Consider the following 115,343-nt stretch of genomic DNA (forward strand, 5'->3'; position numbering starts at 1 on the left):
ATTCATAATGATTTTAATTTCATTCAGTTCTTTATAAGATTTTTAATTATGCATTACATTGTATATATTCCGATTTGCGCCGCACTCGCATGGATATGTACTTTGTTTTAGAAACTCTTTGTTGCCGGTCTTAACTTAATACATAAAGACATGGTATACTATCGGTATGAAAAAAGCATTTTCCATATTTTTTATTATACTCATGATTGCCGCAGCGGGTTCTGCGCAATCTCTTATTGAAGCGGCAAAAGCCCGGGATTACAGGCTTTTTGAAAAAGCGTTAAAAAACGGAGCGAACCTGAATGAAACCGATGAGCACGGAATGAATGTCCAAGTATCGCTCGCCTATTTTCCTCCCGAAGAATTTAAAAAAGCCTGCACGCTTTTGCATAAAAAAGGCTTTGATTTTGATAAGCCCGCAGCAAATAATATATCCCTGCTCTATCTTCTTGCCTACTCATGTTCCCATGAAAAAATACAAACCTTACTCAAATATAAGGTGGATGTAAACCGCAAAAATGATGTTACGGGACTCAAGCCGATCGATGCAACTCAATTCAGTACCTTTAAGTTTTATTCGGATCAGATAATTCCCCCAAAAGCCTTCGCAAACGCCGAAAAAACCAGGCAGCTGCTTTTAAAGCACGGTTCCCAAGAGTTTAAATATGCGGACTTAAGCTTCGGCAATGTCGGTAATTTCTTTTTTTGTATAGTAAATATGATTGTTGTTTACTATCCTTTTGTGCAGCCCGACATGCTAAACTCGCAAGAGCTGTTTGATTTTTCCGAAGTGAACGGACAGCCTCAGGCAGCGGTGAAAAAAGAAAGCTTGATTGAATTATTTGCAAGCATGAATTTAAATGTTGAAATCAATTCGTACACCGATAAAAACGAAATCTTACGGCAGCTGATCGATACGGAACTTTCGGAAGATACCTATATGCTTATGGCTCAAACCGGCAACAGCCCCCTTGCTCCCTACCAATGGGTAGACATCAACGGAGGCAACTACGGTACAAATCCGGATTTTGACCAACCGTTAAAGGTCTCCAATCCCGACGACTTATATCAATTTGTCGAATTCAAGGTGCAGGATATCAGCCAATTACTTACATTCAAAATAAAACAAGCCGAACGGCAAGCTCCCGATTAAGGCGGATAAATCATGTATTTAAAAAAGCATTTTTCTGCGGCGGCATTTTTTGTGTATCTGTGTATCCTCATTTTTCCGCAGTCAAAAAAAGATGAGTTTTATCTAAAAAGCGTACCTCCAGAATATATCGGAACATATATTCCCGTACAATATGATAATATTCTGAAAAAGACCCGAAGCCATTATGCAGCGTTGTTTTCCAATGACGGAGATTATCATGACGTTTTATATGTACAAAAATATATATGGTTGGGTTTTCGGCGGTTATTTAACAGATAAATTAGAACCTTTTTCAATCGATAATTGGTCTGATGATGATTTAAAAAGGTACCTATGCAGATTCCCTTGGATAACCGACAGGGCTTATAGGAAGTTTGAATCATCCGGTGCATATGTGATGGGGTTACTTGAATCAGGTGCAGGGGGATCGGGGAAATATTCCGTTTCAATAAAGAATAAAACCATAACAGTCAGGGCTTCTTACGGTGATGAAGATTTCCAAAGTGAAATAAAACAGGACGTTTTTCAGATTATAGATATAAAAGAAAATGCGCTGATTTTAAGATTAAATGATGTTGAGGGAGAACTTGTTCCTTCATTTACAAATCGCTATTTTTTGAGTTGTTATGAAAAAATATAAACAATATTGGGAGAAATAAAATACGCCTTTTCTATCGGCATATCGGATAAAGCGTGCATGGCAAAAAACGCGCCAATACTGTTTGCTATAATCATCACGGATTTGCAGTCTTTAAAAACGGAATCAAAATACGGCGAAAATTCTTTTTTTGCTTCCGGCTGCTCTTATTATGTTTTCCAGTTTTCCAATTTCAATAGCGGAATGTTCCTGAAATGCTTTGTATTATTTGTTACTAAAGTCAAATCATTGTAAATTGCCGTCGCTGCAATAAACAGATTCATGTCTTCTATTCTTATTGCTTTGGAATACATGTTCGCTTTTATATCGGCAAATAGCTCCATAATACCGATATTCAACTCTTCGACAGGATAAATTTCGCGAATACGATTTACTTTTAGCATATTTTTCTGCTCATTCCCGGACCGTTTTGCCCCAAAGACAAGTTCTGCATACGTAATCAGCGAAATTGAAATAGGGATATTTTTGTTTTCTTCGAATTTTGCCAATACCGTCTTGTCGCCTCTCAGTGCGAATATTATGATGTCGGTATCAATCAAATATGCCATCTACAGCCTCGAATCTTGTTGAATTGACACGGGAAGTTCTTATATCGTCAATAATTTCTTTCGTATTTCTCGCATCTTCCCACGAGCCCGAAAGTTTCAAAAATTCTTCTGTGGCATTTTTCGGTTTTACGGGAACGGAAGTAAAATAATTTTGCAAAATGGTAATAACTTGCTGACTGATTGAACGGTTATCACGTTTTGCGGCGAACTTCAACCTGTCGTATAAGCGGTCATCCATATCGCGGACTTGTAATATTGCCATGTTTTGCCTCCGTGTATACTATACGGTAAGCTGTATGAAAAATCAAGCAAAGTTCATTTTTTTATCAAAGAAAGTGCCGATTCGGAAAGCGATGAAAAAAAACGATACGGGAGCCGCTGGTCGAGCGGTATGACATTATTTTCACCCGGAAAAGGCCTCCGGCTAAAACCCCGGCACAATTTTTTGATAAATTTCAAAAGGTGTGTTATAATACGGGAACATGATGATTTTAGTTAAGGGCGGCACATTTCAAATGGGTTCTCCGACCGGTATGGCCGACGAACGGCCGGTACATACCGTTACCGTCGACGATTTTTACATGGACGAACATTTGGTTACCCAAGCCGAATGGAAAAAAATCATGGGTGTAAATCCCGCATATTTTTCAAGCAGTCCGAAAAAAGGCGAATCGCAAATCAAACGCCCCGTCGAACACATAAGCCAGTACGACGCATTCGTCTACTGCAACAAACGCAGCATCGCCGAAAAACTGAACCCGTGCTATATCATCAAAGGCGAATCCGATCCGAAAAAATGGGGCGCCGTTCCCGACGAACAAAACAACGTCTGGGACAACGCCCAATGCCGCTGGGAAGCGAACGGCTACCGGCTCCCGACCGAATCCGAATGGGAATACGCGGCTCGCGGCGGCGTTCACGACGGCCAAAAAAAAGCGGCGAAAGACGCCGACGAAAACCGATCGTGGAACAAAAACAACAGCGACTGCATGACACATGCCGTGTGTTTAAAATCGCCTTCCGTGCTCGGCTTTTACGATCTTTTCGGAAACGTATGGGAATGGTGCTGGGATTGGTACGACTGCTATACGGCCGGCGAATTCGTAAACCCGCGCGGCGCCGAACGCACAGCCGACAACACCGACCGCATGGGACGCGGCGGCGCATGGAATGCCGAAGCATCCGACTGCTCGCCGTATTTCAGAAACTGCGGCAGCCCCGCTTCCCGCTACAACTTTATCGGTATGCGCGTCGTCCGCTCGAAAAAATAACAATTTTCTCCGTGCCTACGCCGCAGACTTTTTTACAGAGTTCACCGAGCGCAAAAACCCGTGACGGTTTTTAATAATTAATAAATTTTCGGACGGAACTTTTTTGCCAACCGCCCCTCCGCCGCTTGCTCACGCGCGGCGTCCTCGCTCCGCTCCGGTCGCTGCCTGCGGCACGGCTCCGAGGCGGCGTAGGTTTTATTTTTCCGTATTCAGCCGATTTAAAAGTAACGGAACATCTTTTTCAAGGATATACCAATCTCCATGCATTGCGTCCATTATGACCTTAAATTTATTATATCCTGTCACCACAATAGAATATTTTACAGGAAAAAGAATTTTCGGGTCTTCCAGCATCTGCAATTTGCCTTCAACAACATATCCTATTATAACTTCCTCTCCTGTAATAGTATAACAGTTATGCCCCCATGGGTCGACAAGATCATCTCGCTTTTCACATGACTTTGCAGAAAAATTATCTTTCAGTACTACATATTTTCTAGGTCGATCGCTTACCATTGAAACAAATTGCTCGTCCTCGAATTTATCGGCAACATCTTTTGAAAATATTGTATCACTTTGTGTCCAGCCATGAGACTTTGCTTCTCGATATCTTTGCACGAATTCTATTGCCTTATTACGATCAAAGGAAATCTGTTTTCTCTTTCCATGATTTACATACAATACGGAGAAAACACAAAATACTATAAATAATGATATACCGCTTACAACAAACCTCTTTATCACATTTACAATTTCTTTCTGCTTCTCTGTCATCCTTATTTATTTCCTTTTTTATATCTAAAGTAATCTACTTTATAGGTCGTATTATTTCTATACCAGTTTCTAATAGACGAAAGTGTCCAATATCGTACTCCGCTTTGATTTGTTGTTGAAAGAGTCGATTCCCATACATAACCATTCCCCGCATAAATCTGTACATGATTATTTACCTCTCCAGTTGCAATCTCTACTCCTTGCCATCTTATAACATCCCCTATTTGTAAATTCTTAAACGATTTTATCCCATCCAGACTTTCAAATTGATCGTATTTTTCAAAATTCGCTACATCATACTTCGGCTCTATGTTGTACATATACGTCACAAAACCGATACAGTTAAAGCCTTTCGAATCACTTGTAAGAATACTCTTTATCGGTTAAATAGTTCTGTATATAGTACATGGTTTGATAATCATTTTTCTAGATGGAATTCTTTGCTAAATGGTTCGATCTGAAGGCAAGATCACTGGTAGCAGAATTCAAAGTTCCGCTTAATCCCCACACCGAATCATATTTTAATTGCAACGAACCATTCACAGATGTAACAACATCGGGATTCTTAGACCATAAGTCGGTATTTAAGTGAGAATATCTTGCGAAGCCATACAGAGGAAAATTTCCCCGTGAACCTTCTTTTTATTATTCTGCTCGGTCAGCCTTTTTTTTCGCCTTTGCCTTTGCTGCGCGCTCCGCACTGCCTGACGACACCGCTTTTTTTACGCTCGACGCAATTTTCTTCGCAGCTTCGGCCGCTTCTTTTTCCGCTTTCGGGGCTGATTTTTTTACGTTTGCCGCAATCTTTTTCACAGCGGAAGCCGCCGTCTTTCCCGCACTCGCCGACGATTTTTTTACTTCCGCGGTGATTTTACGCACGGTTTCGGGAGCGGTTTTTTTGACTTCTTCCGCGATTTTTTTTGCAGCCTTCGGAGCCGATGCTTTTATGTCATCCGCAATTTTTTTCGTTGCTGCCGCAGCCGGCGATTTTTTCAAACCCGTTGCGATCTTTTTGGCAGCCGCCGTCATCGCCTTTTCCGCAGCATCGATCGATTTACGTACGGGACCGACGGTTTTGTGCTGTGCCGCATCGCAAATCATCGCCGCGCAGGTATCCAATCCGATCGCGCTGCTTTTGAGACATAAGTCATAATTTTTTACTTCGCCCCAAACGCGGTCGGTATTGTATTTGTAATAAAGCTTCCGCTTTTTGTCGCGGTCGAGCAGATAACGCTCCACATTCGGCGTATCGACTTTATAAATATTCGTCGAGCGCTCAATACGGAAATCCATATCCGCATAGATAAAGACGTGAAAGCAATCCGTTCTGTCGCGCAGTACATAATCGGCGCATCGCCCGACGATGACGCACGGCCCCTCTTCCGCAATCTCCCGGATAATATTGTACTGCATCACATACAGTTTATCGAATACCGACTGCCCCGTAGAAAATCCGCCGAAACCCGCCGGCGCGCTGTACACGAGGTTTTGTCCCGCGGACGCGTATTCACCCCGCTCTTCGATAAACTCCTTTGCAAGCCCGCTCTTTTCCGCAATCTTTTCTATGATTTCCTTATCGTAAAATTTCCAACCGAGTTTATCCGCAACGTCTTTTGCGATGATGCGTCCGCCCGAACCGAACTGCCTGCTGACGGTGATGATTTTTATATCCATATAAAACGCCCCTTTATCGTACACACGGATGCGATCCGTAAGATCAGTATAACATATTCCAACGGATTTGTGAACGGAAAAAATAATGGGGAAAACTCTCAGACTCGTCTGCAATCGAGCAGTTAAAAAAACTTCCATATGTATATTTTAAGGGGGAAAGCCTTCCCCTCGCGCGCACTCCGTTGCGCGCTGCCCCTTCCGGCGGGGACACCCCGCAACGCCCCGTCTGCATTGCGGATACTCTCTGCCCTCAAAAAAATCTCCGAAAAACTCCTAAATCAAAACTTTTCCTCGATTTATATAACGGGGGTATTTCATGCCGAAACACAATCGCCGATACAAAGATTCCGTTTTCGTTGATTTATTCGGTGAAGATAAAAATGCAAAAAGCAATTTTCTCTCGCTCTACAACGCGCTCCATGGGACAAATTTCGACACATCTACGGAACTCGAGCAGCTAAGCCTCGAACAGGTCATGTATATGGCTTTTCGAAACGACGTCGCCTATCTCATAGACGGTAAAATCATCGCCCTGACAGAGCACCAATCCACAATCAACGCGAATATGCCGCTCCGCTTTTTGCAGTATGCCGCACGCCTCTACGAATGCATTCAAAATCCCCGCGACCGCTATCTCAAGCACCTGAAAAAAATCCCTACGCCCGAGTTTTACGTGTTCTATAACGGTGAAGAGGATTATCCTGAAAAATCGACGTTACGGCTTTCCGACGCCTTTATGACGCTGCCTGAAAAACCTGCACTCGAACTCGTTGTCAGCGTGACGAATATCAATTATAATAAGGGAAGTAAGATATTGCATACGTGTAAACTGCTGAAAGAGTATACGCTGTTCGTTGAAGCCATACGCAGGCATACGAAACTTGACAGTGAAAACGGCTTTAAGAACGTGATCAAAGAATGCATACAAAACGACATCCTGCGGGAGTATTTACAAAGAAAAAGTCGGGAGGTGATGAATATGTTAATTGCCGAATATGATTACGATATAGACATCGCCGTGCAGCGGAAAGAAGAGCGGGAAATCGCCCTGCAGGAAGGCATTGCGCAAGGCGAAGTCAAAGGTTTTTCCGAAGGCGCATACCAAAAAGCAGTTGAGACGGCGAAGCTCATGCGCGCGCATAATTACCCGATTGCGGAAATCTGCACGATGACCGGTCTCTCCGAAGCGGAAGTCAAACAGCTGTAATGCTACTCTCCGTTCCGCCGTATCTCGCGTCCTGCGTGCATCCGCTGCGTTGACACATACGCTCCGGTCGGCTAGGATTGCGGCAAAGAGGTTTTGAGATGCTGAATCATAACGATCCGAAAGACGTCGAAGCGTTTAACAAAGGCATAGACCGCGCCGCGCTCGTCAATTCGTGCAAGCATTTTGTGCTCGACATGGACGGCACTTTTTATCTCGGCAACACGATTTTACCGGGCAGTCTCGATTTTTTAAAGACGCTCGAAAAAACCGGACGCGATTATTTGTTTTTTACGAACAATTCGTCGAAAAGTCCCGACGTGTACATCGAAAAACTTGCGGGTATGAACTGCTTTATTTCGCGTGAACGGATCATGACGAGCGGAGACGTAACGATCGAATACCTGAACGCCGCGTATCCGGGAAAGCGGGTATACCTCGTCGGAACGGAAGCGCTTATCAAAAGTTTCCGAGAAGGGGGAATCGACCTCGTCGAAGACGATCCGGATATCGTCGTCATCGGTTTCGATACGACACTCACGTACGAAAAGATCGTAAAGGCAAGCGACTACGTGCGCGCCGGCGCCGTTTATCTTGCGACGCATCCCGACATCAACTGCCCCGTCGAAAACGGCTACATTACAGACGTCGGCGCGTTCTGTGCGATGATTTCGCTGTCGGCGGGGGTCGGCGAAGTAAAATCGCTCGGAAAGCCGAATCCCGAAACCGTCGACATGGCGATGCTCCGTGCAGGCTGGAAAAACCGCAGCGAAATCGCCTTTGTCGGCGATCGCCTCTACACCGACATAGCAGTCGGCGTCAACAACGGCGCTCACGGATTTCTTGTGCTTACCGGTGAAGCGAATATGCGCGACGTACAAAAATCCGACACGAAACCCGATGCGATTTTCCGCGACTTGCGCGAAATCGGTTCGTTCCTGAAATAAAACGGTAATATCTATTTTTTTCCGGCGCATCTTCAATGCGCTTTCGTCCGAGGCTTCCCCGTAGTCATCCTGCCGATAAGTTTGTTTTTAAATTCAAGATGCGTTACGGCAAAGTGTTCGGTATCGCCGTTTTCAAGCTTCGCCTGCAAAAGCGAAAAAGCACTCTGCCCGCGCTGGTTGATAAAGTGATCTATCGTCGTAAGCGACACTCCGCTGAACTTGGACGGGTAGATATTGTCGAAGCCGCATACGCTGTAGTCGCCGGGAATGCGGAACCCCTCTTCGATGATTTCGTCGATGACGCCGTAAGCGACCATGTCGTTGATGGCGACGATCGCGGTAACATCGGGATACATCCCTATGCATTTTTTTGCGAGCATACGTCCCGTGCGGTGCTCGATTTCAACGGTCGAAAGCTCCGACATCGGATCGACGTCGCTCGTAATAAGCGATACGGCACCGCTGCCGAATTTTTTAAAGCTTTCGCACAATCCCCTGTAGCGCAGCACGCGCGAAGAATGATATTTGTTGAGCGTCGTCGAAACATAGCAGACGCGCTTGTGTCCGAGCGAAATCAAATGCGTTCCCATTTGATAACCCGCGTCGAAATTGTTTATTTCCGCCATATCGATCCGCAGCGCATCCTGTTTGTCTCCGACCGCGACGACCGGCAGACTGTCGGCCATTTTTTCGGCAAGTCCGGGCTGCTGCGGTACCATCGAAAAAATCAATCCGCGCACGGCGGGGTTCTGCGCAAATGCGATGATTTTCTTTTCGCGTTCGATATTCCAATATGTATTGTAGATGAGCGTCGTATAACCGTTTTTTTCGGCGGCAAGTTCCATACCTTGCAGAAGCGTCGCGTAGTACGGATTGATTATGGACGGACAGACGATAACGATGATGCCCGTTTTATCGGTACCGTGTTTCGGTTTATAGTTGAATTTTCGAGCGGCGGCGTAGACGGCTTCGATCGTATCGTCGGAAAAGCGGGAAAGATTTTTTCCTGCGAGTATCATTGAAATGGCTGCCGTTGAAACGTGAACGGCATCGGCGATATCGCGCAAAGTCGGTTTTGCTTTCATTTATTAAACAAAATTTAACACGACTTTAAAGAAAACGCAAGAAAAATTTGACAAGCGCCTCTTTTGGCCTTATGATTAAGGGAAAATACGGATAAATATCTATCGCCTATTGTTTAATTTTGTTGAATTATCAACGCAGGAGGACCTATGAAAAAACCGTTAATCTTTTTTGCCGCATGTGCGATTTTGCTTTCGGCAAATACGCTGGGAGCCCAGAAAAAGGCATCGGGCAAAAAAAATTACAAGCTCGTTTTAAGAATGAGCCACGTATTCGCACCGAACGAACAGCTGACAAAATCGCTTACGATCGTCTGCGACAATATTGCAAAGCGTACGAACGGAGCAATCGAAATTCAGCAGTATCCGCAGGGACAGCTTGCAACGTACAAAGACGGCGTCGAGCAGGTCGTACAGGGTGCGAAATTCATTTCGGTGGAAGACCCGTCTTACCTCGGCGACTACGTTGCCGATTTCAACGCACTCGTCGGCCCCATGCTCTACAGCAATTTCGATCAATACGAATATCTCATCCGCACCGATTTGGTCAAACGCATGATCAAAGAAGTCGAAGACAAACACAGAATCAAAGTACTCGCTCTCGATTATATTTTCGGCTTCAGAAGTTTGATGACGAATAAAGTCATTAAAACGCCGGCGGATTTGAAAGGCATGAAAATCCGCGTACCGGGCAGCCAGCTCTTTATCAACACGCTCAACGCCATGGGCGCGAGCGCAACGCCGCTGCCGTTTTCCGAAACGATTTCCGCCGTACAGCAGGGCGTCGTCGACGGTCTTGAAGGAACGATGGACGCATACGGTGTAAACGGCAGTTCCGAAGTCGCAAAAAAGATGGCGCTCACGAATCACTTTCTCGGAACATGCGGCGTATACATCAACGCGGATTTGTTCAATTCCATTCCGAAAGAATATCAGATCATCATTCAGGAAGAGTTTACGAAGGGCGCAGCTCACATGATTTCGGAAGTTTCGAAAAACTACAACACGGCAAAAGCGAAGCTCGAATCGCAGGGCATTACGTTCAATGAAGTCGATCACGATGCGTTCGCAAAAGCCGTCGCTCCGGTGTATGCCAACATGAAAGGCACGACACCCGGCATCGTAGACAAATTCCGCGCGGAACTCGCAAAAATGCCGAAAAAATAATCGTACGCATATAATCGTGTATCGCAGCGGCGCATAAGCGCGCGCCGGTATGCTTATCTTCCGAAACGCGGGTGTGAGACAAAGCTTTCGCCTGCGTTTCGGCTTTTACGGATATCAAAATGGAAAAAATAAAAAAATTTTTTAATTATTTTGAAGAGATCTGTGCCGGCTCTTTTCTCATCGCGACGACGGTGCTCGTCATCATCAACGTGTTTACGCGATATTTTCTGAAGACGGCTATCTATTGGTCGGAAGAAGTTGCGACAGGCTGTTTTGTGTGGAGCGTTTTCCTCGGCGCAACAGCGGCCTACAAACGGAAGATACACGTAAGCGTCGATATGATCGTCAACCTAGCGAAAGGAAAGATGCGTATTTTTATCGCCTGCATCATGGATCTGCTGCTCATCCTCGTAAACGGCTACATTGCGTATATGGCGCTGCGTTACGTAAAAGTGTCGCACGTAAAACCGACGCCCGTTCTCGGCATATCGTCGGTATGTATCAGCGCGTCGATTCTCATCGCATTTACGCTCATGACGGTATATTCCGTCAAATTTTTTATTTTCGATTTTATTAAAATAACAAAACAGGGGGATACGCAATGATCGGATACCTTCCCGTTATTCTCGTTCTCGTTCTGTATTTTTCAAGCATGCCGATCGCGTTCGCTCTGTTCGGCGCGACGATGTTTTATTTCGGTTTTATCGATACCGGTACGTCTGCCGCCCTGCTTTTGCAGCGTTTTGTCAGCGCGACACAGTCCTTTCCGCTGCTCGCCATTCCGTTTTTCGTTATGGCCGGTTCCATTATGAATTACAGCGGTATCAGTAAAAAGCTCATGCAATTTGCCGATGTGCTCACCGGTCATATGCCGGGTGGGCTCGCTCAGTCGAACGTTTTGCTCAGTATGCTCATGGGCGGCGTTTCCGGTTCGGCAAATGCGGATGCCGCAATGGAAAGCAAAATGCTTGTCCCCGAAATGGAAAAGCGCGGTTTCGGCAAAGCGTTTTCCGCAGCGATCACTGCAGCATCTTCCGCCGTTACACCGGTCATTCCGCCGGGCATCAATTTGATCGTCTATGCGCTCATCGCAAGCTGTTCGGTCGGCCGTATGTTTGCCGCAGGATATTTGCCGGGCTTTTTGATGACGCTGTCGCTGATGATAACCGTGCATATTATTTCAAAAAAGAGAAAATACGGAACGACGAGAACGCGCGCTGCGTCTCCGATTGAAATCGGCAAGCAGGCGATCGATTCGCTTTGGGCGCTGCTCTTTCCGTTCGGTATCGTACTCGGACTCCGTATCGGACTGTTTACGCCGTCGGAAGCCGGAGCGATTGCGGTTTTGTATTGTATCATCGTCGGAAAATTCGTGTACAAAGAATTGAAAAAAGAACACATCGTTCCGATCATCCTTGAAACGGTGTACGGAACGAGTACGGTCGTCTTTATCATTGTTGCCGCATCGGTGTTCGGCTACTATTTGAACTGGCAGCGCATCCCGCAGACGATGACAACGTGGCTGCTCGGCATTACGCAAAACAAATATGTCATGCTGATGATTTTCAACGTCGTGCTGCTCATCGGCGGTATGTTCCTCGAAGGCGGGGCGCTCATCATCATACTCGCGCCGCTGCTCGTGCCGGTCATCACGCAGCTCGGTGTCGACGTCATACACTTCGGTTTAATCTGCATCGTCAATATCATGATCGGAGGACTTACGCCGCCGTTCGGTTCCATGATGTTTACGTGCTGCGGTATTACCGGCTGCAAACTCGAAGCGTTCATCAAAGAAGTGTATCCGTTTATCATCGCGCTTCTCGTGTCGCTCATCCTTGTAACATATATTCCGCAGATATCGCTTGTCGTGCCGAATTTGATTTACGGTGCGGCAGGATGATAGCTACGGCAAAAAAACAGCAGAAAAAAATACAGGAGATATTATGAATATTGTTGCACACCGCGGAGACAGCGGTTCTTACCCGGAAAATACGATGCTCGCATTCCGCAAAGCCGTTGAAGCGGGCTCGGACGGAATCGAACTCGACGTACAGCTTACAAAAGACGGAACGGTCGTCATCATCCACGATGAAAAAGTCGACCGTACGACCGACGGCACAGGCGCCGTCCGCGATCTTTCATTTGCGGAACTTCGAAAACTCGACGCTGCAAAAAAATGGAACGGAAAATTTCTGAAAGAATCCATACCCTCATTCGAAGAATACTGCGAATGGGCGGCGACGGTAAACATAACGACGAATATCGAACTGAAGACGGGGCTCGTGTATTATGAAGACATCGAGCAAAAAACGATCGATATCATCGATAAATACAAACTCGAAAAAAAAGTGATGTTTTCGTCGTTCAATCACAGCTCGCTCATCACGGCAAAAAAAATCGCACCTTCGATTCCGGCCGGAGCGCTCGTCGAAGAAGCGGGTTTGGTAAACGCGGGTTTTTACTGCAAAAAATACGGTTTTGAATTCTACCATCCGAGCTATAAAAATCTGAACGATGAAGCGGTGGCGGAATTGAAACGGCACGGCATCGGCATCAACGTGTGGACGGTCAACACGATGGCCGAACTTGAAAAAATGTACGCGTGGAATATTTCCGGAACCATCACGAATTATCCGGCGGTATGCCGCGCATATTGCAAAGGAATGCAAAAATAATAATCAATAACGATCGTGCGGATGTCGTTTTGCCGTAATGCGGCAGGCGTTTAACGTTTTCGAAAATGACCGACGCACGATCGCCTCAGACGTATCGGCTCTCGTGCGGTCAGATATCGCGCGCTGTCTCCGTGCCTTCGACGAGAGCTTCGAGCAGCGTACACACGGGTGTCGGAATGCCGTGCACTTTTCCGAGCTTGTTCACCGTACCGCAAAACCATGCATTTTCGCTTTTTCTGCCGGCTTCAAAATCCTGCAGCATGGATGTTTTACCGTGCGTATCGAAGTCGATGATAAGCAAAAGCGTATCTTCGAACATCGTCTGCGTAAGCGGAACGCCTTCGGCTTGAGCGACGGCGATGACTTCTTTTCCGACGCTCCGCGCAAGATCGCGCATAACGGGAGCGGAAAAAGCACCGTACGGAGCGCGGCACAAAGCGCTCAGCGTATTGAACACGACGTTGAGCAGAAATTTTTTCCACTGCTCGAGATGAATATTTTCCGGTACTTCGCTTTCGATTTTCGCTTTTGCAAATAATTCTTCGACGGCTTTTACCCGATCCGTTTTTTTATTATCCTTTTCACCGAATACGATACGGCCTTCGGCAGGGCAGCGGATTTGATTTTTTTCGTGAATAGAACTGATACCGATGATAAAACTGTAGAGCACACGCTCTTTACCGTAAACCGACGCGGCGTCGCGTTCGCTTTGAATACCGTTACAAAGCGCCATAATCGCCGTGTGAGCTCCGACGGCGCTACGGATGCTTTTAAGCGCTTCGCCGAGCTGAAGATTTTTCGTTGCAATTATTATTAAATCCGAAGGCACGGCATTTTCCGGCGTAAGGTAATTAAAATCCTGTTTCACTCCGTTGATGAAGATACCGTCGCTCTCATAACGCGCTTTGCGCTCGGCATCGACTATGCACTGTACCTTTGCTTTACCCAAAAAAGACGTGAGGCGGGAAGCGACGACGGCTCCTACCGCACCCAATCCGACTATCGATACCGAAGCGATTTTCATGATTTGAGTATATCGCCAAACGCGAATTCGAACAATACTTCAATCGTAGACAACGGCGGAACAATCGCTATACAATCATATGTGAGGTAAGCGATGAAAAATACGGTAAAGTTATCGAACGGAGCGGTTGTACCGGCGATCGGGCAGGGCACGTGGTATATCGGAGAGACGGCATCTAAACGCGCTCAGGAGATCGATGCTATCCGCTCAGGTATAGGAGCGGGCATGACGCTCATCGACACGGCGGAAATGTACGGCAGCGGCTTAAGCGAAAAAATCGTCGGAGAAGCGATTTCTTCGACGGATCGAAAAAAACTTTTTATCGTCTCGAAAGTACTGCCGTCGAACGCCGGTAAAAAAAATATGGAGCGATCGTGCGATGCGACGCTCGAACGGCTCGGCACGGATCATCTCGATCTGTATCTCTATCATTGGCGGGGAAGCATAGCGCTCGCCGAAACGGTCGCGTGTCTGGAAGAACTGAAAGCGAAGGGAAAAATCCGTGCGTGGGGCGTTTCGAATTTCGACACAAGCGATATGGACGAACTCTTTGCCCTTCCGTCGGGAAAAAATTGCGCCGTCAATCAAGTGCTTTATCACTTGGGGTCTCGCGGCATCGAATTCGATTTATTGCCGCGGATGAGGCGGCACGGCGTCGCGCTTATGGCGTATTGCCCGCTCGCACAGGCGGGGACTTTACGCCGCGGTTTATTTGAAAACGAAACCGTTGCCGCAGTTGCGCAAAAATACGGCTGTGACGTGACGCAAGTGCTGCTCGCATGGTGTATCCGCGACGGCACTACGATTGCGATCCCGCGCAGTTCGCGAAAAGAGCATACGCTGCTCAATGCGGGCGCCGATACGGTGCAGCTCGATGCACAAGATTTTATCGCGTTGGATAAAGCTTTTCCTCCGCCGACGCATAAAATGCCGCTCGATATCGAATAGGGTAAAGGCGGCGGTTTCGAGCGGCGCGCACATGTTGATATGCGACGTTTGCCTTTCGGCACACTCGCCGTTAAACGAGACACACTATTTCAGTGTTTCGTTTAAGCATTCCGTTTGTTTTTCATACGAAGGATTATGTGATGAAAAAGAACATGTCGATAAAAATGCCGCACTCCGAAACGGCCGGTATAAAATCTTCGCTTTTTAAATCGATGATTGCAGCAGCGCTCTTTTTGCCGCTGTTGTTTGCCTCCTGCACGTCTTCCGTCGAACTGCATGCAAACGCCGACGGCAGCATAAACATACTGTATGACGCGGCATTCGATTCCGCCTTTATCGAAATCATGCAGTCGCTTTCGGGTGAAAGCGGACAGCAGCTTTTCGATGCGGATGAAATGGCCTCTCAGTTTCGGACGGCGGGTATCAAAGACGTGCGCGTCGCATCTCCGACGAACACTTCTCTCGGTATCGCTCTTCGCCTGCCGAAAGAAGGAAATGATCCCATATCGCGGTCGGGCTGCATTTCCCGATCCGCCCGCACTTCGGCGATCACGGTTTCTCCCGCAGTCTGTGCAAAATTATACAAACTCCTGCCCGATACGCTGCAGTCGTATATCGATTTATTTATGGCACCCGTTTTTCTCGGAGAAGCCGTCCCCAAAGACGAATACGTAGATTTGATCGCTTCCGTCTACGGTAAAGCGCTCGCCGATGAAGCCGCGCGAGCAAAAATAAAGATTTCGTTTTTTGTGCCGAACGGAGAAAAAGCGGTAAAAACGATCGAGTGTCCGCTCGTCGATCTGCTCACGGCGGCAAAACCGCTCGTATTTTCCGCCGCATGGTAAATTAAAGCGCTCTCTTTTTTTCCGATGCCCGCACAGCTGTGTGCGGTAGCGCATTTTCATCTTCACGAAATTTCACAAAATTCATTTGTGTGAATTTTTCCATCTTCAATATTCGCTTCACTTTTCTTGACCTTACTATTTTTCAGCACTATACTAACATATACAATCTTCTTATACAGTGAGGCAATTTTATGAAAGTAATCGATACGAAAAATGCACCTGCTGCAATCGGTCCGTACTCTCAGGCAATCGTTGCAAACGGTTTCGTGTACACATCCGGACAAATTCCGATCAATCCGCAGACGGGTGCCGTCGAAGGCAAAACGATAACCGAACAGGCTGAACAGGTTATGAAAAATCTCAAAGCCGTGCTCGAAGCGGCGGGAAGCGATTTTACGAAAGCGGTCAAAACGCTGTGCTTTTTGAAAACGATGGATGATTTTGCGGCGTTCAACGAAGTGTACGCAAAATATTTTACGGGAAAGCCCGCGCGCTCGTGCGTCGCCGTCGTCGAGCTTCCGAAAGGCGTGCTCGTCGAAGTGGAAGTCGTCGCCCAATCGGCAAACTGATGTTTGCCGGGGACTAAGCCGATTAAAATTTAACCGTCCCTTCGAATCGTACGCAGCTTAAATCTTTGTACTTTCCGTAAGTGCCGTCGCTTTTCGGACCGGGAAAATATCCGTCGAACGCAAGTAAAAGCGAAATCTCGTCGGTAAGGTTGTACTTGACTTTAAGGCCGGCAAAGCCGTCCAAATCGTTCCAGCGTACAAGGCCGGTACACGAAAGCGTAAGCGTGTCGGAAAAAAGCGTTTTCGAAAAGTTTGCCGTAGTCCCGTGTTCGTACGCGTCGCGCGCAAGCGAATCGACATAGGCGAATACGACGTCCCCGTAATACTGCGCGGTAAGCATCCAGCCGTTTTTATTCCAGTCGATTCCCGCAAGGGCTCTCAGTTCATTTTTTCGTTTGTAGCCGCCGAGCGAAGTTTGTCCGAGCTGAAGCGCACGCTCGATAAAAAACGCGCTTTCCGCTCTGATCACAAAGGCTCCTGCGGGAACGGCCAAGTCGAAGCCTGCCATGCCGTACCGATAATATTTTCCCGTCACGGTAATTTTAGGCGGCGGCATCGCACCGGGCTCGTACGAGAGGTTCGGCGAATCGTCAAAGCCGTAGTATCCGTACAGCGAAAAGTCGATCGCCGGAAACCAAAAACTTACGCGCGCGGCATAGCTCGAATTTGCGATGTTCAGCTCCGGCTTCGAAATATCGCCGAGTACGACCTCTACGCCGGCAGGACTGGGAATGAGCGCTTTCCTGATCGGATTCCACGATTCGAGCGGAAGCGCAGAGGGTCTGAAAAACGGGATCCAATATGCGTCGGCGGAAAAATACGTTCCCGAAAACGTCGCCTTTACCGCGTCAATACCGAGCCTGCTTTCGCTGTAGTTCGCCGTACCGAGCGACGAGAGATTTTGCGGACAGAGGATATCCGCGATGCGTATGCCGTCCGCCTTTCCCCAAGCCGTTATCTGCCGTCCGATTTTTAAGCCCGCCGTCAAACCTTTTGCAAATTCGTTCGACGTCCACGTAAAATACGCTTCCTGCAGTTCCGCGCCGAGTCCGTCGGCAACCGAAAAACTTCCGCCGGAATTCGCCGCGAGCGCGTTGAAATACGCATTGCCCGCGATAAAAACCGTACAATTCGCAAACCGCGCATCAACTTCTCCGCTCACCGTTTCTTTTGCGGATGAAAAATCACCTGCATTGTCGCCACGGATAAAAACACCGACTGAGGTTTTCGCACTTCCCGAAAACGTGATGTCCTGCGAAAATGCACAGAAAGCGGCAAGAACGCAGACAAGAGCGATCACGGAAAAACGATGCCGGCGCACCGCCTGCATCGTTTTTAAAATTAATAATTTCATTTTATCGCTCCGCGCTCAAGAGATGCAACGGTAAAGACGGAATCGTTTATCGGCATATTGTAGTGTACGTCTTTCATTTCGATGACGGTCGAATGATTCGTCCTAACGTTTTCCATCTTCATTTTGCCGATCGTCCATATACCGTCGATTTTTTCAATTTTTTCGCATTCCAATTTCCGCTGCAGCACATTTTGGCGATCGTAATATTCTCCTTTTACCGCTTTATAATTGTCTTTCCGGATCCATACGATGCGGCGGGGATTTTTTTCCGTTTTATCTTTTGCAACGCATTCGATTTTCCAACAATCGGCATTATTAATATTTTCCGAACCGAGCAGATTGAACGTATCTTTCGAAAGGGCGCGGTCGCCCATATCGTCGTAGGTAAAATCTGTTCCCATAAAATCGCCGCCGCTTTCGCTGCCGGATATGCGACGCACTTTTTTCATCGCAGGCATATACAGCCAGTTGTCGGAATCTTTTTTCGTACCGTCGGCTTTTTCATCGTACTCCCACATCAAATAACCGACACCGGCGACGTCTTTCGGTGTACGGAAAACGATAACCGTTTTGTCGGTGTCTCCGTAATCTTTTGTATAATAAACGACTTCGCGCACACGCTGAGTGCCGATTTTATTGATAAGCGTCATCGTCGCGGTATAGGTACCCGTTTTGCCGGTATCCGTATTTTTGCTTCGCTTCATAATGTCATAACCGCTCAAATCCTGTGCGGCGGCCGCAAACGCGCAGGCACCGAGGGCAAAAAATACGGCCGCTTTCTTTAATAATTTTTCGACTCTTTTCATAGTATCCTCCAAAGCAATATCGTTTATCGTATCGTTCTGTTTTATAAGAACAACATACATTGCCGTTCTGCGGCGGGTTTATACGTTACCGACATAAGGTTCTCCGTCAGAAACATATTTACCAAAAGTTATATGATGCTAACTTATTATCAACAGTATCGTATGCCAAGCTTGATTTTTTGTCAACACAGCGGAATAATGGATATGAGGAAATAATATGGCTACCGTTTTTTGGGGATTGATGATTCCGTTTGCCGGAACGACGCTCGGCGCCGCGTGCGTATTTTTCATGAAACGCGAAATGCACGACGGCGTACGGCGCGCGCTTATGGGATTTGCCGCCGGCGTGATGGTTGCGGCATCCGTATGGTCGCTCCTCATCCCGTCCATCGAAATGGCCGAGGCGGCAAAAAGTTTATCGTTTATACCAGCTCTCGTCGGCTTTTTATTCGGCATCGCCTTTCTTTTTTCGCTCGATAGAATAACGCCGCACCTGCACATCGACGCATCCGCTCCCGAAGGACCGAAATCGCGTCTGAGCCGTACGCTCATGCTCGTATTCGCGGTAACGCTGCACAATATTCCCGAAGGCATGGCCGTCGGCGTCGTATTCGCCGGTATGACGAGCGGTACCGCCAACGTTTCCGCAGCCGCGGCTTTTGCGCTTTCGCTCGGCATAGCGATTCAAAACTTTCCCGAAGGTGCAATCATTTCAATGCCGCTGAGAACGGAAGGCAACAGTAAAGCGAAATCGTTTTGGTACGGGATGCTCTCCGGAGCCGTCGAACCCGTCGCCGCCGTGATTACGATTTTATTAACCGAAACGGTTTTAAGCGCACTGCCGTATTTTCTTTCGTTTGCCGCCGGAGCGATGATTTACGTCGTCATCGAAGAGCTCATCCCCGAAGCGACACGTGACGATAAAACCGATGTCTGTACGATCGGGTTTGCCGTCGGTTTCGCGCTCATGATGGTACTCGACGTCGCATTGAGCTGAATACCGAGCGTTATCGCAAATTTTCCAATTGACGTTTTGCGAAGTCGGCGTATCCTTTGTCATCCGATTCCGCCATCAGCAAATAATATTTTTCCGCTTCATTCGTTTCACCGAGGTTTTTGCAAACGTATGCGAGATTTGCGAGCAAAATCATATCTCCCCCATCGCACTCCCATCCGGCTTTATAATATTTTTTTGCCTGCTCCAAATCATTTAAATAACTGTATGCCAGCCCCGCATCGTTGTATGCGACGGGATTATCCGGAAAATCTTTTACAAACAGCAGGGCTATTTCTCTTGCACATTCGATCGCCGTTTGATTTTCCGTGCCGAGCCATTCTGCGATGTAGTTATGAACGGTTTCTTCAAAATCGACCGGTGTGTTTTCGAGCGGCGTATTATTCGCCCACAACCATTTTCCGCCGTATTTTTTATGAAGCGCAAATACCTTTTTTATCAATTCTTTTTGATCGGAATATTCCTTCCGCATATAATAAAAATGCGCTTTACCGAAATACATATCGAGCCGTTTCGGATGAAATGAGAGCCCTTTATCGATAGCGGCAAAAGCTTTTTCCGAAAATGCATCGTCGTATGCCGTCGTCGAGTACAGATAGATCGTATCGCCGCTTTCATTTTTCGCTTCCGCGTATTCACCGGAATCCGGAGGCGTCGTTTCCATGCGTATTTGTTCCGCCGTTGCCTTTGCAATATAATAATTAAAATACGCCACGTATAATTCAGCATCTTTCGGTTTCGTTTTTTCCCATTCTGCCAAATATCGTTCCGCTTCGTCGTAATCTTCGGCTTTCATCGAATTCCAAAATTTATCATAGGCGGTTTCCGAAAACAACAAAGGGATAAAAAGTGCAGACAATACCGCAATACAAATTCTCTTTTTCATAATTGCTCCGTAATATTTATAATAATTTAAAGCCTGCAATCTGTAAATGATATTTACAACGCGAAAAACAAATAGCTTAGCGAATCCTGCGCGGGGAACTTCGCGCTCCGCGCTCGTTGCAAGTTGCGCGGGGAACTTCGCGCTAACGCGCTCGTTGCAAGTTGCGCACTGCTCGGATTTGGTTGATGAAGTCCGGTGTTGAAAAACGGCCGAGTCGTTTTTCTTTTATCCGGGCGGAGGCTTTCATACCTCATCCTTTCGGATACAATAAAGGGTATGAAAGCCGACTGCGATTCCTTATGAGGACACAAAGCGCGACATTTATGCGCGCTTTGTGATAGGAGACGCTCGCAAATCCTGCGCGGGGAACTTCGCGCTAACGCGCTCGTTGCAAGTTGCGCGGGGAACTTCGCGCTAACACGCTCGTTGCAAGTCGCGCACTGCTCGGATTTGGTTGATGAAGTCCGGTGTTGAAAAACGACCGAGCCGTTTTTCTTTTATAGGAGACGCGCATAATTCCTCCGCATTGCTCGGAATTGCTCTTTTAAGTCGAGAGGCGAAAAACGTTTAGCACGTTTTTCTTTTATAAGAGACGCCGGCAAATCCTGCGCACTGCTCGGATTTGCCGGCTCCTCTTGCTTTTTCCATCCTACAGCGGTATTATGAATTGATTATAAAAATCACAGTGTGAGCAAAATACCGAATTCGATTTCGGCAGGAGAATACGATGTCAGAAGGAATGAAAAAATTTTTACTCGGTGCGGTTGTCGGCGCGGCAGCGGTATCGCTTATGAAAACGGATATATTCCGTAAAAGCTGTTCCAAACTGATAGCTGCAGGTTTGCAGCTTAAGGAAGACGCCTCGGTATTTTTCGAATCGGTAAAAGAAGATGCCGAAGATGCTGAAGCGGAAGCTAAACAAAAAAAGGCGAACGCGGCGAAAGCGTAATTGTCCCGTATGAAGTTTTATGTTAAGCATTCTCTCCCCGGACGCATGCGCGTACGGTACGACAAATCCGAAGTAAGCGTGCGGCAGGCAGTTCTTGCGCAAAATCTGCTTTCCGTTCAGGAAGGCGTAGCTCAAGTAACGGTCAATCACATCGTCGGTTCTTTTCTTATCCGTTACGACGAAACGAAACAATCCGAACAAAGCATCAAAGCGCTGTTTGCCGCGCTTTCAGGAAAATATCTCAACGATGCGGATATGCTGGCATCCGTCGTACTTCCGCCGAAACGGACAAGCCTTCCGGAATCGCTCATTTCTATGGCGGCATGGCATTATGCAAAACGGCTTTTGCCTGCTCCTTTAAGAATGCTTTTACAAATCGCTTCAATCGCTCCGAGAATTTTAAAAGGTGCGGAACGGATTTTTTCAAGCCGTATTTTTTGTGCCGACGTCCTCGATGCGACGGCCATTACGGCAGCCGCGGCGACGGGAGATATGTCGACCGCATCGAATATCAATTTTTTGCTCGATATCGGCGAAACGATCGAAGAATACACGAAAAAGAAATCATACGAAGATTTGGCGTTGACGCTTTTTTCCGAAAACGATCAAGTGCAGCTCGTCGAAGGGGAAACGGAGCGCAAGGTTCCGTTATACACTCTTAAAAAAGGCGATATCGTTGCGGTACGCACGGGTTCGCTTATCCCCGCCGACGGAGAAGTCGTCAAAGGCGAAGCGCTTGTCAATCAGGCGTCGATCACCGGAGAGCCCCTTGCCGTCGAAAAGCGAAAAGGGCACAGCGTATTTGCCGGAACGATCGTACAGGAAGGAGAGCTTTTCGTTCTCGTACGCGCGGCGGGCAGTCAAACGAAAGTGCAGAACATCATCACGATGATCGATTCGTCGCAGCAACTGAAAGTTTCATCGCAGGTTCGTTCCGAGTACCTTGCCGATCAGCTTGTCAAATATAATTTTTTACTTTCGCTTTTAACTTTTGTTTTTACGGGAAATATAACAAAGGTCTTGTCGACGCTTATGGTCGATTATTCATGCGCAATGAAGCTCGCAGCCCCGCTTGCGGTTTTGAGCGCGATGAAAGAAGCGGCCGAGCACGGCATTCTCGTCAAAGGCGGAAAATTTCTCGAAGATGCTTCGCGAGCCGACACCGTCGTGTTCGACAAAACCGGCACGCTTACGGCAGCCGAGCCGAAGCTTTCACGTATCATCGTATTCGGCAAAGAAAGCGAAGACGACATGCTCGCGGCAGCCGCATGTTTGGAAGAACATTTTACCCATCCCGTCGCCCGCGCGATCGTGCAAGCCGCCGAAGACAAAGGGCTCAAGCATCCCGAACGGCACGCAAAAGTCGAATACATCGTCGCACACGGCATCGTAACGACGCTGAACGGCAAACGTCTTTCGATCGGCAGCCGGCATTTTACCTTTGACGATGAAAAGATACTTCCTCCGGAAAATCTTGATGCGATCATACGCGATGCTCTCGATCGCGGTGAATCGCTTTTGTATCTTGCAGAAGAAAAACGGCTGCTGGCCGCCTTTGCGATTACAGACCCCGTGAGAACAGATGCAAAAGAAATCGTCCGCCGTCTGCACGGCACGGGCATCGTCAACTGTACGATGATAACGGGCGACGATACGGGTGCGGCAAAGACTGCGGCGGAGCTTACGGGCATCGATCACTATATTGCGCACGCACTGCCGGAAGATAAAGTCGCATACATCGAAAAACAAAAACGGGAAGGGCATACCGTCATCATGATTGGCGACGGTATAAACGATGCCCCTGCGCTCGCCGCCGCAAATACCGGAGTTGCCATGGGCGACTGCGCGGAAATCACCGGAGAGACGGCGGACATCGTGCTGCCGTCGGGCGACGGACTTGCGGCGCTGCTGAAAACGCGGATCATGGGTCAGCATTTGATGAAAAAAATCGATGACAATAATAAAAACATAATAATTGTCAATTCCGTGTTGATAGCCGCGGGTTTACTCGGTTTTATTTCACCGTCGTTCGCCGCCGTTTTGCATAATTCATCGACGATCGCATTTGCCGTAGGGGCGATGCAGCCGCTATTAAAAAAAGAATGATGCAGATCAATTATTTTCCGGGGAGACTGCGTTTGCGCGATCCCGTTCTCCGTGACGAAGCCATACGAACGGCGGCAATTGCCGCACTGAAATCGATTTCCGGCGACGCAGTCTGCGAATACAAAGAAAAAACGGGAAGCGTACTCATCACTTATGATCCCGCCGGCGTACCGCTTGAACGTCTTGAGTCGTTGGTTCCCTATTTACAAAAACTTCGGCAAAAGCTTGCCGCCTATTCGGAAAAAAATCGGAATGATATTCTTTCGGATATTGCTCAGATCCGCTCGATTATCGACTCGTGGGGCTATTGAATATATCGTCTTTTCCGTCGTATATTTTTATGCGAAACGGGTGCCGTAGGTTGCGTGATATTTTTTATTTTTAACAAATTGAAAATTCAAATTTCAGATAAAACTTATTGCATCGGAGGATCGTATGCGGAGAAAAGACAGAGAAGTAACGGATCTCGGGGAAATCGAAAACATCATAGAAAAAGCAAAAGTCGTACACGTAGGTATGATCGACGGAAACGTACCCTACGTCGTACCGATGCAGTACGGTTATGTTTTTAATGAAGGGAAGCTAACGCTGTATCTGCACAGTGCCAAAGAAGGACGTAAAATCGATATTATTAAAAAAAATTCACGCGTGTTCGTTGAACTCGAAACGGATGTCGCGCCGATTTCAGGCGGAAATATTCCGTGCAAATACAGTTCAGCTTATTCGAGCGTTATGGGCGAAGGAACGGCGGAAATCGTTTCGGATATAAACGAAAAAATTTTCGGTTTGGAATGCATTATGAAAACGCAAACCGGCAGGGATTTTACCGTATCGGAAGAGATGACCTCGTCCGTGTGCGTCATAAAGATTTCCGTTCCGCACCTTACGGCGAAGCACCGTCCAAGCCAAACACCGAACGGCGGACCGCAAAAAGACGAAGCGAAAATCGATTTTTCCGAAAATGAAAAAACGAAAACGGAAAAAGGGCAAAGCGAAGAACGCGCTTCAAAGCAAACAATGTATTTATTAACTTTCTATCAAAACGGAAAAGAAACGCCTGTGGCTTTGTTTGAAAACATCGACGAAGCGAGAAAGAGTCTCCGATCCGTTCCCGGTTATACGATGACGGAAATCAAAGACGGAGATTTTTGCGATACGAGCGAAACGCTGAGCCCCGGAAAATTGCCCGATTATACCGAAATCAAATATAACGGAAACCGTATACCGCTCAGCCGCTTTATGTTTCCGGATCCCGACGATGCGGAAATTATTTGGCGTGAAGTGCCGAATATGGAAACAGCAAATCGCGGACTTGCGAATGGGTGTACGCGTGTGGACGCATACGTCATCAATAACGAAGAAGTGAAAGCGTATATCGAAAAGCGGGAGCGTACATACGAACGTGCAAAAATTTTCCTTGAACAACAAGGCTGCGAAGTTGACAGGTCGTTTTTCGGTTCCGAAGACGGAGAAGCGATCATGTATAAAAAAAAGGACGAAAGCGATTGGCATTTTTTAATGCACATGGATCCGTCTTTCGTGGAGGAAACTCCCGATGACGAGCAGGACTTCGAGCGCATTATCCGAGAAAATATGCAATAATTTTTCGCTGTATAAAACGGCGTGCAACACGACAGCCGGCCGCTTCGATGATATCCAATGCCCGTTCAACGGATTGAACGCCGTATTTAATGAAAAACATACATTGTTTCACATCGTGAAACCGTATTTTTGATATACAAAACCTCCGATTTTTATTTTCATTGACAGCTGAAAATTCACCTCCTATTATAAAATCAAAAGATTTATAAAAAGTTTTTACAGGAGGTCGATAAAAAGCGCCGTCTGAAATATCGCCGTCGCTAAGGTCCGGAGACAAAAAACGTCGAAGCGTTTTTTATTTATAGGAGACACTCGCGATTTCTGCGCACTGCTCGAAATCGCAGCGTTCTTATCTCGAGTTTGTGCGGATGTTTGCAGAAGACTTGTATACGTACTATTTCGATAAAAACAGGATGGATACGATACACATTATTTTGCAAACTCGATTATTGAACGTGTGCGCCGCTCGAAATTTCGCGCTTACGCGCTCGTTGCGAGGCGCGCGCACGACTAAAAACTTTTTCGGAAATTGATATTTCCTGAAAAATTTTTTACAGGAGGTTGCTATGTTAAAGATACGGACTGCGAGCAGCAACAACGCGGATGCGGCTCTGGCGGGAAAGGAATGTGCGCGTAAAATAAAAGACGCACTGCATGATTCGAAGCTTGTGTTTGTATACAGCGGTGTATCGTATGACCAACAGGCTTTGTTGAAAGCGATCGGCGAAGAACTTCCCGGTGTGCCGTTGATCGGAAACACATCATTTTCCGGTATCGTTACGCAAGACGGTTTTATTACCGGCGAAAAAGGCTATGTCGGAATCATGGCGCTGTCCGATGCCGACTTGACGGTCGGAACGGCGGCTGCGGCGAAAAGCGGAAGCGCGCGGGAAACGGGACGAAAATTAGCGGAAAGCGCTCTGGCCGCTGCCGGTAAAAAGGAAGCGCCCGCCTATATGTATATGGTCGCGCCTCCCGGCGAAGAAGAATACTATCTGAAAGGTATTTCCGACGTCGTAGGAAGAGTACCGCTTTTCGGCGGCAGCGCGGCGGACAATACGCTCGCAGGCGAATGGAAGCTGTTTGCCGGCAAAACGATAACCGGCGACGGTGCGGCAGTTGCTTTTTTCTATACGAAAGCCGCTTTTGCGAACAAATATACCGGCGGCTACAAAGAAACCGGCAAATACGGCGTTATCACAAAAATCGCAAAAGAGCGTACTCTTGTGGAAATCAACGGAAAACCGGCGCTTGAGCAGTACCGCGAGTGGACGGGTGCAAGCGCAAAAGATACGGAAGGCGGCAATCTGCTCGTGCGCTCCATTACGAACCCGCTCGGCGTAAAAGATCCCTTAGGCGATTTGATTGCGGTGCGTCACCCGATGAACGGCAATGCCGACGGTTCAATCGCAGTAGGAAACAATCTTGCGGTCGGAACGGCGATAGCTCTCCTCGAAGGCAGTACGGACGATTTAATAAAAGCCGTAAGCGCGGCTCTTGCCGACTTAAAAGCGAAAATGAAAGGACCTATAGCCGGCTTCCATTTGGTTCACTGCGGCGGCAGGCGGATCGGGATCGGAGAGCGGATAAACGAATTGACCGCGGCAATCAAAAAAGAAGCGGGAACGATCCCGTTTATCGTCGAATTTACGTTCGGTGAATACGGCTACGAAGACGACGGTCGCAATACCTGCGGCGGCCTTATGCTGTCCTTTACGGCGTTCGGTGAAAAATGAATTAACGAGAGGTAACAATTATGAAAATGATTATCAACGGAAAGAAAACGGACAGCGCGAGCGGTCAAACCTTTGACGTAATCGCGCCTGCGACCGGCAAAGTGATCGACAGTGTTCCGCGAGCAAATGAAAAAGATTTGGATGCGGCGCTTGCAGCGGCCGTACAGGGACAAAAAGAATGGGCAAAAGTGCCTATTTTTAAACGTGCCGAAGTGCTGTATAAATTCTTGAGCTTGGTGCAAAAATCGCACGAAGATTTGGCACGGCTTTTGTCGAGCGAAAACGGCAAACCAATAACCGAAGCGCGTGCCGAAATCGGAAACGTTACGATCGGCTTCAGCGGATTTATCGAGCGGGCAAAACACTTTTACGGCACGATTATTCCGCAGGGAACGGAAGCGGGACAGCAGACAACGATGCAGCTGGTACTCAGAGAACCGGTCGGTGTCGTCGTATGCATCATTCCTTTCAATTTTCCGTGCGACCTGTTCGATCAAAAAGTCGCTCCGGCTTTAATGATGGGCAACTCCGCGCTCGTCCTGCCTTCATCCGACAATCCGCTGACATTGATGCGGCTGACGGAACTGCTCGTCGAAGCGGGCGTGCCCGACGGTGCGATCCAGTGCGTTACGGCTCCCGGCTCCGTCAAAAGCTATGCCGTTTCCGACAAGCGGGTCGGCTTGGTTACGTTGACGGGAAGCACCGAAGTCGGAATCGATTCGGCAATAAAAGCTGCGGCGAACCTTACGCACACGGCGCTTGAATTGGGCGGAAACGACGCGTTCATCGTGCTGGATGACGGAGACGTCGATTTGGCGGTCGAAGAGCTCGTGTGGGGGCGCATGTACAATACCGGACAGGTATGCTGCGCAAGCAAGCGCTTTATCATTCACAATTCGCTGAAAGACGAATTCGCAAAAAAAACCGTTGCAAGAATAAAGCAGCTGAAATTCGGCGATCCTGCCGACGAAGATACGAAAATCGCCTGCCTTATCAGCGAAAAAGCCGCGATACAGGTTGAAAAGCAAGTGCAAAAAACCGTCGAACAGGGCGGCAAAATCGTTTTGGGCGGAAAACGCAACGGTGCTTTTTATGAACCGACGGTCATAACGGATGTTCCGAAAACGGCCGATGTCGCAAAAGACATGGAAATATTCGGTCCTGTCGTACCGATCATCGGATTCAATACCGATGATGAAGCGATCGAAATCGCAAACAATTCCGTGTTTGGTTTATCGAGCTGCGTATTTTCACGCGATCAAAAACGCGCGTTTAAAATCGCAAACGCGATGGAAGCAGGCGAAGCGGTTATCAACGGCGCGAGTTTTTATCGCTCGTTTGAAATGCCCTTCGGCGGGTGGAAGCACAGCGGCATCGGTACTGAAGGCGTCATGTCCACGTTCAACGAAATGACGAAGATAAAAACCGTCGTGCTGAAAAACATTATTGAAGCGTAAAATAAAAAATTAAAATAGCTTACAAAAATTCTGAAAGGCGCTTTCGGACAAAATCCGCGAGCGCTTTTTTTATAAGCGATGCAAAACGCGCTTGGGGTAATTTTTGCACCGCGGTATTTTTTATCGCACGCAGATATTTTTTGCGGCGTACCTTTTTAAAAGGCGATAAAATTTAAATCCCTATTCGCTTTTAAAACAATTCGGATGACACGCTATGTGCCGTTAAGTTCAAAGCATCTGCCGCGTTCGGCGCACTTTTAAACAATCTGTTGCATAATACTTCTATTAAAAAAGATACGGGAATTTTACTTCCGATTTCGGCGTCAAGGACTTGGGAACGCAGCTTGAGGCAAAAAGTCAAATCCGCAGCCGCTCCCAGCGGAGAACGTTCGTAATTGGTAACGGCAATAACGGCAGCTTTCGTTCTTTTTCCCTGACTGACGGCGTTTAAAATTCCCTTTGTACTTCCCGAAAAAGAAACCGCAATTAAAACGTCACCCGATTCCAGCGTTGAAGCACGTATCGCCTGCAAGTGAGAATCTCCTTCAACCGAAACGTCAAAGCCGATCCGCATAAGCCGATAACATAAGTCCCACGCTTGAGCATAAGAGCCGCCGCTTCCGATAACAAGTATTTTTTTTGCAGGAATCAAAATTTTTACCGCCCGCTCGAAAACGGCCGGCTCTATTGCCTCGTTTACCGTCCGGATATCTTTGCAGACAGAGGCAAGAAAACTGTCTTCGTCCGGCGGCGTGTCGCTTTCTTTTTGAGACGGCTCGAGAGCAAGCTTTATTTTAAAATCTTGAAATCCCTTGCATTTAAGTTTTTGGCAAAATCGGATTATCGTTCCGTAACCGACGCCGCTTTCTTCGGTTGCCATCGTTATCGATTTATAAATGAGCTCGTTTTCCCGCAAAACATATTCTGCAAATTTCCGTTCGGTTTCGCTGAAAACGGGAAGCATTGAGCGGATATCATTCAAAATCGAATTTTCTTGCATCTTTGTTTATCTTTTATTCGGTGACGGTGATTTTCCCGCCGTAATTGAAAATCCCCGCTTCCAATCCGCGCGCGGAGGCGAGGAAGTGAATGATTCTGGGATGAATGCCCGAAACGGCTAAAGGAAACAAAGTTTCGTCGCCGGAAAACACCGAGCCGATTTTCAACACTTTGATCGATTTATGCGATACGGACGGAGTGTCGTCGGTTATAACCAAAACTTTCGCACCGTGTTCAGCCGAATCCGAAGCAAGCTTCCATGAAAAAGCGCTTGTTTTTCCTTTGGCACAATAAATCACGATCGAAAATAATTTTCCGACGGATTCGAACGGCCCGTGACGAAATGCGCCGCCTGTAAAGGGCGAACTCAAACAGTGAGTGCCTTCCATAAAGGTGAGCGCCGATTGTCTTGCGCAGGTGTACGCGGGACCGCGCCCCACAAAGGCGATCGCATCTCCCGGAAGCAGATGCTGTACGGCTTCCTGAATTTCTTCATCCGAAACGGAAAGCAATGAATCGGCTCCTTTATCGAGCGTGTCGAAAAAGCTTGCAGCCGGCACTTGTTTTTTTGCGAGGGTTTCACCCATAAAATTCAATACGGCAAGCGTGTTCGTGTATGTTTTTGCCGAAATGCTTGCCTCTTCTCCGCCGAACAAGGGAAAAACGAGTCGGGCACTTTTACCCAAAATACTTTCGGTATCGTTTGTGATTCCTACTATAGACGAACCGATACGCCCCGCTTCGATCAATTTTCGGATTTCAACGCTTTCACCCGATTGGCTGGTTAAAATCGACAGCGTTTTTTCGTTTTGTTTTTGCACTCCGTAATACAAATATTCGCCGGCATCACGGACGGAAACCGGAAGTCCGTTCTGTTCGAATTTCGGCAGCGCGCTGTAAATTGAAAATTCGGAAGTTCCCATTCCGAGAAAACTCAATGCCGAATGTTCGCTTACAAGCTTTTGCCAATCCGTAAGCTTTTTAAGTCCTTCCTCTCGATAATAATCGACGACGCAGTGAAGCGCTTCGGGTATTTGTACAATTTCATCATAAAATTTGCTCATATAATCCACCTCAAATAGTATCTGCCGCCGAACGAATTATCCCGCAGCAGGTTTAATATTTTATCAGCGATGCGGCGCCTAAAAGGGCCGCCGTATCTCCCGCCTTCGTTTTATATATTTGAATTCCTTTTAAATCGGAAAACTTGGAAAACTCCGGTGCAAAAAAAGCGTAATCCGATGAAACCGAACCGCCGAAAACTATCGCATGCGGATCGAACATATTGACGGCCTGACACAAAAACGCGCCGAGTCGGCGGCCGTATACTGCAAAACACTGCAAGGCGGCAGGATCGTTTTGCACCGCTTTTTCGTGTATTTGCGCCCCGGAAATTTCCGTACCTGAAATTTTTTTATACAAACTTCCCAAAAAACGGCCTCCCAGACAGCGATCGACGATTTGATCTTTTTCTACGATCGCATCGCTTTCATCGCCGGTTATAGATACCGGTGAGCGCCAAATTTCGCCCGCTTGTCCGCGTGCGCCTTTAAAAAGCTTTCCGTTTATGATAATCCCCATCCCGATACTCGTTCCGAGCGTAAAGCCGAGCAGAGTCTTCTTTACCCTGTCGTCAAACAGCGCGTATTCTCCCAAAACGAAACACGACGCGTCGTTTTCCAAGACGACTGTTCTGCCTAAACTCTGTGAAAGTTCTTTTGCCAAAGGGTAATTCGGCATGGTCGGCAGATTTTCGCAAATATCAAGACAGCCCTTTGTAATCGATGTCGGAACACCCATCCCGACCGGAAGCCCTTTTTTCCCCGTTTCCTTTTCGGCCGTCCGAATCAAAGATATAATATCGTTTACTATATCCGAGGGTGGGCGGTCGCGCTGTGTGGCACAGCGGAAAATCCTACTTTTAACGTCCGAACCTTCAACAAGAGCGCAGCGCATTTGCGTTCCGCCGAGGTCGAACCCCCAAACAAGGGTATTTTTCATTTTTACCACAAAATGGATTATATATCCGAAAAAATATTTTGTAAAGGATTATATATCCAAAATTTGATAAATTATGGATATTTTATACTTGACAGCTCAAAAAAGACGGATATAATATCCTTATAAAGATAAAAGTACCCTAATTAAAGGAGGTAAACGGTATGAAAAAATTCCTGATGATTATCGGATGCGCTTGTATCGTTGCGCATATTTTCGCTGTCGGCAGTACGGACGGCGGAAACGGAGCAGCTTCGGATAAAATACAAATCCGCTTTCTCGCCATGGCGCAAGCCGCCTATTCCGAACAAAACGTCAACGATATGACCGCCGACTTTATGAAAAAACACCCGAATATCGTTGTACAAACCGAATTCGTACCCTACGAAGAGCTTCGGAATAAGACGATGTTGGCATACGGGTCAAACAACCCTTACGATGCAGTATTGGTTGACGATATATGGTATGCCGAATATGCACAAAAAGGTATCATTTCCGATATTACCGCACAAGTGCCGGAGTCCTACAAAAAAGGAGTGCTCAGCGGCGGTTGGAATTTTACTACGAAAAAAGGCAAAATTGTCGGACTGCCGTGGTTTTTGGACTGCATGTATCTTTTTTATAATAAAAATATGCTTGCCCGTGCCGGCTATACAAAAGGACCTGCAACGATCGAAGAAATGGTCGAAATGGCAAAAGCAATCAAAACAAAAGGTATTTGCGAATATCCTTTCGCATTCAGCCTTGCGCAAGCCGAAGCTTTAATTTGCGTATATTCCAATTTTTTGGAAGCGTACGGAGCGGAATACCAGGATAAAAACGGCAATTGGATTGTCGATAAAACCGGGGTCAAAGCGCTGGAACTGCTTGTACAGTTAAAAAAAGACAAACTCTTAAATCCCAATTCTACGGAATATCTCGAAGAAGACGTTCGCAGAGTTTTCTCCAGCGGCGACTGCGCTTTTACGATGAACTGGCTTTATATGTACGCATTGGCTTCCGATCCTGCCGAAAGCAAATTGACAAAAGCCCAAGTCGGTATTTCCGTCCTCCCCGGTATAAAAGGAGGCAAAAAATATGCGGCAATGAGCGGGTCTATGGGTCTGTCGGTCGTTTCGAAAACAAAACATCCTAAAGAAGCGCTGGAATATATTCTGTATCTGTGCAGCAAAGAGGTTCAGGATAAATATTCGAATCTTCAGCTTCCGGTATGGACGGCGTCGTATGACGATCCGGCCATCATCGCCGGTAAAGAAGAACTGGCTGCGACCGCAAAAATCGCATTTAATATTATGAATGCACGGCCCAGCGTTGCAAGCTATCAGGAAGCCAGTGCCGTTTTGCAGCAGTATATACAAAAAGCTTTGTACGGAGAACTCAGTCCGCAGGAAGCGCTGCGCAAAGCCGTCGCTGAAATGAGCAGAATGTAAGTAAGTATGAAAAACCGGAAACTCATACGGCAGACCGATATCCTGCTCACGCCGATGCTCATCCTGATGATTTTAATCATCGGCTGGCCGCTCGTTCAAACTTTCATCATAAGTTTTACGGATACCAATCTTTTAGGGAACGAGGGCCATGCGGTCGGTTTAAAAAACTTTATAAACGGATTGCGCAATATCGATTTTCTTGCATCGTTGAAAGTTTCCGGTATTTTTGCGTTAGTGAACGTCACATTGGAAATTCTTCTCGGTACGGCGGTCGCTTTATTGTTGAATCAGCCGCTCAAGGGTGTAAAATGGGTCAGAGGCCTTTTGATTCTCCCTTGGGCGGTACCGACCGTCGTAAATGCAATCATGTGGCGTCTCATTTACAACCCCGAATACGGCGCGATGAATTCGCTGCTGTATCAGCTTAAAATAATAAAAAATTATACCAGTTGGCTCGGTGATGCAAATAAAGCGCTGTTTTGTATTATGTTTGCGGATCTTTGGAAAAATTTTTCATTGGTATCGCTGATCGTACTTGCCGCTCTGCAAACCCTATCCAAAGATCAAATAGAAGCGGCCGTTATAGACGGAACGAATGCATGGCAGCGCTTTACCGCAGTTACTTTGCCGCATATCATCCCGTCAATTCAAGTCGCGCTGGTATTGCGCATAATCGAAGCGATTAAAGTATTCGATATTATTTATGTTATGACAAAAGGCGGACCGGCAAACAAAACGAGATCCGCAAGTATTTTCATATATCAGGAAGCATTTACCGATTCTCGGCTCGGTTCGGGAGCGGCGCTTGCCATAATAATGGTATGTCTGATTATGATTTTTATCTTCGCGTATTTGCGGATTTTGCTTCCGAAAAAATATACGAAAAACACAGCGCGGGGCGATTTATGAAACAAAAACGCATAATTATCGTTTTGGAATATGCGGCAATAATCGCATTGGTCGTGTATATCATAGCTCCGTTCCTCTGGCTCGTTATTATGTCGATAAGCACTGCTGCGGATTTGACGGAAAAACCGCTGAAATGGGTGCCTGCAAAACCGACATTCGATTCATTTAAGAGTCTTCTTGTTTTAACAAAAAACAGCCGAGGCGAAGCGTTTTTATTCGCATTGAGGAACAGTTTACGCACTTCGATTCTTACGGTTTCCATTTCCCTTACGGCGACCGTTCCCGCAGCATGGGTTTTTTCGCGTTATCCCGGAAAAAAGGATTTTATTCTTCGCTGTGCCGTTTTCACATTTATGCTGCCGCCCGTCGCATACGCTCTTCCTCTCTACCGGTTTTTAAGCAACAACGGCATGCTCGATAAATTCTGGGCATTGTCTCTCGTATATTGCACGATCGTCTTGCCGTTTTGCGTATGGCTGCTTAAAGACGCCGTCGATATCATTCCGTTTGCGCTTGAAGAAGCGGCGATTTTGGACGGTGCGGGGATCTTTTCTCGCATATTCAAAGTTGTAATGCCGCTTTTATTGCCATCGATCGGAACGGTCGCTCTTTTGGCGTTAATTATGGCATGGGACGAATATTTTTATGCCATGCTGTTTACAAACAGTAAAAATGCGCTTACCTTGCCCGTAGTCATATCGAATCTTGCAAGCGGCAGACAGTCCAATTACAATTTAATTGCAGCGGCAGGCGTTTTAACATCTTTACCGCCGGTGCTCGTCGGTATGATTTTCCAAAAATCGCTTATCAAAGGACTCGCAGTCGGCGGAGTAAAAGAATAAACGATAAATCACTTGTCCGGAAACAATAAAAAAGGCGCTTTCAGACAAAATCCGCGAGCGCTTTTTTTATGAGCGATGCAAAACACGCTTGGGTAATTTTTGCACCGCGGTATTTTCACCGCACGCGGATATTTTTTGCGGCGCAATATTTTTTACCGCTTCTCCCTCACGGCACGTAGCCCATATTTTGAGAAATCTCCGCAGCGGTTTGCTTCAAGTATTCGACTATTTCAGGAATCCGCTCGTCGGTAAGTATACTCGTGCTGCCGCTTGCGCTTATTGCCGCAATTATATCGCCCCGATAATCGTATACCGGCGCGCCGATACAGCGGTGTCCGATTTCGAATTCTTCGTTGTCGATCGCCCATCCCCGCTGCCTGACCGAATCGATTTCTTTTTGCAGCGCTTCAATCGTCGTAATCGTATTCGGAGTAAAACGCATAAATTCGGTTTTTCCCATAATCGATCGAAGCTGCGCGTTGGAAAAATTTGCCAAAAGACACTTACCGAGCGAAGAACAGTATGCATGCATACGCAGTCCGATTTGCGAATACAATTTGATATTCGAAAATATATCCATCTTTTCGATATAAACCACTTTATCGCCTTCCAAAACGCCCAAATGCGACGTAAGCCCGAACTTTGCCGTAATCTGCGCGATATACGGGCGCACTTCCGTTTGCAGCTCCAAACTGTCGATATAATAGCTCACCGCTTCTATAAGCTTCAATCCGATTTTATATGTGCCGTCTTCATTCTTTTTTAAATAACCCCGTTTGAGCAGCGTCGAAATAATGCGGTATGCCGTACTTTTATGCAGACCCGACTTTTCGGCAATTTCCGTCAAGACGGCGGAACTTTTATTTGACGCTATCGCTTCGATGATATCCAATGCCCGTTCAACGGATTGAACGCCGTAATCATTCGCCATCGCGCACCCCCTTTAAATGTACGGAAAGCATTCGTATTGTTCAAGTGCTCTCACAACGCTTGCCCCAAATTTTACATTGCGATATACTGAATTTCAAATGGACGTAAAAATTATTAATCCGTTTTTAATATCGTGCGAAAGTGCTTTTAAAAATATGTTCGATATTCCGCCGCAGCACAAAGATCCGTACCTGCTCGACCCGAATGCCGGCCATGCATGGGAGATTTCGGGACTGCTCGGTATTACGGGCGACTATAACGGCGTCGTTGCGTTTCGGCTGCATAAAATCCTTGCGGATAAAATGCTCGAACGCTCAGGGATAGAGATCGTTATGGAATCGGAGCGTGAAGAACTTGCGAAACAGCTCGTAAGCGAGTTTACGAATATTATCGCGGGAAACGCGGCTTCCGAAATTAAAAATAAAGATATAAAAGTATCGCCCCCCGTTGTCGTTGCGGGAAAAGATCATACGCTTTCGTGGCCGAAAAATTACCCGATTGTGGGTATTCCGTTTACGACGCAGTACGGACCTTTTGAAGTCGACGTGTGTTTTAAATAATACCGATCGGGATTTTACGGATACGCATATAATTAGGAGCATATATGGACGAAAAACTTATTAACGATTACAAAAAATTTTTAGACGGCGGAAAAACCGAACGCGAGTGTGCCGCACAGATCATCGAAGCGGCGGGAAAGCGCGGTTATAAAGATATCGCGGAGTATAAAACGCTGAAAGCAGGCGATAAAGTTTACGTGCAAAAAATGCACAAATCCGTCGCGCTGTTTGAAATCGGCACGGGCAGTCTCGAAGACGGCATGAACATCCTCGGTGCGCACATCGATTCGCCGCGCCTGGACGTAAAGCAAAATCCCGTCTATGAAAAAGACTGTATCGTGTATTTGAATACGCACTATTACGGCGGCATTAAAAAATATCAGTGGGTAACGCTGCCGCTTGCGATTCACGGCGTTGTATGCAAAACCGACGGCAACGTCATCAACGTGACGATCGGCGAAGCTGCGGACGATCCGGTATTTTGCGTATCGGACATTTTGCCGCACCTCGCGCAGGAACAGATGAAAGAAAAAGCATCGGACTTTATTCCCGGCGAAAACCTCGACCTCATTTTGAGTTCCGGTATTCCGCAAAAAAAAGACAAGCAAAAAGAACAAGCCGATGAAAAATCATCGAAAGATAAAGACAAAGAAAAATATAAAAAGGCCGTTTTAAAATTATTAAAATCGAAATACAATATCGACGAAGGGGACTTCGCATCCGCCGAACTTGAAATCGTTCCGGCAGGCTTATCGCGCGACTGCGGCATCGATCGATCGCTCATCCTCGCGTACGGGCAGGACGACCGAGCGTGCGCATTTACGTCGGTGCAGGCACTCTTCGACAGCACGGCAAAGACACGGACGAACTGTTGCCTCTGCGTCGACAAAGAAGAAATCGGAAGCGTCGGTGCCACGGGTATGGGTTCGCACCTGCTCGAAAATGCGGTCGCCGAAATCATTTCGCGCATGAGCGGTGGATACAGCGATTTGACGCTCAGGCGCTGTCTTGCAAATTCCGCCATGCTTTCAAGCGACGTCAACGCGGCATTCGATCCGATGAACGGCAACCTCTACGATAAAGATAATTCATCGTTTCTCGGAGGCGGAGTCGTCTTTAATAAATATACCGGAAGCCGCGGTAAATATTCCGCTAGCGATGCGAATCCCGAATTCATCGCAAAAGTCCGCGCGCTCATGGAAAAAAACGATATCCCGTTTCAAATGGCCGAGCTCGGAAAAGTCGATCAGGGCGGCGGCGGTACGATCGCCTACCTTGCGGCAAAGTACGGCATGGATGTACTCGATGCGGGTGTTTCGGTTTTAAGTATGCACGCACCGTGGGAATTGACAAATAAAGAAGACATCTGTACGGCGTATAATTGCTATAAAATATTTTTATCGCTCGAAAAATAATTATGTGGCTGCCCTTTGCCGTCTGTTCCGCAGTATTCGCCGCGCTCGCTTCGATCCTCGCCAAAATCGGAATCGAAGGAGTCAATTCGAATCTGGCAACCGCAATCCGAACCCTTGTCGTACTCGCGATGGCATGGATTATGGTTTTCGTCACACACGAGCAGAGCGGCATCGCGGCGATTTCAAAAAAGAGCTGGATTTTTTTGATCCTGTCGGGACTCGCTACCGGCGCATCGTGGCTTTGCTACTACCGCGCGCTGCAAACGGGAGACGCATCGAAGGTCGTTCCCGTCGACAAGATGAGCGTCGTTATCACGATCGTCCTCGCCTTTATATTCCTGCATGAAAAGGTTTCGGTAAAATCGATCCTCGGTGCGCTCCTCCTCACGGCGGGTACTCTAGTCATGGTATTGTAAAAGCGCAGTCGTTTCGAAAACGTGCACTACAAAATGCAAAACACACGGAACAGGTTTGTATTTCACAAGCCCGTACACCTTTGCATCATATTTTAATAAGAAAGACTCCAGCCGAAATCAAATGTAAAATAATTTTGCTTTTTGGTTTCACGGATGACATAACGCAGACCCGCGCGCACGGTCGATGTCAAAAGCGGCGTTGCTGCGGCACCGAAGTTCGGTGTAAAGGTCAGCGATGCGGACAGCACGGCCGAATCGCAATAACGCATTTCCCCCGAAAAAAGATTCCGTACAAGATGCGGCGTATCAAAAAAATCCCACGACACGCCGCCCGTATAATCGAAGCGGCCGGTATACGACGCACGCAGCGCCCAGCGGTTTACGTAGAAAAGCGGAATCGCTTTTTGCACTTCGCCCGCAAACAAAATAATTTCGGCGGTGTTTTTTATAAAGGTCGATCTGCTCGGAAAAAATCGGGTGCCGAGCGTGAGCGGAAAATTATACGTATAATCATAGCGGCATATATACGGCAAAAGGCACGGCAGGCAGACGGCCGCATTGACCGAAAGATTTTGATATATATTGTTTTGCGAAAAAGGCGATCCCCATGCAGCTTCGTATTTGATTATATACGATGCGTTCGCAGCAAAACCCGCTCTCTCGTATACACCCGCACCGGTTTTATGAATATTCGAATAGCCGGCGGATAATTTATTAAGTGCGATAAATATCGGCAAAGCATCATCGTCTTCAAGGATGCCGAAAAGTCGGTCGTACCTTTCGGAAAATTCCGTACGGCTTTGCCTGCCGGCAAAAACATGTGCATCGTCCCCGAACGTAAGGCGCGATATTCTGCCGATGGGAATCGCTGACGAAAGGTTCACCGTGTGAGCCGTTTGCTTAAAGCCGCGCCGGTCGAATTCGATTTGATTGCTGAGCGAATATTTGAAAAGCGAAGTCGCCGTTCCGCTTTGGAAGCGCGTTTCAATCGCACCGCTGTTCGAAAAAAAACCGTATCCTGCACTCGCTATCGCGAGTTTCGACGACCACGGATTATTTGACGCATAGGTAAATCCCAAGGGCAAAACCATGCTTGTCGCATCGCCGAGCAAATCATGTCCGTATGTCGATGCGATGCCGACCGGTAAAAAGATACCGCGTTTATAATAATCGAACGGATTGTATTTTTTCGATCGGGCAAAAATCGCCTGTACGTCTCGATCGCCGGCCGCCTGCTCTCCGCTTTGCACATTATCGGTAGCTTCCGCCGATTGCGCTTTGTCTGTATCGGACTTTTCAAGCCTTTCGCGTTTTGCGTCGAGCGCGATTTCCCGCATCGCTATACTCTCGCTTTCCGCAGTAAAAAGGCGATTGTCGCGAAAAAAATGCCCCGTATATGCGATACTCCCGTTTTGGAGCATAACGGGATCGTATACGCCGCCCGACACATCGTCCGTCTGTAAAAGCATCGAAGCGGAATCCGCTCGGTTGTCATCGGATTTTTTAATTATTAATTTTCCGAAGCGCGGCATCGTATCTTCGGCCGCCCACGAAAACGTAAATACTTTTTCAGAGCGCCGAGTTCCGTCGTTCCGCTCAGTATCGGTGCCGCTTACGGAGCGATCTGCAGCATCCGCCGTACCGTTGTCCGCAGCATCTGCAAGCGAAACATCGCCGATAACCATGCGCGCATACGGCGGATCGTATACCTTTTCCGTACCGTCCGCAATCGAATACAATCGAATCGACCACTTCATGCCGCTTTTGCATGCGTATACGATTTCGCCGCCGCCTGCGTCCTTCGGCGTAAATGCGACGTCTCCCCGATCGAGAACACGGGATACGATAAATGAAGCACCGCGCACTTTGCCGTCCGCGCTTTTGTCGAGTTTGTAGACGGTGAGCGTGCTTTGCTGCGACTTCGTTTTTACCGCCGCAAGATAATACTCTCCGTTCCATGAGATGACGGCCGCATCGCGCAGACCCGTTTCGCTCATCGTATAACGCGAACGGTTTTTCATATTAAAAATATGAACTTCGCTTTTCGGAACGGCATGACTTTCGCTCATCACGCTGAAAGCCGCATACTCACCGTCACGAGAAAGAGATGTGTGCCGCAGATTTTTGACGGTACATATTTTTTTTGCGCGATCGTAGCGCTTTCGTTCGGCATTCCATTTTGAAAAATAAAAACTTCCGGTTGCATCGTCGGTAAAGCCGAAGCCTGAGCTGCACGAAACGAGCGACGCATATCGTGAGGCGCGCGTATTTTCTTTCGAGCGTTTATCGGTGCCGGAAAAATAATCTTTGCATAAGCCTTTGACAAGCGGATCGGGATACTGCGCGGCGGAAGAGGGCACGGCGACCGAATCGTAAAAAAGACGCCACGCTTCTTTGACGGAAATCCCGTACACCGATTTGAAGGCGACGGATGCGTGTATTGTTTGGAAGTTGACGCACTTGTATAAAAAGCGCGCGTAGTTTTTCATACCGTACGTTTTTTGAATCCAGTTTTCAAACGCCGCGCCGAAATGATAATTCGTATCGTACGGATAGATATCGCGCGAACCGTAGATATCGGCATGCGACGGGAAAGCGCCTTCGATCTTTGCCTGCCGCACCGTCTGCGCACTGTACGGATCGTTCAAGCGTCCTTCGCCGCCGGCACTTTCCGATGCGACGGCAACGCCTTCAGTCCGCGACCGCGTAATAAACAAATATGCGGGATTTACGGCGTCTCCGAATACCGCGCCGACTCCGCGCCAAAATGCATTTTTCATATTGTACGAAACGGCGTGCGTAAGCTCGTGTCGGAACGTCGACAAAAAATCGTCCGATGCGACGGCAATCTTTTTCGTCACCGGCGTATCGTACATGACGATCGTATCGTAACACGCTGGCGAATAATATGCGTTGAATTCGTCCTGTGCAGGCGTTATAACGACGGGAAAGCGCTTCCATTGCTCGGTTTCAAGATAGGCGCATACGTCTTCGTATATCGCATCCGCATAACGCGCAAGATGTTCGGCGCTTCGGACGGAATCCGGTGCATAGATGATATCGAACCACTGCGTCTTTACGACACGGATATCTTTTTCGCCCCACATGACGCCGTCGGCGGCGCCAAGCGAAAGCGATACAAAAATCGAAACGATAAAAAAATTAATTATTATTTTTTTCATGCACTACACTCCTCTTGCCGCCGTTTTGCAAAGCGGCAAAATCGCGCGGCAAAGCCGGACCGGCGCGCATTTCTCTTTCTTTCCTCCATACCGGAAGCTCAGGTTTTTCATCGCCTTTGCGTACATATTCGAGCCAAGATTCAGGTTCGGGAACTTCGAAGCGTACGGTTTTATGCGTTGCGGGATGGATGAATTCGATCGTACGTGCATGAAGCGCAAGGCGGCAAAACGGATCGGTACGAGAACGGTGCGTTTCGTCTCCCGCAATCGGACAGCCTTTCGACGCGAGGTGCGCGCGTATTTGATTTTTTTTGCCGGTGTCGAGGTCGAGTTCAAAAAGCGTATGCGTCGGCCCCCGCTCTACGATACGATAGCGAGTGCGCGCTTCGACCGTTTTAAACTTCGCCTTTCCGCCGGAAAAATCGAGATGCTTCGTGTATGTCGTTTTATTTTTATCAAATCGTTTTATCCGGTATGCTTTGCCGGAGGGCTTGTCATCGGCTTTCGGAACGAAGCCGATATTGTACGCGTTGTACGCAAGCGGCGCATCGATGACGCCGAAATCGGGAAGCGCAGGCCCTTTCGGATTTTCGGCAACGGCGCGATATATCCGCTTACTGACGATTTTTTGCCAAGAATGCATAAGCGATCGCTGCACCTGCTCGCTCAGCGCAAAGAGCATGACGCCGGACGTATCGCGGTCGAGGCGGTGTACGACAAACGGACGATGCCGCTGCGAATACGTACCCCTGCTCCTCATGATGCGGCAGAGCACATCGAGTGCAGTCCGAGCTTTACTGCCCGGATACGGAACGGAAAGCATACCCGACGGTTTATGTATGACAACGATACACGCGTCTTCATAGAGGACATCGATCCGCTCGCGTCCGAAATCGATTTTATGTTCGCGCTTGTATTGCGTACTCGACTTTTCCATAATTATTAATTAATAATGCGGCGGCATGCGGTTGGGAATTTCTTCCGCCGCATCGGCCAATTCGCGCAGTTTTTCCGACATCGCTTTGCACTGCGCCGTAATCCCGTCGATCGATTTCGAGTGAACGACGGAAACATCCTGCAGCTGATTTACAAAATCTTCGAGGTAGGCAAGTTTCGTTTCGAGCGCAACGATGCGCTTTTCTATTTCAATATCCGTAGACAACTCCTTATCACGTGCGGTTTTCAAATTGTAATCGATTGCCGCTTTTTTTACCAGCGAGGCGCACAATCGGATCGAAGCCTGTCGATGTGCGGCGATTTCGAATTGCGGCAAAGGCGATCTATCGATCTTCGAAATATTCGTATGCATCGACGATGTCGAGGTAAACGCCGTCGAATCCCGCATCGATAATTTTTTGAATATACGAATCATCTCCGCCGCAGATGATATTTTGCCAATCTTCGTTCCAATATCGCACTTTATAATTTCCCTTCCAATCGGGATTCAATTTGTCGAGCCACGAGGGCGCATTTTTTGTCAATTTTTTTCCGCGTACCCAGCGCTCATCCCAATACCAGCGGTAGTCTTCCGCTTCGCCGATACTCATATACGCGATGATAAAGCGCGTGCCGCCGGAAAATTTTTTCTTAATCGATTCGATTGCCGTGCGGGAAAACGGCACGTTACCACCGTCTACAAAGGCGTCCATGATTACGGCGTCGTAATCCGTCGCCCGTATTTTTTCGATGAGCGCGCTTCCGTCAGCGTCGCCTGAAGACATACCGAGCAAAAATAAAAAATTTTTCGCTTCGGAAAGTTTCGTCACGTCGTTTCGATTTTTACGGTACGGATAATACTCTCGCCCGTATCCGCTTTGTTCCGGGATAAGGGCGAGATTTCTGTCGGGCGCCGCAAAACCGATAAAGCCCGCCGCGGCGGTTTTTGCGTACGAGTCTGCGATCGCGGCTCGGGAAGAACAGTAATCGATCGAAAAGACGGTCTTACCTTTTTCCAAAAATTTTTTGCACGTACCGACAAAATATGCGGACGACCTCGGAGATGTCGCTTTGCCTTCTCCTTTTTCGCCGTAAAACGTATCTTCGCGGCCGCATCCGTCGATCGCGTCCATGTACGAAGCATCGGCCTCCGTAAGCGGCACGCCGTTTTCGTCGGCGGGAGCGTCGCTGTCCCACGCGACCGTCTGCCCGTTTTGCGGAATGACGACAAAGCGCGGGTTTTGCGCCTTTGCATAGGCGGATATTTTTTTAATAAACGCGCGCATTTCTTCGCGGTAATGCGGCGGCACATCGTGTGCGCTACAGGACGCATTATCGCTGCAAAAAGCGGCTGCGGCAAACACAAAATTAATAATTATTAAAATTATACATCGTCTTCTGTCGTTTTGTTTCATACTGCTCCCTTGGAAGCGCGCCGGGCATCTTTAAACATCGTTATATCGATACCTTCCATCTCAAGAAGTTTTATTTTTTTATCGATGCCGCCGGCATAACCGGTCAGCTTTCCGTCCGATCCGACGACTCTGTGACACGGAATGATTACGGAAACGGGATTATGCGCAACCGCACCCCCGACCACGCGCGCCGATACCCATGCAAGCCCTTTTCTTTTTGCAAGCATTCGGGCGATGTCGCCGTAGGAAATGGTTTTACCGTACGGAATCTCTCGGAGAACGGCCCACACCGCCTGCCTGAAATCGCTTCCTGCCGGAGCGAGCGCGAGTTCCGCCGCATCCGGTTTTTGTCCCGCAAAATATCGATCGAGCCAACGTTTTACTTTGACCGATGTTTTATCGTCGTCTTTCGGTACCGCGTCCGAAATCGCCGCGCCGTAATATTTTTGCCCTTCGAACCACAGCCCGACGAGCACTCCGTCCTTTTGCGCCAAGAGCATATCGCCGAACGGCGACGAATAAGATGCCGTGTATATCATAAGGCTCCTTACCGGGGTACCACTTCGGTTTTTGCCGCGCGATCTCCAAGCCTTGTGCCGGAAAGCGCGTACGCCAGCAATTCAAGAGGCCCGAAAACCCAAAAGATATTGCGCAGTATCCGCCGTAAAAGAGGCGCATCTTTTTTCGTGTCCGCCGATACGATCTTCAATTTTACAATCCTTTTTCCGATGCTCCCGTATTTCGGGATATCTTGAAATATCATATAACACATCGAAATATAGGTTAAACCCAACGCTTTCGGCAAAAGATTTTCGATCGGAGTTACCGCGCCGTTTATGAGCGGATACATAATAAAATACATAAACAGTATACTTTGTATTACGGCCGTTATCATAAAATCGATAAGGAATGCCGATACGCGTTTGCCGTCCATACTTGCCTCCCGAAAAATTTTACATACAATATCCGTGAAAAGTATACTATAAGCAAAAAAATCGGTAAACCGTAAAATCGAAAGATCTTTTTCCGCCGACAAAAAACCCGACGGATAAAATCGATTTCGATAAATGCGCACGCGCGGTTATGAGTACGGCTGCCGCACCGCCGCTTACGACAGTATTCCGAAACGGCCGGATTCCGGCGGCGATTAATGCGCTTTTGTATTTTCGAGCGAATACTTACAGCCGCAATAGTCCTGCCGATACATGCCGTATTCTTTGCTGATTTCGAGACTGCGTTTAAAACCGTTTCGCTTTTTAAAATCGCTTGTGAGAAAGCGCGGGCCGCCGGATGCTTCGAGCATCGCGCCGATGGCATTGATTTTATCCGCGTCTTTAAACGGACTGATCGAAAGCGTCGTCGTAAACCAATCGAAAGAGTGTGCGCGCGCGTATTCGTATGCGCGCTTCATGCGCAGTTCGTAGCATCGTCTGCACCGCTCTCCGCGTTCGGCTTCGGAAGCGAGTTCGGGATTTTCGGCTACGCGGACGGCTTCTTCGAATTCGCTCTCGTCGTAGTCGGCACGTATGAGCCGAACGCGGTTTTCGAGCGCCGGCGGAAATTGCGGCAAAAAAGCTTCGAGCTCATGCAGACGCCGCTCGTATTCTTTTCGAGGATGGATATTCGGATTGTAATAATAAATCGAAATGTCGAAATAGGATGCGAGATATTCGATGACGTAGGACGAACACGGCGCGCAGCAGGCATGGAGGAGGAGCGAAGGCTTTGCCGAAAGGGCTTCCGCCGTTCGATCCGGTGCAATGCGGTCGAGGATGCCGTCGAGTTCCGATTGATAATTCCGCTTCATCGCTTTAGATTATACCGCTTGCCGACAGACGCTCGCAATACGATACGCCTACGCCGCCGTGGAGCCGTGCCGAAGGCAGCGACCGGAGCGGAGCGAGGACGCCGCGCGCTAGCAAGCGGCGAAAGGGCGGATAGCAAAAAGGTTTCGTCCCGGTAAAAAAACCGATGAAACCGCTTCGGATATGACGCGGGATTTAAATTGTTAATTTGTAAATTGTATGCTCGTTTGAACCGATATCATCGCATTATCGATTATCAATTTATTCAAACCTTCCGCTTCATGCGCTCTTCAAGTATCGCAAGGTATGCCTTTTTTTCCGCTGCCATATACTGACAGTGCCCGTACCCTTTATGCAGTGCGATATGCACAAAAGGGTAGCGGCGCAAAATCGTCTTTGCTTGCCGTGCATCTATTTCTTTACTACCGAATTCAAAATACATACGCTGCTGAACATCTTTCGGATACGGATAAAAATCGAAGCGGCTGCATGCATCTATGATATTTCGCAGGCTTTTTTCATCCATGCTTTCAAACGTGCTTCCCATTACTTCGCCCGCTTCACCGAACAATGCGGTCATTTTCTTTTGAGCAAACCCCTTGCATTTTCGCGCCTTTTTCCATTTGCTTAAAAAGACAGCGGTATACACAAAGCGCAAAAAGCGGGCATTTTTGTATACCGGCGCACCGTCCAAAACAATGCAGTTCCAGTGTATGTCGTCATCCTTCAACAGTTCCAGCATAATCCGCGCTCCCAGGGAAATGCCGAACGTCAATGCAATATCCGTATAGCCTTTTTCTTTCAGATAGCAAAGGATTTGCGCAGCTTCGTTTTCGGCGGAAACAAACTCGCTCGAAGACGCTTGCCCGTGAGCCGACAAATCCGGCGCAATAATACAGTACCGATCGCTCAGCGGCGCAAACAGCTTTGCCGCAAAGGCACCGGTCAGCAACATCGGGTGCAAAACCAGTATTTTTTCCGCCTCAATGTTTCCGTATTCGTGTATAACCATATCGCCTGTCCTCCTGCAAATAATAATTTTTACCACGTGTTGAGCCGTGCGTCGCGTTCTTTAAAAAAAGAATCGAAACCCGCTTTTTTGACGTGTTCCATTGCATAGGCCACGTTTCCGACGCCGGGAAACATAAGGCACGAAGCATTTTCAAGATTTTTCGGCGTATCCGAAATCACGTATTCGATGCGCAAAAAATCCTGCGCATGCCGCACGCTTTGTATGTTGCCGGCTTTATAATCGACGATTCCAATCGTAGCACATTGTACTTTGCAGCGCACGCCGTGTCAATTGTCCGGGCGGAAATTCCACGGAAATCAAGTTTTGCCCAAAAGCGGTAATAATGCTTGAGGATTCATAAGTGCACGGAACATAATCCCGTTTAAAGGCAGCTTCGATTGTGATTCACGTTTGTGTATGCGGATTATGTTAAGCGCAAACTTGTGCAGCATATTGAGATTCTGTTGTACGTTCTTACTCTGCACCCTGCATCTGTCCTCGTCAAAATGTACATCCAACAGCCAATGCATCGATTCCACCGACCATTCCTCTCTTGCATGATGGAGCAGCTCTTCCGCTCGTAACGCTTTACTTGAAATATAATAATGCCATTCTTCCGTCACCCCTTTACTCGTCTCAAATCGTGTATGCACTGCTCCAATACATTTGAGTTCCGGCCATACTCGTCCTCCCGGCTGCCATGAAACATCTGCACTCGTATACGCACTGCGCCTTTCCTTCCGCCCATGTCCCTTTTCCGTTCGTGTGATGCTGTCCATCGTCACTCTCAGCTTTGTATCCTGAACATACTCCGCGATATCGTTCATAAGTGCTTCCTGATTGCCCTTCGCACTTAACAAATAATCCGCTTTTGCCTCAATTATCGCCTCGGCAGTCTCTATTTGACAGTTCATTGCGTCCGCGACCACCATACAGCCCTGAATTTCAAGCTCTTTTATCAATTCCGGTACGGCAGGAATCTCATTACTCTTTGATTCGACCGTTCTTTGGGCAAGCGTCAACCCCAATTCCCCTATCTGTGCACTGATGATATGCAAGGGACTGTCGTATTTTTTCATCTTTCCCGTTGAGCGGATAGCTTTTCCGTCTATGGCTATCGTCAACGGCTGCTTCTTTTTCTTCGCGCTTTGTTCTTTCTCTTCCGTCTCAAGTTTTGCTGCAAGAGCCGGTACAACCGAAGCTACCCATTGTTTCATACACTCATTCAATGATTCCGGCCGTATGATTCCAAGCAGGCTTAACAGCCACCAATAGCACGGTATTCGTTTGATTCCGAACGTTTCTGCCAAAAATGTTCTGACATGTTCGGTCGTTGCCCACTCGTGGATTTTCTTTACGCTTTGCAAATCGCACAAGCTTCCCAAAATCACGATGATAACCGCGTCTTGTACGCTGCAAAAATACCCGTCGTATTCCCGTTCCGTCTCAAGCACTGCAAGTGCTTCTTCTAATGTTTCCCACCTCATACACTTACTTTAGCACTTTATCAACTTTTTAAACAATACTCGAGCAAAAATTGATTTCCGTGCGGAAATTCCCATACCCGGAAAAGCCCCTTGCGCTCGAGCAGCTCGGCATGCGTTCCCGTTTCGGCAAGCCTGCCCTCATCGATGACACAAATACGAGCCGCGGCTATATACACTTTGCAACGCAGGCTTCGACATCGGCCATGGACGCGGGCGGTTCAAAACGCTCAACAACGCTGCCGTCGCGCGCGACAACGAATTTGGTAAAGTTCCATTTGATATCGGAATTGTTTTTATAATCGGGATCGCTTTTTTTAATATAGTCATGCAGTAATTGCGCCGTTTTACTTTCGCCGAAACCTTCAAATTTCTTTTGCGTCTTTAAATACGTATAAAGCGGTAACGCGTTTGCCCCGTTTACGTCGGACTTTTTCATTTGCGGAAATTTCGTATTGTAATTGAGCGTGCAGAATTCGCTGATTTCCCGGTTCGTACCCGGCGCTTGTTTTCCGAATTGATTGCACGGCACATCGATTATTTCCAAGCCTCGCTCATGATATGTTTCGTAGATTTGTTCAAGCTCTTTGTACTGTGACGTAAAGCCGCATTTCGTCGCCGTATTTACAATCAGCAATACTTTTCCTTTGTAATTTTTAAGCGGAACATCGTTTCCCTGCGCATCCTGAATCGAATAATCGTAAATCGACATATTTTACCTCCGTACAAGTCGATTATGTACGCGCACTTATGCACGTTTATGCGCGCTCACGCACAAATATCTCTTCATACAACCCGTCGGCGGGTCAAACGGCACCGTTTATGCGGCGCTCTTCCGCCTCTTGATTACTTCTTATTTACGCAAATAATTATAAAGAATTTGCCCGCCCTGTGCCAGCGCGCGACGGATGGAGGAGGACAACGGCACCTTGTAAAAAAAACGTCTGACACAGCACCGTTTTTTTAACCCGTTTCGATTAGAAAAACCGGGATTTGTGCTTTCTTTTATTTATAATATGTAAACCTGATTTGACTAGTATATTTTTAGGATGGGCTTCTCTTGCCCCCGTCGGGCATATTTTAACACATGCCATGCACACAATACATTCATTTTTATCGGTTGTCATATCCGCACGTATACAACTTTTAGGACATACTTTTACACATTCGGAACAGTGAATACATTTTTCGTTATCCGTATACGGAACAGTAAATATTCTTTTTCCGGTATGTATCGGTTTATTATCCGCGATAAAACTTATAATTTTATCAAACACAGTTGTCCTATTATAAAGATGCCGAGTTTCCGTATGTAATAATCTGTTTCTTACAGTCTTTCCGAACAGTACCGCAGTTTGTAAATCATCATTATCGGGTCTGCCTTTAGCAACCGGAATATCTTTACCGGAATATGAATGCTCCCCGACAAATTCACCGTAGCCGAGCAGTTTTCCGTTACCCTTTTTTATTATAGATATCATTTCTCCGGCAGCAAACATCGGTGATGCATTACCGTATAGTGTGATTGCAATTATACATTTTCCTTGAAAATCCAAGTATTTTATGTAGTTTCTGAATTCCTTATATAAAAACCCTCCGTATGTCGGAGCGCCCACGATTATCAAATCCGCATCTGCAAAACTTACATCTTGTGTTTTCTCTCTATTGTCCCGTTTAGTCAAATCCGTAGAACATATTATGTCCCCGTCAATTCCTTTAACAATATAATCAATGACTTTTTTCGTTGTTCCCGTAGGTGAGAAATAAATAACGGCAAGTTTAATTTTATCCGCAGGCATATTCATTGCAGGCGATTATAACACATCGGCATAAAACTTTCAGTCATTGCCGATTCCGATTATCCTCTAATTATCCATTACAAATTATTAATTATTAATTATCTAAACCTTCCACTCGATGCCTTTTTGAAAGTTATCCCACATACTTGCGTATAAACCCTTCCGCGCGAGCAGCTCGGCATGCATTCCCGTTTCGGCAACTCTGCCCTCATCGATGACGCAGATTTTATCGGCGTTAACGACCGACGAGAGGCGGTGGGCGATCATAATGACGGTTTTGTCTTTGAGCAGCACGTCGAAGGTCTTTTTGATTTTGTATTCGTTTTCGGCGTCGGCAAAGGCGGTCGCTTCGTCAAGTACAATAATCGGTGCGTCCTGCAGCAGGGCGCGGGCAATGGCAAGCCGCTGCGCTTCTCCGCCGGATACGTATGTGCCCTTGGTGCCGTAGACGGTATCTATACCGGCAGGCAGTTTTTCGATGATGTCCATGCACTCGGCTTTACGGAGCGCTTCCGTCACTTCTTCGCGGCTTGCATCTTTTTTGCCGTAGCGGATATTTTCAAAAATGCTTTCTTTAAAGAGCTTATTTTCCTGGAACACGAAACCGACGGTGTGTAAAAGGTCGCTTGTTTTAATATCGCGGATATCGACACCGCCGATACTGATTGAACCCGAATCCGCTTCCCAAAAACGGCCGAGCAAATTGACGAGGGTCGTTTTGCCGCCGCCTGAAGGCCCGACAAGAGCGGTAAGCGAATGTTCGCTGATGTGCAAACTGATGCCGTTCACGGCGGTGCGGCAGGCGTTTTGCGGCATTTTATCGCCGCCGGGATTTGTGTTCCCCGTTTCCGCAGATCCCGCCGTGTCCGTTTTATACGAAAACACCACATCCTTAAATGCAATATCGTATCTTTCTGGCAGCACGGACTTTTCCGGTTCTTTGGTCAGCGGCGCTTGCAAAATATCTTCAATACGGTTGAGCGCGTCGTTCGACCGCTGATGAAAGGTATTTGCGTACATGATTTTTATCAGCATCCCGTAGGTAACCGGCGCAAAGGCAAGGTAAAACACAAAACTGTAAAAAAAACGCGCATCGAGTGTCGCAGTTCCGGCCATCAAAAGAGCGGCGGGCAACAGGAATAAAAAGCCTAATTTAATAAGCGCGAGGAAAATCGAATACCCGTTTTCCCACGATATCGAATATTTGTGTACAAACTCTTTGTAGTTCATAATCGATGTATAAAAATTCTTAAAATAATACACGGACTGATTAAAGGTTTTGATAACCGAAATGCCGCGCACATATTCGGTACCGGCATTATTCATCTGTTCGAGTGCATCTTCATACTTTTGCATAAAGCCCGAGTTCGAGCTGATGCGCATTAAAAGCGTTTGCACGACAAACGCAAGCACGAGCGGCAGGAGGGAAATAAGACCGAGCCGCCAATCGAAGGCGAGCATGAGAACGAGTATCGCAAAAGGAGAAACCGTATTTTGCGCGGTATCCGGCAGGCTATGAGCGATCAGCGTTTCAAGCTGGTTGACGTTTTTTTCAAACACCTTGCGCACCTTGCCGCTCACATGCGTGATATGCCAGCCTATCGGAAGTTCCGCAAGCGTTTCGGTCATCCGAATTGAAAGGTTTTCCTGAATCGTAAACGCGGTTGCATGCGAAAGCATGAGCGCCGCATAATAGAGCACAAAGCCCGCCGCAGCCGAACCGACGGCCCACAGTCCGTAACGCATAAGAGAGGCGGCGTGTACCGCTTCTTTTGCCGCAACTGCGCCGATCACATCGCGCATTACAAAGAACACCATGATGTACGGCACAAAGCCGACGAGGGCGCTCAAGCCGGAAAGCACAAGCGACAGAGACAAAAGGCCTCTGCTCTTTCCCGCATAGCTTAAAAGCCGCTTGACAGTCTGCTGCTTTGCAGGATTGCGTTCTTCGCGCCTTTCCGCCTGCTTTTTATTTTCCGTCGGATTTTTCGCCGCCCGTTTTTTTATTTCATTCATTTTATCACTCATATAACAATTCTCCGGCCATTAATTAATAATTATCAATTACCCGTTCATCCTCTTTTCCACGGAATAAAGCGGTTGACTCGTTTGCAATATGCGCCATATTCATCGCCGAAGCGGTCGGCAAGCCATTTTTCTTCCGTCAGCTTCATAAACACGGTAAGGTACAGCAAAAAAAGCGGCGGTAAAATCAATACGTACAGATTCCGGCAAAACAGCAGTACGCCGGTACAAATAAATAAAAATGCCGAATAAATGGGATTGCGCACAAGGGCATACACGCCGTCGGTTGCAAGCCGGTTCGATTTTATCTTGATGTCGATGCGCGCACCGAATACCGCGGCGCACCACAATGCAATGCCGCCTGCAATGCACAGGATTCCGGCAATGACAAAAAGAATTGCGGTTCGCGTGCCGCTCACATTTCCGCCGGCAAGCACACCGAATTTTACAAGCGCAATGCCCGCAGCCGTGAACGCAATCATAATCGCAATGCATATCGGCCCTATGCCCATCACCGGAAGATGGTCTTGCTTATTTTCTTTCGTTTCATTCATAGACAATCACCTATTAAGCATTATCAATTATTATGCCGACCACTGTTCGCTTTCCCGCTGCAGCCGATACATACCGATCCGGTACCCATCACCGGAAGATACTCTTGCGGAACAGACGGTAAAATCTTATCCTTCCTTAAAAAACGGCATTCGAAAAAATTTCAATTTCCGAGAATGACGTTTTCGTGCGCGTGCCCCGCAACGAGCGCGTAAGCGCGAAATTTCGAGCGGCGTATACGTTAATCAGCGACGTTTGCGCAGCAAACTCGCCGTTTAATGAGACCGCGCTATTTCAGCGGTCGAAATTAAACCTCCCGTTTAATAAACATACGTCTCCGTTAAGCCCGATTTTTCAATCATGCTGCGGTAGAGCGGTGATTTTTTCAAAAGTTCCGAGTGTTTACCTTCTGCGTCGATTTTGCCTTCATCCATGACGATGATTTTGTCGGCGTTTTCGATCGATTTTAAGCGGTGCGAAATAATAATCACCGTTTTGCCTTTTATGAGCGTGTTGAGGCTTTCCTGAATTTTCATTTCGTTTTCCACATCGAGCGAAGCGCTTATTTCGTCGAGGATGATAATCGGCGCATTTTTTAAAAGAGCGCGCGCAATCGAAAGACGCTGACGTTCTCCGCCGGAAAGACGGCTGCCGTTTTCGCCGATAACCGTATTGTAACCGTCCGGCAAAGCTTCGATAAACTCGGTACAGTTTGCAAGACGGGCGGCTTTTTTTACGTCGTCGGCGCTTGCGTTTTTATTTCCGACTCGGATATTCTCCATAATCGACGTATTAAAAAGTCCGACATCCTGAAACACAATCGAAATTTTATCGAAGAGGCTGTCGGTGTCGATTTTTGCAATGTCTTTGCCGTCGATGAGGATCTGTCCCTTATCGTAGTCGTAGAGGCGGGATGCAAGCCGGAGCACGGTTGTCTTTCCGCAGCCGGACGGACCGACAAGCGCGGTAACCTGATTTTGTTCGGCCGTAAACGAAATGCCGTCGATAATCTTTTGCCCCTTGTTATACGAAAATTCGACGTTTTCAAATTGAATGCCGTAATGCTGCAACGAAGCGGGCTCGCCTTCCTGCGTTTCCGTTTCGCGCAGCTCATTAATGCGTTTAACGCGCGAATCGATATACATCAATTCGGCAAGGTTGGCTTCGACACCTGCAACCGCGTCGGTAACGCGCGAGGCGGCGATAATATAGCCGATAAAGTACAAAAGCGGCGCAGTCCCTGCCAAATACATTTTTAATCCGAAAAACACGGTACAACCGATTGAAAACTTTAAAAACAGCATTGCGATGTTAAGCGGGATCGCTTGATGCGCTTCCACAACCAAATGCAGTTTTTCCGCTTCGTCGACATTGCAGTTCAGTTTTGCCGCCACCGAATCCGTGAGCCCGTAGCTTTTAATTTCCTGTTGAAGCTCTATCGTTTCCTGAAAAAATTCCGTGCGCTCGCGCTGCTTATGAAAGTCGCGCGTCGTTTCCCGTATTTGAATTTTTTTGGACAAGATTAACAGAATAAAACTGATGATAATCGGAACAAACACGCACAAGCCCAATCCCGGGTGTGCGACAATCATCATCGCGCCGATTATAATCAAATACAACACAAGGCCGATTGTTTGCGGAATTGCGTGACTGAGCGCATGCTCGATTGTAGCGACATCGGTCATAACCGTTTGCGATAAGTCGGAAACATCGTGTTTCGAAAAATACGCAAGCGGCAGGGCTTTGAGCCGGTCTGCAATGTTAACGCGCAGTTCTTTGCATTCTTTGAACGTCGCCGTGTAGAGCGTGTTGTAATTGATATGGACGAGTACATACATCACAACCGCAAGGGCGGCAATAATGCCGATATAAAAACCCGCCGGCCGCAGCGTTCCGTCAAAATATTCCTGCAGGAAAAACATCGTTAAAAACATCGGCAAAATAAACGAGATATCCGCAAGCATCGACCATACCGACGCCGTAACTATTCCTTTTGCACCCGATTCGGTAACCCCGAACCATTTTTGTAATTTAGTCATATTACACCCTCCAGTCATTTGCCTTAGAATACAGCTTTTGCAGCCGGCTGTACTTTCCGCCTTTTTGCATAAGCTCGGCGTCGCTGCCGCGCTCGACGATGTTTCCGTCTTCGACAACCAAAATTTCATCGACATTTTTAATCGAGCTGAGGCGGTGCGCAATCATAATAACCGTTTTGTTTTTCATCAAATTGGAAAATGCCTGCTGAATTTCGTATTCGTTTTCGGGGTCGGCGGCCGCGGAAGCTTCGTCCAAGATGATGATGTTCGCGTTTTTCAAAATAGCGCGGGCGATCGCAACGCGCTGAATTTCTCCGCCGGATAAGTGCACGCCTTTTGAACCGATAACCGTTTTTTCGCGTGCGGGGAATTTTGCCAAAATGTCTTCGCAGCGGGCGAGCCGGAGCGCGTTCATTACGTCTTCATCGCTTGCCTGTGCGTTTCCCATTTTGACGTTTTCAAAAATGCTCGTTTTAAAAAGCTTCGACGTTTGGAACACAAAGGCGATACTGCGCATGAGCGCATTTTTTGAATATGAAGAAATATCCTTTCCGCCGATTAAAACGTTGCCCGAATTTATTTTGTAAAAACCGGAAATAAGTTTTGCAATGGTTGATTTTCCGCCGCCGGATGAACCGACGAGCGCGTAGGTTTTGTTCGGCTCCAACGTAAAGCTCACATCCTTTAAAATCTTTTCGTCGGTATAGCCGAACGAAACGTTTTTAAATTCGATACCGAAGTTGTCAAATGTTTCTTCCGTGCCGTGTTCGAGATTGTCTTTTTCCATTTCGGAAAAAAGATTTTCAAGTTTATCCACAACGCTTTTTGCCTGAAAGTTATACATGCCGACATACATCACGCGCATAAACACCGAAAAGAGAACGCCGGCAATGCACACAAAAAAGACGATTTTTGCAACGATGAGATTTCCGTCGGCACCCTTATTCATAAAATAAATGGCGGCAGGAATGGTGAATACCGCGAACAGGTTAAACAGCACTTGAAACATCACATACGGAGAACGGCAGCTGAGCGTGTACTTGTACGCCAAATCCGAATAACCGGTAATCGCTTCGTAAAACGCTTTGAAAGATTCGACGGTGCTTTTAAAGATTTTTACAATCTGCATACCGCGCACGTATTCGACAGCTTCCGCATTCATCCGTTCCAATGCCGCTTGATACTTCTGCATAAAGTTTTTATTGCCCATCATAAACATCATCTGTGCGCCGCCGATAAGCGCAACGCCGAGGAGCAAAAAACCGAGCTTTACATCGACCGCAAACACGATGATAAACATAAAAATCGGCGTAAACAATGCGGAGATGTTGTCGGGAATTAAATGCGCAACCAGCATATGCGTTTCCTGCGCGTTGTCGTCTATGAGCTTCCGGATTTTGCCCGACGGGTTCAGATCGAAAAAAGCAAACGAAGCGTTCATTAAATGTTTGATTGCGGTTTTGCGCAAATTCGATTCAAGCCGAAAGCCGAGCACGTGCGATGCCCACAAAGCGCCGAAGTATACGATCGAATAGCCCGCCAACAGCGAGACAATCACCGTCGCGTACATCGAGCCGTCCGTAACGTTTTTTGTAACCAAAAGCGCGTACAAAAACTTCCATAAAAACCAAAAAGCGCCCATCTGAGAAGCGACTCCCAGCACGGCACATAACGCCGAAATATACACGCAATGTATTTTTTCCGGCGTATATTTAAACAATCTTTTATATGTGTCCATTCAGACCTCCTCTGTTTTTTGAAAATATGCGGCCTTCTGCTCCGCCTGTTTTCAAAAATGCTATCCACGAAATTAATCAGTAATATTTATATCACAATTCTATTCCATAGCGATTGATATTTCCCGTTCTTCTTTTATATTACCGAGATAATAATCTTTAATTTACCATCTTTTGTATCAAGGCGGCTTAGAATGAGCCGCTCTTTATCAATATTGTTTTCTCCGATATGTACTCCGTAGTCTAAATGTACATGAGCCGATTCATACATCGGAATATTTTTTAATTGCATTTGATCCACATCGGAGAAAGCGATCAGCAATTCACCCAATGATTTCAAACCTATCCTATCACCACATATAATAACTTCACCTGTTTCTTCCTCTTCATCCTTATTAACAATAACAGTTAATCGACCTTTCAATGATGATAGTTTCAATCTTTTTTTCAGAGTATTCCTCCTCTATGGATATATCATTCAATTTGTAATTATACACGCTGCCTATAACCCTCTCTAATTTGCCGATTATTAATTATACACCGCCCGTTATTCATTACCCATTATTTATGCCGACCACTGTTCGCTTTCCCGCTGCAGCCGATACATTTCCCGATAAATGCCATTCTTTTCCATCAACTCGGAGTGGGTACCGGTTTCGGCAATCATACCCTTGTTGAGTACGATAATCTTGTCGGCATTTTCGACGGTGCGCAGGCGGTGAGCTATGACGATAACGGTTTTGCCCTTTATAAGCGTACCGATAGCATGCTGAATAAGCGTTTCGTTTTCAGGGTCGAGGGCGGCGGTCGCCTCATCCAAAAGGATGATCGGCGCGTCTTTTAAAAGGGCGCGGGCGATGGAAAGCCGCTGGCGTTCTCCGCCCGAAAGGGTATAGCCGTTTTCACCGATTTCCGTATCATAGCCTTGCGGCAGTTTTTCGATGAATGAATCACACTGCGCGGCTTTTGCGGCGGCAAGCACTTGTTCTTTTGTCGCGCTTCGGTTTCCGATTAAAATATTGTTGTATACCGTATCGTTAAAAAGCACGACGTCCTGAAACACAATCGAAAAGGCTGCGAGCAGGGTTTCCGGATCTACGGTGGAAACATCGACGCCGCCGACGCTCACCGTGCCCGATGAAGCGTTCCAAAAGCGAGCGGCCAAGCGGGCAATCGTGGATTTACCGCAGCCCGAGTGTCCCACGAGGGCGGTAATTTCGCCCTGCTTTGCGGTAAAGTCGATTCCACTGACCGTGTCCTCGCCTGCCCCGCGCTCCCGTTCATCGTACGAAAACGATACATTGTCGTAGCGGATGTCGTAACCGTTGGGTTTAAAACTTTCGCTTCCCGTCTGCTTGGGATAGTTGACAATCGCCTGCTTGCGTTCAACGGCAATCAGCATTAAAAAGAATTCGCCGAGCATCATAAACACCGTCGTCAGCGGATCGAAAATGCGGCAAGCGACCAGCAAAAAGACGATATACGTCAACAGTTCGATGCGCCCCTGCGACAACAAAAACGCTCCGTATGAAATCACCAGCGGAAAGCCGAAGCGGACAATCGCCGCCGAACCGAAAATAAACGCTCCGCCCACCGCTTCCGCTTTGAGCGTTATGTACGTTGACTCGGTAATATCGTCTTTGAGTTTTTGCACATAGACCGTTTTTTTATCGGAAGATTTCAGTACTTTTACATTGTCGATCATCTGCTGAAAGGAATCGTAGATTGAATCTTTTCGCGCAAACACCTGCTTCGCTTTTTTATCCAGCACTGATCGGGCGGCGACGATGATAAAAAATCCGGCAAAGGCGAAGATAAAAAGGGCTATCGTCATCCTCCAATCCAAAAATGCCAACAGCGCGGCCGCAATCAAAATCGAAATGATGCCGCCGAATAATTCCGGTACGGCGTGCGAAAGCGATTCTTCAATCAGAGTAACATCGTTCAAAAGCGTCGAAGTCAAATATGACAGATCCTGCCTGCCGAAATACGAAAGCGGAAGTTTACGCAGCGATTCGGCAAGCGAAATACGCACGTTCGCAGCTTCTTCATACGCACTGTTATATGTCTTGCCGTATTTCAATTTTTCGAGAATAAACAATACTGCAATCATCGCGAGCCCTGCCGCCGTCACCGCCCACACATTCGGAGAACGAAAACCCTGCTGCATAATGCGCGCCAAAAAATAACGCAGCACGTACAAAGCGAGAGCCAGCGGCACCATCACAAACAGATTGATAACAACCGAAAGGATAATCGACAAACGCACGTTGCGCGTTCCCGCATCCGACAAGGCAAAAAATCTTTGCAGCATAATTTCTCCCGATAGACGCTCCCGATAATTAGCATGGGCTAACATAACATTGTTATAATACAGAGCGCAAAGAAATGTGTCAAGGAGAAAAGCGGCAAACTGCCGAAGTTCTTTAAAATAAAACCAAAAATCGTATCAACCGTACGATGCCTGCCCGGGTATTCCTACAGACAAATCGAAAACGGCATGCCGGGTCGCAAAAGCAAGGAGTTTGTTGTATACTGGCGGCGGTGTATTCGAACAAGAGGAAGCTCATTTTGAATCTAAAAAATATTCTTTGCTTTTTAGCAGCTGTTGTTTGTACCGCCTCTGTTTTTTCTCAAAATAAAAAAATACCGAACGGTACGCTTTTACTGGAAAAAACGGAAAACTATCATACAATTACAATTCGGCATTATGAGCAGGATATCACTATCGATGGGGCGGCCGAACCGTATCAGCTGTCGTTTTATGATTCTCCGATCGCAAAAAACATTATCGACACGTTGCAACAAAAAGATCGGATACATATTTTCGAAATGCATATAATCGATTCGAAAGACGTGTGGCTTAAATTTTTATTCGGCAAAGAAGACGGCTACATCATCTTTAATCAGAATTATTATGATTTTTATAACGGAACTGTCAGTTGGATTTTCGGCGGATATTTGCAAATGGAGCGAGACGGACCTAAATACTGGAGACCGGAAGCGGTAATCCGCTTGGGCTTGGAACAAAGACCGTAGTTTGCGCAAGGATTTTAGGAGGACAACATGAAATACGCTGTTGCTAAATTGTTAAATCTCGCGGGCTATGGATTACAAATAGAATTTGGGAAGTTAACAGTGATTTTGTGGAAAAACGCTAAAGGCAAGACCCGTGAAATATTCCGCGGTGATTATATGTTACAAATATTTGATTGCTTTTGGCGGATAAGGCGGAAAAGTGACATAATATTAGCATGTAATGATGTTGAAAATGATATTGATTTTCTTGAACATCTTCATCTTCCTGATAAATTATATTTATGTAATTCTTATGAAGTAAATAATCTTGATTTTACATTATCTTTTACTCAGGATATTGAAATTGATTTTTTTTCAATTATTACACAACCTCATCCTTTATATTTATTAACAGATAAATACAATAAAACTTTTAGTGATTTGAATGTCTTATATAATGATATAAAGTAGGTTTCGAACAAGGGCCGTAGGGATGAGGAAGATTTTCATCCGACGGATCGCCCATCGCACAAAATTTTCCGCCAGCCGGCTTCGTAAAACTCGTCGAGTACGGCAACGTACTTGAGCGCTTCTTCGTAGGGAATATCCAAGCGGACGGTTTCAAATAAACAGTTCCAAAAGCTTTTATCGATCGCCGAATACAGGCGCATATCTATGCCGGAATGCAGTATGCCTCCGAAGTCTTTGAGCGGCGACAAAGCGCGCACGTCGGCTTTGTAGGTATCTTCCATCATGCGCGAAAAAAAATCGGCATAGCGGGTGCCCACCGAACCGCACACGAGCAGCTTTACCGCACGGTAATTTTCATACACAAAGTCGACCGTTTTTTTGCGGCCTTCAAAACGGAACACCCGCCGCTTTTTTATGTCGGGAGGCATAGTAAAAAAAGTGTCGTACATTGCGCGGTGATTCGCCAAAAGTGCGTCATACACGTCTTTTACGAGCGCGTCGAAAAGCGCTTCTTTGTTTTTAAAATGAAAATACAGAGAGCCGGTCGTAACGCCGGCAAGTTTTGCGACTTCTCGCATCGAACTTTTCGCCCAGCCTTTTTGTAAAAATTCGGAAGCGGCGCACTGCAAAATGCGCTCTTTGGAATTCGGCGGTTTTATTTTTGCATGTTTTGTCGATCGTTTCGATTGTACCGGCGATTTCGAATGCGCGTTTTTGTTTGACTGCTCCGATCGTGTTGCCGATTTCGTATGTGCGTTCTTTTTTCCGCGTTCCGCTTTTATATCGTTTGCTTTCATATCGATCGTAAACAACGCTAGTATGTTTTTATCGCTTTGTCAATGTTTTGCACTTTCGCGCCGCACTGTTTGTGTAATATGTCTTCGGACAAAGTGCCCGCACTGCGACACAGCCTACGCCGCCGTGGAGCCGTGCCGAAGGCAGCGACCGCAGCGGAGCGAGGACGCCGCGCGCGAGCAAGCGGCGGAAGGGCGGATGGCAAAAAGGTTTCGTCATGAAATAAAAAAAGCAAACGAGTCGATACGGCACGCGACTTTGCAGTGGAAAAAAAATATTTTATACTTATACCGTGCGGGCTGAGTGAAAAAAAAGATAAACAGGAGGCTAACAGTATGAATAAAATGAAAGCGATGTTATTGTTTTTATTGTGTGCCGCAGCAGTGCGCGCATATTCTCTCGGGGCGCAAACAAAGGAGACCACGGCAAAAATCATTTCCGATTTTGTCAATAAAGATTTACCGGCAGGGAAGAAACTTTTTATACTTGAGATTGTACCGGGTAACTTTACAAATTCGGGTCATGATGAGTTTTTGGTTTCTTTTGATACGATGCGTAATGCCGATTTATACAACCGAGGTGTACTCAAAAGCGTTGAAAAAGCTGGGGTTTTTGTTATCGATAAGAATAAGGTTATTGCTTCCTATTCGTTGGATGATTATGAAGCAGGCTATCTGGATGGATTGGCGGAGATTTATTCGAAGCTGTTAAAAATACCCATGCCGGTGTTGGGGCGATCCTGTGCCAACGGATGGGTCGGCGATTTCAACGGAACAGGACGCGATCAAATTTGTTTGTATGTAACTAATTTTGTTCAATATCCGGTCATATATGAATTTTTTAACGGTCAATTTAAGATGATATTGCCATACGACGAATATGATTTTTGCTATATAATTTCAGCAGATAAGAAGAAGAAAAATATCAAACTGAAAAAATATAAAGATGATCAAGGTTATACTGTGACTGTCAGATGGGACAGCGATAAACTGATGTACGAACAGGAATAAAGCTCGCTGTTTTTGCGGGCAGTTTTCGGATAATTAATATCCCGACGCAAGCGTCGGGATATTAAACCCTCCGCACGAATAAAAACGGAACGGGATTCGGAATATGGAATGATCGGCGGATTGAATATGAAAAAAATATTTTTCACATCAATTATATTGATCTACCTATTTGTTATCACAGGCATGATGCCCAACAAAGATGCAGCAGACATTCCGCTCGAATTTAACAAAACGGAGCAAGAACCGGCTAATATTTTTCCACAAAAATTACTCGATTCGGAATACAAACCCTCCCCTGCATTGCATGAATATGCGATGGAAGCGAACCGCCGTATCAATGATTTTTTTCAATATCCTGTTACAGGAAACACGACGGATCAAAGTAAATCGTATATCGGTCATTGGGTACTTGAAAACAACAACAGTGAAAAAAAAGGAAGCGGAGAGTCGTCAGAGGGGCATGAATGGGGTGCCGGATATGCCTGCGATATTTTATTGCAGAAAAATCAATTATTCTATAGCTGTGCCGGTGCCGATTCATATCTTTATTTTTCCGAAAGCGGGAACGTATATATAAAGCCGCAATGGTATTATGGAATAATAAAACAAATAAAAATAATTAATAATCACATGTATCTTTACGTATTACAGGGTGATAAATGGATACTCGATCCCGTCCACGAAAACGGAGCGTATGGCTATGTAAAATACGGTTCCGTAAATATTACAATACCGTAAAGGTATTTTCGAATAGAGCGGACGATGAGTTCGTGCGACGGAAAGAACGATTTTATGAAGTGAAGGCAGATTATGAAACGAAAAACAAAACAGAATTTATTAATTTTACTGATTACGATGATTATGACAGCAAAATCAAGCGGCAATACTTTTTTAGAAATCGTTTTTCGGGAATATGACAAAAGCGATTGGCGGGATAAAAAAATCATAACTCTTACCGGAAGCATTGTAAAAAAAAGTTTTTACGGACCGCCGAATTTCGGCGAAACACCAAATAATGACAATATTGAAATATATTTTTTCCTGTTGCCGGATACACCAATATTATACGACGATGAAGGAAAACATATCTGTCTGAAAGAAATCCAGTTGGTATTTACTGCTGTTTATCGAAAAAACTTTGATGCGGGGAAAAACTATACGGTTTCCGGTAAAATGCAAAAAGCAACGACAGGACATCATCATACGGATTTTATTTTAATCGTTGAAGATGTTTATGAAGGAGCCATTTTAATAAACTACGGCCGATAAACGCCCGCACTGCGATACCGCCTACGCCGCCGTGGAGCCGTGCCGAAGGCAGCGACCGGAGCGGAGCGAGGACGCCGCGCGTGAGCAAGCGGCGGAAGGGCGGATCGCAAAAGGGGGTCGTCCGAATCCGAAGCCGTTTCGGCCGGAACCGTTCAAAACGAAAGCGCGCTTAGAGGTATTGTTTCATCGCTTCGCCTTCGACGCCTGCGAGCAGTTCGATGTAGGGTTTTGCGGGGCTCGCGTTTATTTTTTGCAGCAGCACTTCTTCGATTTGGAAAAAACCGACTTCCGCCGACATGGAGATTTGAATGCGCAGGGGTTTTTCGCTGCCCGCTCCGATTTCGACGCGTTCGATCGAGTTCGCAGAATACTTATGGATGTCGCCGATCGACGGAGCGTTGTCGAGTCCGAGCGGAATGCGCGCTCTGCCCTTTGTCATATCGCAGCCGTCGGCGATGAGGATGATGCCCGCTTCGAGCGAATGGATTTTGCGCGTGCCCATGTGACCGACGATGCCTTCCATCGCGAGAGAACGGATCGTCACGCGCCGTACGAGGTTTTCGCCGCCGGGAATGAATTTGTTGAGCAGCCGTTCGATGACGGGGAGGGCGAGAAAAACGCTGTACAATTCGTGATCCTGGCGGCCGATCGACATGCCGAAATCGTGCAAAAACGACGCGAATATGACGGCGGTCAAGCTGTCGGCAAAGGTGCCCGCTTTTTCTTTTTGCAGGCTGAACTGTACGCCCGCTTTGTACAATATCTCCGTCATTTTGATCGCGTTGTGCGTAACCGTGCGCATGTGCACCGGCCCGTGATCGTTGTAGCCGAGCCGCACGATCGAAACGTTGTTGGCGTAATTTTGCACCGCTTCGATTTCCTGATCGCGCATGAGCGCTTTTGCGACGGTGAGCGGTAAACCGTCTTTTTCCGGCGTAAGCGCAATCAACTTTTCAAGCGCGGATATGATTTTTTTATCGACCGAAATTTCTTTCGGAGATCGTTCGATTTTCATAATAGTGCTCCTATATGTAAGTACGATGTCTATTGTAAACGGAATGTGCAAAAACGTCACGGGCTGTGCGCGGTTTTGTGCGGAGCGGTACGCGGTCACGTTGCGCACGGCATGAAAAAAACAGACGAATGTGTTATACTTCCGTCATGTTTGAAAATCGCGGATCTCAAAAATCGAAATCGTTTACCGGTTTTTTCTTCGCCGCTTTTGCGATCTTCGTATGGGGTATCACTTTTGTCTGCACGAAATCGCTTTTAAAAGATTTTTCCGCACTCGAAATTCTCGTCATCCGGTTTTTATTCGCATACGTCATGCTGTGGATACTTTCCCCGCATCCGCTCAAGCTCGAACGAAAAAAAGACGAACGGCTTTTCGTTGCGGCGGGTTTAAGCGGCGTTGCGGTATATCAATTTCTTGAAAATATAGCGATCATGTTTTCGTCGGCATCGAACGTAAGCGTCATCGTTTCGATCTGCCCGATTTTCGCCGCAATCATCGCGCAGATTTTTTTGCATGAAAAACACGTCACGCCTTTTTTTATCGCAGGTTTTATCATTGCAATTTCGGGAGTCGCGCTCGTAAGCTTTAACGGTGCGGCGGAATTTCATTTAAAACCGAAAGGCGATCTGCTCGCGCTCGGTTCCGCAGTTTCATGGGGATTTTATACGCTCTTCGTCACGAAAATCAACGCGCTGCGTCTCAACAAATTGGCGGTCGTACGGCGCATATTTTTTTATGCGCTTATCTTTATGGCGCCGCTCGTACTCTTCGGCGCATTCTCCCCGCTTGCAAAAAACAATAATAATTTTTTTGTAAGCTTCGATGCGGCCGTCAATACGGCTCGATTTGCAAAACCGCTCAATTGGGTAAACCTGCTCTTTCTCGGCGTCGCCGCATCCGCGCTCTGTTTTGCCGCGTGGAACACCGCATGCGATAAGCTCGGAGCCGTCCGCGCTACCGTTGGCATTTATTTGATTCCCGTCGTGACGATCGTATTTGCGTTTTTTGTACTCGGTGAGCGGATCACCGCATTGAGCACGGCGGGCGTTATGCTTACGATTTGCGGCCTCATGCTGTCGAATAAAAAAACGAAAAGGCAGATGTAATAGTACTCCGACAAACAAATGAAGCAAGAATCGCATCACGGTGTAAAAATCGGAGTACTATGATTTAACAAAAAATAAAATAATTATATGTTATTGGACCGTATTTTTTATTTTATCGGCTTGTTTTCGAAGCCAAAAAAATCCGTAAATTGCTTCGAGTATCAATGCGACAAAAAACGCATTTACCGAAGGTATACCGATTTTCGGAAACCACCACTTACTCGAAACCCCTATACAATAACATACAAAACTGCCGATATTCCATGCAGGTAATTGAACTTTTTCCAGAGCCGGCATTTTCCCACGCCAGCTGACAAAGTAATCGCTGATTACAACGCCGGCCATCGGGGGGAATGCAGCCGCTAAAAAACCGAGCCATACGCCGAAATATTGATACAGACCGAACAATCCCGCAACGGTACCGATGATGCCGAAAATTACCAGCAGTTTTTCACGGCTGATTTTTGTAAAAATTGATGCTAAATTCAATGAACTGGAATACGCATTCCCCTGCGCTGTCGACCAGATATTTGCAACCAGCCCGATAAATGCGAAAGCCAAAAATCCTTGCTTTTGCAAGATATAGGCAATGTCATACTCGCCGTAAACAAGCATCCCGACGATACCGATCAACAGCATAAAAGGACCGCAAATCCCGAGACCGACCAACATAACGCTCAAGGTTGTTTTTTTACCCTTAGAAAATCGCATTATATCGGGTGCCCATGAGCAACATCCGCAAATAATAGATCCGACAGATATCGTAACCAACTCCGACATTGTCATTAAATTGCCTGAATTACGAATTGCTAAAATTCCGCCTGTTTGTACGCTATAAGAATCTTTAATACCGATGACAACTGCAAGAATACCGACAGCAAAAACGGCAACCGTTGCAAAAAGCCCGATGATATTCATCAATTTTTGCCCTTTCAGCGCGGAAAAAATCATCAGCGCTCCAAAGATAATTGTTGCAATCCATCGCGGAACAATGGGAAACAGCACGTTGGTAATGCTTCCGATCAGATAACAATTAATCGAAAACCATCCGCACAATGTAAGCATTGTAAAAAACGAAATAAGTTTTGCACCTATATTTCCGAATGCGAAACGGCTTAAAAGGCCGAATGAAAGCCCGGTTTTCATTGACAACATCGACGTAAACATTGCAATTACAAAGCAGATAAAATACCCGATATAGACGGCGAGTATCGCTTGCTGAAAATCGGCCGCACCCCTAGCCAACTGTCCGCCGGCGCTCATAATCGTAACGGTAAATACGTATCCTATCCACGTAAAAACAAGAGAAAGAAATCCCCGTCGCTGCGATTGAGGCACCGAACCGGTGCTAAACTCATTATCAACTGTACTGTTCCCCATAGATAATTCCTTGTAATATTTTAATTAATTTATGCTTTATTAATTTCTGCTTTTGCCTGTTCGGCAGTTACAACTTTTGCAAAACCTTCCGCCCACAAATCAAGCTCGATTTTGTTCCACGTCTCGATATCCGCGCCGGCATGCGGATATGCGCTTACTCCGTCGGCCAGAACGACAACGTTGTAATCCCTGTGATATGCATCCCGAACAGTACTGTCGACGCACCAGTCGGTAACCGTTCCACAGACAATCACGGTACGAATCCGCTTTTTTTTGAGCCACGTTTCGAGTTCGGTATGTGCAAAGCAGGAATATGTATATTTCGTGAATACGACATCGTCGCCGACAGGAGCAAGAGCATCCGTCATTTCACAATCAGGAGTACCGAGCCGCAGCTTACATGTTCCGTCTTCGTTAAGCAAACCTCTTTCTTTATTTCTCACCCAATAGAAATCATTATGATAATCGGGGGACTGCGCAAAAACAGACATAAATACGGGGATACCCTTTTTATGACAGAAAGCTTTAAAATCCGCAATTAACGGAAGTTGTTCTTTTGCCTGTGGAGTATAAAAACAAAATCCTTCGTCTACGAATCCTTTTTGCATATCGACGATAATAAGCGCCGTCTCTTCCGGCACAATCTTAAACGGCGACTCCCATTCCCAATAGCGTTTACCCATAACAATTCCTCCTATATTTTCTTTTACTTGTCATTTGTCGCAATAAATGCGGTAAAAGTACATTCGAATTAAGCGGCGTAAATTTTCGCGGGAGAATTTTTCCCGATTGCAGATAAAACCAAACGAACGACGATTGCGCCGACAACACACCAAATTTGTGAAATACCGGGCAACGGAGCAAAAGCCAAAGCAATACCGACGGCGACCGCTGCCAATCCGCGCCAATCGAAATTGAATTGCAAACGCTCTGCAGGCGGATACCCCTTACGGTAGGTATACAAGAAGTCGGCTACGAATACACCGATAATCGCGGGTACGCAATTGGACAGGAAAATAATAAAACTTCCGAAATATGCAAAGAAATTAAATGCCGTCAAAATCAACGCAATAGCGCCGCAGATAAACGTCATTTTTTTATGTTCGAGTTTGAATATATTTCCCCATGTCAAAGCGCAGGAATACTCATTCCCTTGTGCCGGTCCCCAGTTGCCAAAAATACCGATGAGCAAACCCGGAATTGCCAACCCTTGTGCTGCTAATACGTACGGCAAATCACCTTTGCTGGTAGCAATGGCACCGATAGCGCCTATGATAAGCATCAGCGGATTGATAACAAGCATAAACAGCAAAGACAAACCGACCGCCACCTTTGTGCTTTTCGCAAAACGGATAAAATCGGGCAACAGAGAACAGGCACAACCTATCCATGAACCGATAGCCATACCGACCAAAGCTCCGAATTTCACTTGACTGCCGGGTAAAGGAACATAGGCTAAAAGACCCTCCATACCTCCGACGCTTCGCGCACCGAGAATCATAGAAACGAGTCCGAAAATACCGATAATCGGTACACAAAGAGAGCCGAGTTTGCTCATAACTTTCATCCCGAACGCTGCGGTCAGCGTAAATAATACGCAACAGACTAAACTTAAAGGAAAGTACGGTAAGGCGGGAACTATTGCATTGATGGCACTCGCCATTAAACCGGCATCCACCGCCGTCCAGCCTAAGAGAGAAAAGGCTATAAAAAAGCCGACAATTTTCGAGCCGATTTTACCGTACGCATATGCACACAGCTGACCGAACGTAAGTCCAGTTTTGGATGCCGCTGCAGCCATCACACAGGCGAGCGCAGCCAAAAAGATACAACCGACCGCGATTGCCTTGATGACGGTCATAAAATCCGCTGCGAAGCCCATACCTGCTCCGGCCTGCAAAGAAGTTGTCATAAAGACAAATCCTGATAGAGATCCGAAAAGAGTCACGGTTTTCATCCGCTTATCCATCGGAACGGCTTGCGACGCAAATTGTCCGTCGGAAGATGTTTTTACCTTTTCCGTCATGATATTCCTCCTCGTTTTAGAAATAATAAAAACCTATTTGCGTGTTCGAACACGCAAATAATAGTGTATATCGTGATATCGGATCTGTCAATAAATTTTTATTGATATTACTATATTTTACAGAATATTCGGCTTTGTTGTACAATAAAACTATAAAATATCTAAATTTTAGTTAAAATATTTAAAAATAAGAGATTAAAAGCGGATATACTATCACATGAAAAGAAATTATTGTGCTCGCACACGCTATTTTTGGAACGCCTTGAATAATGTTACATTTTACTATTGAAGTATGCTATAATGGCGAGCTATAGAGGTAAAAAGTGGCAGTTACCATAAAAGATATAGCAAAAATCGTCGGTGTTTCTCCGGGAACAGTTGACAGGGCAATACACAACAGAGGAAGAATTAAGCCGGAAATTGCGGAACGGATTCTTAAAGCGGCCGATGATCTTCATTACAAGCCGAATAAATTTGCAAAATCTTTATCGAATAAACGAAAACAATTTAAAATCGTTTTTATTCAGCATGTAATCAATAATCCGTTCATCGAAATGCTCCGCGTGGGCATACAAAAAGCTGCAGATGAATTTTTTCCGGCAGGAATTTCATTAATCATTAAACCTTGTGAAAATTTCAATGCAAAAGCGCAGTTAGAATTATTACATGAAGCTGTTGAAGTCGACAATGCCGATGGTATAATCCTCATCCCGATAAATAACCCGGATATTGTTGCTTATGTAAACCGATTATCAAATCGCGGTTTTCCCGTAATATTATTAACCTCATTCATAAAAGCCGAATATTCGGCTTTCGTCGGATGCAATTATCAATATTCGGGACATATTGCAAGCGGGCTTATAAGTATCATTACGGGAGGGCGCGGAAATCTTTTGGTGTTTGAGCCGAACCAAATTATAAAAGGCAGCCAAATACGATTGTCGAGCATGACCGAGCTTTTACATACACAATGTCCCTCTCTTAAAATTATCGATGTGATAGAGCTTCCGTCGGACGATATCGAAGCATACTTGCGGTGTAAAGAAGTATTTGCAAAAAAAATGCCCGTATCCTGTGTCATTTACGCGTCCGGTGCAAATTCGGGAGGCCTTAAAGCCGTACTTGAAGAACAGGAAAAATTCAAATTCAAAGTAATAACGTACGATTTATCCGATATCGTAAAAAAAGGTTTATTGGAAAACCGTATCGCCTTTAGTATATTTCAAAATCCTCAGGCACAAGGTTATTTGAGTATGCAGCTTATTTCGGATTATCTCCTGCTCGGAAAAAAACCTCCGTGTAAATTGAACTATATTAATGCAAGCATTCTCATTAAAGAAAGCCTTGAAGATATCGAAAATCAATTTCTTCGATGCTAGGTTTTCCGTCTCCATATCTGCACCCTAAACACCTGCCCAATCATACCGAATAGAACTAAGCGTTTAACAAAGATTCTCTATCACACGATACACCTCATACAGAAATATAACGTCCCGCACAATCCCGCGCCCAAGAGTACACACACGCCGCCCTTTCTCTACCCCTCTTCACTCAATTCCGCACCGAAGCGGATGCTCCGTTCGGTTTGCATCGAATCGAACGCGATACCGTAAGAGCCGGCTTTTTTGTTTACCGAAACGACGGTGCCGCAGCCGAAGATCGGATGGCGCACGCGTGTGCCTTCTTCGTAGGGTGTGCCGATGCGCTTCAGCTGCGCTTCACTGTAATCGATGAGCGTTTTCGTCTGCACGACAAGCGATTCGTCAAGTTCCCGTTCGAGCGCGAGGTTTTCAAGTCCCGCGTCGAAAATAAAACGCGACGGCTGCTTAAAGAGGTTGTCGTTCGCCGTCCCTTCCGCATCCGACAAAAAGAGCGCTTCTTTCGCGCGCGTCATCGCAACGTACGCAATCCTCCGTTCCTCTTCCATATCGTCGAGCGAGAGCGTTTTGCGCGACGGGAACACGCCTTCGTTCAGACCGCAGACAAACACATACGGAAACTCCATGCCTTTCGCCGCGTGGATGGTCATGAGTTTGACATTGCTTCGGTTTTCTTCTCTGTCCAAATCGGTAAAGAGCGCTATGTGCGCGAGAAAGTCTTCTAAGTTCGCATCATCGTCCTGTCCCGCTTTTTCCACCGCACGGCGAAATTCGGCGACGTTATCGAGCCTGTCCTGATCGTTTTGCAGACGCAAGTACGCTTCATAGCCCGATCTGTCCATAACCGCCTGCAGCAGCGTACCGAGCGGAAGCGTTTTGTACGATGCGCGAAGCGTTTCTATCGCTTCGACGTATGCGCGCGCACCGGTACCTGCAAAAAGCGGCGTATCGATATTTTTTTTAAGTTCGTCGTACAGCGCCGTACCGTTTTGTTCGGCAAGAGTCCGGAGCGCATCTATTTTTGTTTTACCGATTTTCCTCGACGGCATATTGACCGTACGTAAAAACGCGACGTCGTCGCCGGACGTGATCATGCGGAGATAACACACGATATCTTTGATTTCCCTGCGGCTGTAAAATTCTATACCGCTGTAAAATTTATAGGGTACGCGCTTATCGATAAACGTTTCTTCGATCGCGCGGGAAAGATAGTGCGCACGATATAAGACTGCGATGTCGCCGTAGGGTACGCCGCGTTTTGCAAGCTCATCGATTTTATTAAAAATCCAAAGCGCTTCTTCGCCTTCGCTTTTACAATGGCAAAAAATCGGTTTGGCGCCCGCCGCCTTTTCCGCCCTAAGCGTTTTTTGATAACGCACGGTATTTTTTTCGATCAGCGTATCGGCGGCTTTGATGATTTCCGGCGTCGAGCGGTAATTTTTCGAAAGCAAAAACGTTTTCGCATCGGGATAAGTTTTATCGAAATCGAGGAAAAGTTTTACGTGCGAGCCGCGCCACGAATAAATCGTTTGATCGGGATCGCCGACGATGTAGAGGTTTTCGTGCTTTCTGGAAAGTGTCTGCGCGATTTTGTACTGCTTTTTGCTTACGTCCTGAAATTCGTCGACCATGACGTACTGCATGCGTGCCTGCCATTTTTCGCGCACGGCGGGAAAATGCTCAAGGATGTATGTCGTAAAATTTATTAAATCGTTGAAGTCGAGACCGAAGATTTTTTTCTGCTCGTAGATATAGCGCGCAAAAATTTGGCCGCGGCGGTCTTTGATAAAATTGAAACGCTCGCGCAGCTGTTCGTTGTTCATGCGGTAGATATCGTCGATGTACGTATCCACTCGCATTTTTTTCGCTTCGAGCACTTCGTCGATCGCGCTTTGCACCGTCATCTCCCGCATCGTGATGTGCATATCGGAAAAGATACGCAGCAAAATATCGCGCTCGTCTTCCGTATCCATGATGACGAAATTTTTCGGGTAGTTTAAAACGCTGATGTCTTCTTTGAGCAGCTGAACGCAAAACGCGTGGAACGTGCAGATATATCCCAAATCGATGTCGCCGAGCCGCTTACGCACGCGCTGTTTCATTTCGTTTGCGGCACGGTTCGTAAAAGTTGCGCACAAAATATTGCCCGGAGCGATGCCCGCTTCGTCGACGAGATAGCAGTAGCGCGACGTCAGTGCTCTCGTTTTGCCCGTACCCGCTCCCGCGATGACGCGCACGCGCCCTTCCGTCTGCATGACGGATGCCTTCTGTTCGTCGTTGAGCGATAAAAGAATCGATTCCATACTGTCGGTATGCAGTCTAAATCAAAAGCGCACCCGTGACAACCGGCGGCCGCGGCACGACGACGATACGGAACTGCAAAAATGCAGCCGCCGGCAAAGGTACCGATATGGCAGAGTAGCCGAAAATACGGTATAGTTGGATTATGATTTTATCACACACGAAACTGCTTTTGCTCTTCGTACTCTTTATCGGAGCGGGGGCGGCGTTTACCGTAACCGGCGCGTATATGCTTTCAAAAAAATATCTCGCGTCCCTCGGCGATAAAAAGCGTCTCGGAAAGGCTGCCGGATGCGCATCGTTCGCGCTCGGGGTTCTCACTATCGCAACGGGTATCATGTTTTTTATTGTGCCCGACGCGGCGGCATACATCGTCGTCATCTATCTTGCGCTTTTATTCATACTCGCGTGCGGTGCGATGATCGCTGCGAAAGTAAAAAAATAAAATACATGGAGGCATATATATGAAAAATCCGAAAACTAAACATATCGTAAAAATTATTAAAATTTCTGCGGCCGCTTTGCTGCTCGCGACGATATCGGTATCGTCCGGGAATATGGCGGAAGATCCCAACGCCGCTTATTTTGCCAAACTGGAAAATGACGTGCTTGAAGAAATCAATTTTGCGCGCACTCAGCCGGCACAATACGCAAAAACACGTTTGGAACCGTATGCCGTCAAAAACCCGAGTACCGCTATAACGGAATGTATTAACGAGATGAAAGCAATGCAGCCCCTGCCGCCATTGAAGTTCGGCAAAAAACTAGCACTTGCGGCAAAAGAATGGGTCACCGCGCAAGGACAGGGCGGCGGGGTCGGACACGGGAATACAGGAGAACGAATCAATAAACAGGGATTGTATCCGCATACTTGGGGCGAAAACATCTCCTACGGTTATAACGATGCAAGAAAAATCGTCATCCAACTTTTGGAAGACGATAAAGTGTCGAACCGCGAACACCGGAAAACTATTTTGAGCCGTGCTTATACGCACGTCGGTATCGGCTTCGGGACGCATACAAGATACGGCTATATGTGCGTACAGGATTTTGCCGGCTGAACGGACGGCTTTTTGTCAAAAGCGCAGCTTTATCGGTCGGTGCTTTCCGAACTCGACATTTAAGCTGATTATTAAATTCGGTTTTATACGATCGATTCGAGCCGCCGCTTTGTCAGCCGTATGAGCCGCTCGTGAGAAGCGATCATGAGTGTGCAAAACAGCAGCAAGTATGCCGGCAAAAAAGAGATGCCGAATCTGTTCGCAATAAAACCGAAAAGCGGAGGCAGCATGCAGTTCCCGATATATGCGCTTGCCATCTGTACGCCGATAAGCGCCTGCGACTTATTTACCCCGAAATGATGTGGAGTTGCGTGGATGAGGCTCGGAAAAACGGGCGCACAGCCTAGTCCCGTAAGCGCGAAGCCTAAAAGCGTAAACGCATTTCCGAACGGCATAAAGAGCAAAATCACTCCGGCAAGTATAACGATTTCACCGAGCCTCACCATCTGTGTGTCGTTCAAATACATCGAAATAAAACCGCAGAGCGCCCGGCCTGCGGTGATGCCGAGGTAGACGAAACTCGCATAGCGCGCCGCGGTGTCCGCCGAGACGCCGTTGTGTAAAACCGCGTAGCTTGCAGCCCAAAGACCGCTCGTCTGCTCCACCGCCGCATAACAAAAAAACGAAAGCATCACCGACTTTGCACCCGGTAAATTAATAATTTCTTTAAGCGAAAGCGGACGGGTATCGGCCGAATCGAATGCGGAAGGTGTCGCTTTACCGGACGGGGAAAGCTGCGCTGCTCCGGATATCCGCTCGGCTGCATCGGTTTTATCGTTTCGTTTCCAAAGCGGCAAACTCAAGATGAGAAGAGCCGTGAGCGCGGTTTGCAGTAACGCAATCGCGCGATAACCCGCATTCCACGTGTTCCCGTGCGCAAGCGCAAAACCCATAACATAGGGACCCGCCGCCGCTCCTACTCCCCACATACAGTGCAGCCAACTCATGTGCCGGCTTTTGTAATGAAGCGCGACGTAATTATTCAGCGACGCATCCACGCTGCCCGCACCGAGCCCGTACGGGAGCGCCAAAAAGACGAGTGCATAAAACGAGTGCGCGAGCGAAAAACCGAAAAGCGCAAACGCGGTCAGCGCAACGCTTGCGGCAGTCACTCGTCCGGTTCCGAATTTTTTCGTCAATCGATCGCTCTGCAAACTCGAAACGACGGTTCCCAAAGCGATGATCATAGAAATGATGCCGGCATAAGAAACGCTCACTCCGAATTCGCGGTACATAACGGGCCATGCCGAACCGAGCAGCGCATCCGGCAAACCGAGGCTGATAAATGCGATATAGATGACGGCGAGCAATAATTGAAACATATTTTTACAATATACCTTTGAGGTGCGCAAACATGCAAGCACAAATCGCTTTGCAGTCGTTTATCTCTCCGTCGGCGATTTGTTTCAGCAGCACATCGGTCGGCATCCATTCGACATTGAGAAATTCGTCGTCATCGAGCTCTTGCTCCGCTTTATGAAGACCTTTTGCATAAAAAATATAAAGCTTTTCGGTAAGTATGCCGGGAGAAGGATACATCATACCGAGGTATTCCATCGTATCCGCCGTACAGCCGGTTTCTTCGCGGAGTTCCCTCTGTGCGGCATCGACAGGCTTTTCCCCGGGAATTTTATCGAGTTTACCGGCAGGAATTTCCGTCGTAACGCTATCGATCGCGTATCGGTACTGGCGGACTACGGCCGCTTTGCCGTTATCGATCGCTAAAACCGCAACGCCGCCGGGATGTTTTATGACTTCACGCGTTCCCGTTTTTCCGTTAGGCAGACGAACCGAATCGACGCGAAACGAATACGACGTACTTTTATACAATTCTTCAGAAGAAAGTTTTTTTTCGATAAGTTCCATCCCTTATACCTCCCCATACTTCCGTCCGATTTTAAAATCTGCGATTGCACTGCAACCGCCGCATAAAAAAACCGCCCGGCATTCCGCTCTAACGTTTTGCCGGACGGTTTTCGCTGTCAAACAGAACCGCTTATATTATTTTGCTTTTTTCGCGACCGTTTTCTTTACGGCCGTTTTTTTTGCAGCGGGCTTTTTGGCTGCCGTTTTCTTCGCCGAAGCTTTCGCCGTCGTTTTTCCGGCAACTTTTTTCTGCGCGGCTTTTTTTACCGTTTTAGCAGCGGCTTTTTTCGCCGGAGCTTTTTTTGCAGCCGGTTTTTTAGCGGCGGCTTTTTTCGCCTTTGCCGCACGGATAACCGCTTGCGCCGCCGAAAGGCGTGCGATCGGCACGCGGTAAGGCGAGCATGAAACGTAATCGAGACCGACGCGATAGCAGAAGTCGATCGTTGCAGGATCGCCTCCGTGTTCGCCGCAGATGCCGAGGTGCATTTCCGGTTTGACTTCGCGCGCAGCCGTAACCGCCATATCCATGAGTTTGCCGACACCCTTTTCATCGAGCGTCTTAAACGGATCGTCGTCGAGGATATTGCGGTGATAATACGCGTCGAGGAATTTACCCGCATCGTCGCGGCTGAAGCCGAAAGTCAACTGAGTCAAATCGTTGGAACCGAAGCTGTAGAAATCCGCAACTTTCGCGATCTCTCCGGAAAGGAGCGCCGCGCGCGGAACTTCGATCATCGTACCGATTTCGATTGCGACTTTCATGCCGCTCTCTTTTTGAACCTTTTCGATGACTTCTTCACATTCTTTGCGTATAGTCTCAAGTTCGACCGGTTCGCACACGATCGGGATCATGATCATCGGGCGGACGGAAATACCGCGCTTTTTGCATTCGATTGCGGCAAGTGCAACGGCTTCCGTCTGCATTTTATAGATTTCGGGGTAAGTGATCGTAAGACGGCAGCCGCGGTGACCGAGCATCGGATTGAATTCTTTGAGCGAGTTGAAGCGAGCTGTGAGCGTTTCAACCGAAACGTCGATGCCTTCTTCTTTCAGCACTTGCTGCACTTTGCGCGTTCCTTCTTCATCTTTCGGAATAAATTCGTGGAGCGGCGGATCGAGGAAGCGGATGATGACGGGCTTACCCTTCATTGCGTCGAAGATGCCGGAAAAATCTTTTTTCTGAAGCGGCATAATTTTCGCAAGCGCTTTTTCGCGTGCGCTCGTCGTATCGGATGCGATCATCGCCTGGAAGTATACGAGCTTCGCGGGATCGAAGAACATGTGTTCCGTACGGCAGAGACCGACGCCTTCCGCGCCGAAGTTGAACGCCGCCTGTGCCTGATCGGGCTGATCGGCATTTGCACGCACTCCGAAACCTTTGATCGTCGATTTTCCGATTTTGCGGACGGATCCGTTGCGGATTTCATCGCACCACTTCATAAAGGTACCGAAGTCTCCGGTGATCTGCGGTTCTTTCGTCGGGATCTGACCCGCGTATATGTTACCCGTGGAGCCGTCGATCGTAAGCCAATCGCCCTGTTTGTACGATTTGCCGTTGACGGTAATGCCGCCGTTGGTAAAGTGAATCGCTTCGACACCGGAAACACAGGGCTTACCCATCTGGCGCGCGACGACAGCCGCGTGCGATGTGCGTCCGCCCGTTGCGGTAAGAATACCCTGGGCTGCCGCCATACCTGCGATATCGTCCGGGCTTGTCTCTTTGCGGACGAGCAGTACTTTTTTGCCTTCTTTTGCAAGCTTTTCGGCTTCGTCGGCGGTGAACACGATTTGACCGCAGCCCGCTCCCGGGGAAGCGTTCAAACCGCTGGCGATCACGCCTGCCTGCTTTGCAGCGTCTTTATCGATCATCGGGTGAAGCAGCTGGTCGATCTGATCCGCATCGACGCGGAGGATCGCTTCTTCTTTCGTGATAAGTTTTTCGGCAACCATATCGACGGCCATTTTAACCGCTGCGGGACCGGTGCGTTTACCGTTGCGGCACTGAAGCATATAGAGCTTGCCCTGCTGAACGGTGAATTCCATATCCTGCATATCGTGGTAGTGCTTTTCGAGATTGTTGCGGATTTTGATGAGTTCGTCGTATATTTTCGGATTGTCTTTTTTCAGTTGGCTGATTTCCTCAGGCGTGCGGATACCGGCGACGACGTCTTCGCCCTGAGCGTTTATCAAATATTCGCCGAAGAATTTATTTTCGCCGGTCGAAGGACTGCGGCTGAAGCATACGCCCGTGCCGGAATCGCTGCCCATATTGCCGAACACCATCGCCATAACCGTGACGGCCGTTCCTTTCAATCCTTTGATGTTGTTGAGCTCGCGGTATTTGATCGCGCGCGCGTTCATCCACGAACCGAAAACCGCGTTGATCGCGTGCCACATCTGTTTTTCGGGATCCTGCGGAAATTCCGTTCCCGTCGTCTTTTGATACAGAGCTTTGTATTTTGCGACTATTTCCTGAAGCTCTGACGTATCGAGTTCGTTGTCGAGCTTTTTGCCTGCGCGCGCTTTGACTTCCGAAAGAATTTTTTCAAATTCTTCGTGAGGAACGCCCATCGCGACATCGCCGAACATCTGGATAAAGCGGCGGTACGCATCCCATGCAAAACGCGGGTTGTTCGTCTTTTTTGCAAGTCCGAGTACCGATTTGTCGTTGAGACCGAGGTTGAGGACTGTGTCCATCATGCCGGGCATGGAACTTGCCGCACCGGAACGGACGGAAACGAGCAGAGGATCGTTTTCGTCGCCGAGTTTTTTGCCGAACGCACGTTCGAGCTTTGCAAGATTTGTTGCCACATCGGAGTACAGTTCTTTGGGATACTTTCTGTTATTATCGTAGTACATCTTGCACACATCGGTTGAAATGGTAAATCCCGGAGGAACCGGAACACCAATGTTCGTCATTTCGGCAAGGTTCGCACCTTTGCCTCCGAGCTCCGCACGCATATCGGCGTTGCCCTCGGCTTTTTTATTGCCGAAAAAGTAAACGAGTTTTGTCTTTGCCATGTAATAACTCCATATAAGGATTGAGAGATATGATAAGAAAATAATACAAGTAATCGCCTGCCCTGTCAATGCAGTTACCGGACGATAATTATTAAGGCTGCATATCGCGTTTTGAAAATATCCGCCGAATGAAAGTATGCGTTCCGTTCGCAGCGATCATATTTCGATGCTTTGAAGCGTATTTGATTTTTCGGACGATCCGCTTATTTTACGCCGCCCAAATACGCTTCTTTGATACGCGTATCGGCAAGCAGCTCTTTTCCCGTACCCGAAAGCGTGATCCGCCCCGTTTCCATAACGTACGCCGAATCGGCAATTTTGAGGGCGGCGCGTGCGTTTTGTTCAACGAGCAGCACGGTCGTACCCTCCGCGTTTATTTTACGAATCGTATCGAAAATATCTTTAATGATGAGCGGCGCGAGCCCGAGCGACGGTTCGTCGAGCATAAACAATTTCGGACGCGACATAAGACCGCGCGCGACGGCGAGCATCTGCTGCTCTCCTCCGGAAAGCGTTCCCGCATTTTGTTTTGAGCGTTCTTTTAATCTCGGAAAAAGCTCATACACCATATCGCGGTCTCTTTCTATACCCGCTTTATCGCTTCTGTGATAAGCGCCGAGCGTGATGTTTTCCCATGTCGTGAGGTTGGGGAAAATACGGCGGCCTTCCGGCACGAGCACCACGCCCTCCGAAACGATGCGCTTTGTTCCGAGCGCGGTCAGCTCCTTTCCGTTCCACGCGATGGAGCCGGCTTGCGGTTTTACCAATCCGACGATCGAATTGAGCGTCGTGGATTTTCCCGCTCCGTTCGCACCGATGAGCGACACGATTTTTCCGTCGGGAACTTCGATCGAAATTCCTTGCAGCGCGTGAATGCCGCCGTAGTATACTTCCACATTCGTAAGCTCAAGCATCGCCGCCCTCCGCATCTCCGTCGAAGAATTCGTTTTCCGTACCCAAGTACGCGTCGATCACTTTTTGATTCGAGCTTATCTCTTTCGGCGTTCCTTCGGCAATCGTATTGCCGTATTCAAGCACGTACATTCTGTCGCAGATTCCCATAACGACCTGCATGTGATGTTCGATCAATAAAATCGAAATGCCGAAATCGTTTCTGATTTTTTTAATAAAAACCATCAGTTCTTCCGATTCCTGCGGGTTCATTCCCGCCGCCGGTTCGTCGAGCAGGAGCAGTTTCGGCCGCGTCGCAAGCGCGCGCACTATTTCAAGACGGCGCTGTTCACCGTAAGGCAAACTCGTCGCACTGTCGTACGCGTGTTTTTTTAAATTGACCTGCTCGAGGAGATCGAGCGCGTGTTCTTTGACTTTTTGAGCGCGTTGTCTGTATCCCGGCAAATGCAGTACCGATTCGAATACGCTGAAATGCGCGCGCAGATTTCCCGCAACCATGACGTTTTCCAGCACGCTCATTTCATCGAACAATCTGATATTTTGAAACGTACGCGCAAGTCCGAGTTCGGTGATTTGATGCGGCTTCAATTTTACGATATCGGTGTCGTCCCAAAAGATACCGCCGCTTGTCGGTTTATACACGCCGGTGATCATATTGAATGCGGTGGTTTTACCCGCTCCGTTCGGTCCTATCAGGCCGACGATTTCACCGTCATCGACTTTGAGATTCAAATCCCGAACCGCGGTAAGTCCGCCGAACTGTATTGTCGTGTGAATGCACTGCAGCATCAGCGGCCTCCCGTTTTTCGATTTTTCAGCTTCGGCACAAGTCCGATCTTTGCAAAATAATCCCATGAAAATTCGTTTGTGCCCATAAGACCGCGCTGCCGATAGATGACGACGATCATAAGCAAAAGCGAAAAGACGACCATGCGCAGGCCGGGCAAACCGTTCGTTTTGACAAAAAGAAAATCGAGCGGACCGTCGAGAAAGCGCAGCATTTCCATACACACGGTGACGACGATCGATGCGATGACCGACCCCGTAATGCTGCCGTTTCCGCCGAGCACGACGATGAGCAGAATATTGTACGTCAGGCCGAACACAAACATGCGCGGATCGATTGTCTGCATGAGGTGACCGAGCAAAGCGCCTCCGATTCCCGCCATAAAACCCGACATGATAAAACTGATCGTTTTAACTTTTGCGACGTTGATGCCCATCGCTTCCGCCGCGATTTCATTGTCGCGGATCGCTTTAAGCGAACTGCCGAAAGCGGAATTGATAAGCGCAACCATAAAGACGATTGCGAGGATCGCGCAGCCCCACACGACGTAGGTCGTCGAATACTTCGGCAAGCCTTTTAAACCGAGCGCGCCGTTCGTCACTCGCTGCAAATTCGTAATGACGACACGGATGATTTCCGCAAAACCGAGAGAGGCGATCGCAAGATAATCGTCGTGCAGACGCAGCACCGGAAGTCCGATCAAAAAAGCAAAGAGCGCGGCGGCGAAGCCCGCAAGCAAAAGTGCGGGCAAAAACGGAATCTGAACGCCTGCAAGCGGCCGTATAATCGGCGCGAGGTAAAAATTCATTTCTTTTTGCGCGGGCCCCATCGTCAAAAGCGCCGAAACATACGCGCCGATCGCCATAAAACCCGCATGTCCGAGCGAAAAAATGCCGGTAAAGCCGTTTAATAAATTGAGCGAAAGCGCAAGGACGATATAAATTGCGCAGAGATTGAAAACGCGCAGCGTAAAATTATCGAAAAAAACATCGGCTGCGGCGATAAACGCAAGCGCAAGCGCAGACGCACACACGGTCAATATCGTTTTTTTCTTTTTATCGATTGTCATGACGGCCGCACTCATACTTTTTCCACCTGATTTTTTCCGAGCAGCCCCGCAGGCTTAAAAAGCAGCACGAGGATAAGCACGATAAACGCAAACGCGTCGCGGTAGCCGGTAAGCGCCGGCAAAAACGCGATTATCATGATTTCGAGAAAACCGAGCAAAAACCCGCCGAGCACCGCTCCTCCTATATTGCCGATGCCGCCGAGCACCGCCGCGATAAAACACTTGAGTCCCGGCATGATGCCCATCGTCGGATTCAACTGAGGATATTTTAACGCCCATAGAATGCCGCCGATCGCAGCCATGAGCGAGCCGATCCCGAACGTAAACGAAATCGTTTTATCGACGTCGATCGCCTGAAGCCTCGCGGCATCCAAATCGGTCGAAACCGCGCGCATCGCCATACCCGTCTTCGTTTTATTGACGACCCAAAGCAGCAGTACGAGGAGTACGGCCGTCACAATCGGAATGACGGCGCTGATTGCGACGACGGTGACCGCGTGCCCCGCATTTTTTACAGAGCCGAATGTAAACAATTTATTAAAAAAATCGGGAACGGGAAAACCTTTTTGCCGTCCGCCGAAAACGACGGTCGCCAAGTTTTCGATCAAAAACGAAGCGCCGATAGCGCTTATCATAACGGAAATTTTCGGCGAATCGCGAAGCGGCCGATAGGCGACCCGTTCAAGTCCGATCCCGAGCAGAGCCGTCAGAGAAATAGCGACGATAAAAGCGACCCACCACGGTAAAAAAAACGTCGCGATGAGATAAAATGCAAAATATCCGCCGAGCATAAAGATATCGCCGTGCGCAAAATTGATGAGGCGCAATATGCCGTACACCATCGTATAACCGATTGCGATGAGCGCGTAGAGGCTGCCGAGCGAAAGCGCATTTACGATATGCTGTAAAAAAAGTACCGGTGTCATATACAGTTCCGAAACACGATATGTACCTGCCGCAAAACGCTTGCATCGTCTTACGGCAGGTATTATTAATTATTAAAAATTTTTACGGGTTTACGATCGTAATATACGTAAACTTTCCGTCTTTTACGGTTTTAATAAAAGCGCTTTTCGTCGCATCGCCGTTTTCATCGAGCGTAACGTCGCCTGCAACCCCTTCGAAATCTCTCGTAGCCGCAATCGCATCGCGAATCTTCGTCGTATCGATCGAATCGGCCCGGCGTATCGCATCGAGAACAAGGCGATATCCGTCAAAAGCGAGAACCGTAAACGCGGCGGGTTCTTTGTGATATTTTTCATCGTATTTTGCCAAAAAAGTTTTTGCAAGATCACCCGTCGCACCGCCTGCATCGAAAGCCGTAGAAAGGAGACAGCCTTCAACGGCATCTTTTCCGACATCGATGAGTTCGGGCGTTTCCCACGTATCGCCGCCGAGGAAGGGAGCGGTAATACCGAGTTCCCGCGCCTGCTTCATGATAAGGGCGCTTTCGGTGTAATTGCCCGGCGCGAAAATCACGTCGGGATTGCTCGCTTTGATCGTCGTCAGCTGTGCGGTAAAATCCTGATCGCCTGTATTGTAATTGAGCTCTGCAAGAATGCTCGATTCTCCGGCAAGTTTTTTAAACGTGTCGGAAAAGAATTTCGCAAGACCGACGGAATAATCGTTCGAAATTTCACGGATAAGCACCGCGGTTTTCGCGTTGAGATTTTTATTCGCGTATGTCGCCATAACGGTTCCCTGAAACGGATCGATAAAGCATACGCGGAAATAATACGGATTGTCCTTTGTAACGAGGGGATTCGTACACGTCAATCCCATAGCCGGAACTTTCGCTTCCTGCACGATGGGACCTGCCGCGATGGAATAACCCGAACCCCACGAACCGAGCACAACCTTTACTTTTTCTTTGTCAACGAGACGCTGTACCGCGTTCGCCGCTTCGACTTTATCGGATTTGTTGTCGGCGACCACGAGTTCGACTTTATATTCTTTCCCGCCCGCCGTAACCGTCGGATACAGTTCGTTTGCAAGACGAACTCCTTCGAGCTCAAGGGCGCCGCCAGCCGCGTTCGCTCCCGTCATCGGTTCGAATACGCCGATTTTAATCGTATCGCTTTCCGCCTCTGCGTTTTTTTTCGTACACGAAACAAACGCGCCGAGTGTAAAAACGGCAGCTCCGAAAAGAACGATTTTGCCGATTACTTTCATATTTTCCTCCAAAAAAAGACAAACAAAAAAAGCCGAAATTTGTATTCGCGTACAAACTCCGGCGATTTGTTTCAATTGAATTATAACGGAATTCGATTTTTATGCAAGTGCCGCTTTATCCCGTATGTACGCTCTCCGCGGCAATTTTTGAAAACCGTCCGCGTGCTCAACAAAGCCTCCGTACCTACAAAGACTTCGTGCGCGTTGTCACGTGCGGCACAATCGGTTACAATAAATTCATGCGAAACAAACAAAACGACGAACTCGCCGTGTGCGGACTTTCCGCCGTAAAAAAGCTCGAAAAAAATAATTGGAAAAAAATCCGCCGATTGTATTTTACAAAAGAGACGGCGCCGTTTTTCGGAGGACTTTGCAAAAAGCTTGCAGAAAATCGCGGCATATATAATTTGGTGGAACCTGCCGATTTGGAAAAGCTTTCCGGTACCGTGCATCATCAGGGCGTCGTCGCGATGATTTTTATGCCGAAAATCACACCGCTCGATTCCGACATTGCGGACGAATGGATTGCAAACGGCGAAAACGTACTCGTACTCGACCGCATCGGCAACGCGAACAATTTCGGTGCAATCGTGAGAAGCGCGGCTTTTTTCGGTATGAAAAACATCGTCATACCGGCGGACGAATCGCAGTCTGCGATCACGACGAGCAGTTACCGCATCGCACAAGGCGGTATGGAATTCGTTACGATTTATTCCGCGAATTCGATCGCACGTTTTATGGACGCGGTACAAAACCGCATGCTGCGGATAGGCACCGACTTGTCTGCAAAAAAAACGATCGCGGAAATTGCCGGTATGCGCGGAAGCAAACCGGTAGCCGTTGTACTCGGCAACGAAGAGGACGGCATATCCGACGACGTGCGGAAAAATTGCGACGAATGCGTCATCATTCCTTTTGCGGGATTCGCCGAAGGAAGCGAGCCCGCCATACAAAGCTTAAACGTCGCACAGGCGGCATCTATTATTTTATACGAACTGCAAAAAACGCCGTCCGGCGCACACTGACGCGAAGTAATTTTTTATCTCCTCTTTTTATTGACAGCGTACCAAGGAATGAAGTAGTATAAAAAAATTAAATAAACGTATAGTGCTGTCTTTTCGTCCAAACCTCTTTCTGCCGATCGGCGGTATTATACACATTACGAATGTCGATTCATTTTTTTAAGGAGGCATTATGAAAAAAATGATTTTGGCCGTCATGCTTGCAAGCATCGGCGCGGCGGTTTTTGCGACCGGTACCGCGGAAACGACGGGTTCGTCCGCAAAGCCGGTTACGCTGGAATGGTGGACGTGGGATCCGACCATGAAAGATCAAAATATGCAAATCATTGCAAAGTATCAGGCGGAACACCCGAACGTAAAAATCAACAATACCATTATCGACACACATGAATACTGGACGAAACTTCGCATTCAGGCGCAGCAGCGCAAACTGCCCGACGTCTTTACGATGAGTTCCGGCTATCTCGAAGAATGGGCGGAAAGCGGTCTCATGTACAATCTCGATCCGCTTATCAAACGCGACGGTACCGATAAAAAATTTTATAAATCGATGATGGACGCGACGAAAGCGATTGCAAAAAGCGATCATGTCTATGCGCTTCCGTTCGCGCTCGTTACGGCGGTGCTTTACTACAACAAAGATATGTTTGATGCGGCAGGTGTCAAATATCCGACGGATGACTGGAGCTGGAACGATTTTCTCGCCGCCGCAAAAAAATTGACGATCGATAAAAACAAAGACGGTGTCGTCGACCAGTGGGGCTTTTGGTTTTACGGACGTTATGCGCAAATCGAAAGCTGGGTGTATGCGAACGGCGGCAACCTGCTCAATGCGCAAAAAAACAAATTCGCTCCGGATGCAAATGCGATCGATGCGCTGAATTTTCTGTATCGGCTCGTTGCCGTTGAAAAAGTCGCACCCCGTCAAAAAGATATGAGTGCATTCCGCAATCAGGATATTTTTCCGCAGGGTAAATGCGCAATGTGGATCGACGGTTCATGGTATGTCGACAATCACCGCAAAACGCTCGGCAACAGCGTAAAGTGGGGTATAAGCCGCGTTCCGTTCGGACCCGCAGGTAAAGCAAAGCGCGTCACCTACGGCTGGCCCGATGCATACTGTATGTCGCCGAATACGCAAAATGTCGATGAAGCGTGGAAATTCATGCAGTACGTTGCGGGCGAAGGTATCGATTTGTCGCAGTATATGGCGGGTAAAATTCCGTCGAACATTGCGCTTTCAAAAGGCATCGTCGACCCGGCTCAGCAGCCCGGCAAAGAGATGGAGCTTTTGAATAAAGAAGCGGGTGAGCCTCTTAAAACTTCCTACACAAAAGGATGGAACGAATGGAGAGGTTACCGTGCGAACGAAGCGATGGGCTTAAACGGTTACATCGACAGCGCGTTGAACGGTGAGAGAACGATGGATCAGGCGATTACGGCCGCGACCAAAGACATCAACGTTGTTCTTTCCCGTTATTACAAATAATTGATTTTATCGGCGGCATGCGTCAGTTTGCATGCCGTCTTTTTATTATTCAATATTTATTAATTTAGGATATAATAATGTCTTCCAAATCACTCGTATGGCACAAGCCGTGGACACCATGGATTTTTTTATTGCCGACCGTCATCGGTCTGTTCGTCTTTCGTTTAATGCCGATCGTCGCCGCATTTATCTTAAGCTTTTCCGATTGGAATTTGCTCGCATCTCCGAGATTCCACGGATTTGCAAACTATATCGAAGCGCTTAAAGACCCCGACACGTGGCTTGTTATCCGCAATACGTTCAAGTTTTCCGTTTTCTATGTAACAGGCGGTATGCTGCTCGGCTTGATTTTTGCCTGCCTTATCAACGTAAAAATAAAGGGTGTCAATTTTTTCCGCGCTGCCATTTACATGCCGGTCATCACTTCTTCGGTTGCGGTCGGAATCGTTTGGCGATGGCTGCTCGGCCCCACCTACGGACTCCTTTCCCTTGTTTTGAAAAGCGTCGGCATTATGACTATGCCGAATTGGCTCGGCGATAAAAAACTCGTTTTGTTTACCGTTGCATTCGTCCAAGTATGGAAAATGTCCGGTTATTACATGATTTTGTTTCTTGCCGGCCTTCAAAATATCTCACATGAAATGATGGAAGCGGCGACCATAGACGGAGCAAGCCGCCCGCAGCGTTTTTTCCGCATAACGCTGCCGCTTTTGAGTCCGACGACGTTTTTTATTTTAACAATCGCAATCATCGATTCATTTAAAAACTTCGAATTGATTCTTGCCATGACGCGCGGCGGACCTATGAACGCATCGAACACGCTCGTCTATGACGTGTACTTAAACGCATTCGTATATTACCGCGTCGGCTTCGCCGAATCGATCGCGTTTATCCTTTTGATAATCGTCGCCTTTTTTACCGTATTGAATTTTTACATCAGAAAACGCTGGGCGCAGCCGTGGGATTAAAAAAATTTCGGAAAAGCATCGTTTCAAACGGGAACGGCGCTTTTTGAAGATTACCGTTTTTCGTAAAAACTTTTATTAGGAGAATACCGTGTTGGACAAAGAAGGCCGCATTCCGGCCATACGATATACATTGATTATTTTATTTGTACTGCTTTCGATTTTTCCGTTCATTTGGATGGTGTCGAATTCTTTTATGAGTGCGAAAAATATTTTCGCCGATCCGCCGAGATTCATACCCGATCTGCTGTTTACCGGCCAAATGTGGGACAACTATAAAACGGTCATGGGCGTATATAATTTCGGACGCTATATTTTAAACTCCGTTTTTGTCGTCGTGCTTGCCGCGGCCGGACAGCTTTTCGTATGCTCTCTCAGCGGTTTTGCATTTGCACGGATGCGCTTCAAAAGCAGAAACCTGCTGTTTTCTCTTTTAGTGCTCACCTATATGATTCCGGTTCAAGTTACGATCATCCCCGAGTACTATCTTATGATGCGCTTGAATTGGCTCGATTCCTATCTTCCCCTGATAGTGCCGTCTTTCCTTGCCGGCGCGCTCGGTACCTTTATGCTGAAAGAATTTTACGAACAAGTACCCGAAGCGCTTTTCGATGCCGGAATCATCGACGGGGTGAATTCGCTTCAAATGTATACGATGATTTACGTACCGCAATCGATCGCGCCGATCGCGACGCTGTTTATCATCGCATTTATGAACAACTGGAACGATCTGCTTCGGCCTATGCTCTACATTGCCAAAACGGAGCTGTACACCGTTACACTCGGACTTACGATGTTCCAAGGTCAATATTCGAGCGAATGGAATTTGCTGCTTGCGGCCGGCGTACTTGCCGTTTTGCCGCTGATCATCGTGTTTGTTTTCTGCCAGCGCTATATCATCGAAAATTCCATGAACGCCGGCATCAAAGGATAATATGACTGTCATCAAACGCTTGGATCAAATAGACAATCCCGACGGAAATATTCAGCGGTTTTTGACCGTGTCGGGATTCGGCTGGAACGACATCGCCTTTACGCAAGCTCCGTTCCGTTCCGATTTTATTAAATCGTTGGCACAGCTCTATCGCGTGGCCATCATTCCGAAAAATCCTACCGAAGCCGGACACTTGATTTTTTTCCATGTACCCGACACCGTCGATACGGCTTCGATGCCCCGAACGATCGGCGGCGTGACGTATTACGATACGACGGCAAACCTCGCCGCGTGGATCGAAAGCGGCGATCCGAAAAGTGAAAGCCTGCTGAATGCGGTTATAAAAGCGGGTTTTTGCGATACGGCTGACGGATCGGGTGCGGGTACGAGGGCTATGCCGGTTTCGAATCGATTCGGCTGCGTAAGCGACGCCGCAAAAGCGCACGACATCGCATGCAACGCCCACTTTTTTTTAATGGACACTTTCGATGCGCTCAGTCCGTACGATCTTTTCGGAACGCCCTACGGTATGACCGTGCAAAAAGGAACAATGATTTTGCCGCCGCTGCATCATCGTCCCGCACTCGTCGTGGATACTGACGGAAAAACACGGATCGCACATCCCGAACTCACCGAAGTATCCGTAACGATAGACGGCAAAACTTACATACACGGCGAAAACTGTCTTTTTTTTGAACGCCCCGATACGGAAATGACGCCGCCGTGCAGCGGAAGCGCATTGCTCGTTGCCGACGGCCGCGTCATCGCGTCGAAAGAAGGAGGAGCCGTTCGTGTTCCTATGGGAGGCTTTGCCATTCAAACGGAAAAGTCCGTTGCCGTTTCCAATCCGCACTGTTCGTTTCAAAGCGATACGCCGTATGCGTTTGCATTGCAAGTCGGACCTGCGATGACGGAAAACGGAAAACCTGCCGTCGATTTTTCCGGCTGCCCTTTTTGCGAATTCGGAAAAATGACCGCATTTCCACCGACGGTATACCCCCTTTCTTGGGACGGCGGAAGAGCCGGACGGATAGTGTTGGGAGCCGATAAAGACGATTTGCCCGTGTTAATTTGGGCCGAAGCCGCAAGCATCCACGGCCACGTAAAAGGAAAAGAAAGTCCCGGCTGTTCTCTCAAAGAAATGGCCGCATACTGCGCCCGGATCGGTCTTCAAAACTCGGTCAATTTGGACGGCGGCGGATCGTCGCAGCTGCTTGTAAACGGCGAGAGATTTTTGCATTTGAAAGACCGAACGGCCGACAATCGGGAAGCGGAACGACCGGTACCGGGAATCATCGTCATATCGTAAATCGGCGCGCAACGATATCGCTCCTTTTGGATATGCGCTTTTAAAAACATTGCCAAAGATCCCAAAGCGCGTTATGATTCGCAGTATGAAATACTTTATCATGTCCGATATTCACGGAAGCGCTGCGGCTTGTGAAAAAGCGCTCGCGCACTTTCATGCACTTAAATGCGATAAAATTATTTTACTCGGCGACGTACTCTATCACGGGCCGAGAAATCCGCTTCCGGAAAATTATGCGCCCGCCCTTGTCGCGCAAATGCTCAATCCGCTCGCTCATAACATAATCGCGTGCCGCGGAAACTGCGACTCCGAAGTCGATCAAATGGTACTCGCCTTCCCGATTTCTGCGGATTACGCCTGCATCGCTGATGACGGTATAAGAATTTTTGCATCGCACGGACACATCTATGCTCCGGCAAAACAAACGGCGAACGAAACAATTGTCGCCGGCAGCAAAGTTCCGCCGCTTTCTCCGAACGATATCGAACTGTTCGGCCACATCCACGAACAGCACTTGTACAAAACGCAAGCCGGCGTACTCGTATGCAATCCCGGGTCGACATCGCTTCCGAAAAACGATTCTCCTGCGGGATTCGCCGTATACGAAAAAAGCGAAATCGCATTGTACGATATGGAAGGACGCGAACTCAAGCGGATGAGCTGCAAATAAGCTGCGCGCAATCGAAGGAGGATTTTACACGATGAAAAAAATTATTAATTTTATACTGCCGATATTATCTGCGGCGGCACTTTTCGCAAACGGAAAAAACGATATATCGAACTCCGCACAAAATGCGGTCGAACCGAAAACTCGAATCGTGGCATCGACATCGTGGACAGCCGCCTTTGCCGACATCGCAGGAGCGGACAATATTGAAACGATCGCACCCGCAATGCTTCGTCATCCGCCGGAATACGAAGTGACGGTAAGCGATATTCAAAAAATCACGGCAAGCGATCTTTTCATCTACGCCGGTTTTGAACGAATGATGAAAACGCTCGGCGATTCTATAGACGGAACGAAAATGATGCGAATCGCAAGCGACAATTCAATTGCAACGGTAACGAGCGAAACGGCAAAAATTGCGGAAAGATTGGGTACGGAAGAAAAAAACAAAGCGCGCCTCGCCCTCTATGTAAATGCCATACGGGATGCGAAAGCGGAAATCGAACGGCGCGGAAAATCGAATGCAAAAGTGCTGTGCCACAAACACCAGCGCTACCTCGCCGCCGATTTGGGTTTTACCGTTACGGAAACATTCGGGCCGGAAGCGGTGACGGCAAACCAAATCGCAAACGCGAAAACCGGCGGCTACGATATAATCATCGACAATGTGCATAACCCCGTAGGCAGTCCGCTCGCCGAAGTCGCGCCCAACGCCGCGTATATCGTGTGGCGAAACTTTCCCGACAAAGTCGAACGAAATGCACTGCTGCACGTCATACGGGAAAATATCGCCTCGCTGATGAAAGCGATGTAAACGCCGAAAACACGCGGCCGGAAAATCGATCCCGAACAAGCATTACAAAGAGAATCGTCTTATGAAAATACAAAAACCGTTTGTTTATTTTATGCGCTGTATGTCGATTGCAGTCGCCGCGGCTATTTTTATACTTTCTTCACGATCGAAACTGCCGCTGCCCGATTCCGTACTGTTTCCGGGTGTGGATAAAATTTTACACGCCTGCGCATTCGGATGTTTTGCATTCACTTTTTCGTATTGGCTCGACAGCGGTACGTGGAAGACAAAACCCGCCGCATGTATTTTGATCGTGTGTATCGCCGCCGCATGTTACGGAGCAAGCGATGAAATTCACCAAATCTTCGTTCCCGGCCGCGACGCTTCCGTATACGATTGGATTGCCGACTGTACCGGCGCCCTTGCCGCGTCCCTTGTGCGCACGGCGCTCATGCGGCGAAAAAAAGCACATGAACAAGGCATTTCAAAAAATGAAAAACAAAAGCTTTATCTAATAAATCAATTCTCCGAGAATGAAAACTATTTTACAGAATCCTTTTTCAATTGACTTATTATCTTCCTGATAAAAATAAAAAAGAGAAGCATCGACCGTAAGATATTGCGATAAAACTGCAATGGATTTTGCCGTTTGCTGAAGTATATTTTCTATACCGTTTGATAAAAAAGCTATAATGGCACGGTTATGCTTTAATTCGCTATTTTTTATTTCCGGACTGATATATTTTGATGTCTTTATGATGTTGCGTATATATTCATGACGTTTTTTAATCGCATCCGTAGCTTCATCAAGAGATTTCCCTGTTTCGGAATAAAAAGAGACTGCAGACTTTTCAAAAATCCAGTCTTGCGGATCTCCGTGTTGCTCACCTCCGCGGTTTAAAAAACAAACTTGAATTAAGTCTTCGACCTCTAAATCCGTCATAGGGTAAAAATAAAGGTCAAAAAAATTCATAAAAACATCGTCCGGATAAAGAATATCGTCATCGGAAATTTCTTTAACGCAGCCTATAATGCAAATCGTTTTTTGCCGATATTGGTTTATAAGTTCTATTATTTCGTCATCCGTTTGTTTGCCGAACATAAAATAAATAATCACAAAATCATAATAATCATAATCAAATTCTCCGATTTCAATAATTTTAATTTCATCATTTCGAATGATACGGTTAATATGATACCTGCTGCCGATATCGGCGTTGTCTATGATTTCAAAATTCATACACATATATTAACCGAATAAACCTATCATATTATGATAGATTTTTGCAAAATCATTCCGCGTCGAAAGCCGTATCGATGAGAACTTTTTCGGCATCCGTTTGAGAAAGCGCATCGACCCGTGTCAATTTTTTTTCGATGTTGCGGCTGCTCTTTTCCGCTTTTTCGATTTCATTTGTCGCCGACTGCAGCTTTTCTTTTGTCTTTGCCAAAAGCGTGCCGAATTTTCCGAATTCCGTTTTTACGGAACCGAGCAAGTCCCAAACTTTGCTTGTCTCTTTTTGAATCGCAAGCGTACGAAAGCCCATCTGCAAACTGTTCAAAAGTGCCGTCAGCGTCGTCGGCCCCGATATCGTAACTTTAAAATCGTTTTGCAGCTGCTGCACAAACCCCGGAATGCGGTTCAGCTCCGCATACAAACTTTCATACGGAACGAACAATATGCCGAAATCGGTCGTATGCGGAACTTCGATATATTTTTCTTTAATGTCTTTTGCCATGCTCCTTATCTCGGAAGCCAACGCTCTTTTCTGCGATTCGATTTCGGACTTATCTCCCGTTTCATACGCCAGTGTCAGCTTATCCCAAATCGCAACGGGGTATTTCGAATCGAGCGGCAGGTAGATATAATCGCGTTCCGTGATTTTCGACGGAATTTTTACGGCAAATTCGACGACCATTTTCGGATTGGAAGGATTCGGATGCGCATTTTTTTCGTATTGTTCGGCCGATAAAAAATTGCTGAGGATGGCTTCAAGCTGCACTTCGCCCATACCTCCGGCGGACTTTACATTCGTCAATGCGCGCTTGAGTCCGCCGACGTCGCCGGCAAGAGTCTGCATTTCGCCGAGTCCTTTTTGTACGGCTTCAAGCTGCTTACTCACGATTTCAAACGAACTCGACAATCGCTTTTCAAGCGTCGACTGCAGTTTTTCGTCTACCGTCATGCGCATCTGCTCGAGTTTTTTTTCGTTGTTATCCTGTATGTTTTTAAGACCGGCTTGTATGGTTTCCTGCTGTTTAAAAAGATTCGCCTGCGTCGCACTTGATAAGCTGTCGAATTTTTGAGAAATGATCGCCATAAATTTTGTTAAATTATTCGTCAAGGATTCGTGCGTGTTTTTTGTCAGCGTGTCCAATTTTCCGTTTATCGATTCTTGGAATTTTACGAGCGTTTCGGTGTTTTCTTTTCGAGATTCTCTGTCGCTTTCGGAATTCGTTTTTCTGCTTCGTTCAAATTCGTCCTTCAGATTTTTTTCGTAATTTTCAAGCCGGTTGATAATCGTCCGTGAATCGGTCCCGCTTTTTTTAACAATAAGCACGATTAATAAAATAACCGTGAGCAAAAGCAATCCGATAATCGCTATAAAAAACTGCAATTCCATATTATTAATCGAAAACCCCTTTTCCGCCGCTCGGACTGCGGTTCGCCGAAGCGGCTCTGTAGATGCGTCTGTTACTTTTCAGTATGATTCCGCTCTCACGCTTCCCATAATTCGTTGAGGCGCGAGTCGAGGGCGGCGATGACGCGGCCTCGCGAAAAATGCAGGTGCTTTGCCGTAAGCGCGTCGAAAGTCGTAAACATCTGTCCGAGAAATATGCCCGCTTTGCCCGGCAAGTGCAAGTGCGGCGATATGGCAAATTGCGAAAGAAATACCATGCCCGAAAGAATGCCGCTTTTATGCAAACCGACGAGGAGCGAGTCGAGCGTGATGCGGAATTTGCCGAGCGAAAGGAGCACTTTGCCCGAGGGCGCAAGCAGCGCAAAAAAGGTAATGCCGATCGTCATAAAGACTGTCGGCAGCACTTTGATGCGGCCGCGTTTTTTTATTGCAGCCATTGTGAAAAACGCCGCAACGAAAATCCACACGATGCACACGCGCGCGATGCCGGAAAAAGTTTTCGGAACGACCAGTCCGTGCAACAAAAAAATCGGGAACAAAATCATCGCTGCGATAAACTGAACGCGCGAAGTTTTGGCATCGGCATCGATCGGGCTGCCGGAAGAGGGGGCAGCGGAAAAGACCGGAGCGCTTTCGGCGCGAGGACTTTGGAGCGAGGGGGAGACTTCCCCCCTTGCCGTATTCGAATCAAATTGTTCGGAAAGGAGGCGCTTATACCACGACGATTTCGCGCAAAAAATATTGACAAAAATACCGAGCACGAGACCGGTAACAAGACCGGTGACAAAAAGAAGCGGGGCGATGTAACGCGTTTGAGCGCCGAAGATCATCATGCGGGCAACGGCGACCTGTGCCGCATTGTTTACAAGCGCACCTGCGAGACTCAAGCCGATGTTCGACATGAGCTTCGTTTTGTGAAAGAGCGCGTAAAGCAGGAGCATAGCAAAACCGGAAGCGAACGAACCCGCTGCGGAAAACACGAATACGTACGAAAAAAGCGTGCCGGAGATGAGCGCCTGACCGAGCACTTTCAGCACGATCAAAAAGGCGACGTCGCGTTTGGACATCATCGCGAGCGAAATGAGGATCGGAAGGTTTGCCAATCCGAGCCGCATAAACGGCAGCGGTTTCGGGATCGCGTATTCGACTGCGGAAAGAAAAAGACAGAGCGCCGCAAAAAACGGAACGCGCGAAGATCGGGTTGTGTTCGTCATAGCGCAAGTATAAACTGTCGCCGCATCTCCTACAAGCCCAAGAGCGACGGCAGCCACAGCGATATGGCGGGTATATATGTGATGATCAAAAGCGCCGCGATGCTTGCCAAAAGAAAGGGCATATTCGCTTTCAAAAAATCCCATATCGACACTTTGAGCAGCGACGATACGACGAAAATCATGGAGCCGAAAGGAGGCGTCAATCCGCCGATCGCCATGTTCAGCGTCATGACGATGCCGAAGTGAACGAGATCGATTTTGAGTGTATTCAATATCGGAACCAAAAGCGGCGCAATGATGATGATGGCGGGGCCGCCTTCGACAAACATTCCGACGATAAATAAAAAGATATTGACGAGCATTAAAAATACGTATTTATTGGCGGAAATACTCAACACCGCCTGCGCAATCATGTGCGGAATGCGCTCATAACTTAAATACATACCGAAGAGATTCGCGCCGACGATGATAAACATTACCTGCGCGGTGGAATTGACGGTTTCCCGTAAAATCGGAATAAAGTCTTTGACGTGCAGTTCGCGATAAGCCAGCATCCCTACGAGCGTGCAGTAAAAACATGCGATGGCGCCTCCTTCCGTCGGAGTAAAAACGCCCTGACGCAAACCCATGATGATGACCAAAGGTAAAATGAGAGCGAGAACGGCGGCTCCCGCACCCTGCACGATTTCTTTGCCGCTCGCCATCTTTTCCCGTGTCCGTCCGTAATTGTGTTTTATCGATTCGATATGCACGGATATCATGAGACAGGCGGTAATAACCAAACCGGGAAGATATCCCGCCATAAAAATTTTACCCACGCTGACGCGGGCAACCATCGAATACAAAATAAGCATAATGCCCGGCGGAATGATTGTCGGTATGATGGAACTGGTCGCAGTAATCGACGCGGAAAACGGCATCGGAAAACCGCGCTTTTCCATTTCAGGAACCAAAATTTTGCACTGCATGGCGGCATCGGCGTTTGCGGAACCGGAGATCCCGCCCATGAGCGCGGACAATACGACGTTTACCTGTCCGAGTCCGCCGGGGAGATGTCCGACCAAGAGATCGGCAAAACGCATCAAACGCTTGCTGATGCCCGAATAATTCATAATCACGCCCGCAAAGATAAAAAACGGTATGGCAAGCAGCGGAAAAGATTCGATACCCGATATGAAATTTTGCAATACGAATTGCGGCGGCATATTGTTCGACATAAATAAAAAATAGGTCATGGATCCGCCGATGAGCGCAAAACCGATCGGTACATTGAGCATAAATAAAATAAACACGATCAACAGCGGTATTAAATTCATATTTTTTCCTGCCTATTTTTTTTTGAAAGAAACACGAGCTTTATCCGTTTTACTTTTTCGAATAAGCGCAGCGCCGTATAAACGATCAAAAGCAAAAATCCGATACTGATCGACGCGTTGACAAAGGTGTACGACAATCCGATTATCGGAGTTATTTTGCCCCATGAACTGATACAAAGTCTGACGCTGAGTATGAAAATAATAATATCGAGCGCCAACACGAAAAGGTCTATTAAAAATTCAATGACAAACTGCAATTTTTCCGGAAGCAGATTTACGATTATGTTTATGCCCACGTGATCATGCGTTCGGTAAGCGGCTGCGATGCCCATATAGGTACACCACACGAACATAATCGTTGCAAGCTCTTCCATCCAATTAAATATAAAACCCAAAATATATCTGCAAAAGACATTGATGATAACGAAGAGAACGATACCGAAAAGCGCAACGGCTGCGATAATATAATCCAAATTACCGAGCACGGATTTTCTGTTCATGTTCATTTCCTTATTAATTAATACGGGTAAAGACGAAATGCCGCTGAGACTTTTCGCCTCTACCCCTTTTACCGGTGTTTACTTGCCGCGAATTTTTGCCAATTCGGCTTGAATCGTATCGTATACGCCGGGCGTAAGATTTTTATTGTTTTCAAACACTTTTTTGGTCAATGTACGGAACTCGTCTTTTTCGACTTCGTAGAACTTTACCCCTTCTTTTCCGAGGCTTTCTCTGTCTTTGATTTCCTGCAGCGCTACGCGTTCGTTGTTCCGCTTTGCACCTTCAAGGAATTCTTCTTCCATGATTTTTTGCTGTTCCGGCGTAAGACTGTCCCAAATTTTCTTCGACATAACGCAGCATGTCGTTCCGCAAAAGTGACCGGTCAACGAAATATCTTTGATAATGGCGCCCATCTGATTGTCCGCAATATCGCTGATGGAAGTTTCAAGTCCGACGACGACGCCCTGCTGTACGGCGGAATATACTTCCGACCATGCCATCGGTATGGGATTCGCACCCATCGCACTCAGCGTTTCGATCCACAAGTTCGATTTCGGAACACGCAGTTTCATGCTGTTCAATTCTTTCGGATTGCGCACGGGTTTGTTCGCGCAGATATGGCGGAAACCGAATCCGTAATCCAATGCCAGCACTTTCATCCCGTTTTCTTCGGCTTTTTTATTTAAAGCCTTTGCAAAGTCGCTGTGACACATCGCCGTATATTCTTCCATGTTGTTATAGAGCATGGGCCCGACAAGCGCGTTATAATCCGGTACATAGTCCGCCATATAACTCGGATCTTCGTTGGAAATAAAATACGCACCCGCGCGCACTTGCTCGATGCCGTCTTTATACGTCGCGATTTCACCGTTCGGATAAATCTGAATTTCGATCGCACCGTTCGTTCTTTTATTTATATTGTCCGCAACTTCGCGCAGCGTAACGTTCAAAGGCTGTTCGTTCGTAAATACGTTGCTGAGTTTAAATACGTGTTTTGCCGCTCCCTGTCCGCCCGCATTTTTTTTACTGCATCCGAACGCTAAAAACAATACCGCAATCAACGCCGAAAAACATACCGTTCGTTTGATTCTTTGTTTCATCTTTCACTCCTCTTGAGATTGGTAATCAATTTGTCAAAAAGCAAAGCCTGTTGGTTATAACGCCGTCGACTTTGCATTCCGACATATCGGAAAAGGTATCCTTGTCGTCGATAATCCACGGATATACCTTTATGCCCAAAGAATGTAAAAATTCCACACCGCTTTTATTTACATATTCTGCAGCCGGATGATAACTGTAAATACGGAACGGAAGATTTTTCAAATAGGTTTTTAATTCCAGCAATTCGCCGTCCAATGCGAGACCGAGCTTTACGTCACGATTTTCTTTTGCAATATGTTCCAAAACAATATGATTTAATGAAGCTAAAATAAACGCATCCGTACTTCGTCTTTCAAGCACGAAACGCAGCAAATCCGTCTCCCACGGCTCTTCTTCTTTGACGTCGCGCTTTACCTCCAAATTCAACATCAGATTTTCAGGTATGAGGTATAAAAATTCGTCCAGAGTTAAAATCCGCTCTCCGAAATAGCGCTCCATGTTATTGTGCGCGGACAGCGCTTTCAGTTCTTTGAGCGTTTTGTCCCGCACTTTGCCCGTACCGTCGGTCGTGCGGTCTACGGTAAAATCGTGAAAAATGACGTATTCTCCGTCTTTTGTCCGCTGTATGTCGCATTCGATTTGATCCGCACCGGATTCCACCGCCAAAATAAAAGAGCTTGCCGTGTTTTCCGGACGAAGATCGGGGACACCTCTGTGCGCAATCAATTCCATCTGCAGCTCCGAAAAGCTTGAAAATTTAATAAGTATAAGTAAATTATAGGGGCAGATTTTTCAGCTGTCAAGTTTTTTATTTTGCTTTTTTTATATGCGTTATGATATAAAAACGGAGTGAACTATTTTAATATTAATAATTTTTATTAATATTATTTTTTTGATTTGACATTCATTCGCCGAAAATTTCTTTTCTGTGATATTCGCCGAGCTTTTCAAGATCGCAAGCAAGAGATGTTTTTTCTTCGCTTTCATTTACCGCGCGATTTTTTTGATACGCTTTTAAATCGATGAGAAAACGGTTCATCGAAAAATGCTGATAGATGAAAACGCTTTTCCACGCATCACTTCCGGCATAGCAGGCTTTTAATGCGTCGCGGTACGGCGCAAATATACCCTTCTCTTTCAACTCCGCATAGCCGACAAGCCACAGCTGCACCGGATTAAAACACTCGCCGTTTTTTTTGCCGTGCGTATCGGCTCGGCTTCGCGCAATTTTTTTTCCGCTTGCGCCGTTTTCCCACAGTGCGCGATGGAGCTTTGCCGTGTGTTCGGCCATCCACAGTTGGCTTATTTCGATGAGCTTTGCGATTTCAGGATTTGCTTTTTGCAGAGAGCGCAAATGGTGCGTCTTCGCGGTGTGCACCGGCGTTTTATTCAGGATGACGACGTTTTTTCTGAAATCGGTTTGCAGTTCGGGATTGCGGCGAAAAAAACCGTCGGCGATTTTCCCGCTCTGTCCGACGAGGTAGCGATTGTTGATCGAAAGCTGTTCGTCTTTACCCGGATTGTCGCCGATGACGATCAATTTGATTTCATCTTGAGCGGAGATGTCGTCGAGCGCACGGTTGTACACGACCGTCGTTTCCACGGGATAATCCGGCGTATCCTTTTGCGCGGCTGTTTTTTGCAGCGTTTCGAGCGCCGAAGCGTACTTCGACCACTCGGCAACGCGAGAGCGGAATTCGTTACGGAATTCGACAAAGGCTTTAAATTGCGATCGAAGCATCACCGCTCTCCGCAACTCTCAGGAAAATATTATTGTGCGGTTTTTCGCAATCGGAAAAACGAAACGATATTGATAATACCCTGATACATAAAACCGAAACCGATCATGTACGCGACGACCAATCCGGTAAAAAGCGGATGAAAGGCCATGACGATGCCGCAGAATATTCCGAGTACGCCGGTCAAAAATAAATAATTTCCTTCGCGCTTGTCGGCTTTGCGTATTTCAAAGCCGATAAAGATTCTTGAGATCCCGCCGAAAAGCACCCAAAACACGAATATGTACGGAATGAGCGTGACCATCGCGCCCAGCGGACCGGAAAACAGGATAAGAGAAAGCACGACGGTAACGATGCCGTCAAAGAGCATAAAGCCGCTGCGATTTCCTTTATCGTAAAAATAGCGGACTATTTCATACACGCCGTTGACGAAGAGTACCGCCGCAAAAAAAATCGACAGCGAAACCAAACTGACCATCGGCTGTGCGATTACATAAATGCCGGCGATAACGGATAGAATTCCCGTTATCAATAAACCCCACTGCAATTCTTTTCTCATACGTCCTCCTGATGTAATCGGCGCCGTAACGGTATGACCGCGTTTGTGCTCACCGTATCGCGCCGCTCGTCTGTCGGTATTACGCTATAGCTTGCGGGAAACTTTGTCAAGCGAAAATATAAAACGTTTCGGACAACGATGTAAAGGCCGGCGGACATCTTAACAAAACGGATCGAAATTTTTGTCTTTATGCCGTACGTATTCAAGCACATCGGCGATCTTTTTTGCGGCGTTTCTATGTACCGTATCGCTTATAAATCCCAACGTCATATCGATCCCCGCCGTTATCCCCGATGACGTATAATACTTTCCGTCAACGACCCAGCGCGCTTCTTTTATCCAATGTACGTTTTTATTTTGCGCCGTTACCCACTCCCACGCTTTTTTATTGCTCGTCGCTTTTCTGCCGTTCAACAATCCGGTTTTGGAAAGCAGGGCGGAACCGGTACATACGCACAAAACGTATTCGCTTTCCGACGCAAGCGTTTTCAGTTTTCGAATAAAATCTTCGTCACCGACCAAGCGTCTCGTGCCTATGCCGCCGGGAATGATGAGGATATCTTTTCGGTCTATCGCATCCGTTTTTTCCGTTTCGATTTTATTTTGTATCGAACACGTTACAGCCCCTCCCGATCGAGAATAATACCGTATATCGCAGCCCGCCTCCGTCTTTGCAAATACTTCCGCCGGTCCGAACGCATCGAGCGCCGTAAAATCGTCGAACAGGATAATATTGACCCGCTTCAAATTTTCCTCCTCATACGACACTTACTAATTACATCATTCGATTATTAATTTTTACAGTATACCGTAATTATCGTACATCGGTAAGCGCTCTTTTATGATTTTGCGATTTTGACAATTTTGCGATTTAGACGTTTTTTCCAAAATGGGCAGTCGGCGGCAGCCCGCAAAGCGGCGTTGCCACTTTCCGCGTCCGCGCGCTATAATAGCCTTATGGCGGACAATATACGAATCGAAAAAGCACAGCGCATCCGCGACGTCATTCGTTACGTCGACCGATTTAAAAACGCCGTCGTCGTCATCTATCTCGACGACATCGACTCGCCGCTTTTTTCAAGCCACATCCGCGACATAGCGCTTATCAAAAAAGCGGGACTGCACGTACTCATCGTGCCGGGTTCGCGCTCGCGCATCGATGAAGTGCTGTCGGCATCGCATATTTCGTGGACGATGCAAAACGGCGTGCGCGTTACGGCGCATGAAGCGATGCCTCTCATAAAAATGGCGGCTTTCGACGTTTCGAATACGGTGATGACTTCTCTCGCCGCAAACCGCATTTCCGCCGTGATCGGAAACTGGGTACGCTCGCGCGCGATCGGCGTGCTCGACGGCAAAGATTACGGGGACGCGGGTGAAATCGACAAGCTCGAAACCGACGCGATCCGCACGGTGCTCGCCGACGGCTTCGTTCCGATTTTTCCGTGCATCGGCTGGAGCCGAACGGGAAAGCCGTACAATATCTCTTCTCCGGCGCTCGCAAAAGAAGTCGCCGTGCAGCTGCAAGCCGATAAATTGTTTTTCGTCACAAGCGGCGACGATATAAATGCATCGCATTTTACCGTGCCGCCCGGAATCGCCGTGACGGAAACGGGTGAAATCCCCGCGCTCAACCTCGGCGAACTCGACTCTTTTATCGACGCGAATGCGAATTCGGAAAGCGGAAAAATCCTTTCGCTCCTGCGCTTGGCAAAGAGCGCGTGCGCATCGGGCGTCGCAAGAACACATATCGTAAACGGTGCGCTCGACGGCGTGCTGCCCTGCGAAATTTTTTCAGGACTCGGAAGCGGTACGATGATCTATTCGGAAAATTACGGCGGTATCCGTGCGATGCAAACCGAAGACATTCCGGCAGTTCTTTCGCTTATGCGCCCCTTCGTCGCCTCCGGAAAACTTTTGCCGAGAAGCGATGCCGAACTGCTCGAAAACGCCGACGATTATATCGTCTACGAACTCGACGGCGGCATACGCGCATGCGCCGCGCTGCATTTTTACGACGCTCATCAGGCGGAAATTGCAGCGGTCGCCGTGGACGAATCCTGCGCGAATATCGGCGTCGGACCGAAGCTCATCGAATTTTTATTAAAAAAGGCAAAACGGGAACGTTCGGAAAGCGTGTTTATCCTCACGACGCAGGCGGCCGATTGGTTTGAAAATTTGGGATTTGTGCCGGACGATATCGGAACGCTGCCTGAAAAACGCAAAGAAAAATGGTCGCCGAACCGCGGCTCGAAACTGTACCGGTTAAAACTGCAATAGAGGGCAAGTGCCGAATAACAATCGTAATTCGTTTCGCTTTTTTAGAAGACGAAAAAAAACGCCGCGAACGGGATTATATTTTGCGTATTTTGATTTTTTTTACCACCTGAAAATCTTTTATTGTAAAAAAAATAATAGCTATTCCGCAAAAAACCAATGATATATGTATATTTGCTGTGATTTCTTTTTTTACTTCAGGCATACGCATGATTTTAAAAGCTATTTCGACGGCCTTTTTAAAGGCCGAACTTTTTATCTCGGACTGTATTATAATTTTTTTTACTGTATATGCAAAAAAGCCTACATAAGCTCCGAAAACGGAAAACAACAAACTCACAAAGGAAACCAAAGCAATACCGATTTTATTAAATTTTCCTTTTGCCTCTAAAAATCCTTCTCGTGCAAGCCTATAATATGCGGCACCGCAAATACCTGCTATTTTCCCCAGCATAGCGAAAAAAATATTAAATAAAATTCCCGGTATGCAAAAAAAGAGCGCATATATGACGCCTTTTATATAATTATTATTTTCCACCTTTTCTTTTTCGTATAGGGCTTTTGTCCGATTACGCGGCTTTTCGGCACAGGCGCGACAACGCGGCAGAGGAAGGCCTCCGCTGTCATATATTACAACAGCATCGGCCGAACAGTCGTCTTCGCTACATACGATTTGTCTTTCCGGATATTTTTTAAATATATAATTTGTAATGTCGTCGATGACTTCTTTTATTTTTTTTATATTGAACGGAACAATATATTTAATAAAATTCATTTCAACGGAAATGGCGTTATCCTCCAAAAAAACAATTTTTTTTACAAAGCCTCTCTTTTTCCACGATTCGATTTTTATTTTATCACCCTCATCAAGCTGTCCCGGAAATCGAAACCAAACATTTTTATGTTTGTTTCCATCGAATATAACGATATATGTGTTTTTTACCATACCGTATATAAAAGTCCCGTTATTTTTAAATCCGTATATTTTACTTAATTTTTTTAATCCCGAAAAAATCATTTACCTCGCTCCTTTTTATAAAAGCGATAAAAAAACGCCGCGCTTAAAACACGGCGTTTTAATAATTAATAATTTCTGTTTACCTCAGTGAAGCGTAATATCGAATGCGATATACGCGTTTTCGGGGATGACGCCCGGGTAACCGCGCTCGCCGTACGCCAAATCGGGCGGGATGACGATCGTGCGGCTTTCGCCTTTTTTCATATCCTGCACCATCGCGTCGAAACCGGGAATCATTTGCCCCGCGGCGGTCGTAAAAGACAGCGGCGCCCTGCCTTCCGACGAATCGAATACGCGGCCGTCTATGAGATAGCCTTTGTAATCGACGGAAACTTTTTTGCCGCGTCCCGTTTTTTCGCCGCTGCCTGATTTCTTTATTTTATAATAAATGCCGTCGGCGTTTTTTTCGAAATTCGCAAAATTCTTTTCGATCGTTTTGATTTGATCGGCGAATGCGGCTTCTTTCCGAGCGGCGGCCGCTTTCAGAGCTTCGGCGGATAATTTATTAAAATCGTTTTGCGATGCGGTAAACTTTTTCGCGTCTTCGCCGTTCCGTACGATCGTAATTTTTTTGATCGCATCGCCCTGTTTTGTCTTATTGACGATGTCCTGCCCTTCAAGCACTTTGCCGAAAATCGTGTGTTTGCCGGTGAGCCACGGCGTCGGAACGATCGTGATAAAAAATTGACTGCCGTTCGTATTCGCTCCGGAATTCGCCATGGCAAGGAGACCGCCTGAAGTAAAGGCGTATTTGTCGACGATTTCATCGGCAAACGAATAGCCCGGTCCGCCGGTGCCGTTGCCCCGCGGGTCGCCGCCTTGGATCATAAAATCCTGATCGTCGCCGTTTCCCTTGCTGATGACGCGGTGAAACGTGAGTCCGTCGTAAAAGGGTTTGCCTTTCGCCGCATCGAGCGTGCCTTCGGCAAGCCCGACGAAATTCACGACGGTAAGCGGCGTATCCTTGTAATACAGCTCAAGCACGATGTTTCCGCGCGTCGTTTCCATGACGGCGAATACTCCGTCTTTCCCTTGAATCGATTTTATGCTTTTTTCCATAGGATTGCATCCTCCGTACATGATCGTAACACAGCACACTGCAAACGATAATAACAATTTCCGCATAGGCATTTTCACCTTATCAAAAATTAATAAAATTTGAACTCGCTTCGATCGCGCCGCGCACTGCGGGATACGTCAGCGAACGCCCTTATAGAGAACGCGCACTTGCTTATACAAGCCGTCTCCTTCCGATTTCGTGTCGATATCGGGGATGTCGTTGAGCGTCGTGTGAATAAGGCGGCGTTCGAACGGATTCATCGGTTCGAGCAAAATCGAATTGTGCGTCTGATGCACTTTGTCCGCAGTCGTGTACGCAAGGCGCACGAGCGATTCTTCGCGGCGGATGCGGTAATTTTCCGAATCGAGGATGATGCGCACGTCTTCGTGACCGAGCCGGCCGGCATAGATATTTGCCAAAAGCTGGAGCGCATCGAGGTTTTTTCCTTTCCGCCCGATGAGGATCGACGAATTTTGCGAATTCATTTTTATGCCGATTTTCCGCGCTTCGCGGAATACGATTTCCGTTTTTACGTCATAGCCCATCTTTTCGATAATCGTGTCGACGAACTCAAGCAGCTTTTTTTCGAACTCATCCTGCGGCAGCGGATCGGCGACGATCCTCGCAGACGTTTCATACATTCTGTTATCGTTCCCCGCGTGCGACGCATCGGGGGAATCGACGGGATTGACGCGGATCCTTACATAGCCTTTTTTGAACAGCGAATTTTTTTGCGTTTCAAGGATCTCCACGTCGAACTGATCGCGTTCGAGGCCGAGTTCGCTCGCGGCTTTTTCGATCGCTTCTTTTTCGGTTTTTCCTTCATACTCGTATATCATAACATACCTCTTTTATTTTCCGAACGGAAATCGGAACCTTCCGAATGTGTAATTTTCGAAAGCCTCCGATTAATAAAATACGCTTCAGCGTTTTTTGCCTTTTTTAACAATTTTAAATTGTCCGGCTTGCGCGGAGATTTCCGCTTTTTTTTGACGCATTAATTTATTGATTATAAGCTGCTGCCCCATCTGGATGATATTGCTCACCGTCCAATACAAAAGCAGACCTGACGGCGCATTGTAGAACAGGAAAAAGAAAATGAGGGGCATACCGTACATCATAAATTTCATCTGACCCGCACTCGAGCCGGCTCCCGCCGCGGTACCGCCGACCATCGTGATTTTACCGTACAAAAGCTGGGATGCGAGATAAATGATCGGTAAAATGCGGAGTGAATTACCCAAGAAAGAACTTATAAACGGTATGTCGCGATTAAACGTATACACGCTGTCGCCGGTCGAAAGATCGGGAATCCATCCCGGAATAAACGATGCACCGCGGAATTCGAAATAATTGTTAAACAGATCGTACATCGCAAAAATTATTAAAAATTGAAAGAGCATCGGAAGACAGCCGCTCATCGGATTGTAGCCGTTGTCTTTGTAAAGTTTTGCCGTTTCCGCCTGCAATTTTTGCGGATTGTCTTTGTACTTCGTCTGTAGCTCCGTTATCTTCGGCTGGAGCGCCTGCATTTTAAGCGTACCGAGCGATTGCTGTCTTGTCAGCGGGAACATTGCAAATTTCAATAAAATCGTCATGATGATGATCGCAACGCCCCAGTTGTGAACGACTTTATACAGTCTTTCGAGAACCCATTTGAGGATCTTTTCAAGCCAGCCGAGCCAGCCGTAGCCCTGCAGCGATTCGTCGAGTTTTACATTTTCAAGCTGCCAGCCGTTCGCCGACGCGGTATTGTAGATACGCAAATCGGTTTCGTTGCGCGGCCCGAAATAAACGTAATACGTGTCGGCCATATCGGTGCCGGAAAAAGGCTTGCGCGTAAAAAAGGCTTGCGCGTTCGCATAGTCGCCGACTTCCGTACGCGAAGAATAATACGCTTCGCCCGTCATCGTCTCCGGTTTTTCGGGAACGAAAAGTCCTTCGAAATATTTTCCGGCGATGCCCGCCCACATATAATCGCGCTTGTAGGCTTTAAACTGTTTCGTACCGACTTGTACGTATTTTTTTTTGTTGCCGTCGAACGTGATAAACATACGCGAATCGTAGCGGTTCATACGCGGGTTGTAGTGCGGCCCGACTTGCGGTGCCGTGCGGATCGTGTAGGCGGCGTTGTTCGTGTTGAGCGAAACCGTACCCTCGTCGCTGTGCATCAAAACCTCAAGTTTGAACATGTATTCGCCGGGGATAAACGTATAGCGCTTGCCGAACGTGTAGCCGTTATAGCGCTTCGTAAAAAGTACGGTATTCGCATCCGGCTGTTCGACGCTGAACAGATCGTTTATCATCGCTCCGTTCGCATCGCCGAACGAAACGGCACACGCGCGGTTAAAAGCGGAAATATTGTCCGCCATTTCAACGCCTTTATTCGTATCGGTATCGACGTGATTCAGCAATTCATAGCCGATTATATCGCCGCCCCTGTTCGTAAAAACCGCTTTGATTTTATCGGTTACGATCGTAAGAGTCTGCTCGGAAACGGCTTCTTCGGCATCGGAAGAAGCGATAAGCACGGGTGCCGCACTTTGTGAATTTTCAGGAAGCGCGTCCGTAGAAACCGCCGTCCGTTCGGCAGCCGCAGCTCCGTTTTGTCGCTGAGGCGCAAATACGGTAGACTGCAAAACCAAAAACACTCCGATCACGACCGTCGACAACGCGATCGCCCAAACAGTATTTTTATCCATAGGTAAATCTCCAACAAATTAAAAAAATATGCACGCAGCGGCGCGGCATTTTAAAATTATTATTTTACTCGCTGCGAGATACGCGTACTAATTGCACTGCTTCCGAATCTTAAAATTTACCGGCTGTGCAATTTTAAGGAACGGGATCGTATCCGCCGGCATGAAGCGGATGACAGCGGACGATTCTTTTTATTGCGAAAAAAAGACCCTTACCCGGTCCGTATTTTTTTATCGCTTCGATCGCATACTGCGAACACGTCGGCGTATACCTGCAGCACGACGGAAACAACGGAGAAATACAGATTTGATAGGCGCGGATTAAAAGACAGAAAAATTTCGCAAGGAATTGTTTCATCCCGTAATCAATCCCGCTTTTTTACACAATAATCGAAATTGCGCACATCGGGCATCGAACGAATCTCGTCCGGGATACAATAAAAAGAGCATATCATATCCGACATCCAACTGTGCTTTTAATAAACGATAGACTTCACGGCTGTATCTTTTCGACAAGTTTCTCTGCACCGCGTTACCGTATCCGCGGGACAAAGGAAATCCGACGCGATTTACGCGCAATCCGTTTTTTGCATAAAACAGCTTTGCGCCCGGGACGCCCGTTCGCTTTCCGTTTTTAAAAAGCGCTTTAAAAGCGGCGGATTTTTTTATACGTTCCATACGTTTAAATCCGCCGGTTTTTTTCAAAGCGGCTTCCATCGGCAGCTTCCGTCCCTAAAATCAATACTTCTTTTTTTCGTCCGCGACCGACAGCTTTTTGCGTCCCTTTGCACGGCGGCGGGCGAGAACTTTGCGGCCGCCCTTTGTCGCCATGCGCGCTCTGAATCCGAATTTTCTGTTGCGTTTAACTTTACTGGGCTGATATGTCCGTAACATAGAACATGCTCCTTATATAATCAACCTGATATCGCTATCAAGGTCATAAGATATCGAAATAAGTAATCAAATATATCATTATTTTTTATACTTGGTCAAGGCGCGGAAAAAGCGACTTGAGCGGCATTTGTAAGCTTTCGACGCATCATGACCTGTTGTACCGTTTGTAATATTGTTTTAAACCGCAACGCAGCTTGTCCGCGTTGTCGGCTTTGAAAACTTTGTTATGGGAGCTTCTAAAAATCTCAGTTTTTAGAAGCTTTCTTTAGATATATGTGCGATGTTTTTATTCATCGCTTTTTTGTTTTCTGTCAAAAAGTTTTTGTATTTTTTCAATCATCGCTTCTTCCCCGCTTAATTTTGCCGCTTCAAGACAGCTTTCGTCTATAATTGCACCGTATTTCAGTAATAAATCTACCTGACTTTCCCATTGCATTCCCTTTTTTATCGCTTCATACAAAGGGGTTGTTGCCTCAGATGTTTTACACAATTTACAGAAGTCTTCATAAGACAAATTATCGTTATATGTTTGCCAATCAAAAGCAATATGATTCCCTTTAGCATCTACACTCGCGCCCACCCTTATAAAAGCAGAAAGAAGCCTGTTAGCATTTTTAATATAATCCGATATATAATAATCCATAAGATTTTTATCCTGTTCTTTTAATTGTTCATCGTGTATATAATAATTTCCATAACGATATACAATAATCCATGCATAAGGGTATTTATGTATATCTGCTCCATAATTTAATAAATCAATCGATCTGCCTTCATCAGGGAGCGGGTTCGGAACATATCCATAAACCTCTTTAAAACCCGTGGCATCGAAAAACATCGATCGTGCTGTTTCAATCAAAGGATTATTTTGAATCCAGCCGCATTCCCCGTAACAGTAATTCGGATCCGCTCCCGCATCGAGCATTTCTTTTACCTTTTCCGGTTCCCATTCGTATCTTACAATCGCGTTATAAAATGCTCTCGCCTGCTTTCTCTGTTCGTTGGAAATATTGTCAGGATTTTTCCGTATATTCAAAAGCAGCAACCGTATAGGGGTTAATCTATTCAATACTGTACCTTCCTCAAACTTTCCGCACGATGAAAACAATACACAAATAAAAAATATCGCTATAACCTTTTTCATCATTCGCCTCCGATTTTGCATTTCCCTTGCCTCTGCCTCAGTGAGGCGCTCTTTTACCTGTCATATCCGGCGGAAGCGGGATTTACTGCGTTAAAAACTGTTTTGCAGCTTCAGTAGAAAAAACGTACTCATACTGAATGTGTTTTTTCTACAGCTCAAGTACCATGATTTCGAACCGCTGCTGAATTGTCAAAGAACGAAACTGCAAAACAGTTCATGAGAATATCTTGCAGAAAATTCTTTACAAATCGTTTTATTATAATGTACCGATGCCGAATTGTAAAATGCTTTCTTCCGGTGTTCATGTTGTGCCCGAGGTTTATTTTTTCTTGAACTGACCGGTATTTCAATTGATAAGATAAACAGGAATTTAGAAGAGCTGGCAAAGCAGATTTACGATTATTGGTTCGTGCAGTTTGACTTCCCGAATGAGGATGGAAAACCGTATAAGTCTTCGGGCGGGAAAATGGTATGGAATGAACTGTTAAAGCGTGAGATTCCTGTGGGATGGAACAGCTTAGAATTACAAGAATTATGTAATATAAACAGAGGAGCCTCCCCAAGACCAATAGATGATTTCATGGATTCTACAAACACAGGTATCCCATGGATTAAAATTTCAGATGCAACAGAAGATATTGAAAGTCCTTATTTATTAACAATCAGAGAGTGCATTATTCCAGAAGGAAAAAACAAAAGTGTAAGTGTAAAACCTGATACTCTAATAGTCTCGAATAGTGCTACTCCGGGTATCCCAAAGTTTGTAGAAATCAATGCCTGTGTACATGACGGTTGGCTTGTTCTTACAAATTATGAATCGTATTTAAAGTATTACCTTTTCTATGTAATTAAAATGGTTAGATACAATTTATTACATCTTGCTTCTGGAAGTATTTTTAAGAATTTAAAAACAGATTATCTAAAGATATTACCAACATTAACTCCTCAAAAAATAATTCTTAAAAAGTTTGATGAAAAAGTAAAACCAATAATGAAACAGATTTTAACCATGGAAAAAGAAATAAAAGAATTGGTTAAACTCCGCGACACTCTTCTCCCGCTTCTTATGAACGGACAAGTTACGCTAAATTCCTGTTTATCTCAACATCATTTCCATTATTTCGTAAAATTTAATCTATGGGAGGTGTATGTGATATGAACACAAAAACACAAATTATGGAAAGCTTACAAGAGCAGCTTTCTAAATCGTTTGAAACGGATAAAATTACGAGAATTTGCCGAATTCTGGACAGGATTTTGGACGGATTTTCTATTTATAGAATTGAGAAAAAAGAAACAAAGAATCATTTGTTGCTTGAAGATTTTATTCAGGCAAAAAAACTGGAAGGTTGCTCTGTAAAAACTCTTGCTTATTACAATTCTACTTTGGAGAAACTTTTTATATCTACAAAAAAACCTGCTACGGAAATAACCTCAGAGGACATAAGAACATATCTTTCTAATTTTCAAACTATACGACAAGTTTCAAAAATGACTATCGACAATAACAGGCGTATTTTTTCAACATTCTTTTCATGGTTAGAAAATGAAGATTTGATTCTGAAAAGTCCAATGCGCAAAATTCATAAAGTCAAACAAGATATAACTGTTCAGAAGGTTTTTACAGACGAAAATATGGTAATTTTGCGGGATAATTGTACCGATGCAAGAAGCAAAGCTCTTGTAGATCTTCTGGAATCTACCGGAATGCGTGTGGGGGAGCTTGTAAAATTGAATCGAAGTGATATTGATTTTGAACAGCGCCAAACAATCGTGATTGGTAAAGGCGCAAAAGAACGAGAGGTTTATTTTAATGCAAGTACAAAATTACACTTAAAAGAGTATTTGAATTCCAGAACTGACGATTCTCCCGCATTGTTCGTTCAGCAAAAGGCACCATATAATCGGCTTTCTATAAGCGGAGTTGAAGCTGCATTGAGAAGACTGGGAAACTCTGCTAGTATCAATAAAGTTCATCCGCATAGATTCAGGCGAACAATGGCAACGGAAGCAATAAACAGAGGAATGCCGATTGAACAGGTACAGAGGCTTTTGGGGCATGCAAAAATTGATACTACAATGAGATATGCGCAAGTAGACCAGCAAAACGTAAAGATAAGCCATAGAAAATATTTGGGGTAAGAAATGAAAACAATAAAAGAGACAATTCATGCAAAAGGAATTGAAATCGGAATATATACAACCGATTTTGAGAATGAATATATTTCTCTTACTGATATAGCCAGATATAGAAGTTCTGACCCCAGAATTACAATACACAGTTGGCTTAGAAGTCGTGATATTGTTGAATTCCTTGGACTTTGGGAAGTTTTGCATAATCCGGATTTTAAACGTAGCGAATTCGATACGTTTAGAAGTGATGCAGGAACCAATGCATTTACATTTTCTATAAAAGACTGGAATGAAATCCTTTATGGAAAAGGAATTATAACAAAATCCGGCAGGTATGGCGGCGGAATTTTTGCTCATTCTGATATTGCATTGGAATTCGCCTCATGGCTTTCTCCGGAATTTAAACTTTACATCATAAAGGACTATAAACGCTTAAAAAATGATGAGAATTCACGGCTTTCGCTTAATTGGAATCTGAATCGTGAACTTACAAAACTAAATTATCATATTCATACAGATGCAATAAAAGAAAACCTGATTTTACCGGATCTGACTCCTGCTCAAAAGTCATTTGTGTATGCGGATGAGGCAGACTTATTGAATGTTGCACTTTTTGGCAAAACTGCAAAAGAGTGGAGAATGGAAAATCCAAAGAAAAAAGGAAACATCCGTGATTATGCAACAATAAGTCAGCTCCTGGTGCTTGTCAATTTAGAAAGCTATAATGCCATTTTGATTGAACAGGGAACTGAGCAAGGACGACGGCTTGAACTGTTACGCCGGACTGCAATAAAACAGTTGACGACGATCAATTCCTTGGAAATACCGTTATCTCCACTTCCAAATAATAATCTTCGGATTGAAAAAGGGATAGAAAAGTAATTATGAGCATGAAACTCAAAGATATTTGTGAACAAGTGAATGACAGAATTTCCAGTGATAATATTGCTTTGGCTGATTATGTTACTACTGATTGTATTTTACAGAACAAAACAGGTCGCATGATTGCAACTAATCTTCCTCCTCAACACGGAAATCAAGTTTTGCCCAAAAGCGGTAATAATGCTTGAGGATTCATAAGTGCACGGAACATAATCCCGTTTAAAGGCAGCTTCGATTGTGATTCACGTTTGTGTATGCGGATTATGTTAAGCGCAAACTTGTGCAGCATATTGAGATTCTGTTGTACGTTCTTACTCTGCACCCTGCATCTGTCCTCGTCAAAATGTACATCCAACAGCCAATGCATCGATTCCACCGACCATTCCTCTCTTGCATGATGGAGCAGCTCTTCCGCTCGTAACGCTTTACTTGAAATATAATAATGCCATTCTTCCGTCACCCCTTTACTCGTCTCAAATCGTGTATGCACTGCTCCAATACATTTGAGTTCCGGCCATACTCGTCCTCCCGGCTGCCATGAAACATCTGCACTCGTATACGCACTGCGCCTTTCCTTCCGCCCATGTCCCTTTTCCGTTCGTGTGATGCTGTCCATCGTCACTCTCAGCTTTGTATCCTGAACATACTCCGCGATATCGTTCATAAGTGCTTCCTGATTGCCCTTCGCACTTAACAAATAATCCGCTTTTGCCTCAATTATCGCCTCGGCAGTCTCTATTTGACAGTTCATTGCGTCCGCGACCACCATACAGCCCTGAATTTCAAGCTCTTTTATCAATTCCGGTACGGCAGGAATCTCATTACTCTTTGATTCGACCGTTCTTTGGGCAAGCGTCAACCCCAATTCCCCTATCTGTGCACTGATGATATGCAAGGGACTGTCGTATTTTTTCATCTTTCCCGTTGAGCGGATAGCTTTTCCGTCTATGGCTATCGTCAACGGCTGCTTCTTTTTCTTCGCGCTTTGTTCTTTCTCTTCCGTCTCAAGTTTTGCTGCAAGAGCCGGTACAACCGAAGCTACCCATTGTTTCATACACTCATTCAATGATTCCGGCCGTATGATTCCAAGCAGGCTTAACAGCCACCAATAGCACGGTATTCGTTTGATTCCGAACGTTTCTGCCAAAAATGTTCTGACATGTTCGGTCGTTGCCCACTCGTGGATTTTCTTTACGCTTTGCAAATCGCACAAGCTTCCCAAAATCACGATGATAACCGCGTCTTGTACGCTGCAAAAATACCCGTCGTATTCCCGTTCCGTCTCAAGCACTGCAAGTGCTTCTTCTAATGTTTCCCACCTCATACACTTACTTTAGCACTTTATCAACTTTTTAAACAATACTCGAGCAAAAATTGATTTCCGTGCCTCCTCAAAAATGTAACTTGACTTATTATAAGAAAGGTGATGTTCTTATCGCAAACATTCGTCCATATTTACGAAAGATTTGGCTTGCTGATTCTGATGGCGGATGTTCGGCAGATGTGTTGGCATTTCGTGCAAAGACAAATCATACTTCTGAATTTCTATATTCTGTTCTAATGCAAGATAGTTTCTACGATTATGTAATGAAAGCTTCAAAAGGCAGCAAGATGCCACGAGGCGACATAAATCATATTATGAATTTTCCAATTATTAGTGACGAATTAGATGAAGCAAAAATTGGAAAACTCATAACATCAATCGATAAAAAAATATCAATCACTCGTGAGATAAACAGGAATTTAGCGTAACTTGTCCGTTCATCAAAAGAGGAAGGAGCGTGTTGCGAAGGACGGAGAGTTGCAGACATTCTTGTTCAATAAATCCCTTTTGTTTATAAATATCTTCAACTTTTTTATTAAATAATCCTAAGATTTTTGTGGGAGGAAAAGCAAAAAATGTCTTGCTAAAATGCTCGTTTGTAAGATTATTAATACCTGTTCCGGAAGCAAATTGACGAATACATTTTATGAAAAAATTAGAGTGCAGATAGTTTTCAAGAAAATATTGGTAATTCTTTTTGGGTATAATTTTATTACAAAACGCACCATATGAATGTGGCGAATCAAATAGAAACATTGCCGATTTGCCGACGTGTTCTTTACTTCCGCTAGACATTGTGATAATTATGTCAAACTTTTTAATTTTTTGTTCTTCTGATACAAATGATTTATCAACAAAAACGGTGTTATCATCGTAGATTATATGATTATTTGCGATATTGTTGCCTCGAAGGATCAAAACAATATTTTTATCTGTGACAGATTTTTCATCTTTTGAAGTATATCCAACACCTCGGCATGAAGTTGAAATATTGTTTACAGATTCCACTTCCCACCCCGCAGGAATCTCACGCTTTAACAGTTCATTCCATACCATTTTTCCGCCCGAAGACTTATACGGTTTTCCATCCTCATTCGGAAAGTCAAACTGCACGAACCAATAGTCGTAAATCTGCTTTGCCAGCTCTTCTAAATTCCTGTTTATCTCACGATTAACAGAAATCTTGTGGTCTATGTTTGAAAGTAATGCTCCAATTTTATTTTGTGTAGGTAAGTCAGGTGCTAAAATCGGAATATCGTGTAATGTCTGCAGAGAAAGAGTGTAGCGCATTCCGCTTCCAGTTGCATTTAATTCAAAATACTTTTGGATAAAAGAACTGTGCATGAACGCATTTAGATATTCACCGGTCACGATGTTTTCATCAGGTGTTGCAAGTGCGGTGTGATAACCTAATACAACATCGTTAAAAGATTCTGCAATATAAGTCGGAATTCCTATATCATCTCTAGTTTCACTATCTTTTGTAAATGCTACCTGCCCTTTTTTTAATGAAAACTTTGAAATCTCTTCATCGGATGCGGTAGCAGTCATAAAACTTGCATAGTTCTCTTTTGTTATAGCCCAGTTATGATAAACATCTACAAAATTACATAGTTTTACAGTTTTTTGATTGGGTGTTACTTTTTTATCAACATTACTTGTCAAAATATCTGCAATATCACCGAGTTTGTATTCCTTAAATTTAGCCATCATTTCACTTCCTCATGAAATTCCAGCGAATCAAGGCTTTTGAGGATCTCTCTGCCCAAATCAGCGCTCTCTTTGAACAGGTTTTTAAGTGTCTCTTTTTTCTCTGCAATCCGCTTGTTAAATTCTTCCTGAGTAATATCTACATATTCAATCTTGATGTCAAAATACTGACCTGCTGAAAGAGAACAATTCTTTTCTTTTATATCTTTGTACTTCTTTACAACTGAAAAATCTTCAACAATCTTTTTGCTGCGGAAAGTGTCCACAATTTTTTTCACTTCCTCCGGACGCAGACGGCGTTTCTGGTTATTGCCTTCCTTGTATTCCTCGCCGAGCTTTGACGCATCGATCAGCACAACCGTGTCGTCATCTGTTTTTGGTGTACGGTCAAAAATCAAGACGCTTACATTTGTTCCTGTTGTGGCAAAAACATTGCTCGGCATACTTACAACGCCGCAGATTACGTGGTCGTTTACGATGCGCTCCAAAATTCTTTTTTCCACGCCGGACTTTGCCGTTATGAATCCGGTAGGAACAACAATCGCTCCCCTGCCTGTAGGCTTTAAAGAATTAATAACGTGCTGAATAAAACAAGTATAAATTGCCATTTTCGGCTTTTTCGGGTCTATGTTTTTTACTTTGTTCGGAACTCCCGCCCAAAAGCGCATACTGTCGGCAGTGAGCGAGTCTGAATATTCCGGAAAATCAAGCTTAAACGGCGGATTTGAAACGACAAAATCAAACGTTTTTAGCCGTCCGTCGCTTTCTTTGTGTGCAGGTTCTGTGAGCGTGTTCCCCTGAATAATGTTCGGAAGGCTTCCTACGAGATTATTAAGGATAAGATTTAATCGGAGCATTTCCGAGGATTTTTCGGAAATATCCTGACTGTAAATCGAACACCTGTCCTCTCCGATTGCATGGGCAAGAGCCATAAGCAATGTTCCGGTTCCGGCGCTCGGATCGTAACAGGTAACACCTTTGTAATCTTTTCCCTCTTCGGTCAAAAGAGCTGCCATTACCTGTGCTATTGCCCGAGGAGTAAAATATTCAGCGTATTTTCCGCCGCCTGCATTGTTGTAATCCTTGATAAGATATTCAAAAACACCGGAGAAAAAATCATATTTTTCATCAAAGACCGTTTCGAAGTTAAAACTTGTAACCGTACTCATAAGGGCTTTCGCAAAAGCATCCCGTTTTGAGGTGTCAGTAACATAAGTAGTAACCGCGGTAAAAATACTTACTTTAGATTTTCCGGATGTGGAAACAGAAAATGTATCTGCATTCTGACTTGCAATTTCAATCAAGGTTGAATCGAGCAATGCGGAAAAATCGCCCTGCCCCGAAGCATTGTAAAGGTGA

General features: G+C 46.5%; 115 protein-coding genes (1 of these 115 cut by a window edge). 48 read left to right on the forward strand and 67 right to left on the reverse strand.

All coding sequences use genetic code 11. The features are described from left to right. The first annotated feature begins 166 nt into the window (after positions 1-166). Positions 167-1,153, forward strand: a complete 987-nt coding sequence (locus H9I35_RS06850; RefSeq protein WP_187418686.1) for an ankyrin repeat domain-containing protein — start codon at positions 167-169, stop codon at positions 1,151-1,153. A 217-nt stretch (positions 1,154-1,370) separates the two neighbouring features. Continuing rightward, a complete protein-coding gene (locus H9I35_RS06855; RefSeq protein ID WP_187418687.1) occupies positions 1,371-1,793 on the forward strand; it encodes a hypothetical protein in 423 nt (140 codons plus the stop codon). 167 nt (positions 1,794-1,960) lie between these two features. On the opposite strand, the gene H9I35_RS06860 is transcribed toward H9I35_RS06855, so the two are convergent. Further along, positions 1,961-2,359, reverse strand: coding sequence for a PIN domain-containing protein (locus H9I35_RS06860; protein WP_187418688.1), 399 nt, complete (start codon positions 2,357-2,359; stop codon positions 1,961-1,963). Beyond that, the gene (locus H9I35_RS06865; RefSeq protein WP_187418689.1) at positions 2,343-2,621 is read right to left on the reverse strand and encodes a FitA-like ribbon-helix-helix domain-containing protein; all 279 of its coding nucleotides are present in this window, start codon (positions 2,619-2,621) and stop codon (positions 2,343-2,345) included. Before H9I35_RS06865 ends, H9I35_RS06860 begins: the two co-directional genes overlap by 17 nt. Positions 2,622-2,841: 220 nt before the next feature. On the opposite strand from H9I35_RS06865, the gene H9I35_RS06870 reads away from it, so the two are divergent. Continuing rightward, positions 2,842-3,630 carry a formylglycine-generating enzyme family protein gene (locus H9I35_RS06870; protein ID WP_187418690.1) on the forward strand — a complete coding sequence of 263 codons (789 nt, stop codon included), beginning with the start codon at positions 2,842-2,844 and terminating at the stop codon, positions 3,628-3,630. Positions 3,631-3,825: 195 nt separating this feature from the next. On the opposite strand, the gene H9I35_RS06875 is transcribed toward H9I35_RS06870, so the two are convergent. The 3 genes from H9I35_RS06875 to H9I35_RS06885 all read right to left on the reverse strand — a co-directional run bounded on the left by H9I35_RS06875 (position 3,826) and on the right by H9I35_RS06885 (position 6,078). Continuing rightward, the gene (locus H9I35_RS06875; protein ID WP_187418691.1) at positions 3,826-4,404 is read right to left on the reverse strand and encodes a hypothetical protein; all 579 of its coding nucleotides are present in this window, start codon (positions 4,402-4,404) and stop codon (positions 3,826-3,828) included. Between the two features lie 2 nt (positions 4,405-4,406). After that, a complete protein-coding gene (locus tag H9I35_RS06880; RefSeq protein WP_371809475.1) occupies positions 4,407-4,784 on the reverse strand; it encodes an NlpC/P60 family protein in 378 nt (125 codons plus the stop codon). Between the two features lie 265 nt (positions 4,785-5,049). Further along, positions 5,050-6,078, reverse strand: coding sequence for a cytidylate kinase-like family protein (locus H9I35_RS06885; protein ID WP_187418693.1), 1,029 nt, complete (start codon positions 6,076-6,078; stop codon positions 5,050-5,052). 316 nt (positions 6,079-6,394) lie between these two features. Here H9I35_RS06885 and H9I35_RS06890 point away from each other — a divergent pair, with 316 nt between their 5' ends. Continuing rightward, complete coding sequence (locus tag H9I35_RS06890) at positions 6,395-7,285, forward strand: Rpn family recombination-promoting nuclease/putative transposase (RefSeq protein WP_187418694.1); 891 nt, start codon at positions 6,395-6,397, stop codon at positions 7,283-7,285. 98 nt (positions 7,286-7,383) lie between these two features. Next, positions 7,384-8,229 carry an HAD-IIA family hydrolase gene (locus H9I35_RS06895; RefSeq protein WP_187418695.1) on the forward strand — a complete coding sequence of 282 codons (846 nt, stop codon included), beginning with the start codon at positions 7,384-7,386 and terminating at the stop codon, positions 8,227-8,229. A 32-nt stretch (positions 8,230-8,261) separates the two neighbouring features. On the opposite strand, the gene H9I35_RS06900 is transcribed toward H9I35_RS06895, so the two are convergent. Further along, positions 8,262-9,314, reverse strand: coding sequence for a LacI family DNA-binding transcriptional regulator (locus H9I35_RS06900; RefSeq protein ID WP_187418696.1), 1,053 nt, complete (start codon positions 9,312-9,314; stop codon positions 8,262-8,264). A 147-nt stretch (positions 9,315-9,461) separates the two neighbouring features. On the opposite strand from H9I35_RS06900, the gene H9I35_RS06905 reads away from it, so the two are divergent. From H9I35_RS06905 to H9I35_RS06920, 4 genes are all read left to right on the forward strand, one after another. Next, positions 9,462-10,478: a C4-dicarboxylate TRAP transporter substrate-binding protein gene (locus H9I35_RS06905; protein ID WP_187418697.1), complete on the forward strand. Its 1,017-nt coding sequence runs from the start codon at positions 9,462-9,464 to the stop codon at positions 10,476-10,478. A gap of 119 nt (positions 10,479-10,597) precedes the next feature. Next, a complete protein-coding gene (locus tag H9I35_RS06910; RefSeq protein WP_187418698.1) occupies positions 10,598-11,083 on the forward strand; it encodes a TRAP transporter small permease in 486 nt (161 codons plus the stop codon). Further along, entirely contained in the window at positions 11,080-12,378 is a 1,299-nt protein-coding gene (locus H9I35_RS06915; protein WP_187418699.1) for a TRAP transporter large permease, read from the forward strand. The genes H9I35_RS06910 and H9I35_RS06915 overlap by 4 nt, the downstream gene beginning before the upstream one ends. A 43-nt stretch (positions 12,379-12,421) precedes the next feature. Then, the gene (locus H9I35_RS06920; RefSeq protein WP_187418700.1) at positions 12,422-13,153 is read left to right on the forward strand and encodes a glycerophosphodiester phosphodiesterase; all 732 of its coding nucleotides are present in this window, start codon (positions 12,422-12,424) and stop codon (positions 13,151-13,153) included. A gap of 109 nt (positions 13,154-13,262) precedes the next feature. Here the strand turns inward: H9I35_RS06920 and H9I35_RS06925 are convergent, their stop codons facing one another. Continuing rightward, positions 13,263-14,177, reverse strand: a complete 915-nt coding sequence (locus H9I35_RS06925; RefSeq protein ID WP_187418701.1) for a ketopantoate reductase family protein — start codon at positions 14,175-14,177, stop codon at positions 13,263-13,265. A 93-nt stretch (positions 14,178-14,270) separates the two neighbouring features. Here H9I35_RS06925 and H9I35_RS06930 point away from each other — a divergent pair, with 93 nt between their 5' ends. The 3 genes from H9I35_RS06930 (at position 14,271) to H9I35_RS06940 (ending at position 16,539) form a co-directional block, all read left to right on the forward strand. Beyond that, positions 14,271-15,125, forward strand: a complete 855-nt coding sequence (locus tag H9I35_RS06930; RefSeq protein WP_187418702.1) for an aldo/keto reductase — start codon at positions 14,271-14,273, stop codon at positions 15,123-15,125. Between the two features lie 140 nt (positions 15,126-15,265). Further along, entirely contained in the window at positions 15,266-15,970 is a 705-nt protein-coding gene (locus H9I35_RS06935) for a hypothetical protein (RefSeq protein ID WP_187418703.1), read from the forward strand. A gap of 191 nt (positions 15,971-16,161) precedes the next feature. Then, entirely contained in the window at positions 16,162-16,539 is a 378-nt protein-coding gene (locus H9I35_RS06940; RefSeq protein ID WP_187418704.1) for a RidA family protein, read from the forward strand. A 22-nt stretch (positions 16,540-16,561) separates the two neighbouring features. On the opposite strand, the gene H9I35_RS06945 is transcribed toward H9I35_RS06940, so the two are convergent. Both H9I35_RS06945 and H9I35_RS06950 read right to left on the reverse strand, forming a co-directional pair. Beyond that, positions 16,562-17,893: a DUF1302 family protein gene (locus H9I35_RS06945; RefSeq protein WP_187418705.1), complete on the reverse strand. Its 1,332-nt coding sequence runs from the start codon at positions 17,891-17,893 to the stop codon at positions 16,562-16,564. After that, positions 17,890-18,699 (reverse strand): outer membrane lipoprotein-sorting protein, encoded by an 810-nt coding sequence (locus tag H9I35_RS06950; protein WP_187418706.1) that lies wholly within the window; start codon positions 18,697-18,699, stop codon positions 17,890-17,892. The genes H9I35_RS06945 and H9I35_RS06950 overlap by 4 nt, the downstream gene beginning before the upstream one ends. A gap of 217 nt (positions 18,700-18,916) precedes the next feature. Here H9I35_RS06950 and H9I35_RS06955 point away from each other — a divergent pair, with 217 nt between their 5' ends. Then, complete coding sequence (locus tag H9I35_RS06955) at positions 18,917-19,696, forward strand: ZIP family metal transporter (RefSeq protein WP_187418707.1); 780 nt, start codon at positions 18,917-18,919, stop codon at positions 19,694-19,696. Positions 19,697-19,706: 10 nt separating this feature from the next. Here H9I35_RS06955 and H9I35_RS06960 read toward each other — a convergent pair whose 3' ends face one another. Then, entirely contained in the window at positions 19,707-20,600 is an 894-nt protein-coding gene (locus tag H9I35_RS06960; protein WP_187418708.1) for a tetratricopeptide repeat protein, read from the reverse strand. 727 nt (positions 20,601-21,327) lie between these two features. On the opposite strand from H9I35_RS06960, the gene H9I35_RS06965 reads away from it, so the two are divergent. The 6 genes from H9I35_RS06965 to H9I35_RS06995 all read left to right on the forward strand — a co-directional run bounded on the left by H9I35_RS06965 (position 21,328) and on the right by H9I35_RS06995 (position 28,450). Further along, the gene (locus tag H9I35_RS06965) at positions 21,328-21,549 is read left to right on the forward strand and encodes a hypothetical protein (RefSeq protein ID WP_016521303.1); all 222 of its coding nucleotides are present in this window, start codon (positions 21,328-21,330) and stop codon (positions 21,547-21,549) included. Between the two features lie 9 nt (positions 21,550-21,558). After that, complete coding sequence (locus tag H9I35_RS06970) at positions 21,559-23,655, forward strand: heavy metal translocating P-type ATPase (RefSeq protein ID WP_187418709.1); 2,097 nt, start codon at positions 21,559-21,561, stop codon at positions 23,653-23,655. Next, a complete protein-coding gene (locus tag H9I35_RS06975; protein WP_187418710.1) occupies positions 23,652-23,966 on the forward strand; it encodes a hypothetical protein in 315 nt (104 codons plus the stop codon). Before H9I35_RS06970 ends, H9I35_RS06975 begins: the two co-directional genes overlap by 4 nt. Before the next feature lie 124 nt (positions 23,967-24,090). Then, a complete protein-coding gene (locus H9I35_RS12405) occupies positions 24,091-25,257 on the forward strand; it encodes a pyridoxamine 5'-phosphate oxidase family protein (RefSeq protein ID WP_215905289.1) in 1,167 nt (388 codons plus the stop codon). Positions 25,258-25,823: 566 nt separating this feature from the next. Then, positions 25,824-26,993, forward strand: a complete 1,170-nt coding sequence (locus tag H9I35_RS06990) for an FIST signal transduction protein (RefSeq protein ID WP_187418711.1) — start codon at positions 25,824-25,826, stop codon at positions 26,991-26,993. Positions 26,994-27,013: 20 nt separating this feature from the next. Next, on the forward strand, positions 27,014-28,450 hold the full coding sequence (locus H9I35_RS06995; RefSeq protein ID WP_187418712.1) for an aldehyde dehydrogenase family protein: 1,437 nt from the start codon (positions 27,014-27,016) through the stop codon (positions 28,448-28,450). Between the two features lie 190 nt (positions 28,451-28,640). On the opposite strand, the gene H9I35_RS07000 is transcribed toward H9I35_RS06995, so the two are convergent. Genes H9I35_RS07000 through H9I35_RS07010 form a run of 3 tightly spaced genes read right to left on the reverse strand, consistent with a single transcriptional unit; the run spans position 28,641 to position 31,450 of the window. Beyond that, positions 28,641-29,432, reverse strand: a complete 792-nt coding sequence (locus H9I35_RS07000; protein ID WP_187418713.1) for a MurR/RpiR family transcriptional regulator — start codon at positions 29,430-29,432, stop codon at positions 28,641-28,643. A 31-nt stretch (positions 29,433-29,463) separates the two neighbouring features. Beyond that, a complete protein-coding gene (locus H9I35_RS07005) occupies positions 29,464-30,513 on the reverse strand; it encodes an SIS domain-containing protein (protein WP_187418714.1) in 1,050 nt (349 codons plus the stop codon). A gap of 52 nt (positions 30,514-30,565) precedes the next feature. Continuing rightward, a complete protein-coding gene (locus H9I35_RS07010; RefSeq protein ID WP_256397995.1) occupies positions 30,566-31,450 on the reverse strand; it encodes an ROK family protein in 885 nt (294 codons plus the stop codon). A gap of 161 nt (positions 31,451-31,611) precedes the next feature. Here H9I35_RS07010 and H9I35_RS07015 point away from each other — a divergent pair, with 161 nt between their 5' ends. From H9I35_RS07015 to H9I35_RS07025, 3 genes are read left to right on the forward strand one after another with little or no spacing between them, the layout of a single operon-like run. Next, a complete protein-coding gene (locus H9I35_RS07015; RefSeq protein ID WP_187418716.1) occupies positions 31,612-32,877 on the forward strand; it encodes an ABC transporter substrate-binding protein in 1,266 nt (421 codons plus the stop codon). Positions 32,878-32,883: 6 nt separating this feature from the next. After that, positions 32,884-33,786: a carbohydrate ABC transporter permease gene (locus tag H9I35_RS07020; protein ID WP_187418717.1), complete on the forward strand. Its 903-nt coding sequence runs from the start codon at positions 32,884-32,886 to the stop codon at positions 33,784-33,786. After that, positions 33,783-34,628, forward strand: a complete 846-nt coding sequence (locus H9I35_RS07025; protein WP_187418718.1) for a carbohydrate ABC transporter permease — start codon at positions 33,783-33,785, stop codon at positions 34,626-34,628. The genes H9I35_RS07020 and H9I35_RS07025 overlap by 4 nt, the downstream gene beginning before the upstream one ends. 166 nt (positions 34,629-34,794) lie before the next feature. Here H9I35_RS07025 and H9I35_RS07030 read toward each other — a convergent pair whose 3' ends face one another. After that, positions 34,795-35,559 (reverse strand): IclR family transcriptional regulator, encoded by a 765-nt coding sequence (locus H9I35_RS07030; protein WP_187418719.1) that lies wholly within the window; start codon positions 35,557-35,559, stop codon positions 34,795-34,797. 97 nt (positions 35,560-35,656) lie between these two features. Here H9I35_RS07030 and H9I35_RS07035 point away from each other — a divergent pair, with 97 nt between their 5' ends. From H9I35_RS07035 to H9I35_RS07045, 3 genes are read left to right on the forward strand one after another with little or no spacing between them, the layout of a single operon-like run. Further along, complete coding sequence (locus H9I35_RS07035) at positions 35,657-36,118, forward strand: chemotaxis protein CheX (protein ID WP_187418720.1); 462 nt, start codon at positions 35,657-35,659, stop codon at positions 36,116-36,118. A gap of 44 nt (positions 36,119-36,162) precedes the next feature. Continuing rightward, entirely contained in the window at positions 36,163-37,533 is a 1,371-nt protein-coding gene (locus tag H9I35_RS07040; protein WP_187418721.1) for an aminopeptidase, read from the forward strand. After that, complete coding sequence (locus H9I35_RS07045; RefSeq protein WP_252722754.1) at positions 37,533-37,949, forward strand: EamA family transporter; 417 nt, start codon at positions 37,533-37,535, stop codon at positions 37,947-37,949. Before H9I35_RS07040 ends, H9I35_RS07045 begins: the two co-directional genes overlap by 1 nt. 92 nt (positions 37,950-38,041) lie before the next feature. Here the strand turns inward: H9I35_RS07045 and H9I35_RS07050 are convergent, their stop codons facing one another. The 18 genes from H9I35_RS07050 to H9I35_RS07135 all read right to left on the reverse strand — a co-directional run bounded on the left by H9I35_RS07050 (position 38,042) and on the right by H9I35_RS07135 (position 58,248). Next, entirely contained in the window at positions 38,042-41,131 is a 3,090-nt protein-coding gene (locus tag H9I35_RS07050) for a hypothetical protein (RefSeq protein WP_187418723.1), read from the reverse strand. Further along, the gene (locus tag H9I35_RS07055; protein WP_187418724.1) at positions 41,112-42,068 is read right to left on the reverse strand and encodes an RluA family pseudouridine synthase; all 957 of its coding nucleotides are present in this window, start codon (positions 42,066-42,068) and stop codon (positions 41,112-41,114) included. The genes H9I35_RS07050 and H9I35_RS07055 overlap by 20 nt, the downstream gene beginning before the upstream one ends. A 9-nt stretch (positions 42,069-42,077) precedes the next feature. After that, entirely contained in the window at positions 42,078-42,404 is a 327-nt protein-coding gene (locus H9I35_RS07060) for a SlyX family protein (RefSeq protein WP_252722623.1), read from the reverse strand. Between the two features lie 7 nt (positions 42,405-42,411). Next, entirely contained in the window at positions 42,412-43,482 is a 1,071-nt protein-coding gene (locus H9I35_RS07065; RefSeq protein WP_187418725.1) for an endo alpha-1,4 polygalactosaminidase, read from the reverse strand. Beyond that, positions 43,479-44,021, reverse strand: coding sequence for a methylated-DNA--[protein]-cysteine S-methyltransferase (locus H9I35_RS07070; protein WP_187418726.1), 543 nt, complete (start codon positions 44,019-44,021; stop codon positions 43,479-43,481). Before H9I35_RS07070 ends, H9I35_RS07065 begins: the two co-directional genes overlap by 4 nt. Positions 44,022-44,029: 8 nt before the next feature. Then, positions 44,030-44,416 (reverse strand): RDD family protein, encoded by a 387-nt coding sequence (locus H9I35_RS07075; RefSeq protein ID WP_187418727.1) that lies wholly within the window; start codon positions 44,414-44,416, stop codon positions 44,030-44,032. 213 nt (positions 44,417-44,629) lie between these two features. Further along, a complete protein-coding gene (locus tag H9I35_RS07080; protein ID WP_187418728.1) occupies positions 44,630-45,289 on the reverse strand; it encodes an epoxyqueuosine reductase QueH in 660 nt (219 codons plus the stop codon). Positions 45,290-45,552: 263 nt separating this feature from the next. Next, entirely contained in the window at positions 45,553-46,299 is a 747-nt protein-coding gene (locus H9I35_RS07085) for an alpha/beta fold hydrolase (RefSeq protein ID WP_187418729.1), read from the reverse strand. A 29-nt stretch (positions 46,300-46,328) separates the two neighbouring features. Next, positions 46,329-46,580, reverse strand: coding sequence for a type 1 glutamine amidotransferase family protein (locus H9I35_RS07090; protein WP_187418730.1), 252 nt, complete (start codon positions 46,578-46,580; stop codon positions 46,329-46,331). Between the two features lie 36 nt (positions 46,581-46,616). Then, the gene (locus H9I35_RS07095; RefSeq protein ID WP_187418599.1) at positions 46,617-47,786 is read right to left on the reverse strand and encodes an ISAs1 family transposase; all 1,170 of its coding nucleotides are present in this window, start codon (positions 47,784-47,786) and stop codon (positions 46,617-46,619) included. A gap of 166 nt (positions 47,787-47,952) precedes the next feature. Continuing rightward, the gene (locus H9I35_RS07100; protein ID WP_187418731.1) at positions 47,953-48,495 is read right to left on the reverse strand and encodes a glutathione peroxidase; all 543 of its coding nucleotides are present in this window, start codon (positions 48,493-48,495) and stop codon (positions 47,953-47,955) included. A 265-nt stretch (positions 48,496-48,760) separates the two neighbouring features. Beyond that, positions 48,761-49,588, reverse strand: coding sequence for an EFR1 family ferrodoxin (locus tag H9I35_RS07105; protein ID WP_252722624.1), 828 nt, complete (start codon positions 49,586-49,588; stop codon positions 48,761-48,763). A gap of 96 nt (positions 49,589-49,684) precedes the next feature. Next, on the reverse strand, positions 49,685-51,610 hold the full coding sequence (locus tag H9I35_RS07110) for an ABC transporter ATP-binding protein (RefSeq protein ID WP_252722625.1): 1,926 nt from the start codon (positions 51,608-51,610) through the stop codon (positions 49,685-49,687). Between the two features lie 44 nt (positions 51,611-51,654). Then, complete coding sequence (locus H9I35_RS07115) at positions 51,655-52,161, reverse strand: methyltransferase family protein (RefSeq protein ID WP_187418732.1); 507 nt, start codon at positions 52,159-52,161, stop codon at positions 51,655-51,657. A gap of 318 nt (positions 52,162-52,479) precedes the next feature. Further along, positions 52,480-54,198, reverse strand: coding sequence for an ABC transporter ATP-binding protein (locus H9I35_RS07120; RefSeq protein ID WP_187418733.1), 1,719 nt, complete (start codon positions 54,196-54,198; stop codon positions 52,480-52,482). Position 54,199: 1 nt separating this feature from the next. Next, a complete protein-coding gene (locus H9I35_RS07125) occupies positions 54,200-55,936 on the reverse strand; it encodes an ABC transporter ATP-binding protein (RefSeq protein WP_187418734.1) in 1,737 nt (578 codons plus the stop codon). Positions 55,937-56,070: 134 nt separating this feature from the next. Beyond that, positions 56,071-56,358, reverse strand: coding sequence for an Imm32 family immunity protein (locus H9I35_RS07130; RefSeq protein ID WP_187418735.1), 288 nt, complete (start codon positions 56,356-56,358; stop codon positions 56,071-56,073). Between the two features lie 141 nt (positions 56,359-56,499). After that, positions 56,500-58,248 carry an ABC transporter ATP-binding protein gene (locus H9I35_RS07135; protein ID WP_187418736.1) on the reverse strand — a complete coding sequence of 583 codons (1,749 nt, stop codon included), beginning with the start codon at positions 58,246-58,248 and terminating at the stop codon, positions 56,500-56,502. Between the two features lie 518 nt (positions 58,249-58,766). Here H9I35_RS07135 and H9I35_RS07140 point away from each other — a divergent pair. Together H9I35_RS07140 and H9I35_RS07145 are read left to right on the forward strand one after the other, a co-directional pair. Further along, positions 58,767-58,973 carry a hypothetical protein gene (locus H9I35_RS07140; protein WP_187418737.1) on the forward strand — a complete coding sequence of 69 codons (207 nt, stop codon included), beginning with the start codon at positions 58,767-58,769 and terminating at the stop codon, positions 58,971-58,973. A 27-nt stretch (positions 58,974-59,000) separates the two neighbouring features. Continuing rightward, a complete protein-coding gene (locus tag H9I35_RS07145) occupies positions 59,001-59,423 on the forward strand; it encodes a hypothetical protein (RefSeq protein ID WP_187418738.1) in 423 nt (140 codons plus the stop codon). Between the two features lie 35 nt (positions 59,424-59,458). Here the strand turns inward: H9I35_RS07145 and H9I35_RS07150 are convergent, their stop codons facing one another. Beyond that, positions 59,459-60,220 (reverse strand): TetR/AcrR family transcriptional regulator, encoded by a 762-nt coding sequence (locus tag H9I35_RS07150; RefSeq protein WP_187418739.1) that lies wholly within the window; start codon positions 60,218-60,220, stop codon positions 59,459-59,461. Between the two features lie 333 nt (positions 60,221-60,553). Here H9I35_RS07150 and H9I35_RS07155 point away from each other — a divergent pair, with 333 nt between their 5' ends. From H9I35_RS07155 to H9I35_RS07165, 3 genes are all read left to right on the forward strand, one after another. Beyond that, complete coding sequence (locus H9I35_RS07155; protein WP_187418740.1) at positions 60,554-61,228, forward strand: hypothetical protein; 675 nt, start codon at positions 60,554-60,556, stop codon at positions 61,226-61,228. Positions 61,229-61,354: 126 nt separating this feature from the next. After that, positions 61,355-61,966, forward strand: coding sequence for a hypothetical protein (locus H9I35_RS07160; protein WP_187418741.1), 612 nt, complete (start codon positions 61,355-61,357; stop codon positions 61,964-61,966). A gap of 72 nt (positions 61,967-62,038) precedes the next feature. Beyond that, on the forward strand, positions 62,039-62,497 hold the full coding sequence (locus H9I35_RS07165) for a hypothetical protein (RefSeq protein ID WP_187418742.1): 459 nt from the start codon (positions 62,039-62,041) through the stop codon (positions 62,495-62,497). Between the two features lie 169 nt (positions 62,498-62,666). Here H9I35_RS07165 and H9I35_RS07170 read toward each other — a convergent pair whose 3' ends face one another. After that, on the reverse strand, positions 62,667-63,512 hold the full coding sequence (locus H9I35_RS07170; RefSeq protein ID WP_187418743.1) for a phosphohydrolase: 846 nt from the start codon (positions 63,510-63,512) through the stop codon (positions 62,667-62,669). A gap of 146 nt (positions 63,513-63,658) precedes the next feature. Between H9I35_RS07170 and H9I35_RS07175 the strand changes: the two genes are divergently transcribed. Further along, entirely contained in the window at positions 63,659-64,618 is a 960-nt protein-coding gene (locus H9I35_RS07175) for a DMT family transporter (RefSeq protein WP_187418744.1), read from the forward strand. Between the two features lie 90 nt (positions 64,619-64,708). On the opposite strand, the gene H9I35_RS07180 is transcribed toward H9I35_RS07175, so the two are convergent. The 3 genes from H9I35_RS07180 to H9I35_RS07190 all read right to left on the reverse strand — a co-directional run bounded on the left by H9I35_RS07180 (position 64,709) and on the right by H9I35_RS07190 (position 68,024). Beyond that, positions 64,709-65,998, reverse strand: coding sequence for a cytosine permease (locus tag H9I35_RS07180; protein ID WP_187418745.1), 1,290 nt, complete (start codon positions 65,996-65,998; stop codon positions 64,709-64,711). A gap of 29 nt (positions 65,999-66,027) precedes the next feature. After that, positions 66,028-66,681 carry a cysteine hydrolase family protein gene (locus tag H9I35_RS07185; RefSeq protein ID WP_256397221.1) on the reverse strand — a complete coding sequence of 218 codons (654 nt, stop codon included), beginning with the start codon at positions 66,679-66,681 and terminating at the stop codon, positions 66,028-66,030. Between the two features lie 68 nt (positions 66,682-66,749). Then, positions 66,750-68,024 (reverse strand): cytosine permease, encoded by a 1,275-nt coding sequence (locus H9I35_RS07190; protein ID WP_187418747.1) that lies wholly within the window; start codon positions 68,022-68,024, stop codon positions 66,750-66,752. A gap of 323 nt (positions 68,025-68,347) precedes the next feature. Here H9I35_RS07190 and H9I35_RS07195 point away from each other — a divergent pair, with 323 nt between their 5' ends. Next, on the forward strand, positions 68,348-69,403 hold the full coding sequence (locus H9I35_RS07195; RefSeq protein WP_187418748.1) for a LacI family DNA-binding transcriptional regulator: 1,056 nt from the start codon (positions 68,348-68,350) through the stop codon (positions 69,401-69,403). A gap of 158 nt (positions 69,404-69,561) precedes the next feature. Here H9I35_RS07195 and H9I35_RS07200 read toward each other — a convergent pair whose 3' ends face one another. Continuing rightward, complete coding sequence (locus tag H9I35_RS07200) at positions 69,562-71,706, reverse strand: ATP-dependent helicase (protein WP_187418749.1); 2,145 nt, start codon at positions 71,704-71,706, stop codon at positions 69,562-69,564. 143 nt (positions 71,707-71,849) lie between these two features. Between H9I35_RS07200 and H9I35_RS07205 the strand changes: the two genes are divergently transcribed. After that, a complete protein-coding gene (locus H9I35_RS07205) occupies positions 71,850-72,149 on the forward strand; it encodes a hypothetical protein (protein ID WP_187418750.1) in 300 nt (99 codons plus the stop codon). 19 nt (positions 72,150-72,168) lie between these two features. Then, on the forward strand, positions 72,169-72,765 hold the full coding sequence (locus H9I35_RS07210) for a CAP domain-containing protein (RefSeq protein ID WP_187418751.1): 597 nt from the start codon (positions 72,169-72,171) through the stop codon (positions 72,763-72,765). Positions 72,766-72,848: 83 nt separating this feature from the next. Here the strand turns inward: H9I35_RS07210 and H9I35_RS07215 are convergent, their stop codons facing one another. The 8 genes from H9I35_RS07215 to H9I35_RS07250 all read right to left on the reverse strand — a co-directional run bounded on the left by H9I35_RS07215 (position 72,849) and on the right by H9I35_RS07250 (position 82,592). Further along, a complete protein-coding gene (locus H9I35_RS07215) occupies positions 72,849-74,087 on the reverse strand; it encodes an MFS transporter (RefSeq protein ID WP_187418752.1) in 1,239 nt (412 codons plus the stop codon). 4 nt (positions 74,088-74,091) lie between these two features. After that, positions 74,092-74,631: an NUDIX hydrolase gene (locus tag H9I35_RS07220; RefSeq protein ID WP_187418753.1), complete on the reverse strand. Its 540-nt coding sequence runs from the start codon at positions 74,629-74,631 to the stop codon at positions 74,092-74,094. Between the two features lie 135 nt (positions 74,632-74,766). Beyond that, on the reverse strand, positions 74,767-77,652 hold the full coding sequence (ppdK, locus tag H9I35_RS07225; protein WP_187418754.1) for a pyruvate, phosphate dikinase: 2,886 nt from the start codon (positions 77,650-77,652) through the stop codon (positions 74,767-74,769). 203 nt (positions 77,653-77,855) lie between these two features. Further along, a complete protein-coding gene (locus tag H9I35_RS07230) occupies positions 77,856-78,566 on the reverse strand; it encodes an ABC transporter ATP-binding protein (RefSeq protein WP_187418755.1) in 711 nt (236 codons plus the stop codon). Beyond that, positions 78,559-79,353 (reverse strand): ABC transporter ATP-binding protein, encoded by a 795-nt coding sequence (locus tag H9I35_RS07235; protein ID WP_187418756.1) that lies wholly within the window; start codon positions 79,351-79,353, stop codon positions 78,559-78,561. Before H9I35_RS07235 ends, H9I35_RS07230 begins: the two co-directional genes overlap by 8 nt. Next, on the reverse strand, positions 79,353-80,435 hold the full coding sequence (locus H9I35_RS07240; RefSeq protein ID WP_187418757.1) for a branched-chain amino acid ABC transporter permease: 1,083 nt from the start codon (positions 80,433-80,435) through the stop codon (positions 79,353-79,355). Before H9I35_RS07240 ends, H9I35_RS07235 begins: the two co-directional genes overlap by 1 nt. Beyond that, positions 80,432-81,346 carry a branched-chain amino acid ABC transporter permease gene (locus H9I35_RS07245; RefSeq protein WP_016521255.1) on the reverse strand — a complete coding sequence of 305 codons (915 nt, stop codon included), beginning with the start codon at positions 81,344-81,346 and terminating at the stop codon, positions 80,432-80,434. The genes H9I35_RS07240 and H9I35_RS07245 overlap by 4 nt, the downstream gene beginning before the upstream one ends. A gap of 82 nt (positions 81,347-81,428) precedes the next feature. After that, entirely contained in the window at positions 81,429-82,592 is a 1,164-nt protein-coding gene (locus H9I35_RS07250; RefSeq protein WP_187418758.1) for an ABC transporter substrate-binding protein, read from the reverse strand. Between the two features lie 239 nt (positions 82,593-82,831). On the opposite strand from H9I35_RS07250, the gene H9I35_RS07255 reads away from it, so the two are divergent. From H9I35_RS07255 to H9I35_RS07290, 8 genes are all read left to right on the forward strand, one after another. Continuing rightward, a complete protein-coding gene (locus H9I35_RS07255; RefSeq protein ID WP_187418759.1) occupies positions 82,832-83,617 on the forward strand; it encodes a TrmH family RNA methyltransferase in 786 nt (261 codons plus the stop codon). A gap of 169 nt (positions 83,618-83,786) precedes the next feature. After that, positions 83,787-85,103 (forward strand): ABC transporter substrate-binding protein, encoded by a 1,317-nt coding sequence (locus tag H9I35_RS07260; RefSeq protein ID WP_187418760.1) that lies wholly within the window; start codon positions 83,787-83,789, stop codon positions 85,101-85,103. 77 nt (positions 85,104-85,180) lie between these two features. After that, a complete protein-coding gene (locus H9I35_RS07265) occupies positions 85,181-86,071 on the forward strand; it encodes a carbohydrate ABC transporter permease (protein WP_187418761.1) in 891 nt (296 codons plus the stop codon). Between the two features lie 88 nt (positions 86,072-86,159). After that, a complete protein-coding gene (locus H9I35_RS07270) occupies positions 86,160-87,002 on the forward strand; it encodes a carbohydrate ABC transporter permease (RefSeq protein ID WP_187418762.1) in 843 nt (280 codons plus the stop codon). Between the two features lies 1 nt (position 87,003). Then, a complete protein-coding gene (locus tag H9I35_RS07275) occupies positions 87,004-88,311 on the forward strand; it encodes a phosphodiester glycosidase family protein (RefSeq protein WP_187418763.1) in 1,308 nt (435 codons plus the stop codon). Between the two features lie 85 nt (positions 88,312-88,396). Beyond that, positions 88,397-88,981 carry a phosphodiesterase gene (yfcE, locus tag H9I35_RS07280; RefSeq protein ID WP_187418764.1) on the forward strand — a complete coding sequence of 195 codons (585 nt, stop codon included), beginning with the start codon at positions 88,397-88,399 and terminating at the stop codon, positions 88,979-88,981. Positions 88,982-89,012: 31 nt separating this feature from the next. Continuing rightward, positions 89,013-89,792, forward strand: a complete 780-nt coding sequence (locus tag H9I35_RS07285; RefSeq protein WP_187418765.1) for a metal ABC transporter substrate-binding protein — start codon at positions 89,013-89,015, stop codon at positions 89,790-89,792. A 61-nt stretch (positions 89,793-89,853) separates the two neighbouring features. Further along, the gene (locus tag H9I35_RS07290) at positions 89,854-90,339 is read left to right on the forward strand and encodes a VanZ family protein (protein WP_252722626.1); all 486 of its coding nucleotides are present in this window, start codon (positions 89,854-89,856) and stop codon (positions 90,337-90,339) included. Here H9I35_RS07290 and H9I35_RS07295 read toward each other — a convergent pair. From H9I35_RS07295 to H9I35_RS07340, 10 genes are all read right to left on the reverse strand, one after another. Beyond that, complete coding sequence (locus tag H9I35_RS07295; protein ID WP_187418766.1) at positions 90,283-91,011, reverse strand: hypothetical protein; 729 nt, start codon at positions 91,009-91,011, stop codon at positions 90,283-90,285. The two genes, H9I35_RS07290 and H9I35_RS07295, sit on opposite strands and share 57 nt — an antisense overlap. A gap of 52 nt (positions 91,012-91,063) precedes the next feature. Further along, the gene (gene rmuC / locus H9I35_RS07300) at positions 91,064-92,395 is read right to left on the reverse strand and encodes a DNA recombination protein RmuC (protein ID WP_187418767.1); all 1,332 of its coding nucleotides are present in this window, start codon (positions 92,393-92,395) and stop codon (positions 91,064-91,066) included. A gap of 95 nt (positions 92,396-92,490) precedes the next feature. Next, the gene (locus H9I35_RS07305) at positions 92,491-93,627 is read right to left on the reverse strand and encodes a Gx transporter family protein (protein ID WP_187418768.1); all 1,137 of its coding nucleotides are present in this window, start codon (positions 93,625-93,627) and stop codon (positions 92,491-92,493) included. Positions 93,628-93,656: 29 nt separating this feature from the next. Then, the gene (locus H9I35_RS07310; RefSeq protein ID WP_187418769.1) at positions 93,657-94,943 is read right to left on the reverse strand and encodes a TRAP transporter large permease; all 1,287 of its coding nucleotides are present in this window, start codon (positions 94,941-94,943) and stop codon (positions 93,657-93,659) included. After that, positions 94,940-95,443 carry a TRAP transporter small permease gene (locus tag H9I35_RS07315; RefSeq protein ID WP_187418770.1) on the reverse strand — a complete coding sequence of 168 codons (504 nt, stop codon included), beginning with the start codon at positions 95,441-95,443 and terminating at the stop codon, positions 94,940-94,942. Before H9I35_RS07315 ends, H9I35_RS07310 begins: the two co-directional genes overlap by 4 nt. Before the next feature lie 78 nt (positions 95,444-95,521). Then, a complete protein-coding gene (locus H9I35_RS07320) occupies positions 95,522-96,544 on the reverse strand; it encodes a C4-dicarboxylate TRAP transporter substrate-binding protein (RefSeq protein WP_187418771.1) in 1,023 nt (340 codons plus the stop codon). 25 nt (positions 96,545-96,569) lie between these two features. Then, positions 96,570-97,277, reverse strand: a complete 708-nt coding sequence (locus H9I35_RS07325) for a glycerophosphodiester phosphodiesterase (RefSeq protein WP_187418772.1) — start codon at positions 97,275-97,277, stop codon at positions 96,570-96,572. A gap of 172 nt (positions 97,278-97,449) precedes the next feature. After that, positions 97,450-98,286: a hypothetical protein gene (locus tag H9I35_RS07330; protein ID WP_187418773.1), complete on the reverse strand. Its 837-nt coding sequence runs from the start codon at positions 98,284-98,286 to the stop codon at positions 97,450-97,452. Between the two features lie 29 nt (positions 98,287-98,315). Next, positions 98,316-98,843, reverse strand: coding sequence for an HdeD family acid-resistance protein (locus H9I35_RS07335; protein ID WP_187418774.1), 528 nt, complete (start codon positions 98,841-98,843; stop codon positions 98,316-98,318). 159 nt (positions 98,844-99,002) lie between these two features. Beyond that, a complete protein-coding gene (locus tag H9I35_RS07340) occupies positions 99,003-99,590 on the reverse strand; it encodes a DJ-1/PfpI family protein (RefSeq protein WP_187418775.1) in 588 nt (195 codons plus the stop codon). Positions 99,591-99,800: 210 nt separating this feature from the next. Here H9I35_RS07340 and argA point away from each other — a divergent pair, with 210 nt between their 5' ends. Beyond that, positions 99,801-101,123 (forward strand): amino-acid N-acetyltransferase, encoded by a 1,323-nt coding sequence (gene argA / locus H9I35_RS07345; protein WP_187418776.1) that lies wholly within the window; start codon positions 99,801-99,803, stop codon positions 101,121-101,123. 73 nt (positions 101,124-101,196) lie between these two features. Here argA and H9I35_RS07350 read toward each other — a convergent pair whose 3' ends face one another. From H9I35_RS07350 to H9I35_RS07385, 8 genes are all read right to left on the reverse strand, one after another. Next, positions 101,197-102,138, reverse strand: a complete 942-nt coding sequence (locus H9I35_RS07350; protein WP_187418777.1) for a BAR domain-containing protein — start codon at positions 102,136-102,138, stop codon at positions 101,197-101,199. An 84-nt stretch (positions 102,139-102,222) separates the two neighbouring features. Continuing rightward, on the reverse strand, positions 102,223-103,263 hold the full coding sequence (locus H9I35_RS07355) for a peptidylprolyl isomerase (protein WP_371809432.1): 1,041 nt from the start codon (positions 103,261-103,263) through the stop codon (positions 102,223-102,225). A 72-nt stretch (positions 103,264-103,335) separates the two neighbouring features. Then, complete coding sequence (gene jag / locus H9I35_RS07360) at positions 103,336-104,037, reverse strand: RNA-binding cell elongation regulator Jag/EloR (protein WP_016521227.1); 702 nt, start codon at positions 104,035-104,037, stop codon at positions 103,336-103,338. Positions 104,038-104,121: 84 nt separating this feature from the next. Further along, entirely contained in the window at positions 104,122-105,900 is a 1,779-nt protein-coding gene (gene yidC, locus H9I35_RS07365; protein ID WP_187418778.1) for a membrane protein insertase YidC, read from the reverse strand. A 133-nt stretch (positions 105,901-106,033) separates the two neighbouring features. Continuing rightward, complete coding sequence (gene yidD, locus H9I35_RS07370) at positions 106,034-106,255, reverse strand: membrane protein insertion efficiency factor YidD (protein WP_187418779.1); 222 nt, start codon at positions 106,253-106,255, stop codon at positions 106,034-106,036. Beyond that, positions 106,252-106,575 (reverse strand): ribonuclease P protein component, encoded by a 324-nt coding sequence (gene rnpA, locus H9I35_RS07375; RefSeq protein WP_252722627.1) that lies wholly within the window; start codon positions 106,573-106,575, stop codon positions 106,252-106,254. Before rnpA ends, yidD begins: the two co-directional genes overlap by 4 nt. A gap of 60 nt (positions 106,576-106,635) precedes the next feature. After that, positions 106,636-106,791 carry a 50S ribosomal protein L34 gene (rpmH, locus tag H9I35_RS07380; RefSeq protein ID WP_016521223.1) on the reverse strand — a complete coding sequence of 52 codons (156 nt, stop codon included), beginning with the start codon at positions 106,789-106,791 and terminating at the stop codon, positions 106,636-106,638. Positions 106,792-107,077: 286 nt separating this feature from the next. Then, entirely contained in the window at positions 107,078-107,935 is an 858-nt protein-coding gene (locus H9I35_RS07385) for a hypothetical protein (protein ID WP_187418781.1), read from the reverse strand. A gap of 466 nt (positions 107,936-108,401) precedes the next feature. Between H9I35_RS07385 and H9I35_RS07390 the strand changes: the two genes are divergently transcribed. The 4 genes from H9I35_RS07390 to H9I35_RS07405 are packed head-to-tail and all read left to right on the forward strand — an operon-like array spanning position 108,402 to position 111,138. Continuing rightward, a complete protein-coding gene (locus H9I35_RS07390; RefSeq protein ID WP_187418782.1) occupies positions 108,402-109,094 on the forward strand; it encodes a restriction endonuclease subunit S in 693 nt (230 codons plus the stop codon). Beyond that, complete coding sequence (xerA, locus tag H9I35_RS07395; RefSeq protein ID WP_187418783.1) at positions 109,091-110,077, forward strand: site-specific tyrosine recombinase/integron integrase; 987 nt, start codon at positions 109,091-109,093, stop codon at positions 110,075-110,077. Before H9I35_RS07390 ends, xerA begins: the two co-directional genes overlap by 4 nt. A 3-nt stretch (positions 110,078-110,080) precedes the next feature. Continuing rightward, positions 110,081-110,950 (forward strand): KilA-N domain-containing protein, encoded by an 870-nt coding sequence (locus H9I35_RS07400; RefSeq protein ID WP_187418784.1) that lies wholly within the window; start codon positions 110,081-110,083, stop codon positions 110,948-110,950. 8 nt (positions 110,951-110,958) lie between these two features. Continuing rightward, positions 110,959-111,138 carry a hypothetical protein gene (locus H9I35_RS07405; protein ID WP_187418785.1) on the forward strand — a complete coding sequence of 60 codons (180 nt, stop codon included), beginning with the start codon at positions 110,959-110,961 and terminating at the stop codon, positions 111,136-111,138. Here H9I35_RS07405 and H9I35_RS07410 read toward each other — a convergent pair. Next, the gene (locus H9I35_RS07410; protein WP_187418599.1) at positions 111,105-112,274 is read right to left on the reverse strand and encodes an ISAs1 family transposase; all 1,170 of its coding nucleotides are present in this window, start codon (positions 112,272-112,274) and stop codon (positions 111,105-111,107) included. The genes H9I35_RS07405 and H9I35_RS07410 overlap by 34 nt on opposite strands. Positions 112,275-112,354: 80 nt before the next feature. Here H9I35_RS07410 and H9I35_RS07415 point away from each other — a divergent pair, with 80 nt between their 5' ends. Beyond that, positions 112,355-112,702, forward strand: coding sequence for a restriction endonuclease subunit S domain-containing protein (locus H9I35_RS07415; protein ID WP_187418786.1), 348 nt, complete (start codon positions 112,355-112,357; stop codon positions 112,700-112,702). Here the strand turns inward: H9I35_RS07415 and H9I35_RS07420 are convergent. Next, entirely contained in the window at positions 112,671-113,984 is a 1,314-nt protein-coding gene (locus H9I35_RS07420; protein WP_215905291.1) for a restriction endonuclease subunit S, read from the reverse strand. The genes H9I35_RS07415 and H9I35_RS07420 overlap by 32 nt on opposite strands. Next, a protein-coding gene (locus tag H9I35_RS07425) for an HsdM family class I SAM-dependent methyltransferase (RefSeq protein ID WP_187418788.1) crosses the window boundary here: on the reverse strand, positions 113,984-115,343 show its 3' portion. Its footprint extends 305 nt past the window's final position; only the last 1,360 of its 1,665 coding nucleotides appear in the window; its start codon lies beyond the right edge, outside the window — the gene reads right to left on this strand; it ends in the stop codon at positions 113,984-113,986. The genes H9I35_RS07420 and H9I35_RS07425 overlap by 1 nt, the downstream gene beginning before the upstream one ends.

The organism is Treponema sp. Marseille-Q4132, assembly GCF_014334835.1.
GTDB classification, from domain to species: domain Bacteria; phylum Spirochaetota; class Spirochaetia; order Treponematales; family Treponemataceae; genus Treponema_D; species Treponema_D paredis.

Coding starts and splice junctions, on each gene's coding strand:
- H9I35_RS06850 (WP_187418686.1), top strand. CDS start 167: ATGAAAAAAGCATTTTCCATATTTTTTATTATACTCATGATTGCCGCA.
- H9I35_RS06855 (WP_187418687.1), top strand. CDS start 1,371: ATGACGTTTTATATGTACAAAAATATATATGGTTGGGTTTTCGGCGGT.
- H9I35_RS06860 (WP_187418688.1), bottom strand. CDS start 2,359: ATGGCATATTTGATTGATACCGACATCATAATATTCGCACTGAGAGGC.
- H9I35_RS06865 (WP_187418689.1), bottom strand. CDS start 2,621: ATGGCAATATTACAAGTCCGCGATATGGATGACCGCTTATACGACAGG.
- H9I35_RS06870 (WP_187418690.1), top strand. CDS start 2,842: ATGATGATTTTAGTTAAGGGCGGCACATTTCAAATGGGTTCTCCGACC.
- H9I35_RS06875 (WP_187418691.1), bottom strand. CDS start 4,404: ATGACAGAGAAGCAGAAAGAAATTGTAAATGTGATAAAGAGGTTTGTT.
- H9I35_RS06885 (WP_187418693.1), bottom strand. CDS start 6,078: ATGGATATAAAAATCATCACCGTCAGCAGGCAGTTCGGTTCGGGCGGA.
- H9I35_RS06890 (WP_187418694.1), top strand. CDS start 6,395: ATGCCGAAACACAATCGCCGATACAAAGATTCCGTTTTCGTTGATTTA.
- H9I35_RS06895 (WP_187418695.1), top strand. CDS start 7,384: ATGCTGAATCATAACGATCCGAAAGACGTCGAAGCGTTTAACAAAGGC.
- H9I35_RS06900 (WP_187418696.1), bottom strand. CDS start 9,314: ATGAAAGCAAAACCGACTTTGCGCGATATCGCCGATGCCGTTCACGTT.
- H9I35_RS06905 (WP_187418697.1), top strand. CDS start 9,462: ATGAAAAAACCGTTAATCTTTTTTGCCGCATGTGCGATTTTGCTTTCG.
- H9I35_RS06910 (WP_187418698.1), top strand. CDS start 10,598: ATGGAAAAAATAAAAAAATTTTTTAATTATTTTGAAGAGATCTGTGCC.
- H9I35_RS06915 (WP_187418699.1), top strand. CDS start 11,080: ATGATCGGATACCTTCCCGTTATTCTCGTTCTCGTTCTGTATTTTTCA.
- H9I35_RS06920 (WP_187418700.1), top strand. CDS start 12,422: ATGAATATTGTTGCACACCGCGGAGACAGCGGTTCTTACCCGGAAAAT.
- H9I35_RS06925 (WP_187418701.1), bottom strand. CDS start 14,177: ATGAAAATCGCTTCGGTATCGATAGTCGGATTGGGTGCGGTAGGAGCC.
- H9I35_RS06930 (WP_187418702.1), top strand. CDS start 14,271: ATGAAAAATACGGTAAAGTTATCGAACGGAGCGGTTGTACCGGCGATC.
- H9I35_RS06935 (WP_187418703.1), top strand. CDS start 15,266: ATGAAAAAGAACATGTCGATAAAAATGCCGCACTCCGAAACGGCCGGT.
- H9I35_RS06940 (WP_187418704.1), top strand. CDS start 16,162: ATGAAAGTAATCGATACGAAAAATGCACCTGCTGCAATCGGTCCGTAC.
- H9I35_RS06945 (WP_187418705.1), bottom strand. CDS start 17,893: ATGAAATTATTAATTTTAAAAACGATGCAGGCGGTGCGCCGGCATCGT.
- H9I35_RS06950 (WP_187418706.1), bottom strand. CDS start 18,699: ATGAAAAGAGTCGAAAAATTATTAAAGAAAGCGGCCGTATTTTTTGCC.
- H9I35_RS06955 (WP_187418707.1), top strand. CDS start 18,917: ATGGCTACCGTTTTTTGGGGATTGATGATTCCGTTTGCCGGAACGACG.
- H9I35_RS06960 (WP_187418708.1), bottom strand. CDS start 20,600: ATGAAAAAGAGAATTTGTATTGCGGTATTGTCTGCACTTTTTATCCCT.
- H9I35_RS06965 (WP_016521303.1), top strand. CDS start 21,328: ATGTCAGAAGGAATGAAAAAATTTTTACTCGGTGCGGTTGTCGGCGCG.
- H9I35_RS06970 (WP_187418709.1), top strand. CDS start 21,559: ATGAAGTTTTATGTTAAGCATTCTCTCCCCGGACGCATGCGCGTACGG.
- H9I35_RS06975 (WP_187418710.1), top strand. CDS start 23,652: ATGATGCAGATCAATTATTTTCCGGGGAGACTGCGTTTGCGCGATCCC.
- H9I35_RS12405 (WP_215905289.1), top strand. CDS start 24,091: ATGCGGAGAAAAGACAGAGAAGTAACGGATCTCGGGGAAATCGAAAAC.
- H9I35_RS06990 (WP_187418711.1), top strand. CDS start 25,824: ATGTTAAAGATACGGACTGCGAGCAGCAACAACGCGGATGCGGCTCTG.
- H9I35_RS06995 (WP_187418712.1), top strand. CDS start 27,014: ATGAAAATGATTATCAACGGAAAGAAAACGGACAGCGCGAGCGGTCAA.
- H9I35_RS07005 (WP_187418714.1), bottom strand. CDS start 30,513: ATGAGCAAATTTTATGATGAAATTGTACAAATACCCGAAGCGCTTCAC.
- H9I35_RS07010 (WP_256397995.1), bottom strand. CDS start 31,450: ATGAAAAATACCCTTGTTTGGGGGTTCGACCTCGGCGGAACGCAAATG.
- H9I35_RS07015 (WP_187418716.1), top strand. CDS start 31,612: ATGAAAAAATTCCTGATGATTATCGGATGCGCTTGTATCGTTGCGCAT.
- H9I35_RS07020 (WP_187418717.1), top strand. CDS start 32,884: ATGAAAAACCGGAAACTCATACGGCAGACCGATATCCTGCTCACGCCG.
- H9I35_RS07025 (WP_187418718.1), top strand. CDS start 33,783: ATGAAACAAAAACGCATAATTATCGTTTTGGAATATGCGGCAATAATC.
- H9I35_RS07030 (WP_187418719.1), bottom strand. CDS start 35,559: ATGGCGAATGATTACGGCGTTCAATCCGTTGAACGGGCATTGGATATC.
- H9I35_RS07035 (WP_187418720.1), top strand. CDS start 35,657: ATGGACGTAAAAATTATTAATCCGTTTTTAATATCGTGCGAAAGTGCT.
- H9I35_RS07040 (WP_187418721.1), top strand. CDS start 36,163: ATGGACGAAAAACTTATTAACGATTACAAAAAATTTTTAGACGGCGGA.
- H9I35_RS07050 (WP_187418723.1), bottom strand. CDS start 41,131: ATGAAAAAAATAATAATTAATTTTTTTATCGTTTCGATTTTTGTATCG.
- H9I35_RS07055 (WP_187418724.1), bottom strand. CDS start 42,068: ATGGAAAAGTCGAGTACGCAATACAAGCGCGAACATAAAATCGATTTC.
- H9I35_RS07065 (WP_187418725.1), bottom strand. CDS start 43,482: ATGAAACAAAACGACAGAAGACGATGTATAATTTTAATAATTATTAAT.
- H9I35_RS07070 (WP_187418726.1), bottom strand. CDS start 44,021: ATGATATACACGGCATCTTATTCGTCGCCGTTCGGCGATATGCTCTTG.
- H9I35_RS07075 (WP_187418727.1), bottom strand. CDS start 44,416: ATGGACGGCAAACGCGTATCGGCATTCCTTATCGATTTTATGATAACG.
- H9I35_RS07080 (WP_187418728.1), bottom strand. CDS start 45,289: ATGAAGCGGAATTATCAATCGGAACTCGACGGCATCCTCGACCGCATT.
- H9I35_RS07085 (WP_187418729.1), bottom strand. CDS start 46,299: ATGGTTATACACGAATACGGAAACATTGAGGCGGAAAAAATACTGGTT.
- H9I35_RS07095 (WP_187418599.1), bottom strand. CDS start 47,786: ATGAGGTGGGAAACATTAGAAGAAGCACTTGCAGTGCTTGAGACGGAA.
- H9I35_RS07100 (WP_187418731.1), bottom strand. CDS start 48,495: ATGTCGATTTACGATTATTCGATTCAGGATGCGCAGGGAAACGATGTT.
- H9I35_RS07105 (WP_252722624.1), bottom strand. CDS start 49,588: ATGAATATGCCTGCGGATAAAATTAAACTTGCCGTTATTTATTTCTCA.
- H9I35_RS07110 (WP_252722625.1), bottom strand. CDS start 51,610: ATGAGTGATAAAATGAATGAAATAAAAAAACGGGCGGCGAAAAATCCG.
- H9I35_RS07115 (WP_187418732.1), bottom strand. CDS start 52,161: ATGAATGAAACGAAAGAAAATAAGCAAGACCATCTTCCGGTGATGGGC.
- H9I35_RS07120 (WP_187418733.1), bottom strand. CDS start 54,198: ATGACTAAATTACAAAAATGGTTCGGGGTTACCGAATCGGGTGCAAAA.
- H9I35_RS07125 (WP_187418734.1), bottom strand. CDS start 55,936: ATGGACACATATAAAAGATTGTTTAAATATACGCCGGAAAAAATACAT.
- H9I35_RS07135 (WP_187418736.1), bottom strand. CDS start 58,248: ATGCTGCAAAGATTTTTTGCCTTGTCGGATGCGGGAACGCGCAACGTG.
- H9I35_RS07140 (WP_187418737.1), top strand. CDS start 58,767: ATGCATATAATCGATTCGAAAGACGTGTGGCTTAAATTTTTATTCGGC.
- H9I35_RS07145 (WP_187418738.1), top strand. CDS start 59,001: ATGAAATACGCTGTTGCTAAATTGTTAAATCTCGCGGGCTATGGATTA.
- H9I35_RS07150 (WP_187418739.1), bottom strand. CDS start 60,220: ATGAAAGCAAACGATATAAAAGCGGAACGCGGAAAAAAGAACGCACAT.
- H9I35_RS07155 (WP_187418740.1), top strand. CDS start 60,554: ATGAATAAAATGAAAGCGATGTTATTGTTTTTATTGTGTGCCGCAGCA.
- H9I35_RS07160 (WP_187418741.1), top strand. CDS start 61,355: ATGAAAAAAATATTTTTCACATCAATTATATTGATCTACCTATTTGTT.
- H9I35_RS07165 (WP_187418742.1), top strand. CDS start 62,039: ATGAAACGAAAAACAAAACAGAATTTATTAATTTTACTGATTACGATG.
- H9I35_RS07170 (WP_187418743.1), bottom strand. CDS start 63,512: ATGAAAATCGAACGATCTCCGAAAGAAATTTCGGTCGATAAAAAAATC.
- H9I35_RS07175 (WP_187418744.1), top strand. CDS start 63,659: ATGTTTGAAAATCGCGGATCTCAAAAATCGAAATCGTTTACCGGTTTT.
- H9I35_RS07180 (WP_187418745.1), bottom strand. CDS start 65,998: ATGGGGAACAGTACAGTTGATAATGAGTTTAGCACCGGTTCGGTGCCT.
- H9I35_RS07185 (WP_256397221.1), bottom strand. CDS start 66,681: ATGGGTAAACGCTATTGGGAATGGGAGTCGCCGTTTAAGATTGTGCCG.
- H9I35_RS07190 (WP_187418747.1), bottom strand. CDS start 68,024: ATGACGGAAAAGGTAAAAACATCTTCCGACGGACAATTTGCGTCGCAA.
- H9I35_RS07200 (WP_187418749.1), bottom strand. CDS start 71,706: ATGGAATCGATTCTTTTATCGCTCAACGACGAACAGAAGGCATCCGTC.
- H9I35_RS07205 (WP_187418750.1), top strand. CDS start 71,850: ATGATTTTATCACACACGAAACTGCTTTTGCTCTTCGTACTCTTTATC.
- H9I35_RS07210 (WP_187418751.1), top strand. CDS start 72,169: ATGAAAAATCCGAAAACTAAACATATCGTAAAAATTATTAAAATTTCT.
- H9I35_RS07215 (WP_187418752.1), bottom strand. CDS start 74,087: ATGTTTCAATTATTGCTCGCCGTCATCTATATCGCATTTATCAGCCTC.
- H9I35_RS07220 (WP_187418753.1), bottom strand. CDS start 74,631: ATGGAACTTATCGAAAAAAAACTTTCTTCTGAAGAATTGTATAAAAGT.
- ppdK (WP_187418754.1), bottom strand. CDS start 77,652: ATGGCAAAGACAAAACTCGTTTACTTTTTCGGCAATAAAAAAGCCGAG.
- H9I35_RS07230 (WP_187418755.1), bottom strand. CDS start 78,566: ATGCTTGAGCTTACGAATGTGGAAGTATACTACGGCGGCATTCACGCG.
- H9I35_RS07235 (WP_187418756.1), bottom strand. CDS start 79,353: ATGCTGCAGTGCATTCACACGACAATACAGTTCGGCGGACTTACCGCG.
- H9I35_RS07240 (WP_187418757.1), bottom strand. CDS start 80,435: ATGAGTGCGGCCGTCATGACAATCGATAAAAAGAAAAAAACGATATTG.
- H9I35_RS07245 (WP_016521255.1), bottom strand. CDS start 81,346: ATGACACCGGTACTTTTTTTACAGCATATCGTAAATGCGCTTTCGCTC.
- H9I35_RS07250 (WP_187418758.1), bottom strand. CDS start 82,592: ATGAAAGTAATCGGCAAAATCGTTCTTTTCGGAGCTGCCGTTTTTACA.
- H9I35_RS07255 (WP_187418759.1), top strand. CDS start 82,832: ATGCGAAACAAACAAAACGACGAACTCGCCGTGTGCGGACTTTCCGCC.
- H9I35_RS07260 (WP_187418760.1), top strand. CDS start 83,787: ATGAAAAAAATGATTTTGGCCGTCATGCTTGCAAGCATCGGCGCGGCG.
- H9I35_RS07265 (WP_187418761.1), top strand. CDS start 85,181: ATGTCTTCCAAATCACTCGTATGGCACAAGCCGTGGACACCATGGATT.
- H9I35_RS07275 (WP_187418763.1), top strand. CDS start 87,004: ATGACTGTCATCAAACGCTTGGATCAAATAGACAATCCCGACGGAAAT.
- yfcE (WP_187418764.1), top strand. CDS start 88,397: ATGAAATACTTTATCATGTCCGATATTCACGGAAGCGCTGCGGCTTGT.
- H9I35_RS07285 (WP_187418765.1), top strand. CDS start 89,013: ATGAAAAAAATTATTAATTTTATACTGCCGATATTATCTGCGGCGGCA.
- H9I35_RS07290 (WP_252722626.1), top strand. CDS start 89,854: ATGAAAATACAAAAACCGTTTGTTTATTTTATGCGCTGTATGTCGATT.
- H9I35_RS07295 (WP_187418766.1), bottom strand. CDS start 91,011: ATGAATTTTGAAATCATAGACAACGCCGATATCGGCAGCAGGTATCAT.
- rmuC (WP_187418767.1), bottom strand. CDS start 92,395: ATGGAATTGCAGTTTTTTATAGCGATTATCGGATTGCTTTTGCTCACG.
- H9I35_RS07305 (WP_187418768.1), bottom strand. CDS start 93,627: ATGACGAACACAACCCGATCTTCGCGCGTTCCGTTTTTTGCGGCGCTC.
- H9I35_RS07310 (WP_187418769.1), bottom strand. CDS start 94,943: ATGAATTTAATACCGCTGTTGATCGTGTTTATTTTATTTATGCTCAAT.
- H9I35_RS07315 (WP_187418770.1), bottom strand. CDS start 95,443: ATGAACAGAAAATCCGTGCTCGGTAATTTGGATTATATTATCGCAGCC.
- H9I35_RS07320 (WP_187418771.1), bottom strand. CDS start 96,544: ATGAAACAAAGAATCAAACGAACGGTATGTTTTTCGGCGTTGATTGCG.
- H9I35_RS07325 (WP_187418772.1), bottom strand. CDS start 97,277: ATGGAATTGATTGCGCACAGAGGTGTCCCCGATCTTCGTCCGGAAAAC.
- H9I35_RS07330 (WP_187418773.1), bottom strand. CDS start 98,286: ATGCTTCGATCGCAATTTAAAGCCTTTGTCGAATTCCGTAACGAATTC.
- H9I35_RS07335 (WP_187418774.1), bottom strand. CDS start 98,843: ATGAGAAAAGAATTGCAGTGGGGTTTATTGATAACGGGAATTCTATCC.
- argA (WP_187418776.1), top strand. CDS start 99,801: ATGGCGGACAATATACGAATCGAAAAAGCACAGCGCATCCGCGACGTC.
- H9I35_RS07350 (WP_187418777.1), bottom strand. CDS start 102,138: ATGATTTTTTCGGGATTAAAAAAATTAAGTAAAATATACGGATTTAAA.
- H9I35_RS07355 (WP_371809432.1), bottom strand. CDS start 103,263: ATGCGGAAATTGTTATTATCGTTTGCAGTGTGCTGTGTTACGATCATG.
- jag (WP_016521227.1), bottom strand. CDS start 104,037: ATGATATACGAGTATGAAGGAAAAACCGAAAAAGAAGCGATCGAAAAA.
- yidC (WP_187418778.1), bottom strand. CDS start 105,900: ATGGATAAAAATACTGTTTGGGCGATCGCGTTGTCGACGGTCGTGATC.
- yidD (WP_187418779.1), bottom strand. CDS start 106,255: ATGAAACAATTCCTTGCGAAATTTTTCTGTCTTTTAATCCGCGCCTAT.
- rnpA (WP_252722627.1), bottom strand. CDS start 106,575: ATGGAACGTATAAAAAAATCCGCCGCTTTTAAAGCGCTTTTTAAAAAC.
- rpmH (WP_016521223.1), bottom strand. CDS start 106,791: ATGTTACGGACATATCAGCCCAGTAAAGTTAAACGCAACAGAAAATTC.
- H9I35_RS07385 (WP_187418781.1), bottom strand. CDS start 107,935: ATGAAAAAGGTTATAGCGATATTTTTTATTTGTGTATTGTTTTCATCG.
- H9I35_RS07390 (WP_187418782.1), top strand. CDS start 108,402: ATGGTATGGAATGAACTGTTAAAGCGTGAGATTCCTGTGGGATGGAAC.
- xerA (WP_187418783.1), top strand. CDS start 109,091: ATGAACACAAAAACACAAATTATGGAAAGCTTACAAGAGCAGCTTTCT.
- H9I35_RS07400 (WP_187418784.1), top strand. CDS start 110,081: ATGAAAACAATAAAAGAGACAATTCATGCAAAAGGAATTGAAATCGGA.
- H9I35_RS07405 (WP_187418785.1), top strand. CDS start 110,959: ATGAAACTCAAAGATATTTGTGAACAAGTGAATGACAGAATTTCCAGT.
- H9I35_RS07410 (WP_187418599.1), bottom strand. CDS start 112,274: ATGAGGTGGGAAACATTAGAAGAAGCACTTGCAGTGCTTGAGACGGAA.
- H9I35_RS07420 (WP_215905291.1), bottom strand. CDS start 113,984: ATGGCTAAATTTAAGGAATACAAACTCGGTGATATTGCAGATATTTTG.